The 113207-nt window shown below is 62.0% G+C and carries 112 protein-coding genes (2 of these 112 only partly in view); 63 read left to right on the forward strand and 49 right to left on the reverse strand.

From position 1 onward, the window contains the following. A protein-coding gene (locus BBJ66_RS10585) for an efflux RND transporter periplasmic adaptor subunit (protein WP_071086878.1) crosses the window boundary here: on the reverse strand, positions 1-437 show its 5' end (the start). Its footprint begins 742 nt before the window's first position; 437 of the gene's 1179 nt are visible here — the first part of the coding sequence; it begins with the start codon at positions 435-437; its stop codon lies beyond the left edge, outside the window. Positions 438-696: 259 nt separating this feature from the next. Next, entirely contained in the window at positions 697-2241 is a 1545-nt protein-coding gene (locus tag BBJ66_RS10590; RefSeq protein WP_071086880.1) for a cation:proton antiporter, read from the reverse strand. Positions 2242-2487: 246 nt separating this feature from the next. Here BBJ66_RS10590 and BBJ66_RS10595 point away from each other — a divergent pair, with 246 nt between their 5' ends. The 3 genes from BBJ66_RS10595 to BBJ66_RS10605 are packed head-to-tail and all read left to right on the forward strand — an operon-like array spanning position 2488 to position 5702. After that, on the forward strand, positions 2488-2952 hold the full coding sequence (locus BBJ66_RS10595; protein ID WP_049731701.1) for a MarR family winged helix-turn-helix transcriptional regulator: 465 nt from the start codon (positions 2488-2490) through the stop codon (positions 2950-2952). After that, positions 2945-4168, forward strand: coding sequence for an HlyD family secretion protein (locus BBJ66_RS10600; protein WP_049731700.1), 1224 nt, complete (start codon positions 2945-2947; stop codon positions 4166-4168). The genes BBJ66_RS10595 and BBJ66_RS10600 overlap by 8 nt, the downstream gene beginning before the upstream one ends. Next, the gene (locus BBJ66_RS10605) at positions 4161-5702 is read left to right on the forward strand and encodes a DHA2 family efflux MFS transporter permease subunit (RefSeq protein ID WP_071086882.1); all 1542 of its coding nucleotides are present in this window, start codon (positions 4161-4163) and stop codon (positions 5700-5702) included. Before BBJ66_RS10600 ends, BBJ66_RS10605 begins: the two co-directional genes overlap by 8 nt. A gap of 58 nt (positions 5703-5760) precedes the next feature. Here BBJ66_RS10605 and BBJ66_RS10610 read toward each other — a convergent pair whose 3' ends face one another. From BBJ66_RS10610 to BBJ66_RS10620, 3 genes are read right to left on the reverse strand one after another with little or no spacing between them, the layout of a single operon-like run. Then, positions 5761-6378, reverse strand: coding sequence for a DNA-3-methyladenine glycosylase (locus BBJ66_RS10610; protein ID WP_071086884.1), 618 nt, complete (start codon positions 6376-6378; stop codon positions 5761-5763). A gap of 53 nt (positions 6379-6431) precedes the next feature. Continuing rightward, positions 6432-6746 (reverse strand): hypothetical protein, encoded by a 315-nt coding sequence (locus tag BBJ66_RS10615; protein ID WP_071086886.1) that lies wholly within the window; start codon positions 6744-6746, stop codon positions 6432-6434. 23 nt (positions 6747-6769) lie between these two features. Next, positions 6770-7678, reverse strand: coding sequence for a LysR family transcriptional regulator (locus BBJ66_RS10620; protein WP_049731696.1), 909 nt, complete (start codon positions 7676-7678; stop codon positions 6770-6772). A gap of 106 nt (positions 7679-7784) precedes the next feature. Between BBJ66_RS10620 and BBJ66_RS10625 the strand changes: the two genes are divergently transcribed. After that, positions 7785-8528: an SDR family oxidoreductase gene (locus BBJ66_RS10625; protein ID WP_049731695.1), complete on the forward strand. Its 744-nt coding sequence runs from the start codon at positions 7785-7787 to the stop codon at positions 8526-8528. A 231-nt stretch (positions 8529-8759) separates the two neighbouring features. Here BBJ66_RS10625 and BBJ66_RS10630 read toward each other — a convergent pair whose 3' ends face one another. Continuing rightward, positions 8760-9671 (reverse strand): LysR family transcriptional regulator, encoded by a 912-nt coding sequence (locus BBJ66_RS10630; RefSeq protein WP_049731694.1) that lies wholly within the window; start codon positions 9669-9671, stop codon positions 8760-8762. 163 nt (positions 9672-9834) lie between these two features. On the opposite strand from BBJ66_RS10630, the gene BBJ66_RS10635 reads away from it, so the two are divergent. The 7 genes from BBJ66_RS10635 to BBJ66_RS10665 all read left to right on the forward strand — a co-directional run bounded on the left by BBJ66_RS10635 (position 9835) and on the right by BBJ66_RS10665 (position 21148). Beyond that, positions 9835-10650: an alpha/beta hydrolase fold domain-containing protein gene (locus BBJ66_RS10635; RefSeq protein WP_071086888.1), complete on the forward strand. Its 816-nt coding sequence runs from the start codon at positions 9835-9837 to the stop codon at positions 10648-10650. A gap of 46 nt (positions 10651-10696) precedes the next feature. After that, positions 10697-11887, forward strand: a complete 1191-nt coding sequence (locus BBJ66_RS10640) for an efflux RND transporter periplasmic adaptor subunit (protein WP_071086890.1) — start codon at positions 10697-10699, stop codon at positions 11885-11887. Positions 11888-12029: 142 nt separating this feature from the next. Next, complete coding sequence (locus BBJ66_RS10645; RefSeq protein ID WP_071086892.1) at positions 12030-15230, forward strand: efflux RND transporter permease subunit; 3201 nt, start codon at positions 12030-12032, stop codon at positions 15228-15230. A 144-nt stretch (positions 15231-15374) separates the two neighbouring features. Next, a complete protein-coding gene (locus tag BBJ66_RS10650) occupies positions 15375-16286 on the forward strand; it encodes an NAD(P)-dependent oxidoreductase (protein WP_049731690.1) in 912 nt (303 codons plus the stop codon). Beyond that, complete coding sequence (locus BBJ66_RS10655; protein WP_071086895.1) at positions 16283-18067, forward strand: IlvD/Edd family dehydratase; 1785 nt, start codon at positions 16283-16285, stop codon at positions 18065-18067. Before BBJ66_RS10650 ends, BBJ66_RS10655 begins: the two co-directional genes overlap by 4 nt. A 132-nt stretch (positions 18068-18199) precedes the next feature. After that, on the forward strand, positions 18200-20026 hold the full coding sequence (locus tag BBJ66_RS10660) for a putative bifunctional diguanylate cyclase/phosphodiesterase (RefSeq protein ID WP_071086897.1): 1827 nt from the start codon (positions 18200-18202) through the stop codon (positions 20024-20026). Between the two features lie 273 nt (positions 20027-20299). Further along, positions 20300-21148, forward strand: a complete 849-nt coding sequence (locus BBJ66_RS10665) for a GNAT family N-acetyltransferase (protein WP_049731687.1) — start codon at positions 20300-20302, stop codon at positions 21146-21148. On the opposite strand, the gene BBJ66_RS10670 is transcribed toward BBJ66_RS10665, so the two are convergent. Continuing rightward, the gene (locus BBJ66_RS10670; protein ID WP_049731686.1) at positions 21145-22062 is read right to left on the reverse strand and encodes a DMT family transporter; all 918 of its coding nucleotides are present in this window, start codon (positions 22060-22062) and stop codon (positions 21145-21147) included. The two genes, BBJ66_RS10665 and BBJ66_RS10670, sit on opposite strands and share 4 nt — an antisense overlap. A 191-nt stretch (positions 22063-22253) precedes the next feature. On the opposite strand from BBJ66_RS10670, the gene BBJ66_RS10675 reads away from it, so the two are divergent. Both BBJ66_RS10675 and BBJ66_RS10680 read left to right on the forward strand, forming a co-directional pair. Continuing rightward, the gene (locus BBJ66_RS10675; RefSeq protein ID WP_003566044.1) at positions 22254-23552 is read left to right on the forward strand and encodes an adenylosuccinate synthase; all 1299 of its coding nucleotides are present in this window, start codon (positions 22254-22256) and stop codon (positions 23550-23552) included. A gap of 60 nt (positions 23553-23612) precedes the next feature. Next, positions 23613-26120 carry a hypothetical protein gene (locus BBJ66_RS10680; RefSeq protein WP_071086899.1) on the forward strand — a complete coding sequence of 836 codons (2508 nt, stop codon included), beginning with the start codon at positions 23613-23615 and terminating at the stop codon, positions 26118-26120. Between the two features lie 296 nt (positions 26121-26416). Here BBJ66_RS10680 and rpoH read toward each other — a convergent pair whose 3' ends face one another. After that, positions 26417-27325, reverse strand: a complete 909-nt coding sequence (rpoH, locus tag BBJ66_RS10685) for an RNA polymerase sigma factor RpoH (RefSeq protein WP_049731684.1) — start codon at positions 27323-27325, stop codon at positions 26417-26419. Positions 27326-27506: 181 nt separating this feature from the next. Beyond that, a complete protein-coding gene (locus BBJ66_RS10690) occupies positions 27507-28532 on the reverse strand; it encodes an RluA family pseudouridine synthase (RefSeq protein ID WP_049731683.1) in 1026 nt (341 codons plus the stop codon). A 43-nt stretch (positions 28533-28575) separates the two neighbouring features. Here BBJ66_RS10690 and BBJ66_RS10695 point away from each other — a divergent pair, with 43 nt between their 5' ends. Then, positions 28576-28959, forward strand: coding sequence for a hypothetical protein (locus tag BBJ66_RS10695; RefSeq protein ID WP_049731682.1), 384 nt, complete (start codon positions 28576-28578; stop codon positions 28957-28959). A gap of 7 nt (positions 28960-28966) precedes the next feature. Beyond that, positions 28967-29791, forward strand: coding sequence for a TrmH family RNA methyltransferase (locus BBJ66_RS10700; protein ID WP_071086900.1), 825 nt, complete (start codon positions 28967-28969; stop codon positions 29789-29791). Between the two features lie 164 nt (positions 29792-29955). Here BBJ66_RS10700 and BBJ66_RS10705 read toward each other — a convergent pair whose 3' ends face one another. After that, on the reverse strand, positions 29956-31119 hold the full coding sequence (locus BBJ66_RS10705; RefSeq protein ID WP_071086902.1) for a hypothetical protein: 1164 nt from the start codon (positions 31117-31119) through the stop codon (positions 29956-29958). A 117-nt stretch (positions 31120-31236) separates the two neighbouring features. Beyond that, complete coding sequence (locus BBJ66_RS10710) at positions 31237-31824, reverse strand: DUF1134 domain-containing protein (RefSeq protein WP_049731679.1); 588 nt, start codon at positions 31822-31824, stop codon at positions 31237-31239. A gap of 195 nt (positions 31825-32019) precedes the next feature. Here BBJ66_RS10710 and chpT point away from each other — a divergent pair, with 195 nt between their 5' ends. Beyond that, entirely contained in the window at positions 32020-32667 is a 648-nt protein-coding gene (gene chpT, locus BBJ66_RS10715; protein ID WP_071086904.1) for a histidine phosphotransferase ChpT, read from the forward strand. Positions 32668-32787: 120 nt separating this feature from the next. Further along, on the forward strand, positions 32788-33150 hold the full coding sequence (locus BBJ66_RS10720) for a response regulator (RefSeq protein ID WP_003566026.1): 363 nt from the start codon (positions 32788-32790) through the stop codon (positions 33148-33150). 211 nt (positions 33151-33361) lie between these two features. On the opposite strand, the gene ctrA is transcribed toward BBJ66_RS10720, so the two are convergent. After that, entirely contained in the window at positions 33362-34063 is a 702-nt protein-coding gene (gene ctrA / locus BBJ66_RS10725) for a response regulator transcription factor CtrA (protein ID WP_003542362.1), read from the reverse strand. 435 nt (positions 34064-34498) lie between these two features. Here ctrA and BBJ66_RS10730 point away from each other — a divergent pair, with 435 nt between their 5' ends. Then, a complete protein-coding gene (locus tag BBJ66_RS10730; RefSeq protein WP_003566024.1) occupies positions 34499-34849 on the forward strand; it encodes a hypothetical protein in 351 nt (116 codons plus the stop codon). A gap of 133 nt (positions 34850-34982) precedes the next feature. On the opposite strand, the gene BBJ66_RS10735 is transcribed toward BBJ66_RS10730, so the two are convergent. Beyond that, positions 34983-35261 (reverse strand): GNAT family N-acetyltransferase, encoded by a 279-nt coding sequence (locus BBJ66_RS10735; RefSeq protein ID WP_049731678.1) that lies wholly within the window; start codon positions 35259-35261, stop codon positions 34983-34985. 140 nt (positions 35262-35401) lie between these two features. Here BBJ66_RS10735 and BBJ66_RS10740 point away from each other — a divergent pair, with 140 nt between their 5' ends. Beyond that, positions 35402-35869, forward strand: coding sequence for a paraquat-inducible protein A (locus BBJ66_RS10740; RefSeq protein ID WP_071086906.1), 468 nt, complete (start codon positions 35402-35404; stop codon positions 35867-35869). Between the two features lie 20 nt (positions 35870-35889). Here the strand turns inward: BBJ66_RS10740 and sciP are convergent, their stop codons facing one another. From sciP to cysQ, 3 genes are all read right to left on the reverse strand, one after another. After that, the gene (gene sciP, locus BBJ66_RS10745; protein ID WP_007533628.1) at positions 35890-36165 is read right to left on the reverse strand and encodes a CtrA inhibitor SciP; all 276 of its coding nucleotides are present in this window, start codon (positions 36163-36165) and stop codon (positions 35890-35892) included. A 1038-nt stretch (positions 36166-37203) separates the two neighbouring features. Then, positions 37204-37929: a sugar transferase gene (locus tag BBJ66_RS10760; protein ID WP_049731674.1), complete on the reverse strand. Its 726-nt coding sequence runs from the start codon at positions 37927-37929 to the stop codon at positions 37204-37206. A gap of 543 nt (positions 37930-38472) precedes the next feature. Continuing rightward, positions 38473-39270, reverse strand: coding sequence for a 3'(2'),5'-bisphosphate nucleotidase CysQ (gene cysQ, locus BBJ66_RS10765; protein WP_049731673.1), 798 nt, complete (start codon positions 39268-39270; stop codon positions 38473-38475). A gap of 554 nt (positions 39271-39824) precedes the next feature. Here cysQ and BBJ66_RS10770 point away from each other — a divergent pair. The 6 genes from BBJ66_RS10770 (at position 39825) to BBJ66_RS10795 (ending at position 45355) form a co-directional block, all read left to right on the forward strand. After that, entirely contained in the window at positions 39825-40727 is a 903-nt protein-coding gene (locus BBJ66_RS10770) for a branched-chain amino acid ABC transporter permease (protein WP_049731672.1), read from the forward strand. A 4-nt stretch (positions 40728-40731) separates the two neighbouring features. Continuing rightward, complete coding sequence (gene livM, locus BBJ66_RS10775) at positions 40732-42123, forward strand: high-affinity branched-chain amino acid ABC transporter permease LivM (protein WP_049731671.1); 1392 nt, start codon at positions 40732-40734, stop codon at positions 42121-42123. After that, a complete protein-coding gene (locus BBJ66_RS10780; RefSeq protein WP_049731670.1) occupies positions 42123-42998 on the forward strand; it encodes an ABC transporter ATP-binding protein in 876 nt (291 codons plus the stop codon). The genes livM and BBJ66_RS10780 overlap by 1 nt, the downstream gene beginning before the upstream one ends. Then, positions 42998-43741 carry an ABC transporter ATP-binding protein gene (locus BBJ66_RS10785; RefSeq protein ID WP_184344971.1) on the forward strand — a complete coding sequence of 248 codons (744 nt, stop codon included), beginning with the start codon at positions 42998-43000 and terminating at the stop codon, positions 43739-43741. Before BBJ66_RS10780 ends, BBJ66_RS10785 begins: the two co-directional genes overlap by 1 nt. An 18-nt stretch (positions 43742-43759) precedes the next feature. Next, the gene (locus BBJ66_RS10790) at positions 43760-44113 is read left to right on the forward strand and encodes a DUF6867 family protein (RefSeq protein WP_049731669.1); all 354 of its coding nucleotides are present in this window, start codon (positions 43760-43762) and stop codon (positions 44111-44113) included. A 120-nt stretch (positions 44114-44233) separates the two neighbouring features. Continuing rightward, entirely contained in the window at positions 44234-45355 is a 1122-nt protein-coding gene (locus tag BBJ66_RS10795; protein ID WP_049731668.1) for a branched-chain amino acid ABC transporter substrate-binding protein, read from the forward strand. A 127-nt stretch (positions 45356-45482) separates the two neighbouring features. Here the strand turns inward: BBJ66_RS10795 and BBJ66_RS10800 are convergent, their stop codons facing one another. Together BBJ66_RS10800 and BBJ66_RS10805 are read right to left on the reverse strand one after the other, a co-directional pair. Next, complete coding sequence (locus tag BBJ66_RS10800) at positions 45483-46400, reverse strand: response regulator transcription factor (protein WP_049731667.1); 918 nt, start codon at positions 46398-46400, stop codon at positions 45483-45485. After that, positions 46393-49779 carry a hybrid sensor histidine kinase/response regulator gene (locus BBJ66_RS10805; RefSeq protein WP_071086907.1) on the reverse strand — a complete coding sequence of 1129 codons (3387 nt, stop codon included), beginning with the start codon at positions 49777-49779 and terminating at the stop codon, positions 46393-46395. The genes BBJ66_RS10800 and BBJ66_RS10805 overlap by 8 nt, the downstream gene beginning before the upstream one ends. Before the next feature lie 179 nt (positions 49780-49958). On the opposite strand from BBJ66_RS10805, the gene BBJ66_RS10810 reads away from it, so the two are divergent. The 19 genes from BBJ66_RS10810 to ureG all read left to right on the forward strand — a co-directional run bounded on the left by BBJ66_RS10810 (position 49959) and on the right by ureG (position 67069). Next, complete coding sequence (locus tag BBJ66_RS10810) at positions 49959-51863, forward strand: acid phosphatase (protein WP_049731665.1); 1905 nt, start codon at positions 49959-49961, stop codon at positions 51861-51863. A 188-nt stretch (positions 51864-52051) separates the two neighbouring features. Beyond that, positions 52052-53344 carry an urea ABC transporter substrate-binding protein gene (urtA, locus tag BBJ66_RS10815; RefSeq protein ID WP_049731664.1) on the forward strand — a complete coding sequence of 431 codons (1293 nt, stop codon included), beginning with the start codon at positions 52052-52054 and terminating at the stop codon, positions 53342-53344. A 115-nt stretch (positions 53345-53459) separates the two neighbouring features. Next, entirely contained in the window at positions 53460-55112 is a 1653-nt protein-coding gene (urtB, locus tag BBJ66_RS10820; RefSeq protein ID WP_049731663.1) for an urea ABC transporter permease subunit UrtB, read from the forward strand. Then, positions 55109-56272 (forward strand): urea ABC transporter permease subunit UrtC, encoded by a 1164-nt coding sequence (gene urtC, locus BBJ66_RS10825; RefSeq protein WP_049731662.1) that lies wholly within the window; start codon positions 55109-55111, stop codon positions 56270-56272. Before urtB ends, urtC begins: the two co-directional genes overlap by 4 nt. 5 nt (positions 56273-56277) lie before the next feature. After that, the gene (gene urtD, locus BBJ66_RS10830; RefSeq protein WP_049731716.1) at positions 56278-57033 is read left to right on the forward strand and encodes an urea ABC transporter ATP-binding protein UrtD; all 756 of its coding nucleotides are present in this window, start codon (positions 56278-56280) and stop codon (positions 57031-57033) included. Between the two features lie 76 nt (positions 57034-57109). Continuing rightward, on the forward strand, positions 57110-57628 hold the full coding sequence (locus BBJ66_RS10835) for a hypothetical protein (protein ID WP_049731715.1): 519 nt from the start codon (positions 57110-57112) through the stop codon (positions 57626-57628). 18 nt (positions 57629-57646) lie between these two features. Next, the gene (gene urtE, locus BBJ66_RS10840) at positions 57647-58342 is read left to right on the forward strand and encodes an urea ABC transporter ATP-binding subunit UrtE (RefSeq protein WP_049731714.1); all 696 of its coding nucleotides are present in this window, start codon (positions 57647-57649) and stop codon (positions 58340-58342) included. A 151-nt stretch (positions 58343-58493) separates the two neighbouring features. Then, positions 58494-59315 carry an urease accessory protein UreD gene (locus BBJ66_RS10845; protein ID WP_049731661.1) on the forward strand — a complete coding sequence of 274 codons (822 nt, stop codon included), beginning with the start codon at positions 58494-58496 and terminating at the stop codon, positions 59313-59315. 20 nt (positions 59316-59335) lie between these two features. Beyond that, positions 59336-59638, forward strand: a complete 303-nt coding sequence (locus BBJ66_RS10850) for an urease subunit gamma (protein WP_003561955.1) — start codon at positions 59336-59338, stop codon at positions 59636-59638. 10 nt (positions 59639-59648) lie between these two features. Then, on the forward strand, positions 59649-59900 hold the full coding sequence (locus BBJ66_RS10855; RefSeq protein WP_049731660.1) for a DUF1272 domain-containing protein: 252 nt from the start codon (positions 59649-59651) through the stop codon (positions 59898-59900). A 9-nt stretch (positions 59901-59909) separates the two neighbouring features. Beyond that, positions 59910-60215, forward strand: a complete 306-nt coding sequence (locus BBJ66_RS10860) for an urease subunit beta (protein WP_049731659.1) — start codon at positions 59910-59912, stop codon at positions 60213-60215. A 12-nt stretch (positions 60216-60227) separates the two neighbouring features. Then, positions 60228-60635: a lysozyme inhibitor LprI family protein gene (locus BBJ66_RS10865; RefSeq protein ID WP_049731658.1), complete on the forward strand. Its 408-nt coding sequence runs from the start codon at positions 60228-60230 to the stop codon at positions 60633-60635. A gap of 16 nt (positions 60636-60651) precedes the next feature. Next, entirely contained in the window at positions 60652-61314 is a 663-nt protein-coding gene (locus BBJ66_RS10870) for a Urease operon accessory protein (protein WP_244511650.1), read from the forward strand. A gap of 75 nt (positions 61315-61389) precedes the next feature. Beyond that, positions 61390-63102: an urease subunit alpha gene (gene ureC, locus BBJ66_RS10875; RefSeq protein WP_064840407.1), complete on the forward strand. Its 1713-nt coding sequence runs from the start codon at positions 61390-61392 to the stop codon at positions 63100-63102. A gap of 32 nt (positions 63103-63134) precedes the next feature. Then, positions 63135-63803: a TIGR02117 family protein gene (locus BBJ66_RS10880; RefSeq protein WP_071086910.1), complete on the forward strand. Its 669-nt coding sequence runs from the start codon at positions 63135-63137 to the stop codon at positions 63801-63803. A gap of 330 nt (positions 63804-64133) precedes the next feature. Then, positions 64134-64997 (forward strand): GGDEF domain-containing protein, encoded by an 864-nt coding sequence (locus tag BBJ66_RS10885; protein WP_071086912.1) that lies wholly within the window; start codon positions 64134-64136, stop codon positions 64995-64997. Positions 64998-65084: 87 nt separating this feature from the next. Then, positions 65085-65690, forward strand: a complete 606-nt coding sequence (gene ureE / locus BBJ66_RS10890) for an urease accessory protein UreE (protein WP_071086914.1) — start codon at positions 65085-65087, stop codon at positions 65688-65690. Positions 65691-65696: 6 nt separating this feature from the next. Continuing rightward, on the forward strand, positions 65697-66368 hold the full coding sequence (locus tag BBJ66_RS10895) for an urease accessory protein UreF (RefSeq protein WP_071086916.1): 672 nt from the start codon (positions 65697-65699) through the stop codon (positions 66366-66368). 89 nt (positions 66369-66457) lie between these two features. Further along, positions 66458-67069, forward strand: coding sequence for an urease accessory protein UreG (gene ureG / locus BBJ66_RS10900; protein ID WP_003590582.1), 612 nt, complete (start codon positions 66458-66460; stop codon positions 67067-67069). A 106-nt stretch (positions 67070-67175) separates the two neighbouring features. Here the strand turns inward: ureG and BBJ66_RS10905 are convergent, their stop codons facing one another. From BBJ66_RS10905 to BBJ66_RS10930, 6 genes are all read right to left on the reverse strand, one after another. Continuing rightward, entirely contained in the window at positions 67176-70502 is a 3327-nt protein-coding gene (locus BBJ66_RS10905; RefSeq protein WP_049731652.1) for an efflux RND transporter permease subunit, read from the reverse strand. Between the two features lie 12 nt (positions 70503-70514). Next, positions 70515-71705 carry an efflux RND transporter periplasmic adaptor subunit gene (locus tag BBJ66_RS10910; RefSeq protein WP_071086917.1) on the reverse strand — a complete coding sequence of 397 codons (1191 nt, stop codon included), beginning with the start codon at positions 71703-71705 and terminating at the stop codon, positions 70515-70517. Between the two features lie 401 nt (positions 71706-72106). Next, on the reverse strand, positions 72107-73078 hold the full coding sequence (locus BBJ66_RS10915; protein ID WP_049731650.1) for an ABC transporter substrate-binding protein: 972 nt from the start codon (positions 73076-73078) through the stop codon (positions 72107-72109). A 59-nt stretch (positions 73079-73137) separates the two neighbouring features. Further along, positions 73138-74265: an ABC transporter permease gene (locus tag BBJ66_RS10920; protein WP_071086918.1), complete on the reverse strand. Its 1128-nt coding sequence runs from the start codon at positions 74263-74265 to the stop codon at positions 73138-73140. Beyond that, positions 74262-75191, reverse strand: coding sequence for an ABC transporter permease (locus tag BBJ66_RS10925; RefSeq protein ID WP_049731712.1), 930 nt, complete (start codon positions 75189-75191; stop codon positions 74262-74264). The genes BBJ66_RS10920 and BBJ66_RS10925 overlap by 4 nt, the downstream gene beginning before the upstream one ends. Positions 75192-75230: 39 nt before the next feature. After that, positions 75231-76016, reverse strand: a complete 786-nt coding sequence (locus BBJ66_RS10930; protein WP_049731648.1) for an ABC transporter ATP-binding protein — start codon at positions 76014-76016, stop codon at positions 75231-75233. Positions 76017-76110: 94 nt separating this feature from the next. On the opposite strand from BBJ66_RS10930, the gene BBJ66_RS10935 reads away from it, so the two are divergent. Further along, positions 76111-76524 carry a cupin domain-containing protein gene (locus BBJ66_RS10935; protein WP_071086920.1) on the forward strand — a complete coding sequence of 138 codons (414 nt, stop codon included), beginning with the start codon at positions 76111-76113 and terminating at the stop codon, positions 76522-76524. 58 nt (positions 76525-76582) lie between these two features. Here the strand turns inward: BBJ66_RS10935 and hydA are convergent, their stop codons facing one another. From hydA to BBJ66_RS10950, 3 genes are read right to left on the reverse strand one after another with little or no spacing between them, the layout of a single operon-like run. After that, positions 76583-78037, reverse strand: coding sequence for a dihydropyrimidinase (gene hydA / locus BBJ66_RS10940; protein WP_049731646.1), 1455 nt, complete (start codon positions 78035-78037; stop codon positions 76583-76585). Beyond that, positions 78034-78315 carry a hypothetical protein gene (locus tag BBJ66_RS10945; protein WP_071086922.1) on the reverse strand — a complete coding sequence of 94 codons (282 nt, stop codon included), beginning with the start codon at positions 78313-78315 and terminating at the stop codon, positions 78034-78036. Before BBJ66_RS10945 ends, hydA begins: the two co-directional genes overlap by 4 nt. Continuing rightward, positions 78312-79565 (reverse strand): Zn-dependent hydrolase, encoded by a 1254-nt coding sequence (locus BBJ66_RS10950; protein WP_049731644.1) that lies wholly within the window; start codon positions 79563-79565, stop codon positions 78312-78314. The genes BBJ66_RS10945 and BBJ66_RS10950 overlap by 4 nt, the downstream gene beginning before the upstream one ends. Positions 79566-79838: 273 nt before the next feature. Here BBJ66_RS10950 and BBJ66_RS10955 point away from each other — a divergent pair, with 273 nt between their 5' ends. Further along, on the forward strand, positions 79839-80516 hold the full coding sequence (locus BBJ66_RS10955; RefSeq protein WP_064840394.1) for a TetR family transcriptional regulator C-terminal domain-containing protein: 678 nt from the start codon (positions 79839-79841) through the stop codon (positions 80514-80516). A gap of 3 nt (positions 80517-80519) precedes the next feature. On the opposite strand, the gene BBJ66_RS10960 is transcribed toward BBJ66_RS10955, so the two are convergent. The 3 genes from BBJ66_RS10960 to BBJ66_RS10970 all read right to left on the reverse strand — a co-directional run bounded on the left by BBJ66_RS10960 (position 80520) and on the right by BBJ66_RS10970 (position 84704). Continuing rightward, a complete protein-coding gene (locus BBJ66_RS10960; RefSeq protein WP_064840393.1) occupies positions 80520-83087 on the reverse strand; it encodes an HWE histidine kinase domain-containing protein in 2568 nt (855 codons plus the stop codon). Further along, positions 83084-83620: a biliverdin-producing heme oxygenase gene (locus BBJ66_RS10965; protein WP_064840392.1), complete on the reverse strand. Its 537-nt coding sequence runs from the start codon at positions 83618-83620 to the stop codon at positions 83084-83086. Before BBJ66_RS10965 ends, BBJ66_RS10960 begins: the two co-directional genes overlap by 4 nt. Before the next feature lie 184 nt (positions 83621-83804). After that, complete coding sequence (locus BBJ66_RS10970) at positions 83805-84704, reverse strand: LysR family transcriptional regulator (RefSeq protein ID WP_071086924.1); 900 nt, start codon at positions 84702-84704, stop codon at positions 83805-83807. A gap of 103 nt (positions 84705-84807) precedes the next feature. Here BBJ66_RS10970 and BBJ66_RS10975 point away from each other — a divergent pair, with 103 nt between their 5' ends. Continuing rightward, positions 84808-85830, forward strand: a complete 1023-nt coding sequence (locus tag BBJ66_RS10975) for a zinc-dependent alcohol dehydrogenase family protein (protein WP_049731639.1) — start codon at positions 84808-84810, stop codon at positions 85828-85830. A gap of 39 nt (positions 85831-85869) precedes the next feature. Here BBJ66_RS10975 and BBJ66_RS10980 read toward each other — a convergent pair whose 3' ends face one another. Next, the gene (locus tag BBJ66_RS10980; RefSeq protein WP_049731638.1) at positions 85870-86280 is read right to left on the reverse strand and encodes a rhodanese-like domain-containing protein; all 411 of its coding nucleotides are present in this window, start codon (positions 86278-86280) and stop codon (positions 85870-85872) included. Between the two features lie 70 nt (positions 86281-86350). On the opposite strand from BBJ66_RS10980, the gene ftrA reads away from it, so the two are divergent. From ftrA to prfH, 3 genes are all read left to right on the forward strand, one after another. Continuing rightward, on the forward strand, positions 86351-87352 hold the full coding sequence (gene ftrA / locus BBJ66_RS10985; RefSeq protein ID WP_071086926.1) for a transcriptional regulator FtrA: 1002 nt from the start codon (positions 86351-86353) through the stop codon (positions 87350-87352). A gap of 198 nt (positions 87353-87550) precedes the next feature. After that, the gene (locus BBJ66_RS10990) at positions 87551-88774 is read left to right on the forward strand and encodes an RNA ligase RtcB family protein (RefSeq protein ID WP_071086928.1); all 1224 of its coding nucleotides are present in this window, start codon (positions 87551-87553) and stop codon (positions 88772-88774) included. Next, positions 88761-89375 carry a peptide chain release factor H gene (gene prfH, locus BBJ66_RS10995; RefSeq protein ID WP_071086930.1) on the forward strand — a complete coding sequence of 205 codons (615 nt, stop codon included), beginning with the start codon at positions 88761-88763 and terminating at the stop codon, positions 89373-89375. Before BBJ66_RS10990 ends, prfH begins: the two co-directional genes overlap by 14 nt. Before the next feature lie 102 nt (positions 89376-89477). On the opposite strand, the gene BBJ66_RS33045 is transcribed toward prfH, so the two are convergent. The 5 genes from BBJ66_RS33045 to BBJ66_RS11015 all read right to left on the reverse strand — a co-directional run bounded on the left by BBJ66_RS33045 (position 89478) and on the right by BBJ66_RS11015 (position 94897). After that, positions 89478-89726, reverse strand: coding sequence for an SEC-C metal-binding domain-containing protein (locus BBJ66_RS33045; protein WP_081278570.1), 249 nt, complete (start codon positions 89724-89726; stop codon positions 89478-89480). A 71-nt stretch (positions 89727-89797) separates the two neighbouring features. Further along, positions 89798-91111: an NAD-dependent dihydropyrimidine dehydrogenase subunit PreA gene (gene preA / locus BBJ66_RS11000; RefSeq protein WP_071086934.1), complete on the reverse strand. Its 1314-nt coding sequence runs from the start codon at positions 91109-91111 to the stop codon at positions 89798-89800. Between the two features lie 15 nt (positions 91112-91126). Further along, a complete protein-coding gene (locus BBJ66_RS11005) occupies positions 91127-92488 on the reverse strand; it encodes an NAD(P)-dependent oxidoreductase (RefSeq protein WP_071086935.1) in 1362 nt (453 codons plus the stop codon). Between the two features lie 411 nt (positions 92489-92899). After that, positions 92900-93853, reverse strand: coding sequence for a sensor histidine kinase (locus BBJ66_RS11010; RefSeq protein ID WP_071086989.1), 954 nt, complete (start codon positions 93851-93853; stop codon positions 92900-92902). A gap of 249 nt (positions 93854-94102) precedes the next feature. Further along, a complete protein-coding gene (locus BBJ66_RS11015; RefSeq protein WP_049731633.1) occupies positions 94103-94897 on the reverse strand; it encodes a response regulator in 795 nt (264 codons plus the stop codon). Positions 94898-95151: 254 nt separating this feature from the next. Here BBJ66_RS11015 and BBJ66_RS11020 point away from each other — a divergent pair, with 254 nt between their 5' ends. Next, positions 95152-95358 carry a NepR family anti-sigma factor gene (locus BBJ66_RS11020; RefSeq protein WP_007630755.1) on the forward strand — a complete coding sequence of 69 codons (207 nt, stop codon included), beginning with the start codon at positions 95152-95154 and terminating at the stop codon, positions 95356-95358. A gap of 10 nt (positions 95359-95368) precedes the next feature. Beyond that, positions 95369-95926: an RNA polymerase sigma factor gene (locus tag BBJ66_RS11025; RefSeq protein WP_049731632.1), complete on the forward strand. Its 558-nt coding sequence runs from the start codon at positions 95369-95371 to the stop codon at positions 95924-95926. Between the two features lie 303 nt (positions 95927-96229). Here the strand turns inward: BBJ66_RS11025 and BBJ66_RS11030 are convergent, their stop codons facing one another. The 7 genes from BBJ66_RS11030 to hemP all read right to left on the reverse strand — a co-directional run bounded on the left by BBJ66_RS11030 (position 96230) and on the right by hemP (position 101254). Then, the gene (locus BBJ66_RS11030) at positions 96230-96628 is read right to left on the reverse strand and encodes a hypothetical protein (protein ID WP_071086937.1); all 399 of its coding nucleotides are present in this window, start codon (positions 96626-96628) and stop codon (positions 96230-96232) included. Positions 96629-96637: 9 nt separating this feature from the next. Then, the gene (locus tag BBJ66_RS11035) at positions 96638-96982 is read right to left on the reverse strand and encodes a DUF883 family protein (RefSeq protein WP_049731630.1); all 345 of its coding nucleotides are present in this window, start codon (positions 96980-96982) and stop codon (positions 96638-96640) included. Between the two features lie 149 nt (positions 96983-97131). Further along, positions 97132-97926, reverse strand: coding sequence for a heme ABC transporter ATP-binding protein (locus tag BBJ66_RS11040; protein ID WP_071086939.1), 795 nt, complete (start codon positions 97924-97926; stop codon positions 97132-97134). A gap of 20 nt (positions 97927-97946) precedes the next feature. Beyond that, positions 97947-99059 carry a FecCD family ABC transporter permease gene (locus BBJ66_RS11045; protein WP_064840385.1) on the reverse strand — a complete coding sequence of 371 codons (1113 nt, stop codon included), beginning with the start codon at positions 99057-99059 and terminating at the stop codon, positions 97947-97949. A 2-nt stretch (positions 99060-99061) separates the two neighbouring features. Beyond that, positions 99062-99991 carry a heme/hemin ABC transporter substrate-binding protein gene (locus BBJ66_RS11050; RefSeq protein WP_071086940.1) on the reverse strand — a complete coding sequence of 310 codons (930 nt, stop codon included), beginning with the start codon at positions 99989-99991 and terminating at the stop codon, positions 99062-99064. Between the two features lie 11 nt (positions 99992-100002). Then, complete coding sequence (locus BBJ66_RS11055) at positions 100003-101052, reverse strand: hemin-degrading factor (RefSeq protein ID WP_071086948.1); 1050 nt, start codon at positions 101050-101052, stop codon at positions 100003-100005. Between the two features lie 19 nt (positions 101053-101071). Continuing rightward, positions 101072-101254: a hemin uptake protein HemP gene (gene hemP, locus BBJ66_RS11060; protein WP_049731625.1), complete on the reverse strand. Its 183-nt coding sequence runs from the start codon at positions 101252-101254 to the stop codon at positions 101072-101074. A gap of 177 nt (positions 101255-101431) precedes the next feature. Here hemP and BBJ66_RS11065 point away from each other — a divergent pair, with 177 nt between their 5' ends. The 6 genes from BBJ66_RS11065 to BBJ66_RS11090 all read left to right on the forward strand — a co-directional run bounded on the left by BBJ66_RS11065 (position 101432) and on the right by BBJ66_RS11090 (position 104730). After that, complete coding sequence (locus tag BBJ66_RS11065) at positions 101432-101857, forward strand: hypothetical protein (RefSeq protein ID WP_049731624.1); 426 nt, start codon at positions 101432-101434, stop codon at positions 101855-101857. 57 nt (positions 101858-101914) lie between these two features. Continuing rightward, a complete protein-coding gene (locus BBJ66_RS11070; RefSeq protein WP_071086951.1) occupies positions 101915-103252 on the forward strand; it encodes an energy transducer TonB family protein in 1338 nt (445 codons plus the stop codon). Between the two features lie 109 nt (positions 103253-103361). Then, positions 103362-103769: a DUF2325 domain-containing protein gene (locus BBJ66_RS11075; protein WP_049731622.1), complete on the forward strand. Its 408-nt coding sequence runs from the start codon at positions 103362-103364 to the stop codon at positions 103767-103769. Beyond that, on the forward strand, positions 103766-104038 hold the full coding sequence (locus BBJ66_RS11080; RefSeq protein ID WP_049731621.1) for a hypothetical protein: 273 nt from the start codon (positions 103766-103768) through the stop codon (positions 104036-104038). Before BBJ66_RS11075 ends, BBJ66_RS11080 begins: the two co-directional genes overlap by 4 nt. Positions 104039-104047: 9 nt before the next feature. Continuing rightward, entirely contained in the window at positions 104048-104362 is a 315-nt protein-coding gene (locus tag BBJ66_RS11085) for an antibiotic biosynthesis monooxygenase family protein (RefSeq protein WP_049731620.1), read from the forward strand. Next, positions 104359-104730, forward strand: a complete 372-nt coding sequence (locus tag BBJ66_RS11090) for a bleomycin resistance protein (RefSeq protein ID WP_071086953.1) — start codon at positions 104359-104361, stop codon at positions 104728-104730. The genes BBJ66_RS11085 and BBJ66_RS11090 overlap by 4 nt, the downstream gene beginning before the upstream one ends. Here BBJ66_RS11090 and BBJ66_RS11095 read toward each other — a convergent pair. After that, a complete protein-coding gene (locus BBJ66_RS11095) occupies positions 104727-105098 on the reverse strand; it encodes a DUF423 domain-containing protein (RefSeq protein ID WP_071086956.1) in 372 nt (123 codons plus the stop codon). The genes BBJ66_RS11090 and BBJ66_RS11095 overlap by 4 nt on opposite strands. Before the next feature lie 2 nt (positions 105099-105100). Further along, entirely contained in the window at positions 105101-105505 is a 405-nt protein-coding gene (locus BBJ66_RS11100; protein ID WP_071086991.1) for a group II truncated hemoglobin, read from the reverse strand. 161 nt (positions 105506-105666) lie between these two features. On the opposite strand from BBJ66_RS11100, the gene BBJ66_RS11105 reads away from it, so the two are divergent. The 5 genes from BBJ66_RS11105 (at position 105667) to BBJ66_RS11125 (ending at position 109097) form a co-directional block, all read left to right on the forward strand. After that, positions 105667-106230, forward strand: a complete 564-nt coding sequence (locus BBJ66_RS11105) for a TetR/AcrR family transcriptional regulator (RefSeq protein ID WP_071086958.1) — start codon at positions 105667-105669, stop codon at positions 106228-106230. A 17-nt stretch (positions 106231-106247) separates the two neighbouring features. Beyond that, entirely contained in the window at positions 106248-106589 is a 342-nt protein-coding gene (locus BBJ66_RS11110; RefSeq protein ID WP_049731616.1) for a DMT family transporter, read from the forward strand. Positions 106590-106781: 192 nt separating this feature from the next. Next, the gene (locus BBJ66_RS11115; protein WP_071086960.1) at positions 106782-107567 is read left to right on the forward strand and encodes a ThuA domain-containing protein; all 786 of its coding nucleotides are present in this window, start codon (positions 106782-106784) and stop codon (positions 107565-107567) included. Positions 107568-107576: 9 nt separating this feature from the next. Then, a complete protein-coding gene (locus tag BBJ66_RS11120) occupies positions 107577-108620 on the forward strand; it encodes a Gfo/Idh/MocA family protein (RefSeq protein WP_049733722.1) in 1044 nt (347 codons plus the stop codon). Between the two features lie 39 nt (positions 108621-108659). Beyond that, positions 108660-109097: an EamA family transporter gene (locus BBJ66_RS11125; protein ID WP_071086962.1), complete on the forward strand. Its 438-nt coding sequence runs from the start codon at positions 108660-108662 to the stop codon at positions 109095-109097. A gap of 108 nt (positions 109098-109205) precedes the next feature. Here BBJ66_RS11125 and BBJ66_RS11130 read toward each other — a convergent pair whose 3' ends face one another. From BBJ66_RS11130 to BBJ66_RS11145, 4 genes are all read right to left on the reverse strand, one after another. Then, positions 109206-109601 carry a DUF1236 domain-containing protein gene (locus BBJ66_RS11130; protein WP_003542187.1) on the reverse strand — a complete coding sequence of 132 codons (396 nt, stop codon included), beginning with the start codon at positions 109599-109601 and terminating at the stop codon, positions 109206-109208. 132 nt (positions 109602-109733) lie between these two features. Next, a complete protein-coding gene (locus BBJ66_RS11135; RefSeq protein WP_071086964.1) occupies positions 109734-110843 on the reverse strand; it encodes an ABC transporter permease in 1110 nt (369 codons plus the stop codon). A 1-nt stretch (position 110844) separates the two neighbouring features. Next, positions 110845-111972, reverse strand: a complete 1128-nt coding sequence (locus BBJ66_RS11140) for an ABC transporter permease (RefSeq protein WP_071086969.1) — start codon at positions 111970-111972, stop codon at positions 110845-110847. Next, positions 111969-113207, reverse strand: partial view of an ATP-binding cassette domain-containing protein gene (locus BBJ66_RS11145; protein ID WP_071086970.1) — the 3' portion only. Its footprint extends 510 nt past the window's final position; only the last 1239 of its 1749 coding nucleotides appear in the window; its start codon lies beyond the right edge, outside the window; its stop codon occupies positions 111969-111971. Before BBJ66_RS11145 ends, BBJ66_RS11140 begins: the two co-directional genes overlap by 4 nt.

Here is a 113207-nt window from a genome sequence, read left to right on the forward strand (position 1 = left end):
GAATCGAATTCGCGGCGGCGATCGTCCAGCGTCTGCGCTGACTGGCTGCCGCTCGATGCGAGCGACTGGGCGCGTTTATACTGCGCGTCGGCAAAGACGAGAGCGGATTGCGAGGCTTCGAGCGCCGCCTTTGCCTGGTTGAGCGCTGTTATGAACGGCCGCTGGTCGATGACGAAGAGCAGGTCGCCCTGCTTCACCAAAGCGCCATCCTCGAAATGGACTTCCTGCAGATAGCCGCCGACGCGCGAGCGGATGGAGACTTCGTCGACCGGCTGGAAACGGCCGATGAACTCGTCATTGTCGATGACATCGCGCACCACCGGCTTTGCGACGGTGACGGGAGGAGGGGCGGATGGGGCACCCTGCGCCATCGCAGCCAGCGGCATGAACGTGGCGATGCAGCCAAGCACCAACATCCGTCGAAGTGCGTAAGTCATACCGGTTCCTCCAATCTCGACAGCCGATCGACTGCCGCCGAAGCTAAGATGAAGTGATGCTATTCGTATCTTGCTGCTGTGAACGAAGGCCTCGGCCCCCGCGATTTCCTCCGGCGTCCAATCTTGGAAAGGAAGGCCGGCACGCAATGCACATCGGAAAAATCGTAACGCTATGGAACCGGATATAAACGGCAGCGGCGAAAAATAGCAAACGCCAATTGGCTGCGGTTGCAAAATCCATCAAACGTCAGGGATGGCGTCAGCTCTCGACGATCTCGTCGCGGCCAGGCGGCAAGACGGCGAGTTCGGCCCAATCGAGCTCCTGTTCCAGCGTGTGGAAGACATCGTCGTCGATTTCGTCGGCACGGCGCATCGCTGCCAGTTTGCGGCGTTTGGCGGCAATGACGCTGCGGCGCTGCTTGTCGAGCCTGCTGACCTCGCGCGGGTGTTTGCCATCGGCGGCGATCTCGCGCTCGGAGGTGTAGACGTCCCGCAGGATGCGGGTGGCGTTGTCCTCGCCGCCTGCAAGTTCGGCCAGTGCCGCATCGATCAACGCGACCCGGGCTCTGGTGAGGTCGCGATCCAAAGAGGTGTCCGGCTCGAATTTCAGGAAGCGGATCAGCGGTCCGAGCGTCAGGCCCTGGACGATGAGCGTGCCGAGAACGACTGCAAGCGCGCTGAGTAGGATGATGTCGCGATCGGGGAAGTCGATCGGCAGAGCAAGCGCGGTCGCCAGCGTGACGAGGCCGCGCATGCCGCACCAGCCGGCGAGCAGACTGGTCGCGAACGTGGGAACGGCTTGTCTGGTATAACCGCGCTCGGCGAGGAAGGTGATCGCGCGGTTATAGCAGAGCACCCAGGCCAGACGGACGAAGATGACGGTGATGAAGACCGCGGCGGCCAGGATGATCGCGAAATTCAGCCGGCCGGGATCGAGATCGAGGACGATCTGACGGACCTGCAAGCCCATCAGCAGGAAGGCCAGCACGTTGAGCAGGAAGACCGCTGCTTCCCAGACCGAATAGGAATGAATGCGGTGGCGGGCCGTCTGGCGCTCGGGCATGTAGCGGGCGATCACCATCGCATAGACGACGATGGCGAGGATCGCCGAAAGGTGCAGCCGCTCGGCGATGATCCAGGTGCCGAAGGTGGCGACGAATTCGAGCAGGGTGCCGCCGAGCGTGCCGGCGAGCTTCAACCCGACAATCATGTAGAGACGGCCGAGGAGATAACCGAGAATGAGGCCGCCCGGCACCGCCAGCGCCAGTTCCGCCAGGGCGCCGGTGAAGAAGGCGGGGCTGGCGGCGGCGGCCACCGCGGCGCTGAAGATCAGGAGCGCCACGGCATCGTTGAGAAGGCTTTCGCCCTTCAGGATCACATAGGTCTGACGCGGCAGGTCGAAGCGGTCGAGCATGGCGGTCGCCGCCGCCGCATCCGGCGGCGCGACGATAGCGCCGAGTGCGATGGCCGCGGCAAGCGGCAGGCCGGCCATCGTCACGCCAACGGCGGCAACGGCTGCGGCCGTCACGATCACGGCGATGGCGGCGAGCGAGAAGAGCGGCAGCCAGTTGCGTCGCAATGTTCGCGGCGGCAGATCATAGGCGGCATCGAAAAGCACCGGTGCGATCAGCAGCGCCAGTGCCAGTTCGGGATCGATCGCAACCTCGGGCGCCCAGGGCACGGCCGCGACGATGATGCCGGCTATCGCCAGCATGGTGGGATAAGGGATGCGGAATTTCCTGGAGAATTGCAGGAAGACGATTGCTACCAGCAGCAGCGTCAGCATGCTTTCGAAGAATGCCATCGCGCTCCCCAATGCGTGCCTCCGACGGAGGCTGTTCCTGCCGCGGAAAATTAGGGCGGCGCTGCGCCATGGCTACTGTCTCATGCCTCGAAAGGACCGCAGGAGGGAGGCGCGGACGGGCTCGACCGGCCTGCGGCATTTTCGTCGAGGTGGCGATTCTGCCGTCCAGGCCCTTGTGCATTGCACAAGCTCAATATATCTACCGATATTATAAGTATGCTTATAAATTAACGATCGCAGGTTTTCATGAGCGCTACGCCCACACTCGGCTTCCTTCTCCATGACGTCGCACGGCTGCTGCGCAAGCGGTTCGAGCAGCGCGCGAAGTGCCTTGGGCTGACCCGGTCGCAGTGGCAGACGCTGGCCTACCTCTCGAACAACGAAGGCATCCATCAGAGCGGCCTTGCCGAAATCCTCGAGGTCGAACCGATCACCCTGGTGCGCATTCTCGACAAGCTCGCCGAACGCGGGCTGATCGAGCGGCGCCAGCACCCGACCGACCGGCGGATCTGGCTGCTCTACATGCGCGACGAGGCGCATCCGCTGCTCGCCGAAATGCGCGAGCTTGGCGACACCACCCGCGCAGAAGCGTTGCAAAGCATTACGCCCGAGCAGCGCGAGCAGCTTTTCCACATCCTATCCGTAATGAAGACGAACCTGGTTCAGGCATGCCGGAGCCCGGTCGACGAGAATGAGACGAACGATGGCTGATCAATCCCCCCTCCGCGTCGTTGCCGACGCCAATGCCAAGACACCTTTCGAAGAAAATCAAGCCAAACAGCAGGAAACGGTAGCCGAAGCGCCTTCATCCAATTCAGCGCCGGCTGTCGCCGTGGCTGCGCCTGGCGGCAACAAGGTCCGCCGCCGGCGCAGCCTCACGCGGCCGATCCTGTTCGCCCTGCTGCCGGTGGCCCTCGTCGTCGGCGGTTATTATTACGTCAATGGCGGCCAGGTGATGTCGACCGACAATGCCTACCTCCAGGCCGATATGGTCGGGCTCACCACCGATGTCTCGGGTATCGTCGAGCAGATCGACGTGCATGAGAACGAGGCTGTTAAAGCTGGGCAGGTGCTCTTCAGCCTGAGAGCCGATTCCTTCAAGATCGCGCTCGATGGCGCCAAGGCGCAGCTCGGCGTGCAGCGCAACCAGATCATGAACCTCAAGGCCAGCTATCAGCAGTCGCTGGCCGAGATCACCCAGGCGCAAGCCGATCTGCCTTATTACCAGGATCAGTTCGACCGCCAGCAGAATCTCGTCAACAACGGCAGCGCCACACAATCGGCCTATGACGAGGCCAAGCACAATCTCGAAGCCGCCCGGCAGAAGGTGACTGTCGCCAAGGCCGAAGCCGCAACCACGCTTGCCCAGCTCGGTGGTTCTGCCGACCAGCCGATCGAGGAAAATCCGCTCTACCTGCAGGCCAAGTCGAATGTCGACAATGCCCAGCGCGAACTCGATCACAGCGTCGTCAAGGCGCCGTTCGACGGCATCGTCACCAATGTCAACGCGCTGCAGGTCGGCTCCTACCTGCAGGCCTCGCAGCAAGCATTCTCGCTCGTTGCCACCGATCACCTGTGGATCGCCGCCAGCCCGAAGGAAACCGAGCTCACCTATGTCAAACCCGGCCAGACAGCCGAGATCTATGTCGACACCTATCCCGGTGTGATGTGGAAGGGCAAGGTCGAGAGCATCAGCCCGGCCTCCGGCTCCAGCTTCTCGCTGCTGCCGGCGCAGAACACCACCGGCAACTGGGTAAAGGTCGTCCAGCGCATTCCGATGCGCGTCAGCATCGAAGACACCGAGGGCAAGCCGCCGCTTCGCGTCGGCATGAGCACGGTCGTCGATGTCGAGACCGGCCATGCCCGCGGCCTGCCCGATTTCGTCAACAAGCTTCTGGGCCGGACCCAGGGCGGGGATCATGAGTAACGTTTCCGCTTCCCCGGCGACCCCGGTTGCCAATCGCGGCGCGATCACGGCCTGCGTCATTCTCGCCGTCATCATGCAGGCGCTGGACACGACGATCGCCAATGTGGCGCTGCCCTATATTCAGGGCAGCGTGTCGGCTTCCGCCGACCAGATCAACTGGGTGCTGACCTCCTATATCGTCGCGGCGGCGATCATGACGCCGCCGTCCGGATTCCTTGCCGCCAAGTTCGGCCGGAAGCGCGTGCTGCTCGTCGCCATCGCCGGCTTCGTGGCTGCCTCGGTTCTTTGCGGCCTGGCGCAATCGCTGAACCAGATCGTCGCCTTCCGTCTGCTGCAGGGCCTGTTCGGCGCATCATTGGTGCCGCTTTCCCAGGGCATTCTCCTCGACATCTATACTGTGGAGGAACGCGGCTCGGCCATGGCGCTTTTCGGCGTCTCGGTCATGGTCGGACCGGTGCTCGGACCGGTCATCGGCGGCTGGCTGACCGACAATATCAGCTGGCGCTGGGTGTTCTACATCAACGTGCCGATAGGTGCGCTTGCCTTTGCCGGCATCGTCGTCTTTGTTTCAGAGACGAAGAGGGATGCGCTCGCCAGGCTGGACTGGTTCGGCTTCGGGATGATGAGCCTGTTCATCGCCTCGCTGCAGCTCTTCCTCGATCGCGGCGAGCAGCTCGACTGGTTCTCCTCCGGCGAGATCATGCTCGAAGCGATCATCTGCGCCGCCGCCTTCTATCTGCTTCTGGTGCATACGCTGACGGCGGAGAAATCCTTCGTCAATCCGAAGCTGTTCCTCGACCAGAATTTTTCGATCAGCATGATCTTCATCTTCGTGATCGGCATCACCTATCTCGCCTCACTGGCGCTGATGACGCCCTATCTGCAGACGCTGATGGGCTATCCCGTCATCACCGCCGGCATCGTCATGGGGCCGCGCGGGCTTGGCACCATGCTGTGCATGTTCATTGTCGGGCGGCTGGTCGGCAAAGTCGATACGCGCGCGTTGCTGGCGCTGGGCCTCGGGCTAACCGCCTGGGCGATGTACGACATGACCGGCTGGACACCCGACGTCTCGCAATGGACGATCGTCTCGGTCGGCTTCATCCAGGGCGCCGGCCTCGGCTTTCTGTTCGTGCCGCTGACGACGATCGCGTTTTCCACGCTGCCTGCCCATATGCGCGGCGACGGCACCGGCCTCTATAATCTGTCGCGCAACATCGGCTCGGCGGTGGGCATCTCGATCGTTTCGGCGCTGATCGTCGAGAATACGCAGAGCAACCATGAGTCGATCGCCGCTTATGTGACGCCGTTCAACCACGCCTTCAACGCGGTGGCAGCACAAGGGCTCAGCCCGGTGACGGCGGCCGGGCGCGCTTCGCTCAACGAGATCATCACCCTGCAATCGACGATCATCGCCTATATGGACGATTTCAAGCTCTTGATGCTGATGTCGCTCGCGGTCATTCCGCTGGTGCTCTTGCTGCGCAAGCCGAAGGCGGCGCCCGCCGTCGATCATAGCGCCGTCATGGAATAGGCTCTGGACTTTCACGCAATTCGGGACGCAAACCGCTGCACAGTTTTGCTGGACTTGCTTAACGGAACGGCTTGCTGAGATAACGCGACCCCTGAATGCCGAAGCGCCATGGTGCTTCGGCATTTTTGGTGATGCCGATGCGTTTTCCGGAGACGACAGGCACCGCAGCGGAGGGCGTCAGCGCATAGGGCGGGCGGTCGAGCAGCCTGTCGTTGATCTCGATATCGATGCCGAGCGCCTGGCAGAGTTTGCCGGGGCCGCTGCAGAGCGCGGTCAGCCTGTCGGTGCCGCGCTGCTCCATCATTAGAGGGATTCCCGTTTCCGGCTCAAGGGCGCGGATGAGCACGGCCGAGCCCGGATGGCAGACGAAGTTCAGGCACCAATACATGCCGTAAATGCGGTAGATGTAGACATTGCCGGGCCGGCCATACATGGCGCCGTTGCGCTTGGTCGGGCCGCGGAAGCTGTGCGAGGCCTCATCATCGGGAAAATAGGCTTCCGTCTCGGTGATCCGGCCGCCGGCGCCATCGACCGTGAGATGGCAGCCGAGCAGATCACGGGCAACGGCGATCGCGTCGCGCTCGAAAAACGCCCTGAGGCTTTCGCCGGTGAGCGCGCCGGCGCCGATCGCGCCCGATATCATTCCACTCTCGGTCATGGCCGATGCAGATAACATCCGGCGTACTCGCCGTCATCCCGAAACCGCTTCATGCGTTGGGCCCACCCGCCTCAGCGGCCGGCATTCGGATCGCGCATCGGGATCGAGGATGATGTGACCGAGACCGGGTCGCTCGCCGGGAAGGAATCCTCCAGACCTTCCTCCAGCTCTTCTTCGAGCAAAGCGGGATCCTTGCCGCGCGCGCCGTTGCCATGGACAGGTTCGATGGCCGCCGCAAGCAGGGTTTTGGCCCGCGAGACGGCGTTATCCGAGTTCAGTTCAGGCGTGCTTCGCAGCGTCACGGCAATGCTGTCTTCGCCTTCGCCGCCGAATTCGACAACGAAGCCGTCTTCCGTCTGGTAGACGGTGATATCGTTGAGTGCCATGGCCGCTCCCCCAAACGCTCATATTAGCAAAGCGCGTTTTCCGCGTTTTGTCGAGCGAAGACCTTCACCAGCCAGTCGATGAAAACGCGTACGCGCGGCGAAAGCTGGCGGTTCCGGGGGTAGAGCAGGGAGACCGGTGTCGGGGTCGGCGGAAAATCCTTGAGCACATGGATCAGCGTTCCCTCGGCAATATCTTTTTCGGCGTGATAACGCGGGATCTGGATCAGGCCGAGGCCCATCCTCGCCGCCGAAACATAACTTTCGGCGGCGTTGACGGTGATGGTGGCGGGAACGGTGATTTCGTGCACGGCGCCGTCGACGGTGAATTCGAGCGGCAACTGGCTGCCGGTGGCGCTGGAGCGGAAGCCGACCATGCGGTGGCCGGTTAGCCGGTCGGGATGCTGCGGCAGGCCATGGGCGGCGATGTAATCAGGCGAGGCGAGGGTGATTTCGTCGAGCATGGCGACACGCCTGATGATCATGTCGCTATCGCCGGGCGTGCCGGCGCGCAGCACGCAGTCGATACCTTCGCGAACCAGATCGACCAGCCGGTCGCCCTCGCTCATGTAGAATTCGATCTCGGGGTAAGTGTCGAGAAAGGACGGCAGGCTCGGCAGCACGAAGTGGCGCGCGAGCGTGCCGTGCACATCGACGCGCAGCAGGCCCTTCGGCCTAGCGCCGGCAAAAGCCCCTTCGGCATCCTCGATGTCGGCGAGGATCGACAGGCAGCGCTGGTAATAGGCCTCGCCGTCCAGCGTCGGGCTGACATGGCGTGTCGTGCGCTGGAGCAGGCGCACGCCGAGACGCGCCTCGAGCTGCTTCACCGCATCGGTGACGGTCGAGCGCGGCAGGCCGGTGTCTTCGGCGGCAAGGGTGAAGCTGCGACGCTCCACGACGCGGCAAAACACCCGCATGGCATCGAATTTGTCCATCTATTTGTTCGTTGTTCCCGGATAGTGATGTCGAATAATGCCTGATTATCCGTGATAGGAAAAGGAGCATCTTTTCCTCATCGAAACGCGATGAAGGAGAAAGACAATGGCTTCCAACGAAAACGGCAAGGTCGCACTGGTCACCGGCGCTTCCCGCGGCATCGGCGCGGCGGTCGCCAAACGCCTCGCCAAGGACGGTTTCACCGTTGTCATCAATTACTCCGGCAATGCGGCTCCGGCAGAGGAACTCGCCCGGGAGATCGAGCAGGCCGGCGGCAAGGCGCTGACCGAGAAAGCCGATGTCAGCGATGCGCAAGCCGTCCGCCGCATGTTCGATGCCGGTGAAACCGCCTTCGGCGGTATCGACGTGCTCGTCAACAATGCCGGCATCATGATGCTCTCCTCGATCGCCGAGACTGACGATGCCAATTTCGACCGCCAGATCGCCGTCAATCTCAAGGGCACCTTCAATACACTGAGGGAAGCGGCCAAGCGTCTGCGCGACGGCGGCCGGGTCATCAACCTCTCGACCTCCGTTGTCGGGCTGAAGCTTGAAACCTACGGCGTCTATGCCGCCACCAAGGCTGCCGTGGAAATGTTGACGGCGATCATGGCCAAGGAGATGCGCGGCCGCAACATCACCGTCAACGCCATCGCGCCCGGTCCTGTCGCCACCGATCTTTTCCTCAACGGCAAATCGGAGGAACTCGTTGCCCGCATGGCGAAGATGAACCCGCTGGAGCGCCTGGGCACAGCTGAAGACATCGCCGCCGCGGTGGCCTTCCTCGCCGGCCCGGACGGCGGCTGGATCAATGGTCAGACGCTGCGCGCCAATGGCGGCATGATCTAACGGGCTCCGTGCTCGCAATTATGTGAACGGGCTTGCGGAATTTTCCCTTACAATCCTGCGGGGAGTGCGTATATCTATTTTATCGCGAAAGAGTGGAATTCCCTGCCGCTCTTTTCCGAACCTCCACAGCCTGCCGCGCCCTTCCTGCGGTGCGACAGGCTTGATGTTCAAAGTTGCACATTGCGGTCCGTTGAAGGTTTCCCCGCCTTCCGGGCCGTATTCTTTTGGCGCTCAGAAGTCGTTCAGTCTCGCCTCCACCAGAAGCTTTACCAGCCAGTCGACAAAGACACGGACCTTGTTGCTGAGGTGGCGGTTCGGAGGGTAGACGACGTAGAGCGGCAGCGGATCGCGGCGCCAGTCCGGGAGCACGCGGACGAGGTCACCCTTTGCAATCGGCTCGCGCGCCATGAAGATCGGCACCTGCGCGATGCCGAGACCGGTCAGTGCAGCCGTTAGATAGGTGCGGCTATCGTTGACCGAGGCGATGTAACGCGGATTGGTCTCGATCACCTCGTTGTGCCGTCGAAATTCGAAGGGCAGCGTTCGGTTGTTTTGGGCGCGGAAATAGTTGACGGAATAATGATCGGCCTCCAGATCCTCCGGCCGCTCGGGCATGCCGAATTTCTCGATATAACCAGGCGAAGCACAGGTGATCATCTCGACTTCGGAAACACGTCGCGCGATTAGCGACTGATCGGCCGGGGTGCCGCCCCGCAACGCGCAGTCGACATTTTCCGCAAGGTAATCGACCGTGCGGTCGCCGACACCGAGGTCGATGCGGATATCGGGATACCGCTGATAAAAATCGCAGAGCGCGGGAACGACGATCCAGTCGGCGAAAGCGCCGGCCATTTCGACGCGCAGCCGCCCGCTCGGCAGGCTCTGCGAATTGGAGAGGCTGCCGTCGAGTTCCTCCAATTCAGAAATGATCTGGGCGGCCCGCTCGTAATAGAGAGCGCCGTCCGTGGTCACCATAACCCGGCGCGTCGTACGATTCAAAAGCTTGGTGCGCAGATGCGCCTCAAGGCCCTGGATGAGATTGGTTACCGTCGCCTTGGGCATGGCGAGCATGTCGGCGGCGCGGGTGAAATTGCCCGTCTCCACCACGCGGATGAAGACGCGCATTGCCGAGAGCTGATCCATCGGTTTGAAGTCCGCAGTTTGCGTTGCACCATTATTCGAGATGTGGAACAGTGTAATCGCGATATCGCTTCTTATTCCCTGGGTGGAATAACAATATCTTTTTTGTGCAAAATGCAAGCGGCAGGCGTTGTCTGCTTGTCGCTGACGCAAAAGAGACCGAAGCATGACGGTGGAATGGAAAGATATGATGCTGGATAAGGTGGCCGTCGGCCCCGTTTCCGCACGCATCTACCAGGGCGCCGATTACGGCAAGGGTCCGCCGATCGTGCTTTACCTGCATGGCGGCGCGTTTCTTGACAGCGAGACGAATGTCGACAGGCCGGTGGCGATGAGCCTCGCCAAATCAGGCGCCATCGTCGCCGCCGTCGATTACAGCACCCTGTCCGGCAACCTGTTTCCGCAGGCGCTGGAAGTTTCCTTCTCCGTTTTCACATATCTCGCCAACAAGCGCGCTGCCGGTCTTGGTGACCGCAAGTCGCTGCTCTTCGTCGCCGGCGAAGAGGCGGGCGGCAATGTCGCCGCCGGCGTGGCTCTGAAGGCCCGCGATCAGATGCCGGATGCCCTCGATGGCCAGGTCTTGATTTCGCCGCTGCTCGATCCCTTCATGGGCACGTCCTCGATCCGCAAGGCCGAAGTGATCGGCATGCGTCAGCGCTGGACGGAGGGCTGGAGCCATTACTTAAGCGGCGGCGGCTGCCACCCTTATGCGGCGCCTTGTCTCTGTTCGCGTCTTTCCGGCGTCGCGCCGGCGCTGATCTTCACCGCCGAGGACGATCCTCTGCACGACGAAACACTCGGTTACGGTGCCCGCCTGAAAAAGGCCGGCGTCGGTGTGCGCCAGCATGTTCTTCCCGCCGGGACGGGCTGGCCCTCGATTTATGGTGGGAAATCCGCAGGAGTGCCCGACTGGCAGGAGCATGTCAGCCGCCATTTCGGAAGCTTCCTTCGGGATGTAAGCGTCCAACCGCAATTGCATTGAAGATGATCTGATATTTCGGCGGCTTGGGGCCGCAAGGAGAGTACTGATGACGTCCAGAAGTAAGCGCTGGGCCCTTGTGGGCGCCGGCATGGGCCTTATTGCGTCGGTTTCAGGCGCCGCATTGTTTTTCGAACTGCCGATGAGCACGACCGCCACGGCCGCGTCCGCCCCGGCGCAGCCGCCTGCCGTGCCGGTGACGGTTGCCGTCGTCGCGGCGCGTGACGTGACAGCCTGGGAGAGTTTCTCCGGCCGGCTCGAAGCTGTCGACCGTGTGCAGGTTCGCTCCCGCGTCGCCGGCGCCATCCTGTCGGTGGCCTTCCGCGAAGGGGCGCTGGTCAAGCAGGGCGACCTGCTCTTCACCATCGACCCGGCTCCCTACCAGGCGAGCGTGGCGCAGGCTGAGGGCCAGGTCGCTTCGGCCGAAGCCAAGGTCAGCCTGGCGCAGACCGAGCTCGATCGCGGCCGCAGGCTTTCCGACAACCGCACCATCTCCCAGAGCGATCTCGATCAGCGCCAGAGCGCGCTGGCCGAGGCGCAGGCAGGGCTGCGTTCGGCGCAGGCCGCACTGCAGTCGGCCCAGCTCGATCTCGATTACACCCAGGTGCGTGCGCCGGTTTCCGGCCGCATCGGCAAGATCGAGGTGACCGCCGGCAACCTGGTTGCGGCCGGCTCGGCTTCGCCTGAACTGACGACGCTCGTTTCGGTCGATCCGATCTATGCGAGCTTCAACGCCAGCGAAGAGATGGTGACGCGCGCGCTTGCCGAGCTTCCGCAGACCGACAGCGCCCTGCCGCCGGTCGAGCAGATCCCGGTCGAGGTTGGTACGCTTGCCGACAGCGGCACGCCGATCAAGGGCAAGCTGCAGTTGATCGACAACGAGGTCGATGCCTCCAGCGGCACCATCGGCGTGCGCGCTGTCTTCGACAATCCGGGTGGTCGTCTCATCCCCGGCCAGTTCGTACGGGTGCGCATGGGCCAGCCGAAGGCCGAGAACAAGATCGTCATCAGCGACCGCGCCGTCGGCACAGACCAGGACAAGAAGTTCGTCTTCGTCGTCGATGCCGAAAACAAGGTCGCCTATCGGCAGATCCAGCTCGGCACGCTGTCCGACGGTCAGCGTGTGGTCGAAAGCGGTCTGGACGCCGGCGAAAAGATCGTCGTCAACGGTCTGCAGCGCATCCGTCCGGGTGCCGTCGTCGTACCGCAGATGGAAGAGAAGGTCGCGACCGCGCAGTAAGACTTCGCCTTTCCCTCCCGGGCGAAGGCGATGCCTTCGCCCCAGGGGAATGCCAATACCCGAATTGATATGACCCGCCGGCGGCTCCCAAACCGCCGGAGAGGGACGTTGCATCCATGTTCACCCCGGAGAGGGCTTTGAAATGAACATCTCCAGATTCTTTGTCGACCGCCCGGTCTTTGCCGGCGTTCTCTCAGTCCTCATCGTGGTTGCCGGCTTGATCGGCCTGCGCGCGCTGCCGATTTCCGAATATCCCGAGGTCGTGCCGCCGTCGATCGTCGTGCGCGCCACCTATCCCGGCGCCAACCCGTCGGTCATCGCCGAAACGGTGGCCACACCGCTCGAAGAGCAGATCAACGGTGTCGAGGGCATGCTATACATGTCCAGCCAAGCGACGTCGGACGGCGTGCTCAACGTGACCGTCACCTTCAAACTCGGCACCGACCCCGACAAGGCGCAGCAGCTGGTGCAGAACCGCGTTTCGCAGGCCGAACCACGGCTGCCGGCGGAAGTCCGCTCGCTGGGGATCACGACGGTCAAGAGTTCGCCCAACTTCATCATGGTCGTCAACCTTGTCTCCGATGGCGACAATCACGACATTACCTATCTCCGCAACTATGCGACGCTGAATATCAAGGATCGGCTTGCCCGCATCGCAGGCGTCGGTCAGGTGCAGGTCTTTGGCGCCGGCGATTATTCGATGCGTGTCTGGATCGATCCCCAGAAGGCTGCCGAGCATGATCTCGCCGCCAGCGATATCAGCAGCGCCATCAGCTCCCAGAACGTCCAGGCCGCGGCCGGCATCATCGGTGCATCGCCGAGCCAGCCGGGTGTGGACCTGCAGCTCAATGTCAATGCCCAGGGCCGCCTGCGCACACCCGAGGAGTTCGGCAATATCATCGTCAAGACGGGCGCCAGTGGCGAGATCACCCGCCTTCGCGACGTTGCCCGCATCGAGCTCGGCGCCGCAGACTATACGTTGCGCTCGCTGCTCGACGGCAAGCCTGCCGTCGCCGTTGCCGTGCTTCAGGCGCCCGGTTCGAATGCGATCGAAATCGCCGATAATGTGCACGCCACCATGGATCAGCTGCAGCTCGCCATGCCGGAGGGGGTTAAATACGAGATTGTCTACGATACGACGAAATTCGTGCGCGCCTCGATCGAGAAGGTCATCGACACGCTGCTCGAAGCCATCGCGCTTGTTGTTCTCGTCGTCATCCTGTTCCTGCAGACATGGCGCGCCTCGATCATTCCGCTGATCGCGGTTCCGGTATCGATCATCGGCACCTTCGCGGTCATGTATGTCTTCGGCTTCTCGATCAACGCGCTCAGCCTGTTCGGGCTGGTGCTGGCGATCGGTATCGTCGTCGACGACGCGATCGTGGTGGTCGAAAACGTCGAGCGCAATATCGAACAGGGGCTGTCGCCGCGGGCCGCCACCTACAAGGCGATGAAGGAAGTCTCCGGTCCGATCATCGCGATCGCGCTGGTCCTCGTCGCGGTCTTCGTGCCGCTCGCCTTCATCTCCGGCCTGTCCGGTCAGTTCTATCGCCAGTTCGCGCTGACGATCGCGATCTCGACCGTCATCTCGGCATTCAACTCGCTCACCCTCTCTCCGGCGCTTGCAGCCCTTCTCTTGAAGGGGCATCACGCGCCGAAGGACTGGCTGACACGATTCATGGATGCCATCTTCGGCTGGTTCTTCCGCGGCTTCAACCGGGTCTTTGGCGCCGGCTCGAATGCCTACGGCAAGGGTGTGGGCGGATTGCTGTCGCGCAAGAGCATAGTCATGGTGGTCTACCTGGCGCTGGTCGGTGCGACCTACAGTCTGTTCAGCACGGTCCCCGGCGGCTTCGTGCCGTCGCAGGACAAGCAGTATCTGATCGGTTTTGCCCAGCTGCCGGATGCCGCAAGCCTTGACCGCACGGAAGACGTAATCAAGCGCATGACCGATATCGCGCTGGCGCAGCCGGGCGTTGCCAATGCGATCGCCTTCCCGGGCCTTTCGATCAACGGCTTCACCAACTCCTCGAATGCCGGCATCGTCTTCGTGACGCTGAAGGATTTCGAGGAGCGCAAGACACCGGATCTTTCGGGTGGTGCCATCGCCATGGCGCTGAACCAGAAATTCGGCGCCATCCAGGATGCCTTCATCGCCATGTTCCCGCCGCCGCCGGTCAACGGTCTCGGCACGACGGGCGGTTTCAAGCTGCAGATCGAGGATCGTGCCGGCCTCGGTAACCAGGCGCTCGACGAAGCGACCAAGGCCGTGCTTGCCAAGGCCTATCAGACGCCTGAGCTTGCCGGGCTGTTCTCCAGCTTCCAGATCAACGTGCCGCAGCTCTATGCCGATCTCGACCGCGCCAAGGCCGAGCAGCTCGGGGTTTCCGTCACCGACGTCTTCCAGACGCTGCAGATCTATCTCGGTTCGCTCTATGTGAACGACTTCAACGCCTTCGGCCGCACCTACAGCGTCCGGGTGCAGGCCGATGCGAAATTCCGCGCCCAGCCGGAAGATATCGGCCAGTTGAAGGTCCGTTCCGCATCGGGTGAGATGATCCCGCTTTCGGCCCTGCTGAAGGTGCAGCCGAGCACCGGTCCGGAGCGCGCGAACCGCTACAACGGCTTCCTCGCCGCCGATATCAACGGCGGTCCGGCGCCGGGCTTTTCGTCCGGCCAGGCGCAGGCGGCTATCGAGAAGATCCTGCATGAGACCCTGCCGGCAGGCATCGACTTCGAATGGACGGATCTGACCTATCAGCAGATCCTTGCCGGCAATTCGAGCGTCGTCGTTTTCCCGCTGGCGCTGCTGCTCGTCTTCCTGGTGCTTGCCGCCCAGTATGAAAGCCTGACGCTGCCGCTTGCGATCATCATGATCGTGCCGATGGGTGTGTTGGCCGCGCTGACAGGCGTCTGGCTCACCGGTGGAGACAACAACATCTTCACCCAGATCGGTCTGGTGGTGCTGGTCGGACTATCGGCGAAGAACGCGATCCTTATCGTCGAATTCGCCCGCGAACTGGAGTTCGAAGGCCGGACGCCACGGGAGGCCGCGGTGGAAGCCAGCCGTCTCCGTCTTCGCCCGATCCTGATGACCTCGCTGGCCTTCATCATGGGTGTCGTGCCGCTCGTCGTCTCCACCGGCGCCGGCGCGGAGATGCGCGCGGCCATGGGTGTCGCGGTCTTCTCGGGCATGATTGGCGTGACCTTCTTCGGCATCTTCATGACGCCTGTCTTCTACGTGCTGCTGCGGCGGCTGGCGGGCAACCGCCCGCTCGTCCAGCACAAGCCGGACGAACACAAGGAAGAAGAGGCTGAGGTCATCCGGCTCGCGGCGGAATAAACGGAATTCAACCTTCCTTTGTCGAGTAAATCGGGCGGGAACTTCGGTTCTCGCCCGTATCGTTTTGGGGCCGATGCGGCATCAAAACGGTTGCAACGATGGGTGAGGGGGTTATCAAAGACGAACAACAGTTGGGAGGACTGAATGACAGGTTCGAGCAGAGGTCATGGTGGCAGGCGGATCGCCTTTCTCGGTACCGGGCTGATGGGCGCGCCTATGGCTCGCCGGCTGCTCGGAGCGGGCTTTGCCGTCACCGTCTGGAATCGCGATCCCGGCAAGGCTAAGGCGCTGGCAGCGGACGGTGCGGTCCTTGCGGAAACGCCCGGGGATGCCGTTTCGGGGGCTGATGTCGTCATCACCATGCTGACCAACGCCGAAGCCGTCGGAAACGTTTTGTTCGACCGCGGCGCGGCCGATGCGGTGGCGTCCGGCGCTATCGTTATCGACATGAGTTCAATCGCCCCACATTTTGCCCGTGATCATGCGGCGCGGCTTGCTGAGCGCGGCATCGCTCATGTCGATGCGCCGGTTTCCGGCGGCGTCGTCGGAGCGGAGGCCGGTACGCTGGCGATCATGGCGGGCGGCGACGAGGCGGTGATCGAAAAGCTTCAGGACGTCTTTGCGCCGATGGGGCGTGTCACCCGCGTCGGCCCAAGCGGATCGGGTCAGCTTGCCAAGCTTGCCAACCAGCAGATTGTCGCAGTGACGATCGGCGCCGTTGCCGAAGCGATGATGCTGATTGAGGCCGGCGGCGGTTCGCCGGCCGCCTTCAGGGACGCCATTCGCGGCGGCTTCGCCGAGAGCCGTATACTTGAACTCCATGGCAAGCGCATGGTCGAGCGGCAGTTTACTCCAGGCGGTTCGTCCAGCAATCAGCTGAAGGACCTGAACGCGGCCATGGAGACCGCCGCCGCGCTGTCGCTGACGCTGCCCCTGACTGCGGCGGTCCATGCCGAATTCAGCGAATTCGTCGCAAACGGCAATGGTGAGAAAGATCATAGCGGCCTGCTCCTGCATCTCGAAGAGAAGAACGACCTGCCGGGAGGCAAGAGGTGACCGACAGCCATTCTCCGAAGCGGCGCCTGCGTTCGCAGGATTGGTTCGACAATCCCGACCATATCGACATGGCAGCGCTCTATCTCGAGCGTTTCATGAATTACGGCATCACGCCGGAAGAGCTGCGTTCCGGCAAGCCGATCATCGGGATTGCCCAGAGCGGCAGCGATCTCACACCTTGCAACAGGGTGCATATCGAGCTTGCCAGGCGCGTGCGCGACGGCATTCGCGATGCCGGCGGCATTCCGATCGAATTTCCCACGCATCCGATCTTCGAGAACTGCAAACGCCCGACGGCGGCACTCGACCGCAATCTTGCCTATCTCGGCCTCGTTGAAATCCTCTACGGCTATCCGCTCGACGGCGTCGTGCTGACGACCGGCTGCGACAAGACCACGCCTTCGGCGATCATGGCGGCGTCGACGGTCGATATTCCGGCGATCGTGCTCTCCGGCGGGCCGATGCTCGACGGCTGGCATGAGGGGGAACTGGCGGGCTCCGGCACGGTGATCTGGCGGATGCGGCGAAAATATGCAGCAGGCGAGATCGATCGGGAAGAATTCCTGCAGGCTGCGCTCGATTCGGCTCCATCCGTCGGCCATTGCAATACGATGGGCACGGCTTCGACGATGAACGCCCTTGCCGAGGCACTCGGCCTGTCGCTGACCGGTTGCGGCGCCATTCCGGCCGCCTACCGCGAACGGGGCCAGATGGCCTACCGTACCGGGCGGCGCGCTGTCGAGATCGTCTTCGAGGACCTGAAGCCGTCGGATATTCTGACCCGCGAGGCTTTCCTCAACGCCATCCGCACCAATTCGGCGATCGGCGGTTCCACCAACGCACAGCCGCATCTGGCCGCGATGGCCAAGCACGCCGGCGTCGAGCTTCATCCCGACGACTGGCAGGTGCACGGCTTCGATATCCCGCTGCTGGCCAATGTCCAGCCGGCGGGGACCTATCTCGGCGAGCGTTTTCATCGCGCCGGCGGCACGCCGGCGATCATGTGGGAATTGCTGCAGGCCGGAAAGCTCGATGGCGGCTGTCGTACGGTGACGGGCGGGACGATGGCCGAGAACCTGCAGGGCAGGGAAGCCCGGGACCGCGAGGTTATCCGGCCATTCGGCGAGCCGCTGAAGGAGCGGGCCGGCTTCCTCGTTCTGAAGGGCAATCTCTTCGATTTCGCGATCATGAAGATGAGCGTCGTCTCGGAGGGTTTTCGTCGGCGCTACCTTCAGGAGCCGGGCCGCGAAGGCGTCTTCGAGGGCAGGGCGGTGGTTTTCGACGGGTCCGAAGACTATCACCGGCGCATCAACGATCCTGACCTCGGCATCGACGAAAATACCATCCTCGTCATCCGCGGCGCCGGGCCGCTCGGCTGGCCGGGTTCGGCTGAGGTTGTCAACATGCAGCCGCCGGATCACTTGCTGAAACGCGGCATCAGCAGCCTGCCGACGATCGGCGATGGCCGCCAATCGGGCACGGCGGACAGCCCCTCGATCCTCAACGCCTCGCCCGAAAGCGCTGCCGGCGGCGGTCTCGCCTGGCTTCGTACCGGCGACATCATCCGCATCGACTTCAACCACGGGCGCTGCGACATGCTGGTCGACGAAACCGAGATCGAACGGCGCAAGGGCGACGGAATTCCGCCGGTGCCGGCGGATGCGACGCCATGGCAGCAGATCTATCGTCGCTCGGTGACGCAATTATCGGACGGCGCGGTTCTCGAGGGGGCGGCCGAATTCCGCCGGATTGCGAAAAATCCGCCGCGGCACAACCACTGATCCTGGAGGGCGCCGCGGACTGCAAGTTCTTTGATCCAAAAGGGGAAAATCGTAACGGACGGTTCACCTAATGACTAGTTCGATCATCGGGACAAGGCTTCATTAATGCCAGCTTGAGACCATATTGCAGTTATGGAAGCTTCTAAGGCTGAGACCGCGTTGCCAGAAAATCGACCCACACGATCCGAACAAGAGTTTCAGGATCTTCTGCGCCGGCTCGAACTCGCTCTCGATGCATCCCGGATCGGTGTCTGGGAGCACAGCATCGCAAAGAACGAGATCTTATGGGATGCGCAGATGCACCGTCTCTATGAGACCGGCGAGACATGCCGGGAGGTGCCTGCATGGTTGTGGTCGAATGCGATCCATCCCGACGATCGCGAGCAGGCCGAACGCGACTTCGACCTGGCGATCGCCACGCGGGGCGCCTATAATTCGCAATTCCGGATCGTGCTGCCGAACGGCGAAATCCGCCATCTGCGCTCACGCGCGCATTTCTACGTGGATGCCGAGGGGCTGCCCTCGTTCATCGGCGCCGAATGGGATGTCACCGCCGACGTCCTGCTCAATGCTGAACTCGCGGGCCAGAAGATGGTGGCCGAGGCGAGAGCGCTGGCGCTCGAGGCAAGCAATGCCCGCATCGAGCATGTCGCCGATCACGATTATCTCACCGGCCTGCCGAACCGGCGCCTTCTCGACAAGCGGCTCGCCGAGCTGCCGGCCGACAGGAGCATCACGACGCTTGGCGTGCTGCATCTCGACCTCGACCAGTTCAAGCAGATCAACGACAGCCACGGTCATGCGGCAGGCGACGCCGTGCTCAGGGCCGCAGCCCTTCGCATCACCGCGGCCATTCCCGCAAATGGCATGGTCGCCCGTGTCGGCGGCGACGAATTCGTCATCGTGCTGGTCAATTTCAGCGATCTCACCGAGCTGAAGCTGATTACCGACGACCTTCAGCGCCGGCTGCGCAAGAAGATCCGCTTCGGTCAGGAGATGCTGCAATCCGGGGCCTCGATCGGCGTTTCCTGGAGCGGCGATCGGCGGGCGCGCAACCTGCTTGCCGAATCCGATCTGGCGCTCTACCAGGCCAAGAAGCTCGGGCGCAACCGCGTCGAAGTCTTCACGCGGCAACTGCAGGAGGATCTGCGCGCCAAGCGTCGCCTTGCCGAGGAGCTGAAGCTCGGGCTGGAGCGCGGCGAGATCGTTCCCTATTATCAGGTGCAGCTCGATGCCCGGACGCGTGAGGTCATCGGCTTCGAGGCCCTGGCGCGCTGGAAACATCCGGAGAGGGGCGTGCTCGCTCCGGGGGTATTCCTGAAGATCGCCGACGAGCACGGGCTTGCGGCCGAGATCGATGCGGCGATCCTCAAAAACGTTCTCGAAGACCGGTTGTTCTGGCGGTTGCAGGGCCTTGCGGTTCCGCGCATCGCCGTCAACATCTCGGCGTCGCGCCTTGCCGATCCGGCGTTGCTCGGCAAACTGAGGAAACTCGACATTCCGTCCGGCGTGATCGTCTTCGAACTGGTCGAGACGATTTTTCTCGACGACAGCGACGAAAAACGGCTCGATCATATCGGCGATATCAAACAGATGGGCATCGACATCGAGATCGATGATTTCGGATCCGGCCATGCCTCGCTCATCGGTCTCGTCAAGCTGCGGCCGAAGCGGCTGAAGATCGACCGGCAGCTGATCGCCGAGGTCGTCACGTCAGCCGAGCAGCGGCGCGTGGTGGGTTCGATCGTGGAAATTGCCAAGGCGCTCGATGTCGAGGTGATCGCCGAGGGCATCGAGACCGAGGCGCATGCCGTCGTGCTGGCGCAGCTCGGCTGCGATGGCCTGCAGGGTTACGCGTTTGGTTATCCCGCACCGGCGGCCGAGACGGCTCGCCTTTTCTCACCGATGGCGAGCGGGATCGAAAAGCAGAAGACCGCGATGGGCGGAACGATCCGATGATCCGTTAGCGGCCGGCGGCGTCGACAGCGTTTACTCGCGCTCGCAGGAAGGTAATTGGCGCGCAAGTAATTTTCTTGAGCTTGCATCGGCATTGTTTCATGGTAATGCGGAAACCAAGCTTTCTGCATTGCACCGAAAAATGATTATACGCGTCGTCAAGACCATGAGCGCGGCTCTCCATCATTCGCAGCTGCAATCGGGGAGCCGGGAACCTGACAATTGCTTTGCCGTTGCCGGGATGGACTTGCGGGACATTCAATCTGGGAAAGTCGCATGAATTCGGAATTTGCCGTTCGTTCAATGCGGCCCGGCGAACTGGAACTCGTGCTCGAATGGGCGCGTCAGGAGGGTTGGAACCCGGGCCTTGACGATTCGCTCGCATTCCTGGAGGCCGATCCGTCGGGTTTTTTCGTCGGCGCCATTGGTGAAGTTCCCGTCGGTTCGATCTCCGTCGTCAAATACGGCGAGAGTTTCGCCTTCCTCGGCCTCTACATCGTCCATCCCGATTTCCGCGGCAAGGGTTACGGCAAGGCGATCTGGGAGGCGGGCATATCAAGCGTGGGGGACCGCACGATTGGCCTCGACGGCGTCGCCGCACAGCAAGACAACTACCGCAAAGCCGGCTTTGAACCCGCCTATTCCACCACTCGCTACGGCGGCGTTGCCACCACCTTGCCGGTCTCGGCGCTTGTCGCGCACCCGGTCATGGATTCGCGTCTCGAAGGTCTGCAGCGTTATGATTCGGCGATCTTTCCGCAGCCGCGTGACGGCTTCCTTGCCGCCTGGTGCACCGCTCGCAAGGGCCGTCGCTCGGCGGTGGTGCGCAAGAGCGGCAAGATCCGCGGTTACGGCACGATCCGCCGCTGCTACGAGGGTTATAAGATCGGGCCGCTCTTTGCCAACGATGCCGACAGCGCCGCAGCACTGCTTGCCGAATTGATCCCCGAGGCGAAGGGGGCTGCTCTCTTCATCGATATCCCCGCGGAGAACTATGAGGCGGTGGCGCTTGCCGAAGGCCTCGGACTTCGACCGGTGTTCGAGACGACGCGCATGTATCGCGGGCCGGCGCCGGCCACTCCGCTCAAGCATGTCTTCGGCGTGACAACGCTGGAGCTTGGCTAGTCTACAGGTGAGGCGGGCGCCGTCGGAGCCGAGGCTTTCGGACGGCCTTTTTCGGCGATGGCAATGCCGCCCAAGGTCAGTGCCAGCGCGATCATGTGGAAGGACTGCAGCCTCTCGCCGATCAGGGCGACGGAGAGCAGGGTTCCAAACACCGGCACGAGATTGATGAACAGGCCGGCGCGATTGGCGCCGATCGCCTCGACACCCTTGATATAGAGGATCTGCGCCAGCAGCGACGGGAAGGTCGCCGTGTAGAAGGTGATGACCCAGCCGGCCTGATCCGGCCATTGCGCGGCACCCCGGCCGGCTTCCCAAAGGAGCAGCGGCACCGAGGTCAGCATGGCGCCGAGTGCGGGGAACGCCATCAGCGTGCGCCAGTCGACGGGCGGCTTCCAGCGCAGGAAGATCGTGTAGACCGAATAGGCGGCAATGGCGATGAGCATCAGCCCGTCGCCGCGGTTGAGGCTCAATTGCAGCAGCGTTGTCAGGTCGCCGTGAGCGGCGGTCAGAGCGACGCCGATCAGCGTCATACCGAAGCCGAGACATTGCGCCAGCGAGATGCCGGTGCGGAAGAACATGAAATTCAACAGGAAGATCAGCATCGGGATGCCGGCCTGCTCGATGGCGACATTGATCGCCGTCGTGTATTGCACGGCCGAATAGAGCATGGCGTTGAAAAGTGTGTAGCCGATGACGCCGTAGAAGAAGAGCAGCGGCAGGTTCTTCCTGGCCACCGGCCAGTCCCTCTTGAGCTGCGGCACCGAGATCAGCGCGATCAGCATCACAGCGATGAACCAGCGCAGGAAGGTCAGCATCATCGGACTGATATGGCCGACTGCGAGCTTGCCGGCGACGGAGTTGCCGCCCCAGCAGAGGGTGGCGACAACGAGGCAGATGTAGGCCGTGGCTTGCAAGAGCGCTTTTCCCGTCTTTCCGCGACCGCCGAGCGGCGTTTTGTGACGGGCAATAGCCTGCCAGCTGCTGATTTGTCACGTAAAAAGCCCAATCACCTGTGACAACAGGGTCGCTTTCCCAAAAACAAAGCTTTATAGATGCGCGGGTTTGAGCAGGTGCGCGGTTTTCCGCCGGTAACAGGAAGAGTTGGATGACGAACGTAGTCGTGGTCGGTTCGCAATGGGGTGACGAAGGCAAGGGCAAGATTGTCGACTGGCTTTCGGAGCGCGCGGATATCGTTGTGCGCTATCAGGGCGGACATAATGCCGGCCATACGCTCGTCATCGACGGCACCAGCTACAAGCTGTCGCTGCTGCCGTCCGGCGTCGTACGTCCGGGCAAAATGGCGGTGATCGGCAACGGCGTCGTCGTCGATCCGCATGCGCTGATCGCCGAGATCGGTCGGCTGGAAGCACAGGGCGTGACGGTGACGCCGGAGAATCTGCGTATCGCCGACAATGCGACGCTCATTCTGTCGCTGCACCGCGAGCTCGACGCGATGCGCGAGGATGCGGCGTCGAACAGCGGCACCAAGATCGGCACGACACGCCGCGGCATCGGCCCCGCCTATGAAGACAAGGTCGGCCGCCGCGCCATCCGGGTGATGGATCTTGCCGATCTCGACAGCCTTGCCGGCAAGGTCGATCGTATTCTGACGCATCACAACGCACTTCGCCGCGGCCTCGGCGTCGCCGAGGTCAGCCACCAGACGATCATGGACGAACTGACCTCGATCGCCGATCGGGTGCTGCCGTTCCGTGACACCGTCTGGCTCTTCCTCGACAAGGAGCGCCGCAAGGGCTCCCGCATCCTGTTCGAAGGTGCGCAGGGCAGCCTGCTCGACATCGACCACGGCACTTATCCTTTCGTGACCTCGTCGAATACGGTGGCCGGTCAGGCCGCGGCCGGTTCCGGCATGGGGCCGGGCTCGCTCGGCTATATCCTTGGCATCACCAAGGCCTATACGACACGCGTCGGCGAAGGCCCGTTCCCGACAGAGTTGAAGGACGCGATCGGCGAGTTCCTCGGCGAAAAAGGCCATGAATTCGGCGTGGTGACCGGGCGCAAGCGGCGCTGCGGCTGGTTCGACGCGGCCCTCGTGCGCCAGTCGATCGCCACCAACGGCATCACGGGCATCGCGCTCACCAAACTCGACGTGCTCGATGGCCTCGAAGAACTAAAGATCTGCGTCGGCTATATGCTTGACGGCGAACAGATTGATCATCTTCCCGCAAGCCAGGGAGCGCAAGCTAGGGTCGAACCGGTCTATATCACGCTGGAAGGCTGGAAGGAATCGACCGTCGGCGCCCGCAGCTGGGCGGACCTGCCGGCACAGGCGATCAAATATGTTCGCCAGGTCGAGGAACTGATCGGGGCGCCTGTCGCGCTCCTTTCCACCAGCCCGGAGCGGGATGACACGATACTTGTGACCGATCCGTTTGAGGATTAAGCTCACGGGTCACTGTGGAGGATAGTTCGGTCGGGTGCCGGACTTCTTGAGAAAGTACTGATGGCGGATTTTATTGCAGTTATTCGGCGAGCCGTTGACGGCCTGGCTGAAAATACCCCCGAGATGCGGGTGAAAGTCTACGAACGTGCCCGCGGCGCAGTGCAGCGGCAGCTCGAGAACATGAAGCCGCGTCCGCCGGAAACCATGCTGCAACGCCAGCTCGACAAGCTCGAGGCCGCCATCCGCGAAGTGGAAGGCGAACATTCCGAGGCGCTGCCGCTCGATGAGCCGGTTGCTGCTGTCACCGCGCCGGAATTCGTCGAAGAACAAACGGTTCACGACGAAGGCGAACCGGCGCCAGCATCGGAGACGGCCGTCGAGGAGCCTGTCGACGAAGCCGATGTGGAACCGCAGGCGGCCGAGGCCGCCGTCGAGCGCGGTCATGTGGAAGCCGCCGCGCCCGAGGACGCCGAGGAAGAGGTCGCCGCCGAGGAGCCCGTTTCCGAGGAGATAGCTGTTTCCCCGGAAACGGCTGTTTCAGCCGAGGCGCAGGTTTTGCCGGAGGTACCCACTCCGGTCGAGTCATACTGGCATCCCTCGCATGAGGAGGAAGCGCCGGCCGAGGAATGGCATGCCAGCGAGGCGCGCGACGTTGCTGTCGAAGAGGCGCCGACCGAGCATGACGTCTGGGAGCCGCCTGCCGGGCATCGCAGCCAAGAAGCCGACGAATATCATGCTGACGAGCAGCATCCCGCAGAAGAGACCGCGGCCGAGCCGGCGGCGGTGGAAAGCGAAGAGCCGGAGGCCGGGGAGGCTTACGAACCCGCCGCGCCGCTCCAGCCAATCACGCGCGGCATAGAACATGCTTCCAACCGGCTGGTGGAGCCGGTCGCAGATTTCGATCGTCCGCAGGAGTTCGTCGAGCACAGCCGCGAGGAGCCGCTGCAGGCTGACGCGGCTGCCCATTTCGATCCCGTCTGGTCCGAGCCTGCCGCCGAAACGCCGGCTCCGGCGCCGAAGGACGCGGAAACCGAATGGGCGGAAGAGGAACTGCGGCAATATTCGCAGACGGCGCCGGCCACCCCGGATACTTCGGCGCGTGCCTTCGAGGAGGTGATATCGAGCCTCGAAAAAGCGGCACCTGCGGCCGTCATGCCGGCGGCCAAGGAAAGTTTCTCCTGGGAGACCGCAGCCTTCGACGATCTGCCGCCGATCGAGGCCGGCAACAACAAGAAGGCGCCGGTCGCTTCGCATTTCGATGATGTCGATATTTTCGCGGAAGTGCACAACGGCAAGCCGGCGGCTGCCGGCGTCGCGCCGAGCGAGGACTGGCGCGAGGCGAAGGCGCTGCGCGGCTACGACCGCCGCGGCCCGGTCGCGGCTGACGACGACGACGCCAATCCGGCGATGGATATCGATCAGATGGTCGCATCCAAGCTGCAGGGCAAGAATTTCCGGATGGAGCCGAAGCGTCGCCGCTTCGGTATCGGCACGGTGATCACCCTTATCTTCGCGCTCATCCTGATCGGTGGCGGCGCCTATGCCGGCTGGATGAACAGAGAAGCGCTGGTGGCGATGGTCGACGGTCTCGTCAGTTCGGCACCGTCGCAGGCGACCAGGAACGAGGCGGCGACGCCGCCTGCCGGCTCCGCCACACCTGCCGAGCCGGGCGCGGCAACGCCGGCCCAGCCGACCACGCCGGAAGCGCAGAATACGCCAGTGGCGCCGGCCCAGCCGAACCCGAATCCGCAGGTGGCGTCAATGAACAATGACGGCGCCGCGGCCAATTCGAAATTCACCCAGCGGCTGCTGACGGATGGGACCGAGGTCGACAGCGGACCGGCGACGGCGCCGGGTACACTGACTGCGGAAGGAAAATCGGTCGCCGAACAGAATGTCGCGGCAGCGGACACGCCGCCTGCGGCCGCGCAGGGCGATGTCGCGCCGGCCGAAACGCCGACGCCGAACGGCCCGGTGGCTTCGCCCCAGCAGACCGCCCCCGTCGGCTCGTCGCAGAAGATGTTCCTCTATGAGGAGCGTATCGGCCAAAGCTCGCCGACGGCGATTGAGGGATCGGTCATCTGGAGCGTGCAGCACGAGGCCGGCCAGGGCGGCCGGCAGGAGGCGACGGTGCAGGGCAACGTCACTGTGCCGGAGCGCAATCTCTCGGCTCTCGTCACCTTCAAGCGCAATTCCGATCCGTCGCTGCCGGCAAGCCATCTCGTCGAGATCGTTTTCTCGCTGCCGCCGAATTTCGAAGGTGGCAGCATCGACAGCGTCCAGCGCATCTCGATGAAACGCACCGAGCAGGACCGCGGCGACGCGCTAATCGCGGTTCCGGCCAAGATCACCGACGATTTCCACATGATCGCGCTTAATGACTATCCCGATGCGCGCAAGGCCAATCTCGACCTGATGTCGACCCGCAGCTGGATCGATATCCCCGTCACCTATCGCAACGGCCGCCGCGCGCTGCTGACGATGGAAAAGGGCAATACGGGAACGGATGCCTTCAATACCGCGATCAAGGAATGGACCGCGCTCGGGGATGTGTCGACGAGCCAGTGAGGTGGTCAAGGAGTTCCTTGCGCTCAGCGCATTCGCGGCTCTGCCGCTCAGGCCCCTCCATCCACCTGCCGGCACCGACCGGGGTCGAGCCACGGGTCTCGACCCGTCCTTCGGACCCCCGTAGACGGGCGAAGGGGGGTCGCCGCAGCCTCTCCGTCCCTCGCTCAGCTCTCGCATGGCACGTCCCCTCGCCCCGTTTTTACGGGGAGAGGGTTAGGGTGAGGGGCAGCTTTTCAAACAAAAACGCCACCTCCCGCGTAAGGAGATGGCGTTCCAATTCTTAAAGTTCAGCCTTATCAGGCCGTGGCTTCGACGACGCGGACGGCCTTGGCGCGTTCCTGGGCTTCCTTGCGGACAGCGTCCTGCACCTTTTCGAAGGCGCGGACCTCGATCTGGCGGACGCGTTCGCGGCTGATGTCGAATTCCGTCGACAGGTCTTCCAGGGTCACCGGATCCTCGGCGAGGCGGCGAGCTTCGAAGATACGGCGTTCGCGCTCGTTCAGCACGCTCATCGCTTTCGCCAGCATACGCCGGCGGGTGTCGAGCTCGTCCTGTTCGATCAGTACGTCTTCCTGGCTGTCATGGTCGTCCACCAGCCAATCCTGCCATTGGCCGCTGTCGCCTTCCGCCGCCTTGATCGGCGCATTCAGCGAGGCGTCGCCGGACAGGCGGCGGTTCATCGAGATGACCTCCTCCTCCGAGACGTTCAGCTTGGTGGCGATTTCGGAGACGTGCTCCGGCTTCAGGTCGCCGTCATCGATCGCCTGGATGCGGCCTTTCAGCCGGCGCAGGTTGAAGAACAGGCGCTTCTGATTGGCGGTCGTGCCCATTTTCACGAGCGACCACGAACGCAGAATATATTCCTGGATCGATGCCTTGATCCACCACATGGCATAGGTGGCAAGGCGGAAGCCGCGCTCGGCATCGAACTTCTTGACGGCCTGCATCAGGCCGACATTGCCCTCGGAGACGACTTCGCCGATCGGCAGGCCGTAGCCGCGATAGCCCATCGCGATCTTTGCAACCAGGCGAAGATGGCTGGTGACGAGCTTATGGGCGGCATCGCGATCGCCATGCTCGGCATAACGCTTGGCCAGCATGTATTCCTGCTGCGGCTCGAGCATCGGGAACTTGCGGATTTCGTCGAGGTAACGATTGAGACCGGCTTCGCCGGCGGTAATGGACGGCAAGGTATTTCGGGCCATAGTGCACCCTCCTAAGTGAATTCCGGTTCCCGTTGGAAACGCGTCCTCGCGTTAAAAATGGCAAACCGGGACATGCGGCTCTACTGCGAGCCCGCACTAAGTCAATATACAGATAAGTGTGGCGAAACGGCGGTTCAAGGTGCCGCTCACGTAGCTGTGAGAGGGGTCGGAGAGGACGCCTCTATCCCCGCAATGCCTCGACCAGTTCCACCATATCATCGGGTAGCGGCACTTCGAAATGCATGATTTCGCCGGTGCGGGGATGCTCGAACTGCAGCATGAAGGCGTGCAGCGCCTGGCGGTTGAACCCGTTGACGACCTTGCGGATTTCCTCGGGCAGGCGGTTGGCCTTGGTCTTGAAGCCGGCGCCGTAGACCGTGTCGCCGAGCAGCGGATGGCCGATATGGGCCATATGCACACGGATCTGGTGGGTGCGGCCGGTTTCGAGATGACACTCGACCAGCGAGGCAAGCGCCGTCGCGTCCGGGTTCTCTTGGAAGCGTTCGATCACCTCGTAATGGGTAATCGCCTCGTCGGCGTCATGGCTGTCGGGGCGCTTGACGGCGCGGCGCGTGCGATCGCCGGTGGCGCGGCCGAGCGGCGCGTCGACCGTGCCGGTCAGCGAGCGGGGCCGGCCCCAGACGACCGCCTGATAGGCGCGCTCCAGCGGCATGGTGCGGCCATGATCGGCAAACTGGAGCGAGAGGTGGCGATGGGCAATGTCGTTCTTGGCGACGACCATGACCCCTGTGGTGTCCTTGTCGAGGCGGTGGACGATGCCGGGGCGGCGCACGCCGCCGATGCCGGAGAGTGTCGCGCCGCAGTGATGGATCAGCGCGTTGACCAGCGTCCCCGTCCAGTTGCCGGAGCCGGGATGGACGACGAGACCGGAAGGCTTGGAGATGACGATGAGGTCTTCGTCCTCATGGAGGATGTCGAGCGGAATGTCCTCGCCCAGCGGCGTCGGGTCTTCCGGCTCGGGCAGGGTGATCTCGAAACTATCGCCGTTGCGCACCTTGCGCTGCGGATCGGTGACGGGTTCGCCGCGCAGAAAAACCTGGCCGTCCTTGATCAGCGCCTTGATGCGGCTGCGCGAAAATTCCTCGCCGACCTGTGCCGTCAGCCAGGCGTCGAGCCGGCCTTCGGCGGTTTCATCGGCAGTCAGGACTTTTCTATTGCCGGCTGCTTGTTTAAAGGGGTCGCTCAAGACGCTTCTTCTCCGACGTATTTTTTTAGAACGGGACGCACAGATGACAGCAATCGAGCCAGACGACCAGGAAGAGAAGCCCCTTGATCCGGCGATGGAAAGTGTCCGGCGCAAGATGGTCCGCCTGCAGATCGTTTCCGGCGCCATCATGTTCGTGAGCCTTATGGCGGTCTTCGGCGCGGTTGTCTACAAGACGATGCGCGAGCCGAAGCAGACGGCGGCAGCCGTTTCCGCCGCCGGCGTGCCCTCGGATGCGCCGCTTGCGGCGACAGTTTCGTTGCCGCTCGGCTTCAAGGTGCAGTCCACCTCGTTTGCGGCAGGGCAGATCCTGTTTTACGGCGAAACGGCCGAGGGCAAGAGCAAGGCGCTGGTCTTCGACATCGCGACCGGCCGCACCGTCGCCGACGTCAGCGTCGCGGGCAATTGAGGCCGGCATGGCCGCCGTCCCGATCGCCATCGACAGCGCCGACGATCCGCGCATCGCCGAATTCCGCAATATCCGCGAGCGCGATCTAACGGGCCGGGAAAACCGCTTCATCGCCGAAGGCACCGTCGTGCTGCGCATGCTCGCAGAAGCGCATGCGCAAGACCGCGGCTTTTTCGCCGAAAAGATCCTGCTGCTGCGCAACCGCGTCGACGGCGTGCTGCCGATCCTGGAGCGGCTGCCGGCCGACGTGCCGGTCTATGTCGCCGAGGCCGATGTGCTGGACGGCGTCGTCGGTTTCCATCTGCATCGCGGCGTTCTGGCGCTCGGCCGGCGGGAGGATAGCGGCGAGGCGGCACTTCTCGACGTGCTGCCGGAACGGGCGCTGGTGCTCGTTGGCTGCGGCATTTCCAATCATGACAATGCCGGCTCGATGTTTCGCAATGCGGCGGCCTTCCGGGCGGATGCGGTGCTGCTCGACGAAACCAGCTGTGACCCGCTCTATCGCAAGGCCCTGCGTGTCTCGGTCGGTTCGGTGCTAAGCGTTCCACACCGGCGCAGCGGCAAGGCGCTGGATGTGCTCCTTTCGCTTGCCGAACGGGGCTTCGCCATCTGGACGCTTTCGCCGCACGGCAAGACCGATATCCGCGCCATTCCCGCCTCGCCACGCATGGCGCTCGTCGTCGGCACGGAGGGGGAGGGGTTGCCGGAGGCGCTGCTGGCGCGCTTCCAGAGCGCGCGCATCCCGCAGTCGGAGGAGCTCGACAGCCTCAACGCCGCGACGGCGACGGGGATCGCGCTGTTTTCCATGGCGTCGGCGATGGGTCGGATCTAAAGCATGTCGCGCAAAAGTGCGCCGCGGTTTTGCGGCAATGACATTCGTAAAAACAACGAGCTAAAGCGCAAGGAGCGAATCTGAAAGATCGCGACGCGCTTTAGGGCGCAAGCTCCAGGTGTTTAGTCCCGGCATTCGCCAATGATGGCGAGCCGAGCGCCTTTTCAGACACGCCGCGGATCGGCGATGATCGCTGCTGCCCTGTCGGCAAGGCTGAGGCGATCGTTTGGGTTCTTTTCCGTACCGTCGGCGAGAAGCGTGCGGATCGGCGAGGACGGGCCCTCGTTGAGTGCGGTCAGCGCCACCATATTGGCGGCGATCGAGGCGATTTCCTCGCGGATCGCGTCGTCGCGCCCGGTTACCGCCTTTGCCTTCTGCAGCCGCTCGGCAAGGGCGGCGCTGCGCTTGCGGACATCCTCGCCGATCTCAGACGTGACAACGGCGGTGTCCGGCATGGATGTTGTCGTATCTTCGGCCGTCAGTTCCGCCGGCGGCTCCGCAACCATCCCGGCAAGGCCGGCCTCGCGCAGCACGCGGTTGACCTTGCGGATCTCGGCATTGGCGGCCTTCAACTGCTCCTTCAACTTGGCGATCTCCTGCTGGCGGCGAGCGACCAGGGTTTCCTTTTCGGCTGCGGAAGCGCTGTCGCGCGCGGCCTTGTCCTCCAGGCGGATCACCATGTGCTGCTGCTGCGTCAGTTTCTGTTCGGCATCCTTGGCCCGCTTTTGCAGCAGGTTGACGTCCTGGCGCAACGTGTCGCGTTCGTCGCGTAGCGCGTTGGCGCGGAACTTCAGGCTCTCCGCCTCGGTTTCGCGTGCGGCCAGATCGATCCTCAGCCCGTCGGTCTGTTCACCGAGCTTGCTCAGCCGTGTGCGCATCGTCGCCAGTTCGCTCTCCTTGTTGGCCACGGACTGTTCGGCGATATGGAGATTGGTCTTCAACTGGCTGATATAATTTTCGTCCTTGCGCAGACGCGAGCGCTGCTCGGCGGCCTCGACATGCATCTCGCCGATCTGAGCCTGCAATTCGCCGATCTCGGCGGCAAGCCTACCGGCATCGACGGCGAGCGCGTCGTGGCGAAGCTGGAGCGACAGGGATTTCTCGCGCTCGCGCAGCAGGTCCTGGGTGGTGCGGGCATTCTCGGCGGCATAGAGGGCGCGCACCATATCCTTCTGGGCGCGAACCTCCTGCGGGCTGAGCGGCATGGTCGCCTTCAGGCGGTTCTCGGTATACCAGACGATACGGCGGTGAACGGCGGGCGAGACAAGAAAGACGAGAAAGGCCGCGGTCAGGAAGCCCAATCCGAACAAAAGAGCATATTCGATCACGGCGCGGCCATCGATTCGAAGGTTGATAAGAGGTCAGCCGCGATGATTAAGCACGCATGACGCATATGGGCAAGGCCGCCGATGCGGACGGCGGCGCTTTCCGGTGGCTTTGCGGCCTCAGAAGGGGTTCCAGGTCGGAGCCTGGGTGATCTTGAGGTAGCCGACATTGACGCCCAGGCGGGCGCCGACGCCGGTGCGGATCGGCACGACCAGCACGTCGTTGTTCTTGAGCAGCGTCATGCCGAAACCGGCGATCACATAGGCCGAGCCGCTGACGCCGCCGAAGCGGGCATAGATGCCGTTGACGGAGGGCAGGTCGTAGACCAGCATCATCACGCGGGAGCCCTGGCCGCCGTAGTCGAGGCCGAGCGAGGGACCCTGCCAGTAGAGGTTATGTTCGCCGGCGTTCTTGGTGTTCAGCTGGCCTTCGCCGTAGGTAAGACCGGCGATGAAGGCGCCGCCGCCTTCCTGTCCGAGAATGTAGCCATTCGGCAGGCCGTATTTCTGGAAGGCACTCTCGACGACTTTGGCAAGTCCGCCGCTGGCGGAGCCGAAGAAGGAGTGGCCGGCATCGACGATTTCCTGCATCGTGTACTGGCCGTTGTCCTGGGCGGAGGCAGGTCCGGCGACCATCAGCGAGGAAAAGACGAGGGCCGAAAGCAACCTGCAGAAGCCGATGGCTCGGTGCGGAAATTGAGGGCGCATGGTGTCATCCGTTCGTCGTTTGGCTGGGAGCGGGCAACCGCTCGCGGCGATTGGTGCATTTTGCGCCGATGATCTTAACAATCGGTTTACCAAATATGGTGTCATTATGGCACCGAGTACGATCGCAAACTTCGCGCAATTTTGATGAAGCATATTCCCGGGCGCGATGAACTTGCCGCCCCTCAGGAGACGATGATGTCCAAGAACCCCAATCTCACCTTGTCCGGCCCGGATCTGGCCGCGCTTCTTTGCAGCCGCGTTTGCCACGACGTCATTTCACCGGTCGGTGCGATCAACAACGGGCTGGAACTCCTGGATGAGGGTGGCGCCGACGCCGATGCGATGGACCTGATCCGCACCAGCGCGCTCAACGCTTCGGTCCGCCTGAAATTCGCACGCCTCGCTTTCGGCGCTTCGGGCTCTGTCGGCGCTTCGATCGATACCGGCGAGGCCGAGCGCGCAGCCAAGGATTTCGCCATCGCCGAGAAGAAGACCGAAGTGACCTGGAACGGGCCTCGCGCCATCGTCGCCAAGAATCGCGTCAAGCTGCTGCTCAACCTCTTCCTCGTTGCCTATTCCGCAATTCCGCGCGGCGGCGTGCTCGAGGTAACGCTTGAGAATCCCGAGTTCGATGCCAGGTTCAAGCTGACGGCCAAAGGCAAACTGATGCGCCTGCCGCCGAAATTCGTCGAGATATCGACCGGCACGATCGAGGAAGCGATCGACGCGCATTCGATCCAGCCCTATTACGCCGTGCTTCTGGCGCAGGAGTGCGGAATGACGCTTGATCACAGTGCCAGCGCCGAAGAGCTGGTGTTCACGGCGGTGGCCGCGGCGGCCTGATTTCGCACGGGAACGGGTGTCGGTGACCGTCCGGTAACGATTCCTTAGCCTGATGGACCTATCCTCCAGGGTTGTAAGAGGCCTCTTGCTGCGACGAATGCGGGGGGCAAAGGAGCGCCCATGCAAAGGTTCATGATCACCGATAATTCGGATATCGTCCGCAAGGTCGGCAAGCGCATTCTCTCCGAACTCGATTTTCTCGTCAGCGAGGCCTCCAATGCCGGCGAGGCGCTGCAGCGCTGCCAGACGGAGCTGCCGGAATATCTGATCGTCGATTCCGGCATGGAAGGCGCCCTCGACCTCATCGCCGCCATCCGCGCCATGGATGGTGGCAAAGAAGTCAAGATCTACTACTGCGTCGTCGAGGCGGATCTGAAGAAGCTGATGGCTGGCAAACGGGCCGGCGCCACCGACTTCCTGCTGAAGCCGTTCGACCGCAAGATCCTGACCGCCGTCTTCGGAAACCGCGCGATCGCTGCCTGACGGCAGGCCTCTTCCCCTACAGCGTGATGGCGAACGTGCAAGCACGTTCGGCCGCCGGCACTCCGTTTCCTTGATCGAGACGGAGAAGGTTTTACCGCTCATCCAGCCCCAGATCTCTCTTTATCGGGCGGCTTCTCATTGGCCAGGCAGAAACGAAAAATCCCGCCGGAAGGGCGGGATCTTCGTTATCCGATAAGGGGGATCGGAAAAATCAGGCGGTTTCGGCGTATTCGGCACCATCCGGCTCGCGCAGAACGTAGCCGCGGCCCCAGACGGTCTCGATGTAGTTGGCGCCGCCGGCAGCGTTGGCAAGCTTCTTGCGGAGCTTGCAGATGAAGACGTCGATGATCTTCAGTTCCGGCTCGTCCATGCCGCCGTAAAGGTGGTTCAGGAACATTTCCTTGGTAAGCGTGGTGCCCTTGCGGAGCGAAAGCAGCTCCAGCATCTGGTATTCCTTGCCCGTTAGGTGGACACGCTGGCCGCCGACTTCGACAGTCTTGGCATCGAGGTTGACGATCAGTTCGCCGGTCATGATGACCGACTGAGCGTGGCCCTTGGAGCGGCGGACGATGGCGTGGATGCGGGCGACGAGCTCGTCCTTGTGGAAGGGCTTGGTCATGTAGTCGTCGGCGCCGAAGCCGAGGCCGCGAACCTTGTCTTCGATGCCGGCCATGCCCGACAGAATGAGGATCGGTGTCTTGACCTTGGACAGCCGGAGCGTGCGAAGCACTTCATATCCGGACATGTCGGGCAGGTTCAGATCGAGAAGGATGATATCATAATCATACAGCTTGCCCAGATCGACGCCTTCTTCACCCAGATCGGTGGTATAAACATTAAAACTTTCTGATTTGAGCATCAGCTCGATGCTCTGCGCCGTCGCGCTATCATCCTCGATGAGAAGTACCCGCATAATTATCCCCTTTACCGCCGCCGAAAGGTGGTCTGGCCCCCTACACGATACCGAACACGCTACGTGATTTGGAAGCTGCCACGAAATGGTTAACAAATTCTAATTCACTCTGGCAAGGAGTATCGAATTTATTAAATATTTTTTCCATTTCTCTGTTTTCCAATAGGAATCTCAAATGGCGCTCCTAATCTTTAACATTAGGAAATGGCGCTAAGTGATTCATCCGACTCGCCAATGAAAAGGTTCGAACTTAATGCCGCGGCATTTACCGACCCTTAAATCATCGGGCCTATCATTAACGATGCCCGTAAACGAAAGGTTACCAGCGGTAGGTATTTGTTAATATCGCAGGAAATTTTTTAGCAAACCGTGTCAAAGCGGCGCGCAGGGCGGTTTCAAGTTGAGCCGGGGTCTCGCATCACGGGAGTAATGCGTATGAAGTCGCGAGAGAGTCTCGTTCGCCTGAAAGAGTTCCAGGTGAACGAAAAACGACGTCAATTGCAGCAATTGCAGATGATGATGTCCGAATTCGAACGGATGACGAAGGATCTGGAGAGCCAGATCGTCGTCGAGGAAAAGAAGTCCGGTATCTCAGATCCGAATCACTTTGCGTATCCGACCTTCGCCAAGGCCGCGCGTCAGCGGGCCGACAACCTGCAGGTTTCGATCAAGGAACTGAAGATGCAGGAAGAGTCGCTGGAAATGGCGCTCGAGGAGATGCAGGCGGAATATGCAAGGGCGACGGCGCTGGAAGAACGTGACACCAGCGCCCGCGCAAGGGCGTAAGAGAAACAGCGGGCGCCGGCTTCGGCGCCCTGGCGATCGCCACTGAGAAGCCATGTATGACGGGCGCGCTGTCCGTCATACATGGCTTTTGGTGTTTCCACCTTTTAACGTTTGCATGCCGTCCGCCTGCGGATCAGTTCACGACGTCCTGCCATTCCGGATGGCGCTGCGCCTGCGCCTTGAAGAAGGGGCAGAGCGGGATGATCTTCCAGCCGCCGGCGCGGGCAGCTTCTACCGCATAGAGCGCCAATGCCTGGCCGACGCCCTTGCCGCGCAGCGCATCGGGAACGGCCGTGTGGTCGATGATGATGAGTATCGGCGATGCGCGCGAATAGGTCATCTCGGCTTCGTGCCCATCGACCTCGGCCGCATAACGGCCGCCGGAGGCGCTTTCCTCGTTTCGAATGTCCATTGTCTTTCCTCGCGGAGGGATGGGGATATTGTCGCAGGCGACGGTGACACGGCGACGCGATCGTGCCAAGCCGGCGAGGCAATGACTGGAGGAGACGGAGTGTTCAAGAAATATGTCGGGTCGGCGCGAGGTTCGGGCCTATGAGCGCGCTTTCGATGATCCGCCCCATTCTGCTCGTTGCCGCGCCATTCCTGCTGGCACTCGGCCTCATCCTGCCGCTGGTCCGTTTCGAAACGCTGTATTTCTTCGATCAGACCCCGTCGCTCATAGAAATCGTCGTTTCGCTCTGGCAGGGCGGGGATGGGCTGCTGGCGGCGATCGTCGCATTGGTCTCGATCGTGCTTCCGCTTCTGAAGATGGTCGGGATCTCCGCGGAAGCGGCAGGTGCCAGCGGTGGGGCCGGCAACCTGTTTTATCGTCGCGTCGTGCCGCATCTGTCCAAGTGGTCAATGATGGACGTGCTGCTGGTCGCGATCGTCATTGCGGCGGCGAAGACAACGGGGCTGGCGGATGCCTTCACGCAGCCGGGCCTCTGGTGCTACGCGGCGTCGTCAATGATTTCGGGCCTTCTTCATTCCCTTACGGGAGATGCGTCCGGCCCGAAATAAATCTCGATAATGGCGTGCGATCAGTGACGATATTGCTGGATGCGCGTGGTGCGCAGGCCGGCGAGACCGTGGCTGTTGATCGACGATTGCCAGGAGAGGAACTCTTCGACCGTGAGCGTATAACGCTCGCAGGCCTCTTCCAAGCTTAACAGGCCACCGCGAACAGCCGCGACAACCTCTGCCTTCCGCCGGATCACCCAGCGCCGCGTATTGGGCGGCGGAAGATCCGCGATCGTCAGGGGGCTGCCATCGGGGCCGATGACATATTTCACTCGGGGACGTATCATTTCGGTCATTGGACTCTCTACACAACGCAAGACCACGGAGGCCACTCTAGCCTGCCACATTTAAAAATTGCCTAAGCCCTTCGTAAGACTTTGATAACAAATTTAGACGCCCCAGCGAGCCGGCGACCTGGGACGGCCACCTGCCGCGCTGTGATTTTGTCGCGACCTGCAATAGGGGGCTTGCCGAACAAATATAACTGATGTCCCGAGACGAGCTTTGTCGTGGCTGACATAGGGATGAGCGCCAGGCATCTCTCTCTGTTCTTCCCGCTCTATCCGGCCGGCTCGCGCTTTTGACGCTTGGTGCCCTCGATATGCGGAGCAAAACCCGTATTAGCCGATACTCCGGCACGCAACCTCTCGCTGCCGGCGGCGACGTCTGGCGAAGCAGGCGACACGTCGTATGAAGATGAAAAAAGGCGAGCATGCGCGCGGCGATTGCATTGAGGATGCTGGATTTTTCGCCTTCGCGGACCGGTCGCGCCGGCATCTCGTCGAGTGCGGCAAGAAACGGCTTGGCGAGATCGCAAAGTTTGCGGGTTTCGATTTTTTTCGGCTCCCGGCTTTCTCCCGAAAATCGGTTCATCGGCAGCCGGCAGGAAAGCCTTGAGCTTTTACCGGGCCGCCGATTTTCTTCATCGTAGCCGACTGGTGGCCGCGATGAAGCGGATGATCGGGCCGATCTTCAGTGGGGGGCGTTGGCGGGCGGCGGCGCCGACAAACACCGCCGCTTTAACCCGCTTTTTAGATGCATGCGTTGAAGAATTTTTCGTCTGTACGCTCGCACGACGCTGATCTGAAACAATACATCTTCGCCGTCAGACGGGTATTCATGTCCACGCCGGCGCAGGTAATGGCGCGCGGCGCGAAATCGCATGCGGCTCGCAAAGCAGCGACGAGATTGCGATCATTCTCGGTCTCGTCGCATATGGTGGGGATTGTCCAAAAAGCGCGATGCGCAAGCTCGATGCGGTCAGCCGCAGGAGGCGGCCTGTAGAGCATTCAGGGACCGGTTGCCGTGAGGCAGCCGGTCCCTTCTCACAAATCTTAGAAGCCTTTTCCGCGGGTCAGCTCGGATACGACAGTTCCGGCAATGATGCGGATATCCATCACGATCGAGAAGTTGGCGACGTAATAGAGATCGCTGACGATGCGGGCACGCGCCTTGGCCGGACGATCGGTCGGGCCGCGCAGGCCGCGCATCTGAGCAAGGCCCGTCATGCCGGGGCGCATGGCGTGGCGCTGATGGTATTCCGGGACGAGTTCTTCGTAGAGCATGCCGCCGGCGCGCATGCCGATTGCATGGCAGCGCGGGCCGACGACGGACATGTGACCCATCAGCACGTTCAGCAGCTGCGGCAGCTCATCGACGTTCGTGCGGCGCAGGATGGCGCCGACCCGGGTGATGCGCGGATCGTTCTTCACCGTCTGGGCAATACCCGAGACATCGCAGAGATCGGTGCGCATCGAGCGGAACTTGTAGACCTTGATGGTCTTGCAGTTCTTGCCCCAGCGGGTCTGCTTGAAGAGCACCGGTCCCGGGCTGTCGAGCTTGATCAGCAAAGCGACGAACAGAAGGAAAGGGGCAAGGACGAGGAGGGCGCTCAACGACGAAACGATGTCGAACGCCCGCTTCAGGACAAGATCCATCCACGGCGCCTGCGGCGCATCGCTATGGATAACAGGGGTCTGGATCTTCAGACCCGGCAGCTCGCGGCGGCTCGGCCTGAAGGACTCATTCGAAATGGTGTTGTTTAGTTCCGTGATGCTCAAGGATCGTACTCTGTTGTCTTCGAGGGGCGCGGCGGCAAAAGGCGATCAATGGTTAACCCTGTCACCAGGGCTGCACTCAGGTCTTGGTAACCCTACTAAAACGGAAAAATGCGACAATTGTGTAATGGTGTCCAGAGAAATATCGCATTGCAATAAATCTTTCGCATCTGCGTTAAGTTGAGGCAAGCTCATGATATTTCGTTAATAATTGGAATTTCGTCAAGGTTTCTAGGCCTTTGGCGAGGGCTTCCGGGGGTAGTCGAACGTGTTGGATCGGCACGCGACCGACGGTCGTTATGGGGTGTTTTTAACCAATTCCGACGCGAATTTTTTCTAGCCGGGATGCTCGGTCGTTCCCAAACTGTGTCGGAATATGACAAAATCAAGGCGGGATCGGTGACAATCCGGCGCGGGAAAAGTGGAAAAACAGGGTTCAGGCCGAGAATCAGCCAGTCCGGCCGGCTGTTTGCGAATCACTCTCTGACCGCCTGCCGGGGCTCCGGTCGCGTGGATAGCTGATAGTTCCGGGATTGGTGCGGGTTGTTACGCCGGTTCGAGGACGCGTTTCGTGCCGCCCCAGGAGATGAAGTTCGGGTTGGCGAAGTCGAAATCGGCTGCTGCGCCCGTCTTGCCGTAGGTCAGCGGCGCTCCGTCGAGCGTCACCGTCGAACCGCCGGCGGCGCGCAGCACCGCATCGCCGGCCGCCGTGTCCCATTCCATCGTGCGGGTAAAGCGCGGATAGACGTCGGCCTTGCCTTCGGCCAGCAGACAGAATTTCAGCGAGGAGCCGATATTGGTGCATTTGGAGATGGAGTGGTGGGCGAGGAAGCTTCCGGTCTCGGGGCTGTTGTGGCGTAGGCTGGCGAGCGCCAGCCTATCGTCCGGCTGTTCACGCACGGTGATCGCACTGCGCGCACCGACGGTGAATTCGTTGGTGACGACGAGCCTTTCGGCGTGGCCGCGTTCGCCCGAGAAGGCAAGACCGAGTGCCGGGGCGTAGACGATGCCGGCCACCGGGGCGCCATTCTCTATATAGGCGATATTCACGGTGAATTCCTGCCGCCCATCGACGAATTCTCGCGTGCCGTCGAGAGGATCGACCAGGAAGAAGCCGCGGCCGGCGATGTCGGGCACTTTTCCGGCGGCGACCGATTCTTCGGCGACGACGGGTATTTCGGGATAATCTCTGGCGAGATGAGCGAGGATGATGCGTTCGGCCTCCTCGTCGGCGACCGTGACCGGACTTGCATCCGCTTTCATGGCGACCGGGAAACCTTGGCGCAGGACCGTGATGATGGCCTTGCCGGCTTCGAGTGCCGCCCGTTCAAATGTCCTCAGCATTGTCCTTTTGCCGTTCGCCACGCGGGCCGAGCACCCCACTGTCGCCCGTCCGCAAACCATCCCTGTCACCAGATACTCGATGTCACCAGATACTCGATATGGTGTTTCCCGACGCGCCTTGCATCCTCGTCACGCAGTTCCACGAAGCTACCATAAGTTTTCAGCCTTGTCAGACGAAGAAGGGCATTTGCTCGTGAAATGGTATTCGCAAAAGCGCCTGGCTTCGGGTCTGAATTTGCGCCATCTTCCAATTCTATGGAATAGCTTGCGCAACAAGCGGCATCGAGAAATCGTCGGCGATATCTCCGAACCGTTAACTCAGTGGCAGTTTCTGATCAAAAACAGGCCTTTCTTTGCCGATTTTCTGTGGATTTTGGTTCAAAATGCGCCACTTAGGCCTGTTCTGACAAGAATTTGTCGGAGTAAATCCTTTTTGTCTTCACATTTCCACTGAAACCGGTATGCATTCGGCCTATGAGGTTCTCCGAAACGGGGAACCGAAGAACCAAAAAGAGATGCAGCCTGTTCGGCTCGCATCCAGGGGAAAACGACATATGGAGTATTTCGTCCAGCAGCTCTTCAATGGGCTGACGCTTGGATCCATCTATGGCCTTGTGGCTATCGGCTATACGATGGTTTACGGCATTATTGGCATGATCAATTTCGCCCATGGCGATATCTTCATGCTCGGTGGCTTCGCCGCTCTTATCGTCTTTCTCGTCCTTACATCCATCTTCGCAGGTCTCCCGGTGGCAATTCTGCTGCTGGCGATGCTTGTCGTCGCGATGCTGATGACGAGTTTGTGGAATTGGACGATTGAGCGCATCGCGTACCGCCCGCTGCGCGGTTCCTTCCGCCTGGCGCCGCTGATTACGGCGATCGGCATGTCGATCGTGCTGTCCAATTTCATCCAGGTGACGCAGGGTCCGCGCAACAAGCCGATCCCGCCGATGATCAGCTCGGTCTATCAGTTCGGCAACATCTCGGTGTCGCTGAAACAGATCGTCATCATCGTGATCACGGTCGTGCTGCTCGCCGTCTTTTGGTACATCGTCAATCGTACCGCACTCGGCCGTGCCCAGCGCGCCACCGAACAGGACCGCAAGATGGCGGCACTGCTCGGTGTCAATGTCGACCAGACGATTTCCATCACCTTCGTCATGGGTGCGGCGCTGGCTGCCGTCGCCGGCACGATGTATCTGATGTATTATGGCGTCGCGTCGTTCGCCGACGGTTTCACGCCGGGTGTGAAGGCCTTTACCGCAGCCGTTCTCGGCGGCATCGGCTCATTGCCGGGCGCCGTTCTCGGCGGGTTGATGATCGGCCTGATCGAATCGCTGTGGTCGGCCTATTTCACCATCGCGTACAAGGATGTCGCGACCTTCGCCATCCTCGCTTTCGTGCTGATCTTCAAGCCGACGGGTATCCTCGGACGGCCGGAAGTCGAGAAGGTATAACGTCATGGCAAACATTGAAAATTCTGCAGGCAAGCCCGATGCCGGACTTGTCCGCAAAGGCCTTACCGAAGCCCTCTTCGCCGCCATCCTGTCGTTCGGTATGTTCGTTCTCTATGTCGGCCTCAAGACCGACCAGAACATCAACAACGAGCTGATCATCGTCCAGCGCTGGGGGCTGCTTGCGATCTTCGTCGCTGTCGCCGCGATCGGCCGCTTCGCCACGGTGGTTTTCCTGCGGCCGCATCTCGACAGCCGCAAGCTGGCAAAGGCGAGACAGGGCGAACTCCCTATCTCCACCGAGAAGAGCTTCTTCCACCGGCATTTCCTAAAGATCGCGCTGATCGCCCTGCTGCTTTATCCCATGGTGGTGGTGGCGATCAAAGGCCCGCAGGGTTCGCTGACATATGTCGACAATTTCGGCATCCAGATCCTGATCTATGTGATGCTTGCCTGGGGGCTGAACATCGTCGTCGGCCTCGCCGGTCTGCTCGATCTCGGCTATGTCGCCTTCTATGCAGTCGGCGCCTATTCCTACGCGCTGCTGTCGAGCTATTTCGGCCTGTCCTTCTGGGTTCTCCTGCCGCTTTCCGGCATTTTCGCCGCACTCTGGGGCGTCATCCTCGGCTTCCCGGTGCTGCGCCTGCGCGGCGACTACCTCGCCATCGTCACGCTTGCCTTCGGTGAAATCATCCGCCTCGTCCTTATCAACTGGACGGATGTCACCAAGGGGACTTTCGGTATCTCGAGCATTCCCAAGGTGACGCTCTTCGGCATTCCCTTCGACGCGACGGCCGGCGGCTTTGCCAAGGTTTTTCACCTTTCGATGTCCTCGGCTTACTACAAGATCTTCCTTTTTTACCTCATCCTGGCGCTCTGCATGCTGACCGCCTACGTGACCATCCGGCTGCGCCGCATGCCGATCGGTCGCGCCTGGGAAGCGTTGCGCGAAGACGAGATCGCCTGCCGCTCGCTCGGCATCAATACGGTGACGACCAAACTCACGGCCTTTGCGACGGGAGCGATGTTTGCCGGTTTCGCCGGCTCCTTCTTTGCTGCCCGTCAAGGCTTCGTTTCGCCGGAATCCTTCGTCTTCCTGGAATCTGCCGTCATCCTCGCCATTGTCGTCCTCGGGGGCATGGGTTCTCTGACCGGCATTGCGATCGCCGCAATCGTCATGGTCGGCGGCACCGAGGCGCTGCGCGAAATGGACTTCCTGAAAGTGATTTTCGGGCCGACTTTCACGCCAGAATTGTATCGCATGCTGATCTTCGGCCTCGCCATGGTCGTGGTCATGCTGTTCAAGCCGCGCGGTTTCGTCGGTTCGCGTGAACCGACCGCCTTCCTCAAGGCGCGCAAGGCAATATCCGGAAGCTTCATCAAGGAGGGCCACGGTTGATGAGCCCCGTTACCAACACGATGTCCAGCGATACGCTGCTCAAGGTCGAGCACCTGTCGATGAAGTTCGGCGGCCTGATGGCCATCAACGACTTCTCCTTCGAAGCCAAGCGCGGTGACATCACCGCGCTGATCGGGCCGAACGGTGCCGGCAAGACCACCGTCTTCAACTGCATCACCGGCTTCTACAAGCCGACGATGGGGATGATCACGCTTAACCAGAAGAGCGGCAAGCAGTATCTGCTGGAGCGGCTGCCGGATTTTCGCATCACCAAAGAAGCCAAGGTGGCGCGCACCTTCCAGAACATCCGGCTGTTCTCCGGCCTGACGGTTCTTGAAAACCTGCTCGTCGCCCAGCACAACAAGCTGATGAAGGCGTCGGGTTATACGATCCTCGGCCTCGTCGGCATCGGTCCCTACAAACGGGAGGCGGCTGCATCGATCGAGCTAGCCCGCCATTGGCTCGAGAAGGCCGATCTGATCGATCGCGCCGACGATCCGGCAGGCGATCTGCCCTATGGCGCCCAGCGGCGTCTCGAGATCGCTCGCGCCATGTGCACCGGTCCCGAGCTGCTTTGCCTGGACGAACCGGCCGCCGGCCTGAACCCGCGGGAATCGGCAACGCTCAATGCGCTGCTGCAGAACATCCGCGCCGAAACCGGAACATCTATCCTGCTCATCGAGCATGACATGTCGGTAGTGATGGAAATCTCCGACCACGTCGTCGTGCTCGAATACGGCCAGAAGATTTCCGATGGCACGCCGGATCACGTCAAAAACGATCCGAAGGTCATCGCGGCCTATCTCGGTGTCGAGGATGAAGAAGTGGAAGAGGTGATCGCAACCGTCGAGCAGCTCGAAGGAGGAGCAAACTGATGGGCGATGAAGTAATGACGGGTCAACCGCTCCTTCAGGTGAATGGCGTCGAAACCTATTATGGCAATATTCGTGCGCTGGCCGGCATCGATGTCCACGTCAATAAGGGTGAGATCGTCAGCCTGATCGGCGCCAACGGCGCCGGCAAGTCGACGCTGATGATGACGATCTGCGGCAGCCCGCAGGCCCGTACTGGCTCGGTCGTCTTCGAGGGCCGCGACATCACCCACATGCCGACCCACGAAATCGCTCGCTTGCGCATCGCGCAGTCGCCTGAGGGACGCCGCATCTTCCCGCGCATGACGGTTCTGGAAAATCTCCAGATGGGCGCCGGCCTCGACAATCTCAAATATTTCGCCGAGGACGTCGAGAAGATCTTTGCGCTCTTCCCGCGCCTGAAAGAACGCCACGCCCAGCGCGGCGGCACGCTTTCGGGCGGCGAACAGCAGATGCTGTCGATCGGCCGCGCGCTGATGGCACGCCCGAAGCTGCTGTTGCTCGACGAACCCTCGCTCGGCCTTGCGCCGCTGATCGTCAAGGGCATCTTCGAGGCGATCCGCAAGCTCAACGAACAGGAAGGTCTCACCGTGTTCCTCGTCGAGCAGAACGCATTTGCTGCGCTGAGGCTTTCGCACCGCGCTTACGTGATGGTGAACGGCAAGGTGACGATGAGCGGCTCCGGCAAGGAACTGCTCGCCAATCCTGAAGTCCGCGCCGCCTATCTCGAAGGCGGAAGACACTAGCTCGAAGGGGAGTTTGACATGCAGGGACTTTTCTTCGAAAGCGATACCGGTGCCCGCTTGATCATCCGCGCGATCGTCGTGCTGATCGGCTTCTGGACGGCCTGGCGCGCCGGCAAGGCGGTGGCCGAAGGCTGGAACAACTATCCGCTGGCCATCGTCTATACCTTTCTCCTCGCCTGGGCCATGCAGTTCCTGCATCACGCCTTGTTCGATGGGCCGATGCTCAGCGCGCTCTACTACGGCATTGATTTCGTAACGCTGCTGGTCTTCTCGACCGCCGGCTTCCGCTTTCGCCGCACCAATCAGATGGTCAACAACTATTACTGGCTGTACGAAAAAACTTCCGCGTTTTCGTGGAAGGACAAACATTGACAGTCCGTTGAAACTAGGCATGAATTGCCTTCAGAGTGGAACAGCTTTCCTAGCGCAGTCAATGGTGGGTAGTGCGCTGGGCCTTGGACCGGAACCCGCCCAAAAATTGGGAGTAATAATATGAAGAAGTCTCTTCTGTCGGCAGTGGCTCTGACGGCGATGGTCGCCTTCAGCGGCAACGCATGGGCCGACGTTCTCATCGCTGTCGCTGGTCCGCTGACCGGCCCGAACGCTGCGTTCGGCGCTCAGCTCCAGAAGGGCGCCGAGCAGGCGGCCGCCGACATCAACGCTGCTGGCGGCATTAACGGCGAGCAGATCAAGATCGAGCTCGGCGACGACGTCTCCGACCCGAAGCAGGGCATCTCGGTCGCTAACAAATTCGTTGCCGACGGCGTCAAGTTCGTTATCGGCCACTTCAACTCGGGCGTTTCGATCCCGGCTTCGGAAGTCTATGCCGAAAACGGCATTCTCGAAATCACCCCGGCTGCTACGAACCCGAAGTTCACGGAACGGGGCCTCTGGAACACCTTCCGCACCTGCGGCCGTGACGACCAACAGGGCGCCATCGCCGGCAAGTATCTTGCCGACCACTTCAAGGACGCCAAGATCGCCGTTGTTCACGACAAGACTCCCTACGGTCAGGGTCTTGCCGACGAAACCAAGAAGGCGATGAATGCCGCGGGTGTGACGGAAGTCATGTACGAAGGCATCAACGTCGGCGACAAGGACTTCTCGGCTCTCATCGCCAAGATGAAGGAAGCCGGCGTCTCGATCATCTATTGGGGCGGTCTGCACACCGAAGCCGGTCTCATCATCCGCCAGGCGGCTGACCAGGGCCTGAAGGCAACGCTGGTTTCGGGCGACGGTATCGTCTCGAACGAACTGGCCTCGATCGCTGGCGACGCCGTTGCCGGTACCCTGAACACCTTCGGTCCCGATCCGACGCTGAACCCGGCCAACAAGGAACTCGTCGAAAAGTTCAAGGCCGCCGGTTTCAACCCGGAAGCCTACACGCTCTACTCCTATGCTGCGATGCAGGCGATCGTTGGTGCCGCCAAGGCTGCCGGTTCGGTGGATCCTGAAGCTGTCGCCACGGCCATGAAGGAAAAGGGTCCGTTCACCACGGTTCTCGGCGACATTTCGTTCGACGAAAAGGGCGACCCGAAGATTCCTGGTTACATCATGTACGAATGGAAGAAGGGCGCGGACGGCAAGTACACCTACGTTCCGCAGGGCTCGTAAGCTTAGCTTCCCTTTTTGACAGATGAGATTGAAGCCCGGTTCCGACCGGGCTTCTTTGCTTTGCCGAGGTTTCAAATTTCGTCCTCCGCGGCGCAGCCTATCTGCTGCCGACGGTTTCCGCTCAATATTACATCTCGTGCAGCACGTGCGTCGCTTTCACGGCCGCCGAGGCCCGGTTCTCGACGCCGAGCTTCACGTAGATCTGTTCGAGGTGCTTGTTCACGGTGCGCGCCGACAGTCCCAATATTTCACCGATGTCGCGGTTGGCCTTGCCCTTGGCGATCCAGAGCAGCACTTCGGATTCGCGCTGGGTCAGCGAAAAGCGCTGGCGCAGCATCTCGTCGTCGCTGCGCTGATTGGCGGCGGTGAGACGGAAGAGATATTCGTCGGGGCCGATCGCGCCGAGGAAGGCGAGCTGCAGCGCCGCCTGACCGGCATGGGCGATCGAGATGATGCCGTCGCGTACTGCGGCTGCGCGGTCGCCCATCCAGGTAGCGATATGGCGGACGACGATTTCCATGCCGTCATCGCTGCCCATGGCGGCATTGACCAGCCGTGTCGCCTGCGGCGTCGACCAGTGGACCGCGCCGTCGCCTCTGACTGCCAGCAGATGGCGCCCGGCGGCGTCGAGCGCCACGCGGGCGCTCTGCGCCGAGCGGGCGTTGCGCAAATGGACACGGATGCGGGCCCGCAATTCGTCGATGTTGATCGGCTTGGCGAGATAGTCGACACCGCCGGATTCCAGCGCGTGGACGACATGCTCGGTCTCGGTCAGGCCGGTCATGAAGATGACAGGCACCTGCGCCACCGCTGCATTCGCCTTCAACCTGCGGCAGGTCTCGAAGCCATCCATGGCGGGCATGACGGCGTCGAGCAGGATCAGATCCGGCGTGATTCGCTCGACGATGCCAAGGGCTGCGCTGCCTGAGGTGGCGATCAGCACGGAAAAGCCGGATTGCTCGAGTGCGTCGGTCAGGAAGCCCAGCGCTTCGGGCGAGTCATCGACAAGCAGAACGATGTCGCGGGGGAGGGCCGGCTCAGCCAATGGGTTCCACCTTTTCGTCGAAGTCGTGCAGGAAAGTCATGAAGCCGGAGAGATCGAAGGCGGCGACATAGGCGCGAAGTTCTTCGGTGAATGGCTGATTTGCCTCCACCTTGGCAAGGTCCGAAAGCTTGGCTTCGATGCCTCTGATATAGCCGATTTCGCCGAGCCGCAGCAATTCCTGTACATGGGCAGCACCCGGGCTCAGCATCGGCGCTTCGGTCGTCACGGGAATAGCGGGCGCGGCGTCGGCATAGACCCATTTCAGGCCAAGATACAAAGCGAGCTTGTCGCGCAGCTGGCGAATGTCGACCGGCTTGCCGATCGCATCATTATGACTGTCGTCGCTGTCGCCGAGAACGGCCGCATCGCCGATATTGGCCGAAAGCATCAGCATCGGCGCCGTCTGGCCGGCCTCGCGCAGGCGCGAGACCAGCTGCCAGCCGCTCATGCCGGGCATGAGGATATCGACGAGGAAAAGATCAGGCATGATGCCCTCGATCAGCGTCAGGCATTCGGCTCCGCCAGCTGCCGTCAAAACGATGAAATCGAGAGGCGCCAGGATTTCGCGCATCATTTCGCGATGGTCTTCGTTATCGTCGACGACGACCACCGTGCGGCGCGGGCCGTCATAACCGGCGATGCGCTTTTCCTGCGGTGCGGCGGCCACGGCGCGCATGACGGCGGACAGCATGAGGCGCACGCGGAACGTCGAGCCCTCGTCCTTGACGCTCGAAACAGCAATCTCGCCGCCGAGCGTGTTGGTCAGAAGCCGGGTGATGGTAAGGCCGAGGCCAAGACCCGGCATTGGCCTGACGCTTTCGGCCTCGCCGCGCTGGAAGGGTTCGTAGATACGCGTCAGATCCTTTTCAGCAATGCCGCGGCCAGTATCGGCAACGGTGAAGGTCGCGACCTGGTTGCGATAGGCGACGTCGAAGGTGACGCTTCCCTCGTCAGTGAACTTGATGGCGTTGGAGAGCAGGTTGACGAGGATCTGGCGCAGCCGCTTTTCATCGGTGCGGACAAATTGCGGCAAGGCCGGCGAGCGCTGGTGCAGGAAAGCGAGCCCCTTCACCTGCGCCTGCGGGCGAAACATGTCGACGATCTGATCGAGGAAATCCTGGATGTTGATCTCATTGGAATAGACCTGCAGGCGGCCGGCCTCGATCTTGGAAATATCGAGCAGGCCGTCGATCAGGCCGGAGAGGTGTTCGGCGCTGCGGCGGATGACCTTGATCGAGGATTGGCGCGGCGCCGGGATGGTGTCGTCGCGCTCGAGGATCTGGGCGTAGCCGAGCACGGCGTTCAGCGGTGTGCGCAGCTCGTGGCTGAGGCCGACGACGTAGCGGCTCTTGGCGCGGTTGGCTGCCTCGGCCGTTTCCTTGGCATTCTGCAAGGCGGTGTCGGTCTTCTTGTGGGCGGCGATCTCCTTGAGCAGCAGGGTGTTCTGGCGCGAGGATTCTTCCTCGGCGACGACGCGGCTGTCATGGGCGAGCACATAGAACCAGCAGACGACGCCCGAGATCACCGAGAAGACGAAGAAGACGATGAGGATGGTGCGATTGACGACCTCGGCCGTCTCGGGCGAGGCGGCGGCGACCTGGTGGGCGATCATCGCCAGGATCGCGCCGATAGCAGTCAATGCCAGCGCGACGGCGATGCCGTAGCGGCCGAGGCGCGTCGTCAGCTTGCTTAGAACGGTTTCCGGCAGCAGCACCTTGGCGACAGTGCCGACCTGCGCGTTGAAACGGGCGGCCGGTTTGCACATGTCGTGGCATCGGCTGTCGAGCGAGCAGCAGAGCGAGCAGATCGGTGCGGCATAGGCCGGGCACCAGGCCATATCCTCCGGCTCGAAGGGATGCTCGCAGATCGAGCAGGTGATGCTCGTCAGGTTCTTCCAGCTGTGGCGCGGCTTGCGGGCGAGGTAGAACTTGCCCTTCGTCGCCCAGGCAAGTGCCGGCGAGGCGATAAGCGCGATGACGAGGGTGATATAGGGCGCCAGCGAGGCGGCGGTCGCGCCAAAGGCGCCGAAATGGGCAATCAGCGACACCGTCGCCGACAGCGTCATGGCGCCGAGGCCGACCGGATTGATGTCGTAGAGATGGGCGCGCTTGAACTCGATGCCGGGCGGAGCGAGGCCAAGCGGTTTGTTGATGAAGAGATCGGCGGAGATCGTGCAGAGCCAGGCCATGGCGATGATCGAGAAGATGCCGAGCGTCTCCTCCAGCAGCCGATAGATGCCGAGTTCCATCAAAAGCAGGGCGATTGCGACGTTGAAAACCAGCCAGATGACGCGGCCGGGATGGCTGTGGGTCAGCCGCGAGAAAAAGTTCGACCAGGCGAGTGAGCCGGCATAGGCATTCATCACGTTGATCTTCAGCTGCGAGACGACGACGAAGGCGGCCATCAATAGCAGCGCGGCATTCTGCCAGGGCACCATATAGCCGAAAGCGGTCAGATACATCTGCGCCGGATCGGCGGCACGATCGACCGGTACGCCCGAGGCCAAGGTCAGCACGACGAGGAAGGAGCCGGCCAGCAGCTTTGGCGCGCCGATGACGACCCAGCCGGGTCCGGCAAGGAAGACGGCCAGGCGATGGCGCCACTTGCGCCGCGGCTCCGGCGGCAGGAAGCGCAGGAAGTCGGCCTGCTCGCCGATCTGCGACATCAGCGCCAGAATGACGGCCGAGGCGGCGCCGAACTGCACCAGATCGAATTCGGCGATGGTGCCGGGCGGGCCCGAGGCATGGCGAATGCCGGCAAAGGCGCGCCAGAGATCGAACTTTTCCCAATCCATGAAGGCGATGAAAATGAAGGGCAGGATGTTCAGCACGATCCAGAAGGGCTGGGTCACCAACTGGAATTTGCTGATCAGCCGCACGCCGTGCGTCACCAGCGGGATCACCATGACGGCGCTGAGGATGTAGCCGATCCAGAGCGGAATGCCGAGGGTAAGCTCCAGCGCCCCGGACATGATCGAGGCCTCGATCGCAAACAGCATGAAGGTGAAGCTCGCATAGATCAGCGAGGTGATGGTCGAGCCGATATAGCCGAAGCCGGCGCCGCGGGTCAGAAGGTCGATGTCCACGCCGTGGCGGATGGCGTAGCGGCTGATCGGCAGGCCGATTGCCAGCATGGCGATCGAAGCGACGAGAATGGCATAAAAGGCGTTGGTGGTGCCGTAGGAGAGAGTGATGGCGCCGCCGATCGCCTCGAGCGCCAGGAAAGAGATCGCGCCGATCGCCGTCTGCGCGATGCGCTGCGAGGAGAAATGGCGGGCGCTCTTTGCGGTGAAGCGCAGCGCATAATCTTCCAGCGTCTGGTTGGCGACCCAGCGATTGTATTCGCGTCTCACCGGAATGATGCGTTGGCGCGCTGCCATGTCTTCCTTCCGGCATTCCGGTTGGGCTTCTCGTCTCGAAACAGTTTTGGCGGGATGGGTGAGAAAGGCAAGGGCGGAGCACTGGCAGATTCACGGAACCGCCATATTTTTGAAGCCGGTCTGTCACACCAGCCCTCTAACTCTCCCGCCGCTCCTTCCAATCATTACAGGTATCACCCATGTCTGCTTCGAGCCTTTTCCGCCTGAGCACCGCCCTCGTCTGCCTCGTTTCGATCGTGCCGTCGCTTGCCGGCGCCGAGCAGGCCGCGGCGGCGAAAGCGCCTTATGTCGAGACCGGAAACACCAACAAGCGCGGTGACGCCTGCTTCTCGACGGTGGACACCAATGCCGCCGTTCATCTCCTCTCCGGCTTCCTCGAAATCTGGACCCCGCGCACGCCTTTCGTCGACGCGGGTGTGGAAGCCCCGGCCAAGGACAATTGCCCTGCGGTCGCCAAGACGGATTGGGATGGCATTCCCCTCAGCACGACCGATGGTCAGGTCGTCAACAAGCTCGTCCATGATGCGAACATCGCCTATGTGGTCAAGGCGACGCGGGCGCGGACGGCCGATCAGGCGGTGGCCGCCTATCTCGACGACCGGCGCGGCAAGAATGCCAGCATCGTCGATGGCCTCGGCCCGCTGACGGCTGCCTGGAAGGCCGGCTCGAAGCAGACCACCACGATCACCGAGGTGGCTGCCGATGCGACGACGGTCAAATATGACGACAAGGGCAACAATCGCGGCGCCGGCAGCAAGCCGGACACGGAAAACAAGACCGATGCCAATCCGGACATGGGTCTTGCGATCGACTTCATCAATGCCGCCAGCGGTGACGGTTCGACGGAACCCGCCAAGCGCTATTTCAAATATGGCCGTCCCTATCGCTGGAGCCAGGACGTGTCGGTTGTCCCGACCTTGGTGCCCGCCAAGAGCGGCAAACCGGTCGAGGACGGCGGGTTCCCGAGCGGCCATACGGCGGAAGCCTGGCGGGATGCACTTGCCATGGCCTATCTCGTGCCGCAGCGTTTCCAGGAAATGGTCACACGCGCCAGCGAGCTGGGTGAAGACCGGATCCTTTCCGGCATGCATTCTCCGCTCGACGTGATGGGCGGCCGGATGCTTGGCACGGCGACTGTCGTCTACAATCTGAACAAGGCCGATAATACAGCGCTGAAGAGCGATGCCTACGCCCAGGCGCAATCATGGCTCATCGCCAAATCCGGCGTTGCCGATGCGGGCGCGCTCGAAGTCGCAGCGCATGCGGCGCCGATCGCCGCAGACCGTTTTGCCGATCATGACGCCAATCGCGCTTACGTGCTGCAGCGCCTGAGCTACGGAATGCCGACGATCCATGCGACCGATCAGCCGGCTCGCGTGCCGCAAGGCGCCGAGGCGCTTCTCGAAACGCGTCTGCCCTATCTCGACGGCGAGCAGCGTCGCGACGTGCTGAAGACGACGGAGATCGCCTCGGGTTATCCGCTCATCGACGATGCGGAAGGTTACGGTCGTCTCAACCTGTTTGCCGCCGCCGATGGCTACGGTGCCTTCGAGCAGGATGTCACCGTGACGATGGACGCGGCAAAGGGCGGCTTCAATGCGATCGACAGCTGGCGCAACGATATCGGCGGCAAGGGCAGGCTGGTGAAGCGCGGCAGCGGTATTCTCGGCCTTTCCGGCGCCAACAGCTATGCCGGCGGCACCGTGCTCGAAGAGGGCGCGCTGGCGGCCGGGTCATCTTCGGCTTTCGGCACCGGCGGGCTGACGGTCAATGGCGGTTCGCTCGTGGTGGCGGCCGACAAGCCGTTGACCGTGAGCGGCGACTATCAGCAGCTCGCCCACGCGACGGCAAAGCTGGCGCTCGGCGCGAACGGTGCCGGCACACTTGTTGTCGAGGGCAAGGCGGCGCTCGCTGGCGATCTCGACGTGACGCTTGCCGATGGTTTTGCCCCGGCACCCGGGACAAAGATCGAGATCCTGAAGGCCGGTAGCGTCGCCGGCACCTTCGGCAAGGTCACTTTTCCTGGCCGCAAGGCCAGCCTTTCCTACAGCCCGACATTGGTCACCCTGACGATTGACGGATAATTTTCTTCTCAAACCAAGAGGGCATTCCCAATGGCGGGGATGCCCTTTGCTTTCCCTGTGTCCGTTTGCCCCCTGCGCCTACGTCATTTTGCGTATGTGTTTTTGCGATGCAGCACCCGATAGTCCCCTCGGCAACAGTTAAATTCCGTTTCCGGCCTGTTGCAGAACAAGAAGAGGGGCTCAACCAGATGAATCTCAGATCCACGATCACCGGCGCTGCGCTCGGTGCCGTCATGGCGGCATCGGCCGCTTTCCACGGCGCGGTTGCCGCCGACGACACGATCAAAGTCGGCGTATTGCATTCGCTTTCCGGCACGATGGCGATTTCCGAAACCACGCTGAAAGACGCCATGTTGATGCTCATCGACGAGCAGAACAAGAAGGGCGGCCTTCTCGGCAAGAAGCTCGAGGCCGTCGTCGTCGACCCGGCTTCCGACTGGCCGCTGTTTGCCGAAAAGGCCCGCGAACTGATCCAGAAGGACAAGGTTGCCGCCGTCTTCGGTTGCTGGACGTCTTCGTCGCGCAAGTCTGTTCTGCCGGTTTTCGAAGAGCTGAATTCGCTGCTCTTCTACCCCGTGCAGTATGAAGGCGAAGAATCCTCGCGCAACATCTTCTACACCGGTGCTGCTCCGAACCAGCAGGCAATTCCGGCCGTCGACTACCTGATGGAAAAAGAAGGCGTCAAGCGCTTCGTGCTCGAAGGTACCGACTACGTCTATCCGCGCACGACCAACAAGATTCTCGAGGCATACCTGATTTCGAAGGGTATTCCGAAAGAAGACATCATGACCAATTATACGCCGTTCGGCTTCTCCGACTGGCAGACCGAAGTTGCCAAGATCAAGGAATTCGGTTCGGCCGGCAAGAAGACCGCCGTCGTCTCGACGATCAACGGCGACGCCAACGTTCCATTCTACAAGGAACTGGGCAACAAGGGCATCAAGGCAACCGACATTCCCGTCGTCGCCTTCTCGGTCGGTGAAGAAGAACTTGCCGGTCTCGACACCAAGCCGCTTGTCGGCCATCTCGCTGCCTGGAACTATTTCGAGTCTGTGGAAAGCCCGGCCAACAAGAAGTTCATCAAGGACTGGCACGCTTACACCAAGAACGACAAGCGCGTGACGAACGACCCGATGGAAGCTGCGTATATCGGCTTCAACGCATGGGTTAAGGCCGTCCAGGCTGCCGGCACGACCGATACCGACAAGGTTCTCGACTCCATCATCGGCGTCAGCGTTCCAAACCTCTCCGGCGGTTATGCGACCGTCATGCCGAACCACCACATCACCAAGCCTGTGCTGATCGGTGAAATCCAGGCCAACGGCCAGTTCGAAATCGTCCAGCAGACGCCTGCCGTCGTCGGCGACGAATGGTCCGATTACCTGCCTGATTCCAAGGACCTGATCTCCGATTGGCGCAAGCCGATGTCCTGCGGCAACTTCAACGTTGCCACCGGCAAATGCGGCGGCAAGGGTTCCTGAGCACGACCCCGATCAGATGATTGTCTGAAGACTTCCGTCCGGGTTTGATCCCGGGCGGAAGCTCCGTCCCAGCGATCACGCCGCGAGGCCAACACTATCCAGGGCGAGAAAGCCGATGCATCGCGCTATAAAGATTTTCCTCATCACGCTCTGCCTGACATTTTCGGGCCTGACATTTTCCGGCCTCGCATTTCCGGGCTTGGCAACATTAAGCGAAGCTCGGGCAGAGGACGATATCCACGTGCTCATCGATGCGCTCGGCATCGGCGACTTCCCGGAACGCGAGGCAGCCATCAAGGCGCTGGTCGCCTCCAAGGATCCCCATGTCAGCCAGATCCTGCAGCAGTTGAGCGACGGCCTTCTCTACGTCAATTCCGATGGCGGCCCGGTGCTCCTCCAGGGCGGCACCGATGACGAGCCGACCTATTCCGATCCGATCAGCGGCGAAGCCGCTGCCGATGTCGATCCTGACATGATGACCAAGGTCAAGATCAACAATGCACTTCGCGGCGTTATCAGCGCCGCCACCAGCCAGTTGACGCTGATGAGCCCGGATCGTTCGGCGCGGCTTGCCGCGGCACAGGGCCTGCTGAAAGATGCCGATCCCGCCAATCTCGACCTGCTGAACGCGGCGCTTGCGGCTGAAAAGGACGCCGAGATCAAAAATACGATGGAAGCGGCGCGCGCAGTGCTGCTGCTGAAGACGGATGCGAGCGTCGAAGACAAGAAGGCAGCGATCGATACGATCGCGGCTCGCGGCAATCGTGATGCGCTGACCATTCTGACGACCACACTCGAAACCGCGCCTGATGACCTGAAGCCGGCGATCCAGGCAGATATCAGCGCCATCAATCGCAGCCTGGCGCTGTGGGATATCGTCCAGAACGTCTGGTACGGATTGTCGCTCGGCTCGGTGCTGCTGCTGGCGGCGATCGGCCTTGCCATCACCTTCGGCGTCATGGGCGTCATCAACATGGCGCATGGCGAAATGGTGATGATCGGCGCCTATACCACCTATGTGGTGCAGGAATACATTACCTCGACCTTTCCCGGCGTGGCGGACTATTCGCTTGCCTTTGCCGTGCCTGCCGCCTTCGTCTTTACCGGCTTCGTCGGTCTGGTGATCGAACGCGCCGTCATCCGCTATCTCTACGGCCGGCCGCTCGAAACACTGCTTGCGACCTGGGGCGTGTCGCTGATCCTGCAACAGGCCGTGCGCAGCATCTTCGGCCCGACCAACCGCGAGGTCCGCAATCCGACCTGGATGTCCGGCGTCTTCGACCTCGGCGGGCTCTCCATCACCTGGAATCGACTGTGGATCATCGTCTTTTCGATGGTTGTCTTCGTGACGCTGCTCCTGCTGCTCAAACGCTCGGCCTTCGGGCTGCAGATGCGCGCCGTCACGCAGAACCGCCGCATGGCATCGTCGATGGGCATCCGCACCGGCTGGGTCGATGCCTTCACCTTCGCGCTCGGTTCGGGCATTGCCGGTATTGCCGGCGTGGCGCTCAGCCAGATCGACAACGTTTCGCCAAACCTCGGTCAATCCTACATCATCGACAGCTTCATGGTCGTCGTCTTCGGCGGTGTCGGCAACCTCTGGGGCACGCTGGTCGGTGCGCTCTCGCTCGGCGTCGTCAACAAATTCCTCGAGCCCTTCGCCGGCGCCGTGCTCGGCAAGATCCTGGTGCTCGTCCTCATCATTCTCTTCATCCAGAAGCGTCCCCGCGGGCTCTTCGCACTCAAAGGAAGGGCGGTGGAAGCATGATAACGGCCTTCCTTCTCCGATCAGTAGATCGCAAGATCGTCATTGCCATCGCCCTGCTGCTTCTGGTCGCCGTTCTCGTACCGGTGCTGAACCTGATGACCGGGCCGACCAATCCGCTGCACGTGCCGACCTATGTCATGTCACTGTTCGGCAAGTATCTGACCTATGCGCTGCTGGCGCTGGCGCTCGATCTCGTCTGGGGCTTCTGCGGCATTCTCTCGCTCGGCCACGGCGCCTTCTTTGCGCTCGGCGGTTATGCGATGGGCATGTATCTGATGCGCCAGATCGGCACCCGCGGCAGCTACGGCGACCCAATCCTGCCCGATTTCATGGTGTTCCTGAACTGGAAGGATCTGCCCTGGTTCTGGTACGGCTTCAACCACTTCTGGTTTGCGGCGCTAATGGTGCTCGTCGTGCCCGGCCTGCTCGCCTTTGTCTTCGGCTGGTTCGCCTTCCGCTCACGCGTCAACGGCGTCTATCTCTCGATCATCACCCAGGCGATGACCTACGCGCTGCTGCTCGCCTTCTTCCGTAACGATATGGGCTTCGGCGGCAATAACGGCCTGACCGATTTCAAGGACATTATCGGCTTCAACGTTCAGGCTGACGGCACGCGTGCAGCCCTGTTTGCGGCAACCGCGGTCATGCTGGCGCTGTCGCTGCTGCTGGCCTCGGCGATCGTTCGTTCGAAATTCGGCAAGGTGCTGGTCGGCGTGCGCGATGCGGAGAGCCGCACGCGCTTCCTCGGTTACCGCGTCGAACATTTCAAGCTCTTCACCTTCGTCGTCTCGGCGATGATGGCGGGCATATCAGGCGCGCTCTACGTTCCGCAGGTCGGCATCATCAACCCCGGCGAATTCGCTCCTGCCAACTCGATCGAAGTCGTCATCTGGACGGCGGTCGGCGGGCGGGCGACGCTGATCGGGCCGATCATCGGCGCGATCCTCGTCAATGGCGGCAAGACGATCTTCACCGGTCTCTTCCCGGAGTTCTGGCTGTTTGCGCTCGGCGGTCTCTTCGTCGCCGTCACGCTGTTTCTGCCGAAGGGCGTGGTCGGCACGATCGCCCCCTATCTCGGCAAACGGAAAACCGCTTCCCCTGTGATGCCGCCGGCGGCGCAGGAAGACGGCATCGAGCCGAAAATCCAGGCAGCGGAGTGAACACAGTGATTCCCGACGTCAAACCCAACAGCGTACTTTATCTCAACGGCGTTTCGGTTTCCTTCGATGGCTTCAAGGCATTGAATTCGCTGTCGATCGTCATCGAACCCGGCGAGCTTCGCGCCATTATCGGCCCGAACGGCGCCGGCAAGACGACGATGATGGATATCATCACCGGCAAGACCAGGCCCGACGAGGGCGAAGTGTTCTTCAACGGCACGATCGATCTCACCAAGAAGGACGAGGCCGATATCGCCCAGCTCGGCATCGGCCGCAAATTCCAGAAGCCGACGGTGTTCGAAAGCCATACGGTCTGGGACAATCTGGAATTGGCGTTGAACCGCCGCCGCTCGGTGTTTTCGACGCTGTTCTATCGGCTTTCGGGTGAGGACAAGGCCCGCATCGATGAGATCCTCGAAACGGTGCGGCTGACGCACCGCCGCGACGAGCTGGCCGCCAACCTTTCGCATGGGCAGAAGCAGTGGCTGGAAATCGGTATGCTGCTGGCGCAGGAGCCGAAGCTCCTGCTCGTCGACGAGCCGGTGGCCGGTATGACCGACGCGGAAACGGCGGAGACGGCGATCCTGCTGAAGGACATTGCCAAGACCCGCTCGGTCGTCGTCGTCGAACACGATATGGGCTTCATCCGCGACCTCGGCGTCAAGGTGACCTGCCTTGCGGAAGGCTCGGTGCTGGCTGAGGGATCGATCGATTTCGTCAGCTCCGATCCGAAGGTGATCGAGAACTATCTGGGGCGGTGATCCATGCAACTTAGAGGCTTGAACCTGACAAAAGAAAACGCTCTAAAACGGGCGGGTTTTATTGTGGGGTTTCATCATGGCTTTTCTCGGCATTCTGGTCGTGGCGATCAGCGGCGCGGCCGTCTGGTATTGGCGTTTGAAAATGATGCGTGAAGCGGGAAGCGAGATCATCGATTCCGTCGAACGCATGCGGGGCGTCTATAAGCGCGGAAAGTTGCGCAAGCAGGCGGAGGCAGCGCCGCTGGCCTCGATCGCCGATCCGGCGATTGCGGCAGTGGCTTTCTTCTTCTGCCTCGCCAAGGAAAAGCCGATCCATCTCGAGGCCGCGAAGGATGTCGTGCGCAACCGCATGAAAGGCATCATCCGGCCGGGCGATATGGAAGAGGTGCTGGTTTTTGCCGAGTGGGCGTCCAAGAACGTTACCAGTCCCGAAGACCCGATCCGCCGGTTCCGGGATCTCTGGATGAAGGCGCTCGACATGCATGAGCGTCAGCAATTGATCGGCATTGCCGAGGACGTGGCCGTCGCCGGCGGCGAGAGAACGAAAGAACAGGACCACGCCCTGCAGATGCTGAGGCGGACGCTGATGAACTGATGGGGAATGGGTGAACGGATGCTGACAGTCGAAAACGCAAATCTGCATTATGGCGCCGCACAGGCGCTGCGCGGCGTCTCCATCAAGGCGGAGATGGGCAGGATTACCTGCGTATTGGGGCGCAACGGCGTCGGCAAGAGTTCGCTCCTGCGCGCCGTGACCGGCCAGCATCCGCTGTCGGCCGGCACCGTCACGTTCAACGATACAAGGCTGAACGGCCTGCCGCCCTTTGCCCGCGCCAAGCAGGGCATCGGTTATGTGCCACAGGGGCGGGAAATTTTCCCGCTGCTGACGGTCAAGGAAAATCTCGAAACCGGCTTTGCTCCGCTCGGCCGCCGCGACCGCAACATACCCGACGATATCTTCAGCCTCTTCCCGGTGCTGAAGTCGATGCTGTCGCGCCGCGGCGGCGATCTTTCCGGCGGCCAGCAGCAGCAGCTGGCGATCGGGCGGGCGATGGTGACGCGGCCGAGGATTCTGGTGCTCGACGAGCCGACCGAGGGCATTCAGCCGTCGATCATCAAGGATATCGGCCGGGCGATCCGTTATCTCCGCGATTCCACCGGCATGGCGATCCTGCTCGTCGAACAATATCTCGACTTCTGCCGGGAGCTTGCCGATTACGTCTACATCATGGATCGTGGCGAGATCGTTCATGAAGGCCTTGCCGAAACGCTGGATACGCCGGAGGCCCGCCGTCACCTGACCGTCTGATCGGCAAATGCTGCATTTTGCGGCAGCTGGCGGGGCGCCTTTCAAATCTGCCAGCTCGGCTGCGGCTATCCTTGGACGGCATGGGAATTGCTTGCTTTCCGTGACCCGCACGATTGAATGGAAAACCGGTGGCGCAACCGAAAGGCACGAGATGGTGATTGCGGCGGCAGGCACGAGACCGCAAAGAGCGGAAGGACGCGGGCATCTGGCGGCAAAGCTGCTGGATGGTCGCACGCGGCTGCGTGAACTCTATCAGGAAGGCGCGGCGAAGATCCGCCTGCCCGATACGTTCGATGCCTCGATGGAAGCCGTCATCATCAACACAGCAGGCGGGTTGACTGGCGGCGATCGGATGGACTGGAGCGTCGTGGCCGGCGCCGGCACGAAGATCGACGTCACCACCCAGGCCTGCGAAAAGATCTACAAGGCATCGGCCGGTACAGCCGAGGTGACGACCAGCATCAAGGTCGGAGCCCAAGCCCGCGTTGACTGGCTGCCGCAGGAAACGATCCTTTTCGATCGTGCCGCACTTTTTCGCCGGCTGGATGTCGATCTTGACGAAGACTCCGAATTCCTGGCCGTCGAGGCCATATTGCTCGGCCGCAAGGCGATGGGCGAGACGGTCGAGACCGGGCTTTTCCGCGACCGCTGGCGCATCCGCCGCTCGGGCCGGCTGATCCATGCCGAGGAGCTCAGGCTGTCGGAAGGGGTGACTGCCTTGGCAGCACGTCAGGCGGTGCTCGGCGGACAAGTGGCCTTTGCGACGCTGCTTTATGCCGGACCGCTTTCGGAAGCCTATCTCGGCAAGGTGCGGCCGCTCGTCGAAGGTTCGATGGGCGGCGCGAGCGCCTGGGACGGCAAGCTCGTCGTCCGCCTTGCGGCAGCCGACGGCTTCTCACTCAGAAAAATCCTGATCCCGATCATTTCCGCCTTGCGCAATGGTGCGCCCGTGCCGAAAGTCTGGAATCTATGAGTTCAATAAGCAGGTAGATGATGAACCTCACTCCGAGAGAAAAAGACAAGCTGCTGATATCCATGGCGGCGATGGTGGCACGGCGGCGGCTGGAGCGCGGCGTCAAGCTGAACTATCCCGAGGCGATCGCGCTGATCAGCGATTTCGTCGTCGAAGGCGCACGCGACGGCCGCCCGGTCGCCGAGCTGATGGAGGCCGGCGCCCATGTGATCGGCCGCGATCAGGTGATGGAAGGCATTGCCGAGATGATCCACGACGTGCAGGTGGAGGCGACATTCCCCGATGGCACCAAGCTCGTCACCGTCCATGAACCGATCCGCTAAGGGGATTGATATGCTCGAGCTCAGGCCCAATTGCGAATGTTGCGACAAGGATCTGCCGCCGGAAAGCAGCGAGGCGCGGATCTGCACCTATGAATGCACCTTCTGCGCCGATTGCGTCGATGGCGTGCTGAAGGGCGTCTGCCCCAACTGCGGCGGCAATCTAGTTGCCAGACCCATCCGACCGGCTGATATGCTCGCCAAACATCCGGCGTCGACGAAACGTGTGCTGAAGGCCGAGGGCTGCGCGCCCAGGGCCGCTTAAGGAGATAATATGATTCCGGGCGAGATCATTGCCGCAAGCGGCGACATCGAACTGAATACCGGCGCGCCGACGGTGACGCTGGAGGTGTCCAATACCGGCGACCGGCCGGTGCAGGTCGGTAGCCACTATCATTTCGCCGAGACCAATGCTGGGCTCTCCTTCGACCGGGCGGCGGCGCATGGCAAGCGGCTGGATATTCCGGCGGGAACTGCGGTGCGCTTCGAGCCGGGACAGACGCGCTCGGTGACGCTGATCCCGCTTTCCGGCAAGCGCGAAGTTTATGGCTTCCGTCAGCTGGTGATGGGCAAGCTTTAACGGGAGGGATGCATGCGTTTGAATATCTGCCTGATCGGGGCGGCGATGCTGCTGATGGCTGATCGCGCTTCCTCTCAGGATATCGATTGCCAGAATCCCAAGACGCAATCGGATATGACTTCTTGCGAGTCGGCGCGCCACGAGACCGCCGACAAGGCTCTGAATGTGCAATATAAGAAGACCCGCGCCACCTTGGCGGCGGTCGACAAGGATCTCGATGACGACATGAAAGGTGCGGAGCAGGCGCTGGTCAAGGCGCAGCGCGCCTGGATCGATTACCGCGACGCCGAATGCGACGCCTTCGGTTTCCAGGCCCGCGGCGGCACGATGGAGCCGATGCTGGTCGCCGGGTGCCTCGCCAATATCACCGACAAACGCACGAAAGAGCTGAAAGAGCTCGAAGACACGATGAGCAATTAAGGTGATCAAGAAGATCATGATCGTCGGCAATGGTGAGGTCGCACAGGCGGAAGCAGGTGTGATCGATGCCGCCGATTTCGTCATCCGCTTCAACGATTGCCGTTCCTACGGGACCGGCGGCAGCCGGACGGATGCCGTTGCGGTCTGCAATACCGGCCGGCCGGCAAAGGCGATGCTCGGCGCGCCGCAATGGCGTGCCCATCCCGGCGTCGTTTCGGCCCGCGAAATCTGGAGCGTGCGCGACCCGGAAAAATTCGCCGCGATGCGGGCGCCGCTTGCCGTCTCGCATCCCGATCTCGACGATTTCTGCGACGATTATACGGACGCGTTCGCTGCCTTCTGCGCGGAGACCGGCAAGACGCATGCCGTCATCGGCAAGGCGGTCCACGAAGCGGTTGACGCCTCGCTTTCGGCCTTTGCGCCGGCGCCCTATGTGGTGCCGAGCAGCGGCATGATCGTCATCGCCGAAGTGCTGGACAAATATGCCGAGGCCGACGTGATGCTGGCTGGCTTTGGCCACGTCGGTTGGGAATGGCACCCGTTTGCGGCCGAACGGCAGCTCGTCGATCGTTATATTGCTGCCGGCCGCCTCAGGCGGCTTGGCGGAAAAACACTAGAACAGGATGATTTTAGGCCCGGTGGCCTAAAATCTGAATCCTGTTCTAAATTAAAGAGTTAGAGCATGATGTCGTCCGAAAACCGCTCACACTTTTCGGCATCATGCTCTAGCTCTTCCTCCCACGGAGCCTGATGGATGCCCTACAAGATCTCGCGCGCCGCCTATGCCGGCATGTTCGGACCGACGACCGGCGACAAGGTGCGCCTTGCCGATACGGAACTCTTCATCGAGATCGAAAAGGATTTCACCACCTATGGCGAGGAGGTGAAGTTCGGCGGCGGCAAGGTGATCCGTGACGGCATGGGCCAGAGCCAGGTGACGCGGGCGGACGGCGCGGTCGATACCGTCATCACCAATGCGGTGATCGTCGATCACTCCGGCATCTACAAGGCCGATATCGGCCTTAAGGACGGCCGCATCGTCGCGATCGGCAAGGCGGGCAATCCCGATATGCAGCCCGGTGTGAATATCATCGTCGGGCCGGGCACGGAGGCGATCGCCGCCGAAGGCAAAATCGTCACTGCCGGCGGCATGGACAGCCATATCCACTTCATCGCGCCGCAGCAGATCGAGGAAGCGCTGATGTCGGGCATGACCTGCATGCTCGGCGGCGGCACCGGGCCGGCCCACGGCACGCTCGCCACCACCTGCACGCCCGGTCCCTGGCATCTTGCGCGCATGATCGAAGCGGCCGATGCCTTCCCGATGAACCTTGCCTTTGCCGGCAAGGGCAATGCCTCGCTGCCGGGGGCGCTGACCGAGATGGTGCTGGCCGGCGCCACCTCGCTGAAGCTGCACGAGGATTGGGGCACGACTCCAGGCGCCATCGACTGCTGCCTGTCGGTCGCCGACGAATATGACGTGCAGGTGATGATCCACACCGATACGCTGAACGAAAGCGGCTTCGTCGAGGATACGATCGGCGCGATCAAGGGCCGCACAATCCATGCCTTCCACACGGAAGGGGCAGGTGGCGGACACGCGCCCGACATCATCAAGATCTGCGGCCAGCCGAACGTCATTCCGTCGTCGACCAATCCGACCCGGCCCTACACGGTCAATACGATCGCCGAACATCTCGACATGCTGATGGTCTGCCATCATTTGTCGCCATCGATCCCCGAGGATATCGCCTTTGCCGAAAGCCGCATCCGCAAGGAGACGATCGCTGCCGAAGACATATTGCACGATATCGGCGCCTTCTCGATCATCTCGTCCGACAGCCAGGCCATGGGCCGCGTCGGCGAGGTGGCGATCCGCACCTGGCAGACGGCCGACAAGATGAAGCGCCAGCGCGGCCGGCTGAAGGAGGAAAAGGGCGACAACGACAATTTCCGCGTCCGCCGCTATATCGCCAAATATACGATCAACCCGGCGATCGCCCACGGCCTCAGCCACGAGATCGGCTCTGTCGAAGTCGGCAAGCGCGCCGACCTCGTGCTCTGGAACCCGGCCTTCTTCGGGGTGAAGCCCGACATGGTGCTGCTCGGCGGCTCGATCGCCGCCGCCCCGATGGGCGATCCGAATGCCTCGATCCCGACGCCGCAGCCGGTGCATTATCGGCCGATGTTCGCCTCCTATGGCCGGAGCCTCACCAATTCCTCCGTCACCTTCGTCAGCCAGGCCTCGCTCGATGCCGGCCTGAAGGGCCGGCTCGGGGTCGCCAAGCAACTCGTGGCGGTGAAGAATACCCGTGGCGGCATCTCCAAGGCCTCGATGATTCACAACGACCTGACACCGGAAATCGAGGTCGATCCGGAGACCTACGAGGTCAGGGCGAACGGTGAATTGCTGACATGCGAGCCGGCGACAGTGCTGCCGATGGCGCAGCGCTATTTCCTGTTTTAGACACGCGGCCCTCTGTATGACGGATGGCTCCGATGATGACAGGCATCCGCTGGCTGTTGCGGGCCGTATTCCTGCTCGTGTTTCTGGCGGCCTGCGGAACCTTCATTCCCCGGCCGCTGATTGCCCCGGTCAAGGCGTCGTCGGCGGCGGCGCATCGGATTCTCCTGCTGTCCGGACCAATCCATACCGATATCGCCATTCCACTCGACGAGGAGACGCGGGCTGCCTTTTCCTTTCTCGCCGAGACCGGTTTTCCCCTCGGCCATCCGGATGCGGAATGGCTCATTATCGGCTGGGGCGGCCGCGCCTTCTATCTGGAAACCCCGAGCTGGGCGGAGCTGAAGCCGCTGCCGGTGCTGCGGGCGCTGACGATCGACCGTTCGGTGCTGCATGTGGACCTTGCCGGTGATATCACCGAGCCGCAGCCGAGCGTTGCGGCATTCGACGTCAGTGACGATCAACTGGCGCGACTGCGCAATTTTATCGCGGACAGCTTCGTTCGCGACGCGGGCGTGGTGGCGCCGATGGCGGATGCGGGTTACGGCGAGATCGACCGGTTCTTCGAGGCCAAGGGATATTTCAATGCCCTCTTCGGCTGTAACACCTGGACGGCTGCCGCGCTCCGCTCGGCGGGGCTCAGGACCGGTTTATGGAACCCGCTTCCACAATCATTGCGATTGTCTGTGAGTGTCTACAATTGAACCAGCCGCCGGGCGGCCTGCTCTTAAAGTGAATTGTAAAAGCTACTCTCCACTCGGTTGTAAAAATCGCTGGAAAGACCGGTATTTTTTCCAGTTAGACCATTCTGGAACAGCCTCGCGGTGCGGCCCGATAAAGCTGTTTAAAATCAATCATCTAAGTGTCTCTCTGCGCTGTTCGATTCAGGGATCGGAAGGCTGCATCTCCTGCTAGAAAAAATCTGTCCACCGAAAGGTCCGAAACCGTTCGAATTTTAACGAGTGGATTAAAACACCCGCAGCAATTGGGCTCCTATCAATGCTTTGAAACGCCGGGCAGGAAGGTTGATTCTCATGAGAAACTGGATGTCGCTGCAGGCCGATTTCGGCAATTTTCAATATCGCGGGAATGTCTATGTCTTTGCATTGAAGATGAGCTTTCTCACGATCATTCTCTCCGGCGTCATCATGGCGCTGACCATACCGCCGCTCAGGCTTCTTGGGCTGCTGCCGGTGACGCTCTGGCACGCGATCGGTTTCGGCGCGATTTTTTCCTGGCTCGTCGGCGGCACGGTTTCCGGCATGCTGTCGCTGGCCGCCGGTTTTGCCCTGCATGAGCTGACGCTGTCGCGGGCCGAGTTCGAAAAGCTCAGCCGCACGGACACGCTTTCGGGCCTGTTGAACCGCCGTGCCTTCACGGAAGCGCTCGAAAACACCGAGGGCAACGCCTCGCTGGTTATTTTCGATGTCGATCGCTTCAAGGCGATCAATGATCGCTTCGGCCATGGCTGCGGCGATGCCGTCATCACCGCGGTTTCGGCCATGCTTATATCCGCCTTCGATGACATGTCCGTCGTCGCAAGACTGGGTGGGGAGGAGTTCGGCGTCATCGTCTCCGGCGAGCCGCTGGAGGCGCGGATGGAGCGCATCGAAGGTGTCCGGAGCCGGATCGCAAGCGGCGCCATCGCGGCCGAAGGGCACGATATCCGCATCACCGTTTCCGGTGGTGTTGCCGATCTCGCCGCCGGGCGCAGCAAGCAGGCGGTCTATGCTTCGGCAGACCGGGCGCTCTACCTCGCCAAGGCGCTCGGACGCAATCGCGTCGTACACGAGCGGGAAGGCCTGCATCATGCCTGGCACGGGCTGGTCGATAATGGCCTCAATGCCAAGGGCAGGAGCGACGAGAGCGACAACGTGATGCAGGCTTACGGAATATAAAAGTCCGACGCGGGCACAAAGGCCATTGGTGCTTGCATCGGGAAAGGCTATTTTGCATGGTCGTCGTCTCATCAAAACGGACATATCATGCAGCGCGTCACCTCCTATCTTCCCGCCGGAACCCCGTCCTCCCATCCGACCGCCCAGGTCAAGTTGCCGCACGATCTGCGCCATCTGCGCCGCAAGCTGCTGCATCTGGAAAATGGCGAGATGGTCATGCTCGATCTCAAGGATCCGGTGCTTTTCGCCAATGGCGACCTGCTGGTGCGCGATGACGGCGAACTGATCGAGATTCTCGCGGCCGATGAGAAGCTCTTCGAAATTCGCGGCCGCGACCGCACGCATCTGGTCGAGCTTGCCTGGCATCTCGGCAATCGTCATCTCGCGGCCCAGATCGAGGAAGACCGGATCGTCATCCTGCGCGACCACGTCATTCGCAGCATGCTGCAGGGCCTCGGCGCCACCGTCCTCGACATCGAGGAGCCCTTCCAGCCGGCGCGCGGCGCCTATCATTCCCACGGCGCGCATTCGCACGATCACGGTCATACCGCGCATGACCATGGGCATGTGGCTCATGACCATGGTCATGAGAGCAAACATGATCACGGCCACGACCATGTGCATGGGCCGGGATGTAACCATGACCATGACCATGATCACGACCACGGGCATCACGGCCACAAGCACGACTGAGGTTCGATGACTGGGGATTACGAGCTGCAGGCATTGCTGCGCCTGACGGCATGGCTCTCGCCGGCCTTTCCGATCGGCAGCTTTGCCTATTCGGGCGGGCTGGAGCGGGCCGTGGCGGACGGGCTGGTCACGGATGCCGCCTCGCTTGCCGGCTGGATCGACACGCTGATCGGCCATGGTTCGGTCTGGAACGATGCGGTGCTGCTGGCCGAAAGCCACAGGTGTCACGGAGAACCAGCGCGGCTTGCCGAGATCGCTGCCCTTGCCGCCGCACTTGCCGGATCGCGCGAGCGCCATCAGGAAACCATGCTGCTCGGCGAGGCCTTCCTGGCGGCGGCCCGCGCCTGGCCGGATGGCATATTCGAAAGGCTGCCTGAGAAGGCGGCCTATCCTATCGCGGTCGGGGCGGTGACCGGCGCGCACGGCATAGGACCCGAGAAGGCGCTCGCCGCCTTCCTGCATGCCTATGCCTTGCAGGCGGTTTCTTCAGCCATCCGCCTCGGCGTCACCGGTCAGAGGGACGGTGTCGCCATGCTTGCCGGTCTCGAAGTGCAGATCACCGAGGTCGCCCGGCGGGCAGCGGCCTCGACGCTCGACGATCTCGGTTCGGCGGCGGTGCAAGCCGATATTGCCGGCCTGCGCCATGAGACACAGGCGACGCGGCTGTTCCGCTCGTGACGGCGTAAAATTATCCGAGCATCTGCGTCATTTGACGGTGGCGTGCGCAGCGGCCACGGCTATCATCGGGTTCGATTGGAGTGAGACATATGAAATCTAGAAACGGACCTCTGCGTGTCGGCATCGGCGGGCCGGTCGGCTCGGGCAAGACGGCGCTGACCGAAAAGCTCTGCAAGGCGATGCGCGACGACTATTCCGTCGCAGTCGTTACCAACGACATCTACACGACCGAGGATGCCGAGGCGCTGGTGCGCATGCAGGCCCTGCCTTCGGACCGGATCGTCGGCGTCGAGACCGGCGGCTGCCCGCACACCGCCATTCGTGAAGATGCGACGATCAATCTTCAGGCGATCGCCGGCCTCAACCAACGGATCCCCGATCTCGACGTGGTCTTCATCGAATCCGGCGGCGACAATCTGGCCGCGACCTTCTCGCCCGATCTTGCCGATATCACCATCTATGTCATCTCCGTCTGCCAGGGCGAGGAAATCCCGCGCAAGGGCGGGCCCGGCATCACCCGCTCGGATCTTCTCGTCATCAACAAGAAGGATCTGGCGCCCTATGTCGGCGCCGATCTCGAGGTGATGGACCGGGATGCGACGCGCATGCGCGCGAGCCGCCCCTTCGTCTTCTCCGACATGAAGCGCGGCGACGGCGTCAGCTCGATCGTCAGCTTCCTCCGGGAGCAGGGCGGGCTCTGACAATCAGACCTGCGACCGCAGACCGACGCCGCGCATGGCGGCGAGAACAGCAAAATGAAACGGGCCGGGAGATCGCTCCCGGCCCGTTTCGTTTCTTGCGTTTTGCTTATTCCGCCGCAAACGGCGGCAGGCGCAGCACGTTGGTGTCGTTGCCTTTGGCGTTCTTGCGCTTGACCTCCGGGGTTTCGATTGCGGTCAGCCGCTCTTCCAGCGAGTCGATATCGTCGCGGTTCTCGCGGGTGACACGGGTGAGATCCTCGCGCGACAGCGGCAGTTCCTCCTCGTCCTTCCTGCCGACCAGGCGACCGAACATCCAGCCGAGCAGGCGGGACAGATCGTCCATGATCAGGAAGAAGGAAGGCACGACGACGAGCGAGAGCACCGTCGAGACGATGATGCCGCCGATCACCGCGATCGCCATCGGCGCGCGGAACGAACCGCCTTCGCCGACGCCCAGCGCGGAAGGCAGCATGCCCGCCGACATGGCGATCGAGGTCATGATGATCGGCCGGGCGCGCTTGCGGCCGGCTTCGACCATCGCCTCGACGCGAGCCATGCCCTGGTGGCGCATCTCGATCGCGAAATCGACGAGCAGGATGGCGTTCTTTGTGACGACACCCATCAGCATCAGGATGCCGATCATCACGGGCATCGACAGCGGATTGCTGGTGATGATCAGAGCCGCTGCGACGCCGCCGATGGCAAGCGGCAGCGAGAACAGGATGGTGAAGGGCTGGATCACGTCCTTGAAAAGCAGGATCAGCACCGTCAGCACCAGCAACAGGCCCATCAACATGGCGTTGACGAAGCTCTGCTGCATCTCGGTCTGCACCTTGGTGTCGCCGCTTTCGGCAAGGTGCACGGAGGCCGGGATATTGGCAGATTTGACGATCTCGCGGAAACGGGCCGAAGCCGTGTCGAGGGCTACGCCTTGCGGCAGGTCGGAGCCGATCGAGACGACGCGGTAACGGTTGTTGCGCTTGATCGAGCTTACGCCTTCGGAATAGTCGATATTGGCGACGCTCGCGAGCGGAACGGTGCCGCCGCTGGCGGTCTGGATCTTCAACGCGCGGATGGCTGAGAGATCGCGGCGCATGTCGACTGCCGCCTGCACCCGGATCGGGATCTGGCGATCGTCGAGCGAGATCTTGGCAAGGGCCGCATCGACATCGCCGATCGTGGCGACACGGATCGTCTCGGAGATCTGCTGCGGCGTGATGCCGAGGCGGGCGGCCTCGTCCTTGCGCGGGTAGACCTGCAGCTCAGGGCGGGGCAGGGCGCCGTCGGCGCTGACATTGGCGAGCAGCGGGTCGGCGCGCAGCTTGGATTCCAGGATGCCGACGGCGTCATTCAGGTCCTTCTCGTTCTTGGAGAGGAAATTGAAGGAGAGGTCGCGTTCGCCGCGGTCGTTGAGCTTCAGGATATGAACGTCGGGAATATCGCGCAGCTTGGCGAAGACTTCTTTTTCGATACTCCATTGCGGACGTTCACGGCCGTGAACTTCCACCTTCGGCAGCATCGGGCCGATGAGGGGGATGTGCCCGAGCCCGTCATTGACCATCTTCTTGATCAGCGACTGGTCGAGCTTATGGAGTGCCAGCGTGATCGTCGCGCGTCGCAGTTCGAGTTCGCCCTTCGGCGATGCGCCGCCGAGGACGAAGACGCTTTCGACGCCGTTGATATCCTTGACCCTGTCATAGATCGCATCGGTCGTCTTCTCGGTATCGTCAAGGCGTGCATTGGGTGGCAGTTCGACGGAGAGAACAATGCGCGAGGCGTCTTCGGGCGGCAGGAAGCTGCCCGGAACCTGCATCAGGAGCAAAACGGAGCCGGCCAGGAAACCGAAGGCGACAAGCAGCGTCGCATAACGCGTGTACCAGCGCCCCGTCGTGCCGCGTATGAGCCGTGTGTATCCACGCATCAGCAGGCTGTCATTGTCATGATGATCGTCGACGCCGTCTTCCGCACGCATCAGATAGGCGGCCATCATCGGCGTGATGAGGCGCGCCACCATCAGCGAGAAAAAGACCGAGAAGGCGACGGTCAGGCCGAACTGGATGAAATACTGGCCGGGAATGCCCGGCATGAAGGAGACCGGCACGAAGACGGCGATGATGGTGAAGGTGGTGGCGATGACGGCAAGGCCGATTTCATCCGCCGCCTCGATCGCCGCGCGATAGGGCGTCTTGCCCATCTTGATGTGGCGGGCGATGTTCTCGATTTCGACGATCGCATCGTCGACGAGGATGCCGGTCGCCAGCGTCAAGGCAAGGAAGCTGACGAGGTTCAGCGAGAAGCCCATCATGTCCATGACCCAGAAGGTCGGGATCGCCGACAGCGGCAGGGCGATCGCCGAAATCAGCGTCGCGCGCCAGTTCCGGAGGAAAAGCAGAACGACGATGACGGCGAGCAGCGCGCCTTCGAGCAGCGTGTGGATGGCCGCTTCGTAGTTGCCGTAAGTGAAATAAACCGAATCGTCGATCATCTCGATCTTCACATTCGGGTTTTCGCCCCTCACCTTGTCGAGGCTCTGGGCCACGGTTTCGGCGACGCTGACTTCGCTGGCGCCCTTCGAACGGAAGACGCCGAAGGTGACAACAGGCGTATCGTTGAAGCGCGAGAAGGATTTCGGCTCCTCGTAGGTGTCCTTGATGACGCCGAGATCGGACAGCTTGACGAAACGGCCGTTCGGCAGCGCGATCGTCGTATCGGCGAGTTCGGCGACATTGCGGGCGTCGCCGAGAACGCGGATCGCCTGTTCGCTGCCGGCCACCTGGCCGCGCCCGGAGCCGAGGTCGACGTTGGTGCCGCGCAGCTGCTGGTTGACGCTGGCGGCGGTGATGCCGTGGGCATCGAGCTTGCCGGGGGTGAGTTCGATGCGCACTTCGCGCTCGGCGCCGCCGTAACGGTCGACGCGGCCGATGCCGGCCTGACCCTGCAGCGCACGCTTGACCGTATCGTCGACGAACCAGGAGAGCTCTTCCAGCGACATATCGGGCGAGGATACGGCGAAGGTCTGGATCGCCTGGCCCTCGACATCGACCTTGGTGACGATCGGCGCTTCGGCCGTTGCCGGCAGATCGCTGCGGATGCGGTCAATCGCATCCTTGACGTCCTGCACCGCCTGTTCCGTCGGCACTTCCATGCGGAACATGACATTGGTCTGCGAGCTGCCGTCGGTCACCGTCGACTGGATTTCGTCGATGCCGGTGATGGAGGCGATCGCGTCTTCGATCTCCTTCGTCACCTGCATTTCGAGTTCGGCCGGCGAAGCGCCGCTCTGCGTCACGCTGATCGAAACAAGGGGAACGTCGATATTCGGGAAGCGGGTGATCGGCAGCTTGTTGAAGGACTGCATGCCGATGAAGATCAGCAGGCAGAAGGCCAGCAGCGGCGCGATCGGATTTCGAATGGACCAGGCTGAAAAATTCATCGGATGGTCTCTTTAGTTGGAAGCCGCGGGCTGTTCACGCACCGGCGTGATGTGGTCGCCATCGCGGACATAAGCGCCCGCCTTGGCCACGACCTCGTCGCCGCTCTTCAATCCACTGACGATCTCGACATAGGGGCCGTCCTGGATGCCGGTCTCGATCTTGGCGAATTTTACCACGCCGTCCTCGACCTTGCGGGCCGACGAGCCTTCGTTGCCGGTGAGCACGGCGGTCAGGGGAAGCGATACGCCTTGTGTCTCGCGAACGATGATCTCGGCGCTGCCATACATGCCGGAACGCGCCTTGCTGTCATCGTCGATGGAGATATGGACGAGACCGAGGCGAGTGGCCGGATCGACGGTCGGCGACACCAGGCGCACGGCGCCGGAAAGCTTCTCGCGGCTGCCGGAAAGGGAAATGCTCGCCTTCTGGCCGGCCATGATCCTGACGATGTCACTTTCGGCGACCTCGGCGACAAGCTCGATATCGCCGTCGCGGATGAGGGTGAACAGCGGATCGCCGTTGCCGGCGGCAATCGCGCCGACCTTGGCGTTCTTTGCCGAAATCGTGCCCGCCACCGGCGTCTTCACATCGGTGCGGGCGAGTTTCAGATCCGCATCGGCGATCTGGCTATCGAAGACCTTGAGATCGGCTTCGGCGACCTCGATCGCCTGTTCGGCGGAGACAACACGGGCATTGGCGGCGGCAGCGGTCGCATCAGCCTGTTCGACCTGAGCGGTTGAAACGGTGCCCTTCTTGCCCATTTCCTGGGAACGGGCTTGCTGCTGCCTTGCCTGTTCGGCATTGGCCTGCGCCTCAATGAGCTGGGCGCGCAACTGCGCAAGGCTTGCCTCGCCCTTGGCTTTCGTCGCCATCATCTGGCTCTTCGTCAGCACCAGCGCATCATCGTTGAGGGTTGCCAGCGTGCTTTCCGCTTGAACCTTGTCGCCTACGTCGGCTTTCAACGCGCGGATCGAGAGGCCTTCGACCTGCGGTTGGATATAGACTTCCTCGACCGGCTTGACCGTCCCCGTGCCGATGACACGGTCGACGAGGGTGCGGTTCGCAGCCGTGGTGACGACGATCGCCGGCAGGTTCTGCTGCGGTTTTTCGACCGGCTTTTCCTGTGAAAATGCGGTGGATGCAGCAAGAACAGCTGCAAAAAGGGTGGATGCGCCTAAAGTTCCAATCGGCTTGCGTGCCATGCGTCTTCGTCCAATCTTGTAACAAGCTTAGCCGAACTCGCGCGTCTGTCCTTCAGCTCGCGACCAGGCCACTGCCTTTCCTGCATTCTCAAGGGTATCCACACATCATTTGCCGCCTTCATCCCTCGCCGGCAAATCGGCTTCTAATTGGTATCGATTTGCTCGATATGCAAGCCCGGCAGAAAACAATTCCCCATGAGCCGATAATAATTACCATCAGAACCTGAATCAATCACGGAAGGGTTATGCGAACATGACGATGATTGATCCTGCTTCTACCCCAATGACGTTTGACCCCGGACAAATGCGACAGTGGCAAAGGCATTTTTTCATGCAGGCCGTAAAAATACGAAACGCGCGGAAATCTCTCCCCGCGCGTTCGCCTCGAAATGGTGCCGCGATTACTTGGACGCGGCGTCGGTGATGTCGTGCGTCCAGGCGCCCGAGGGCTCCTTGCTGATGATCTTCTGGTCGAGCAGTGCCTTTGCCGTGCGGGCATAGAGCGCTTCGTCCAGCTTGCCGGAGCCGTCGCCGACGAGCTTGGCGACTTCGCCCATCATGCGCTTCTGGTGGTTCTCGTCCTGGCCGCCATTGTCCATGACGATCTCGGCGGCTTCGTCGGGGTTCTCGGTCGCATATTTCCAGCCCTTCATCGAGGCGCGGACGAATTTGACCATCTTCTCCTTGAAGGCCGGGTCCTTCAGCTTGTCTTCCATCGCATAGAGGCCGTCTTCGAGAAGGTCGTTGCCCATCTCGGTATAGTTGAAGACCGTCAGTTCCTCCGGCTTGAAGCCGGCATCGATCGCCTGCCAGTATTCATTATAGGTCATGACGGAGATGCAGTCGGCCTGCTTCTGGACGAGCGGCTGCACGTCGAAGCTCTGCTTCAGCACGGTGACGCCGTTCGCGCCGCCTTCCGTCGAGAGACCCAGCTTGTTCATCCAGGCGAAGAAAGGATATTCGTTGCCGAAGAACCAGACGCCGAGCGTATGGCCCTTGAAGTCGGCTTCGGTCTTGACCGGGCCGTCCTTGCGGCAGATCATTTCGAGGCCCGACTTCTGGTAGGGCTGGGCAATGTTGACGAGCGGAACGCCTTTTTCGCGGGCAACGAGCGCGCCACCCATCCAGTCGACGATGACATCGGCGCCGCCGCCGGCGATCACCTGCTCGGGGGCGATATCGGGGCCGCCCGGCTTGATATCGACGTCGAGGCCTTCTTCCTTATAGAAGCCCTTGTCCTTGGCGACGTAATAACCGCCGAACTGGCCTTGCGTGACCCATTTCAGCTGCAGCACCACCTTGTCGGCGGCCATCGCGTGAGCGGCGGCCAGCGTCATCGCGCTCGCCATCATTGCAACCATCAACTTTTTCATTTTCTTATCCTTACCCTCTGAAGTTATGCCCGAACCCCGTTTGCGAAGCCCGCGCGCGTCTAGCCACCACGGATAGACGGATGCCAGAACGTCACCGCCCGTTCGCTCAGGGCGATGATGCCATAAAAGATCGAGCCGGCCAGCGCCGCGATGGCGATTTCCGCCCAGACCATGTCGACATTCATGCGGCCGATCTCGGTGGAGATGCGGAAGCCCATGCCGACGATCGGCGTTCCGAAGAATTCGGCAACGATGGCACCAATCAGTGCCAGCGTCGAGTTGATCTTCAGTGCGTTGAAAATGAAGGGCATGGCTGCCGGAAGCTTGAGCTTGAGCAGCGTCTGCCAGTCGCTCGAGGCATAGGTGCGCATCAGGTCGCGCTCCATGCTGCCGGAGGCGGCAAGACCGGCGACTGTGTTCACCAGCATCGGGAAGAAGGTCATGATGATGACGACGGCGGCCTTTGACGGCCAGTCGAAGCCGAACCACATGACCATCACGGGGGCGACGCCGATGATCGGCAGGGCCGACACCATGTTGCCGATCGGCAGCAGGCCGCGGCGCAGGAAGGTGATGCGGTCGGCCAGCACCGCGACGACAAAGCCGCTGAGGCAGCCGACGATATAACCGATCAGCACAGCCTTGAAGATCGTCTGCCTGACATCAGCGCCGAGGATCGGCAGGGAGGCCATGATACGGGCGCCGATGGCGCTCGGCGGCGGCAGGATGATGAAGGGGATGCCGGCACCGCGGGTGACCGCTTCCCAGAGGATGAGGATCCAGGCGCCGAAGATCGCCGGGATCAGCAGCTGGAGCGCCGATTTGCCGACAGCGGCGACGGGCTGCAGTTTCGACAGTTCGGTGACGCATCGCCAAGCCAGCAGCCAGCAGGAAAAGAGCAGCAGGAAGTAAGCCCGCGTCGCCATGCCTTCGTTGCCGGAGAGAGCGGAAAGCAGCATCCAGGCGGCGCCATGCGCCCCGATGAACAGCACGGTGGCGCGGTAGGCCGGCGGCTGCGGCGCAAAAGACAGCAGGGCAGCCGCAATGACGATGATGAAGACGAGGCTTGCCGTGCCGTCCGTGAAGGGCCGTGTCGCGCCCTCGGCCAGAAGCGGCAGGGCGATCAGCGCTGCGATGCAGAAGAGGAGGGCGGTCACGCCCTGCCAGGAGAAGGTCAGATGTCTCATGCCGGTCTCCCGCCCATGGCGCGATCGACGATCTTGGCGGCGAGGCCGACGATCGCGACCAGGATGCCCGCCAGCAGCGATCCGGCGACAAGAGCCGCCCAGATATCGATGGTCTGGCTGTAATAGGAGCCGGCAAGCAGCTTTGAGCCGATACCGGCGACAGCACCGGTCGGCAGCTCGCCGACGATGGCGCCCACCAGGCTGGCGGCGATCGCCACCTTCATCGAGGTGAAGAGGAAGGGGATCGAGGCCGGAACCCGCAACTTCCAGAAGGTCTGCGTCGGGCTGGCATAATAGGTGCGCATCAGGTCGAGATGCATGAGTTCGGGTGAGCGCAAGCCCTTCACCATGCCGACGGCAACGGGGAAGAAGGAGAGGTAGGTGGAGATCAGTGCCTTGGAGACGAGGCGGGAAGCGTCGGAATCGAGGTTCAGGAGATGCGCAAGCGCATTGTCGCCGGTCAGCACATTGTAGGAGATAATGACGATCATCGGCGCGATGGCAAGGATCGGTATGGTCTGGCTCGCCACCAGCCAGGGCATCAGCGAGCGGTCCATCGCGCGGTTATGCACGATCAGCACTGCAAGAAGGATGCCGAGCAGCATGCCGAAACCGAAGCCGAGCAGGGTGGAGGAGAGCGTCACCCAGCTGTGATAGACGAGGCTGCGGTTGCTCGAAAGGCTGCGCAGGACGGTGTTTTCATAGACATTCTCAGCCACCTGATGCGGCGCCGGCAGGATCGGCTTCGGCTGCGCCAGCGTTTTGCCGATGAATTCGATGGTCGTCGGTGTGGCGCCGGCGCGGCTGTCCATGTCACGCTGGAACGGTGCGTTCATCAGCACGGCGGCGACATACCAGATGGCGATGAGGGTAAGCAGGATGGTGGTGACGGGGATGATCTTGCTTTTGAAGGTGTCGGGTTTCACAGCGACTGCCCCCATTTGTATATTTCTGAACTCAACCGCCTAAACCTCATGGCTATGCCCCGTCCTCAGCCCCTCGCGGACGCGATGGGCGATCTCCAGGAATTCGGGGGTGTCGCGGATGTCGAGCGGGCGTTCGGCCGGCAGGGGCGAATCGATCACATCGGTGACGCGGCCCGGGCGCGGCGACATCACCACGATCTTGGTCGAGAGATAGACTGCTTCGGGGATGGAATGGGTGACGAAGCAGATCGTCTTGTTGGTGCGCGCCCAGAGTTTCAGCAGCTCTTCGTTCAGATGATCGCGGACGATTTCATCAAGGGCGCCGAACGGCTCGTCCATCAGAAGCAGGTCGGCATCGAAGGCCAGCGCCCGGGCGATCGAGGCGCGCTGCTGCATGCCGCCGGAAAGCTGCCAGGGGAATTTCTTCTCGAAGCCGGACAGGCTGACGAGATCGAGCGCCTCGGCGATGCGCCGCGCCCGGTCGGCGCTGGAATAGCCCATGATTTCCAGCGGCAGGGCGATGTTGTTTTCGATGGTGCGCCAGGGATAGAGCGCCGGCGCCTGGAAGACATAGCCATAGGCGCGGGCCTTGCGGGCTTCCTCCGGCGTCATGCCGTTGATCGAGATTTCGCCGGAGGTGCTCTTTTCGAGATCGGCGATGACGCGCAGGAAGGTCGTCTTGCCGCAGCCCGACGGGCCGATGAAGGAGACGAAATCGCCCTTGCGGACATCGAGATTGACATCGCTCAGCGCATTCACCGGGCCGTCATTCGCCTGGTAGGTGAGACAGAGATCCTTGGCGGATACGACGGAGGGTGCTTGCATCAATGCGACCGTTCTTGTTTTCGCCGCGGGGAGGCGGTTTGCGTGTTACCATCGCCGCAGGCCCTGCCGGCGGCACATTTCATGGAGGAAGAGAATGGACGCGACATCAAAACCCACCTGCCACATCGTTCGGCCCAACTTTGCCTATGACGGCAAGCAGGGGCTCAGCTATTTCGAAGGGATAGCGGCCGAGACGGTCGGCGCCAAGGGCATCTGCATGCACCTGCTGACGATTCCGCCCGGCGTGCGCGCCAAGGCGCATCTGCATGAGGCGCACGAGACGGCGATCTATATGCTCTCCGGCGAGGCTCATACCTGGTACGGAGACCGGCTCGAGCAGCACGTTATCGTCCATGCCGGCGAACTTTTCTATATTCCGGCCGGCGTGCCGCATCTGCCGGCAAATCTCAGCAGCACGCCGTGCACGGCGATCATCGCCCGCACCGATCCGAACGAGCAGGAAAGCGTCGTGCTGCTGCCGGAGCTGGATGCGCTGGTGCCGGCCTGAGGTCATAGGCATCGAAAGGCCGTTCCCCGGTTTATGGCGGTATCGTCGCGCACCATCATCACACGCCGGTCGCCGGAATGCCGCTGCGCGTCACCTTGCGCGGGGCGGTGATCTCCTTCCACTGGGACAGCGCCTTGCTGACGGCGGTTACCGGTTCGCGCCGGACGAATTCGCCGTGGCCCTCCTGGGTCTTGATGGTGCTCTCCTCGATCGCGACGACGCCACGCGTCAGCGTGTAGCGCGGCAGGCCGGTCACTTCCTTGCCTTCGAAGACGTTGTAGTCGATCGCTGACTGCTGAGCCTTGGACGAGATGATCTTGGACCGCTTCGGATCCCAGACGACGATATCGGCATCGGCGCCGATGAGGATCGCGCCCTTCTTCGGATAGATGTTGAGGATCTTGGCGATATTGGTCGAGGTGACCGCGACGAATTCGTTCATCGTCAGCCGGCCGGTGTTGACGCCGTGCGTCCAGAGCATCGGCATGCGGTCTTCGAGGCCGCCGGTGCCGTTCGGGATCTTGGTGAAGTCGCCGACGCCGAAACGCTTCTGCGCCGTGGTGAAGGCGCAATGGTCGGTGGCGACCACCTGCAGCGAGCCGGAGGCAAGCCCCGCCCAGAGTGAGTCCTGATGCTGCTTGTTGCGGAAGGGCGGCGACATCACCCGGCGGGCGGCGTGATCCCAGTCGGGGTTGGAATATTCGCTCTCGTCGAGCGTCAGGTGCTGGATCAGCGGTTCGCCGTAGACGCGCATGCCCTTGGCGCGGGCGCGGCGGATCGCTTCATGCGCCTGTTCGCAGGAGGTATGAACGATATAAACAGGGCAGCCGGCCATGTCGGCGATCATGATGGCGCGGTTGGTGGCTTCGCCCTCCACTTCAGCGGGGCGGGAATAGGCATGCGCCTCGGGGCCGTTATTGCCTTCGGCCAGCAGCTTTGCCGACATCGAGGCGACGACATCGCCGTTTTCGGCGTGCACCAGCGGCAGCGCGCCGAGTTCGGCGCAGCGCTGGAAGGAGGCGAACATCTCGTCATCATCAACCATCAGCGCGCCCTTATAGGCCATGAAGTGCTTGAAGGTGTTGATGCCCTTGTCACGAACGATGGTTTCCATCTCCTTGAAGACCTGCTCGCTCCACCAGGTGACCGCCATGTGGAAGGAATAATCGCAATTGGCCCGCGTCGATTTATTGTCCCACATGGTCAGCGCTTCGAGCAGCGACTGGCCGGGGGCGGGCAGCGCGAAATCGACCACCATCGTCGTGCCGCCGGAAAGGGCCGCGCGCGTGCCGCTCTCGAAATCGTCGGAGGAATAGGTGCCCATGAAGGGCATTTCGAGATGGGTGTGCGGATCGATGCCGCCGGGCATGACATAACAGCCGGAAGCATCCAGCGTCTCGTCGCCCGACAGGTTCGGGCCGATCTCGATGATCTTGCCGCCGTCGATCTTGACGTCCGCCTTGTAGGTCAGGTCGGCCGTGACGATGCTGCCGTTCTTGATGACTGTGCTCATTTTCCGAACTCCCTGTCGCTGCGCGGTGCCTGCGCAAGCTGGTTATCCAATGACTGGCGGTAGCGGATGCAACCGCGCATAAATTGAGGCCAATCGGGCACGATCTGACCGCCGGCCGGCGGATCAGGCAGGAGCGTCCACAGATCGGGATGATGCCAACAGAGTTCATGGCCCGACATATCGCGGTGGATGCGGATCGCGTGGCGCATGGCTCTTGCCGCCGACAACAGATCAGCGTGGCTCATGCTGTCCAGATCTGCGTCCGGATCCGTGATCACACCACGATCTCCGCCGTCTCCACCACCGCATGGAACAGCACATCGGCGCCCGCCGTTGCCCACTCCTTGGAGATTTCCTCCGCTTCGTTGTGCGAGAGCCCGCCGACGCAGGGGCACATGACCATCGTCGCAGGAGCGACCTTGGCGGCCCAGCAGGCATCGTGGCCGGCGCCGGAGATGAGGTTCATGTGGGTGTAGCCGAGCCGTTCGGCGGCGGAGCGGACCGCGGTGACGAGCTTCTCGTCGAAGGTAACAGGCGCGAAATGGCCGATCGCCTCGATGGAACAGCCGACGCCGAGGGCATCGCAGATGCCAGGCGCTTCCGCCTCTATCTTTGCCCGCATGCGGTCGAGCTTGGCCTTGTCGGGCGAGCGGATGTCGACGGTGAAAACCACCTTGCCCGGCAGCACGTTGCGGGAATTCGGCGAGAAGAAGACCTGGCCGACGCCGCCGACGGCACCCGGCTGCTCGCCCATCGCCACACCCTGAACCATTTCCAAGATGCGCGACATCGCAAGACCGGCATTGACGCGCATGTTCATCGGCGTCGAGCCGGTATGGGCTTCCTTGCCGGTCAGGGTGAATTCGAGCCACCACAGGCCCTGACAGTGGGTGACGACGCCGATCTGCTTGTCCTCGGCCTCGAGGATCGGGCCCTGTTCGATGTGATATTCGAAATAGGCATGCATCTTGCGGGCGCCGACCTCTTCGTCGCCGACCCAGCCGATGCGCTTCAGTTCGTCGCCGAACAGATTGCCCTCGGGATCCCGGCGATTATAGGCAAAGTCAAGGCTGTGGACGCCGGCAAAGACACCCGAGGCCAGCATGGCCGGGGCAAAACGCGCGCCCTCCTCGTTCGTCCAGTTGGTGACGACAATAGGATGTTTGGTTCTGATGCCGAGGTCGTTCATGGTGCGCACGACTTCGAGGGCTGAGAGCACGCCGAGAACGCCGTCATATTTGCCGCCGGTCGGCTGGGTGTCGAGATGCGAGCCGACATAGACGGGCAGGGCATCGGGATCGGTGCCGGGGCGGGTGGCGAACATCGTGCCCATCTGGTCGACGCCCATGGTCAGGCCCGCCTCGTCGCACCATGTCTTGAAAAGGCTGCGGCCCTCGGCATCCGAATCCGTCAGCGTCTGGCGATTGTTGCCGCCCGCGATGCCGGGGCCGATCTTCGCCATATCCATGAGGCTGTCCCAGAGACGGTCGCCATTGACGCGCATGTTCTCGCCTGGTGCTGCCACCATTTTTATGCCCTCACCTGTTTGCGGCAGTCATGCAAAGGGCATGCCCGCCTGTTCCCGTGGTCTATTCCAGCGCCTCTTATTGGTTTTGTCGAGCGCCGGAAAATCGCCAGTTGCCTTTGTTTTTCATCTGGCGGATAATTTGACCGATTGGTAAACATTACAACTTCCACCGCCGGGCTCAAGACGAAAATCACGAAAATTGCCGATAAAAATACGGGCAGTTGCTTAGGAAAGCGGCAGGGATGTCTCCCCGCCAAAACTTGAGCGAAGAAGTTGAATTTCAAGGGGAAACGACAGCCTGTGACCATACCGAGAGCAGCGAAGACCCTGAGGCGGACGCGAATCCAGGAGGAGAAGGAAGAGCAGATTCTCGAGGCGGCGCTTGACGTGTTTTCGGCAAGCGGCTTTCGCGGCTCGACCATCGACCAGATCGCCGAAGTGGCCGGCATGTCGAAACCCAACCTGCTTTATTATTTCCGGACGAAGGAAGCTATGCACCGGGCGCTGATCGACCGGGTGCTCTACACCTGGCTGGAGCCGCTGCGCGCCTTCGACGCCGAGGGCAATCCGGAGGAGGAAATCCGCAGCTACATCAGACGCAAGCTGGAGATGGCGCGCGATTTTCCGCGCGAGAGCCGGCTTTTCGCCAATGAGGTGCTGCAGGGCGCACCGCATATCGAGGACGAGCTCAAGGGGCCGCTGAAGGAACTGGTCGACGAGAAGGCGGAGGTCATCCGCGCCTGGGCGAAATCAGGCAAGATCATCAAATGCGATCCCTATCACCTGATCTTCTCCATCTGGTCGACGACGCAGCATTATGCGGATTTCGACGTGCAGGTGCGTGCCGTGCTCGGACAGGAGCATTCCGGCGAGGGCCGCTTCGAGGATGCGGCGCGGTTTCTGGAGCAGCTCTTTATTGGCGGGCTGCGGCCGGATCGCTCCGAGAGCTGACGTTTATCGCTTTCTAACAAGCGGCAGACGGGCGAGTGTGTCCGTCACGCCTTCCATCGTATAGGGTTTCTGCAGCACGGGCGCGTCCGAATGGCTGTTCGCCTGAGCGATGCCTTCGCCATAGCCTGTGGCAAAAACGAAGGGCACGCCTTCGGCCGCCAGTCGGTCGGCAATCCCGAAACTCGTCTCATCGCCGAGATTGACGTCGAGAAGCGCCAGATCGAAGGAATGGCCGGCCAGGATCTGCATCGCCTCGGTGACACTTGGCGCCGTTGCGACGTCGGCGCCCATCCGGCGCAGGATGTCCTCCCCATCCATGGCGATGATCAGGTTGTTTTCCACCAGCAGCACCTTCAGCCCGGAGAGCGGCTGATGATCACCAGCAACCGCCCGGCGTTCGGCCGCTCCGACCGGCGCTGAATTTGACCGTTCGCTCGTCGGGCCGACGACATACCGCGCCGGAATACGGAAATCCGCTTCGAGACCGCCCTTGACGAAACGGACATTCGCTTGGCCGCCGAGGTCATAGGGAATCGAGCGCCGGATGATCGTCGAACCGAAGCCTTGGCGGGTGGGTTCGCTGACGGACGGACCGTTCTTTTCGCGCCAGCCAATGTGCAGATGGCCCTGGTCGTCGCGATGCCAGCCGAGCTCGACCGTACCGTCGGTGCCGGAAAGGCTGCCATATTTGGCGCTGTTGGTCATCAGCTCATGGAAAACCAGGGCGGCGGTGGAGAAGGCCTGCGGTTCCAGCAGCACGTCCTCGCCGATCATCTGAATACGTGGGGCGTTCTTGCCGAGATAGGCGGCAGTTTCGGCCGCCAGCAATTGCCGCAGCGAGGCCGGCGCCCAGTGATCGCGTGTGATCTGGTCATGAGCGCGGGCGAGCGACTGGACGCGGCCCTCGATCTGGCGGATGTAGTCGCCGACGCTGACTGACGTCGTCTGCGATTGCCGAATGATGCCGGTGATGAGGCTCAGAATGTTGCGGACGCGATGGTTCAGCTCGGCGATCAGCAGTTCCTGGCGCTCGTTTGCCGTCTGCCGCGCCATGCTGGCCTCGTCGGTGAGACGCAAGACCACCTCGATCAGCGTGACGCGGATCGTTTCGGCGACACGCCGCTCGGCCTCGGTGAAGGGCAGGGAGCGGCCGCGCACCAGTTCGGACCAGGCCTCGAAACTCTTGCGCGGCGTCAGCCGCGGACCGTTGGGGCCGTATTCAACCGGCTTGTGCGGATCTCCGCCCCAGCGGACCGTGCGCACCAGCTCCTGACGGAAAAGCACGACATAATCGCGCGGCGAGCGCGAGATCGGGATGGCGAGCATGCCGGCCACCGCATCGTCGAGTTCGAGATCGGGATAGGTCTCAGCCAACCTGTCGACGGCATAGATGCGGCCGGCGGCATTGCGGTTGAGATGGCGGACGAGGGCTGCAAAGCTTCTCTCATCCGGCCCGATGCCGGCAAGCGCCAGCCGGCCGTTGATCCAGACGCCGATGCCGTCGGCAGGAATGGCGTCGGCGAGCGCCTCGATCAGCCAAGCCGGATCGTCGAGCAGGCTGGCATTGTCGGCGACGGAGGTAAGAAGCCGGTCGGCGATGCGGCGCGCCTTGGTCTCGTAGTCGAGCGCCAGCCGCCGTTCGCGGCTTTCAAGGCGCGAGGCAAACATCTGGCCGAACAGCTCGGCGGTGGAGCGGCTTTCAGCCGAAGGCAGGCGCGGGCCGTAATGGTGGCAGGCAAACAGGCCCCAAAGCTTGCCGTCGACGACGATCGATATGGAGAGCGACGCGCCGACGCCCATGTTTTTCAAATATTCGATATGGATCGGCGAGACCGAACGTAAAACCGACATGGAGAGATCGAGCGGCTGTCCGTACTCATCGCGTTCAGGCAGGATCGGAACCGGGACGGCGTCGACATCGGCAATGATGCGGAACAGGTTGCGCAGATAGAGCGCCCGTGCCTGTACAGGGATGTCGGATGCCGGATAGTGCAGCCCGAGAAACGAGCCGATGCCGGCCCGAGCGGCTTCCGCCACCACTTCGCCGGAACCGCTTTCGTCGAAGCGATAGACCATGACCCGATCGAAGCCGGTCAGGGCGCGCGCCTGCCTTGCCCCGTCGCGAAAGAAAGCCTCCATCGTTTCCGTGTGGTCGAGACGGGACATCATGCTGCGCATGGAGAGGGAGGGGGCGTTGCGCCTGTCTTCCTGGCAGCGCTCGCCTTCGACGATGACCCCATTGTCATTCATATGCACGGCAAGATCGAACTTGCTCTGATCCGAGGTCAGAGCAATGCCGAAAATGCGCTCGACGACATCCGACCCGCGCAGCGTGGTCAGCTTGTTGCGGATGGTGTGAAGTGCCTCGGGCGTGATCAGCGAGGTGACAGGCCGGCCGAGCGCGTCGGGCTGTGCAATGCCGAGGAACTCTGCCAGATTTGCCGAGGCACGCGTGACAATCCAGTCCGAGGATATCGCCAGCAGAAAGCCGAAGGGCTGAACCGCGCCGAGTTGATGGATCGGCTCCCGGTCGCAGTTGGTCAGGTCGACGGGTTCAATCGTGCCGCTCATGGGACGGCTTCCAGTTCGAGTTGCCCGGCTTTGAGGAAGAGGCCGAAAACATCGCGGGCTGCGGAAACGGCGGCCGCGGGATCGTCTATGCCGCTGGCATCGAGACGCTCCATGAAGATCCTGATGGCGCCCTTTGGACCCTGTGGCCTGAGATAGCTGCCGGGTAGGTGATCGGGCACGGATTTGGCAAGCAGGGCGCCGCCGAGCTTGGAGCCTTCGAGCACGTAGAGCGCGCCCCAGAGCGCTGCGTCGTTCCGCAATGCCGGTGGCGGAAGGGGCTGGGGCAATGGATCGCCGAGTTCCCCGATATCGGCCAACAGCAGCTGCGTGCGCCGCCGTTCCGGCCAGTCGGGCAGCAGGTGGGCAATTCCCGCATCCTCGAGGGCGTCTTCGGCCGCCGGCACGACCCGGGCATGGGCGCGCAGGAATGTTCTATACTGCTGTCTATTGGAGAGATCGAAGGTGCTGAAAAGCTCGTCGACCTCGCCGTGGCAATCTGCTGTTTGTGCGCGGAGCACGCTGCGAAGTGACATGCGGACCGTGTTCTAAGTAAAATGGCATTCGATGCCGTTCATGCGGGATGGCAAGTTAGCGATATATTGCAGCATCCTGGTATTTCCAGGGAAACCCATAGAAAAACATGGGCTTCCCCTGTTTTCGCAGCTGGTTGTTCGCCTTCATCGGATTTTTGGAGGACGAAACTATCAGGGGGCAACTTCAACCCATCAGGCGCGGCAGATCTGTTGCCAACTTATCGATGGCAAGGCGCACCTTTGGCAACATCACGGGCGATCTCGGCCAGACGGCGTAGGCTTCGAAGACGCTTGGCGGTCTATCGGTCAGAACCCGCACGAGTTCGCCCGACAGGACCCTGTCGCGCACCAGCCAGCAGGTGAGCCAGGCGAGCCCGCGGCCCTTTACTGCCGCGTCGGCTATCGAGGCGAGATCGTCAAGCCGCAGCCGCGATTTCGGCAGAACTTCGCGTGCGGGACCTGCCGTTGCCGGAAAAGTCCAGGCTTTGTCGTTGTCGCCGCGGCGATAGACGATGCCCTGATGATGGGCGATATCGTCCAGCGTTTGTGGCACCCCGTATTTTTCCAGATAGGCGGGCGAAGCGCAGACGGTCATAGGCTGTCGAGCGATTGCCCGCGTCATCAGGTCGGAATTGTCCTTCAGCGGACCGTTGCGCACGGCAAGGTCGAAGCCGTCCTCCAGAAGATCGACGACGCGATCGTTGAAGGAGAGGTCGAGTTCGAGATCCGGATGGTCGTCGAGCAGCCGGGTCAGGATCGGAGCGGCACAATGGCGCCCGAAAAGCGCTGGCATTGATACACGCAGCCTGCCACGGACTTCGCGCTTGCCCGATTCAAGCTGGGCCTCGCCGATGCGGATTTCCTCGACGGCTCTCAGGCAACGCTCGTAGAAGAACCGGCCTTCGTCGGTCAGGCTTTGGGCACGGGTCGTGCGGTTGAAGAGCCGGACGCCGAGCCGCTCTTCGAGCCTTGCAATCGTCTTGCTGACCGCCGAGCGAGTGAGATGGAGCCGCTCGGCCGCGGCCGAGAAACCACCGGCCTCGACCGTCTCGACAAAGATCGAAATTCCCTTCAACTGCTCCATCTTTGTTTCCTTGATGGCACCATTCCGACGACTTAATATCGCAACTAGAGAGGAATATTCAACGATATATCTACCGCTCCGCCCATCGAGAAGGAGCAGAAAGATGCAGACGACAAGACAATGGCAGACCGATGCCATCGGCCCGGAGGCCAATCTGACGATCGGCGAAGGCAGAATTCCTGATGTGTCAGGCACGATGATCCGGGTGCGGACGCAGGCCGTCTCCCTCAATTTCCGCGACAGGCTGGTGCTTGATAGCGGCATGGGCCTGCCATTGCAGTTCCCCTTCGTCCCGGCCTCGGACATGGCAGGTGTGGTCGATGCCGTCGGGCCTGATGTCACGCGCTTCAAACCCGGCGATCGGGTGATCTCCACTTTTTCCCCGGACTGGATCGACGGACGCGGGCCTGGAACTGCCCGCAATCCACATTATCAGACGCGCGGTGGCTTCTATTCAGGTGTACTTTCCGAGCACACGGTGCTTTCCGAGGAATGGTTCGCGCTTGCGCCTGATACGCTCGATGCGGCTGAAGCCAGCACGCTGCCCTGCGCCGGGTTAACGGCGTGGTTTGCGCTCATCGAATGCGGCAAGCTCAAGGCCGGCGACAAGGTGCTGGTGCAGGGAACCGGCGGGGTTGCGCTTTTCGGCCTGCAGATTGCCAAGGCGCATGGCGCCGAAGTCTTCATCACATCAGGCAGCAGCGAGAAGCTCGAACGTGCATCGGCGCTCGGGGCCGATCATCTGATCAACCGCAAGGAGCGCGACTGGGTCGAGCAGCTCCATCAACTGACCGGCGATTATGGCGCCGACCACGTGCTGGAAATCGTCGGCGGGCCGCATCTCGGCCGGGCGCTGGAGGCTGTGGCGGTCAACGGCCGGATTTCGGTGATCGGCGTGTTTGAGGGCTTTGAAGTCTCGGCGCCCGTGGCGCCGTTGCTTCTGAAAGCGCCTGTCGTGCAGGGAATTACCGTCGGTCATCGCCGGGCGCTGGAGGATTTGGTGCGCGCCGTCGACCAGACGGAGCTGAAGCCAGTGATCGACAGACGTTATTCTTTCGAGGAACTGCCGCAGGCGCTCGATCATCTCTATCGCGGCCCGTTCGGCAAGGTCGTCATCGAGTTCTGAGACATGCGCTCCCCTCGCACCGTCGAGGGGAGCGTTCTCCTATTCGGCGGCAATGGCTTCGCTTTCGAAGGCGAATCCCTCGTCGGCCCAGCCGGTCATGCCGCCGATCATCAGCTTGGCCTTGAGGCCGAGCTTGGCCAGGCGGAAAGCGGCCTTGTCGGCGCCGTTGCAGTGGGGACCGGCGCAATATACGACGAAGAGGGTGTCCTTCGCCCATTCCGACATGCGGTGCGCGGTCATCTTGCCGTGTGGAAGGTTGATCGCACCCGGCAAGTGGGACTGGGCAAACAGCGCCGGCGAGCGCACGTCGAGGAGGACGAAATCGACCTTGGCGCCGGCAAAGGCAGCGTGGACATCGGAGCAATCGGTTTCGAAGGCGAGCTTGGCGGCATAATGGGCGGCGGCGATATCGGGCGCGGCGGCCGGGATTTCGGTGACGGGGCTTGGCATCGATCTTTCCTTCTTCGTTGGAGTTGCCGCCCGGTATCGCCGATGTTAAAGCTCTGCGAAATTGGCCATTATGACCGACAGCGTAAAGATCATGCCAAACGCATCACCGCAGCAGACGAAAGGACCGTTGGTCGTAGCCCTTGCCTATGACGGGCTCTGCACCTTCGAATTCGGCATCACCTACGAGGTCTTCGGCCTGCCGCGCCCGGAGATGGGTGAGAGCTGGTATCGCTTCTCTGTCTGCGGCATCGAGCCGGGTCCGCTTCGCGCCGCCGGAGGGCTGACGGTCGCGGTCGACAATGGGCTGGAGGTGCTCGACGAGGCGGAGCTAATCGTCGTGCCCGGCTGGCGGGCGATCGATGCGCCGGTGCCGGAGCCGCTCGCCGCAGCGCTCAAGGCAGCGCATCAGCGCGGCGCGCGCATCATGTCTCTCTGCTCCGGTGTTGCGGTTCTGGCCGGATCCGGATTGCTTGCCAACCGCAGGGCGACGACGCATTGGCGCTATGTCGGCTCTATCGCCGCACGCTATCCCGACATCGCGCTCGATGCCGGCGTTCTCTACGTCGACGAGGGCAGCCTGCTGACGGCGGCGGGCAGTGCCGCCGGCATCGATCTCTGCCTGCATGTGGTGCGCGGCGATTTCGGCGCGGAGGCGGCAAACAGCGTCGCCCGCCGCCTCGTCGTGCCGCCGCACCGTGAAGGCGGACAGGCGCAGTTCATCCACGCGCCGGTCCCCGAGGCGCGCGAGGGCATCCGCCTGGGGCCGCTGATCGAATGGATGCGGGCAAGCCTTTCCGAGCAGCAGCCGATCAGCCTGCTTGCTAGAAGAGCGGGCATGAGCATGCGCACCTTCCAGCGCCGCTTCGAAGCGACGACGGGTCTCAGTGTCGGCGAATGGCTGCTGAAGGAGCGGCTGCGCCATGCCCGCGATCTGCTGGAGAAAGAACTTGCCGTTTCGCTCGACGACATCGCCGTCGCCAGCGGCTTCGGCACGCTGGCGACGATGCGGCATCATTTTCGCAGGCGGCTCGGGACGAGCCCGAGTGCCTATAGGCGGTCGTTCGGCGATTGAGCCACCTCACGCTTGCATTTATGTCTCACTTCGCCTAAACGGGCGCTCTCTATTGTTCTGGAAAGGGAGCGCCACGATGACGACTATCTCCGCACGCCCCGAGAGGGTTTCGGCTTAAGTCGGCCAACGGGCTGATGATGCCGGTTGAACATCGCCGTTCCGGTGATGAAAGACCACTCATATCCAGAGTTCATTATCATGGGCAATTCTATCGGGAGCGGAAGCTCCCCGACGACGTCGGCGTCAGGTCCGGCGGTCATCAATCGTTTCTTTTCCGGCTCTGCCTGGATCGAAGGCGCTGCCTTGGACCAGCTCGACGAGATGTCGCGCCTGCCGGGTGTTTCGGAAATCGCCGCCTTTCCGGATCTGCATCCCGGCAAATATGGTGCGACCGGCGTCGCCCTGCTGTCATCTCGGCTGCACCCGCTGCTGATCGGCAACGATATCGGCTGCGGCATGTCGCTGTTCGGCCTCGATCTGCCGCTGCGCAAGCTGAAGACCGACAAGGCGGCGGAGCGGCTTCGCCGGCTTGACACGCAGCCCATCGGAGAGGGGCGCGAGTGGCTCGCCGAGATAGGTCTGGCGGCCGATCTGGCGCCCGATGCCTTGGGCACGATCGGCGGCGGCAACCATTTCTGCGAGCTGCAGGCGGTGGAAGATCTTGCCGAGGGCGGGCGCGCTGCCGGTCTCGACGATCAGGGCCTTTATCTACTTGTTCATTCCGGCTCGCGCGCCCTTGGCGCCGCGGTTTTCTCAGAGACATTGGCTGCTCATTCGGGACTTGCCGCCGGTCTGGATCCCGGTTCGGAGGCGGGTGCTGCCTGGCTTGCGAGCCATGACCGCTGCGTTGCCTGGGCATCGCTGAACCGGCGACTGATCGCAGTGCGGGCGGCTCTAGCACTTCGTGCCGACCTGCGTTTCATCGCCGACATACCGCACAATCTCGTTCGCCGCTCAGATCGCGGGTTTGTGCATTATAAGGGCGCTGCGGCCGTCGCCCCCGGCGAACTCGCGCCGATTGCGGGATCTCGGGCCAGCCTCAGCCATGTCGTTGTCGCGAGTGCCGACATCGGCCGTTCGCTCGGTGGCATTTCTCATGGGGCCGGCCGCAAATATGACCGCGCCACCATGCACGGACGGGTCGGCCGCAACCGGTCCGAACGCGAACAGTTGCTGCGCAATTCCTGGGGCGGTATCGCGATCTGCGACGATCGTGCCCTCGTCGTCGAAGAAGCGGCGTCGGCCTACAAGGATGCCGGACAGGTGGTGAGCGATCTCGAAAAGGCGGGGCTGATCGTCGGGCTTGCCAGCCTGCGGCCGCTCGTCACCTTCAAGAAGGCGGTTGATGAGGCGGAGGTCGAACAGCGCCGGCGAAAGCCTGAATATCGCAGGGAAGGAGGGCGCGGCCATGAGCGCTATTGATCTTCTCGTGACGTCGGGCAACGGTCCGGTGGAGTGCCGGATGGCGCTCTCCGCACTTCTCGGCATCCTTGAGCGCGAGGCTCTCGGGCTTGGCTGTGCCTTCGAAGCCAGCCTCGGTCCTGTTCCGGATCAGCACGGTGCGAAGTCGGCGATCGTCAGCCTCGATGGTCTCGAGGCGGAACGGATTGCCAACGGCTATTGCGGCACGATCAGGTTCACCTTCAAGAGCCCGGTGCGTCCCGGTCACAAACGGCAGAACTGGTACGTCGCGGTTCAGCGTATCGAACCCGGGCCGGAGGGTGGCGAGGTGACGATCGATCCGGCCGACCTGCGTTTCGAGACGCTGAGAGCCGGCGGACCGGGCGGGCAGCACCAGAACACCACCGATAGTGCCGTGCGTGTGTTGCATCGGCCAACCGGCCTGGTGGTGACGGCGCGTGACGAACGCTCTCAGCACCGCAACAAGGCCTTGGCGCTTCGGCGTCTCGAAGCGATGTTGCATCAAATCGAGGCTGAAAAGCAGGAGGCGGCCAAATCCGGACGCTTCATCGCCAACCGGACCATCGAGCGCGGCAACGAGGTCAAGGCGTTCAAGCTGTGATCCGCTGTGTCGCTCTGACCACATAATAAACGGCGCCCTTCTGTAAAGGGCGCCGCCACCTTCAGCCACGGTCTCTAAAAATAGTAATCCCGTTCGATGCCGTCATAGCGGCCGGATCGCAGGCAGCAATTCTTGAAACCGTCTCCTGGAGCCGCAGGGACAGGGATCGTTGCGGCCGAGTTTCTCGATCAGTTCGACATCGCCATGAACGATCTGCGAACCGCTTTTGACCCGGGCTTCGGATGGGAAGGATTTACGCCGTTTCGACGTGACCTCAAAAGCTGAAGTCGGTGAGGTGTTTGCGAGCCATGGCTGCCTCCTCTTCGGTTGCACGCTGCGATGGTGCAGCATGATCCCCCTAGATCCATTGCGGGCTCGGTGCAACGCCGCGGATTAAATTTCTCCGCGGCGTTGCAGGCCGATCACTCCGCGGCCTGGCGGGCCATCGGGTTGTTCGGGTGCGTCGTCCAGTTGGCGTAGTTCGGGTCGACCACCTTGCCGGTGCGCTTGTCGAGAGTGCCGGCCGGAACCTGCTCCATCGTGATGCAGTTCTCGACCGGGCAGACACTGACGCAAAGATTGCAGCCGACGCATTCCTCGTCGATCACCTCGAAATGGCGCAGGCCATTGACGACGTTGGTGATCGCCTGGTGCGAGGTGTCCTCGCAGGCGATGTGGCAGCGGCCGCATTTGATGCAGGCATCCTGGTCGATCTTCGCCTTGGCGATGTAGTTGAGGTTCAGATACTGCCAGTCGGTGACGTTGGGCACAGCGCGGCCGGTAATGTCGTCGAGGGTCTTGTGGCCCTTTTCGTCCATCCAGTCGGAGAGGCCTGAAATCATCTCCTGCACGATCTTGAAGCCGTACGTCATCGCCGCGGTGCAGACCTGGACGTTGCCGGCGCCGAGAACGAGGAATTCGGCAGCGTCCCGCCAGGTGGTGATGCCGCCGATGCCGGAGATCGGCAGGCCGTAGGTTTCGGGATCACGGGCGATCTCGGCCACCATGTTCAGCGCGATGGGCTTGACCGCCGGGCCGCAATAACCGCCATGGCTGCCCTTGCCGCCGACCGTCGGGTTGGGGGCGAAGTTGTCGAGATCGACGGAGACGATCGAGTTGATCGTGTTGATCAGCGAGACGGCATCGGTACCGCCGGCCTTGGCGGCGCGGGCCGGACGGCGGACATCGGTGATATTCGGCGTCAGCTTGGTGATGACGGGCATGCGGGTGTACTGCTTGCACCAGCGCACGACCATTTCGATATATTCCGGCACCTGGCCGACGGCAGAGCCCATGCCGCGCTCCGACATGCCGTGCGGACAGCCGAAATTGAGTTCGACGCCATCGGCGCCGGTCTCTTCGACGAGCGGCAGGATCGACTTCCACGCCTGTTCCTCGCAAGGCACCATGATCGAGGCGATCAGCGCCCGATCCGGCCAGTTCATCTTGACCTGCTTCATTTCCCTGAGATTGGTGTAGAGGTCGCGGTCGGTGATGAGCTCGATATTGTTCAGGCCAAGCAGGCGGCGGTCGGCGCCCCAGATCGCGCCGTAGCGCGGGCCGTTGACGTTGACGACGGGTGGGCCTTCCTCGCCCAGCGTTTTCCAGACCACGCCGCCCCAGCCTGCCTTGAAGGCGCGCTCGACGTTATAGGCCTTGTCGGTCGGCGGCGCCGACGCCAGCCAGAACGGGTTGGGCGACTTGATGCCGACGAAATTATTGCGGAGATCAGCCATGGTTCATTCTCCCCTTCAAGCGACCGCGACAGCCGGAGCGGCGGCTGCGGACAGGGTGCGATGGATGGATTCAGCTGCGTCGCGGCCATGGGCGACGGCGGAAACCGTGAGGTCGTCGCCGCCGAAGACGCAGTCGCCGCCGGCCCAGACGCCGTCGAGCGAGGTGTGGCCTTCGACATCGACGGCGATACGGCCGGATTCCATGCGCAGGGAACCGAGGCCGGAGGCATCAAAGCTCTGGCCGATCGCCTTGAAGATCTGGTCGGCGGCGATGACGCCGGTCTCGCCGGTGCCGATAAGGCGGCCGTCGACAAGCTTGGTGTACTCAACTTCGATGGCGGCGACCTTGCCGTCCTGAGCGAGGATCGATTTCGGCGCCAGCCAGTGGCGGATGATGACGCCCTTGGAGCTTGCCAGATCCTGCTCGTATTCCGAGGCGTTCATCTGCTCCTTGCCGCGGCGATAACAGATCGTCACCTCCTCGGCGCCGAGCAGCTTGGCCTGGACGGCAGCGTCGATCGCCGTCATGCCGCCGCCAAGAACGACGACACGGCGGCCGATGGCGATGTCGCTCTTGTCTTCGGCCTGGCGGAGTGCGGCGATGAAATCGACGGCGTCGTCGACGCCGGCGAGGTTTTCGCCGTCGATGCGCAGAGCATTGACGCCGGCAAGACCGATGCCGAGGAAGATGGCGTCATATTGCGCCTGCAGATCGGCAAGCGAAAAATCGCGGCCGAGAAGAGCGCCGTGGCGAACGTCGATGCCGCCGATCGACATGATGTAGTCGACTTCCTTCTGAGCGAAATCGTCGACCGCCTTATAGGTGGCGATGCCGTATTCGTTGAGGCCGCCGGATTTTTCCCTGCCGTCATAAATGGTGACGGAATGGCCCTTCACGGCCAGACGATGGGCGGCGGCAAGGCCCGCTGGGCCCGCGCCGACGATGGCGATCGTCTTTCCTGATGTTTCAGCCCTGGCATAGAACTGCCTGCCGGCCTGCATGGCGGCATCGGTCGCATAGCGCTGCAGGCGGCCGATCTCGACCGGGCGCTCTTCGGCGGTGTTGCGCACGCAGGCCTGTTCGCAGAGCTCTTCGGTGGGACAGACCCGGGCGCACATGCCGCCGAGGATGTTCTGATCGAAGATGGTCTTGGCCGAGCCGATCGGATTGCCGGTCGAAATCTGGCGGATGAACAGCGGAATGTCGATCGAGGTGGGACAGGCCGTCATGCACGGCGCGTCGTAACAGAAATAACAGCGGTCGGCGGCGACCAGCGCCTCATGATTGTCGAGGCGCGGATGAAGATCGGAAAAATTAGCCTCATACTCGGCGGGCGAAAGCCGGCCGGCATGAATCCCGGTTTCCAGTCGTTCCATTGAAGTTCCCTCATTATTGGTAAACGGCCTGTGAGGGAAAGCGTAACTCAGGTTTAAAAATTTATCAAACGGTAAAATTTTGACGGTTTTGTTTTGGGCGCCGTCCGATAAGTAACTGTTTTATCAGTTTAATTTTCGGAGGCGCCCGTTGCTGAAATGATCGGGCGTATGGCCGGAGACGAGCATCCGAAAAAAGATTCAAAAAAGTCGATTTTTTTTGTCCGCGGAGGGAACCAATGTCTGAGGTCGTCGTTATTGCGATATCCGGATGGTGATCGCATCGACCCAACATGCGCGCCCCCAACCCACTATCCGGACGTACTCACGGTCCCCTCCCGGTGAGTGAAGACAGCCGGTGCGCCGCCCTCGCACCGGCTGTTTTTCCGTTCGGCTGTAGTGTTTCCCAGACTTTCACACCCGCTTGAAAATCTCGAATTCGGTTTCCGGAATGGTCAGACGATATTCGATGCGGCCGGGAACGAGGTTCAGCTCCGCCTTGCCGTTGACCGACGAGGGTACGACACGCTCGAGCACGGTGCGGCCGAAGCTGTTGTCGCTGAATTCGTGGACTTCCGACTGGTTCTGCAGCACCTCCGCCCAGGTTACTTCGATCGCCTTTCTGTCGCCGATCATGGCGTCGCGGCAATTCAAGGTGATCGAGGCGGCGCCACCGGATATCGCGCCGTAGGACGCGGAGTTGACGATGAGTTCGTGCAGGGCGAGCCCGAGATGCACGGCGGCATTCGGCGTCAGATGGGCGTTGATGCCGTAGATCGGCATCGAGCCGGCCGTTTCCGGCCAATAGGGCGCGAATTGCTTTTCGGCCAGTTCGAACAGATAGGCGCCGCGCCAGCTCGAATCCGTGATCAGATCCTGCGAGTTGGAAAGCGATTGCAGCCGGCCGCGGAACTTGAGGAGGAAGCTCTCGAGGGAGAGCGTGTTGCGCGCCGTCTGCGTGGCGATGCCCTGGATGATGGCAAGAAGGTTCTTCGAGCGGTGCGAGAGTTCACGCAGCAGCGATTTCAGCACTTTCTCACGATGCCGGCTTTCGGTGACCTCCGCCATGACCGACAGAAGTCCATGGGTGCCGCGTTTGCCGGTGCGCTGGATTTTCAGCTCATAGGTGCGCATTTCGCCGTCGACGTCGATCTCGACCTCGGCATTGTTGGGGATTCCGGTTTCCAGCACCTTGTGTTTCAGCGCCGTCAGATACCGGCCGTGCGCGTCGCCGAACAGGGCGGCATCGCCGCCGCCCAGCGTGAAGAGCGCTGCGAAATGCGGCGGCAGATTTTCGGCATAGAAGATTGACAGCCGGGCATCCTGGCAGAGGATTGAAATCCCGGCGCTGCCGAGCGCGCGCTCCATCATTGCGGCTTTGCCCTCGAAGGTGAAAGGCGTGCCGGATAATGGTTCCGTCGTATTCACTCGGCCGCCTTTCCTTGTGACATCTTGCCTTGTGACATCTTGAACGTCGCTGACGGAGCGCCCTCAAGAGACGCCGCCCGTCAACTCTAGAACAAAGCGCTGCAAAAACCGTTAAGGCCAGCGGAGCGTCCCGGTAGCACCGGAACGCCTGCTTTGGCGATTTGGTTCCGAAGGCCGGAAAATTGCGTCTCAGGCGGCCACTTTGGTCGATTCGTTGAAGAAAAGAGCTTGGCTGATCAATGCCTTGACCATGTCTGGGTTGAAGGGTTTGGTGACAAGGAAAGTCGGTTCGGGGCGCTCGCCGGTCAGAAGCCTTTCCGGGAAAGCGGTAATGAAGATCACCGGCACGCTCGACGTCTTGAGGATGTCGTTGACGGCGTCGATGCCGGAGCTGCCGTCGGCCAGCTGAATGTCGGCCAGCACCATGCTCGGCTTGGTCTTGTTGTAGAGCGCGACGGCCTCGGCATGGGTGCGGGCTATGCCGGTGACCCGATGGCCGAGGCTTTCGACCATTTGCTCGATATCCATGGCGATCAGCGGCTCGTCCTCGATGATCATGATATCGGTCGCAACCTGGCGGGAAATCTCCTGCGAGGCCATGTCGAGCAGACGCATGACATCCTGTTCGTCGAGTTCCAGGATTTCGCCGATCTCGGCGACGCGGAAATTCTCCACGGAGGCGAGCAGGAAGGCCTGGCGGGCGCCCGGCGAAACCTTCGAAAGGTTCAAGGTGGCGCGCTGTTCCCAGGCATAGGGCGAGGTCGGCTCCGGAATCTGGATGGCGGTGGAACCAAACAATTGCGTAAACAGTTTGTAGAGTGCCACCCGGTCATTCGCCGTATCCGGGAAAATAGTGAGATCGGCGATGATAGCTTCGAGAACGGCGGCGACGTAAGCGTCGCCCGAAGTCTGAGTGCCGGTCAGGGCGCGGGAATAGCGGCGCAGATAAGGAAGGTGCGGCGCAATTCGAGTGGAAAGTGTCATTAAGGGCTCCCGTATGCAGGCCGGTCATTGGCTCCAATGACCGGTTAACGTCGCCTTGATAAAAAAGTTCCGGAACGGCAGGAACTTTTTTTGTCGCGCCGCATTATTCAAGCCGACGAAGAAAGGGCGTAGCGTTTTGACCCATGCAGCAAAAAATGCCAGCAACATCGACAATCGAAGGGTCGGTGTCGATGGTTGAAATCGTGATCAGCCCCATGCGCGCCCCAACAGACAACCGGCGAGAAGACGAATTGATGACGACACGCAAGAAAGAAGCAGCCGATCAGCGCAAGCTGGAGCTGCGGGCAAGCGACATACTGGACCCGAACAATCAGATCGGCGTCAGGCTGCGGTCGCTCTATGCCTCCGCGCAGGAGGAGGCGATTCCGGATCGTTTTCTCGACCTTCTCGAAAAGCTCGACCATGCCGAAATGATGGCTTCTGCCAAGATGGCCGAATAGGATCGTCCGCATGGAAGAAAAAACGCAACCCAGCTTCAAGCGGGAATTGCTGGCGGCCCTCCCAAGTCTCCGCGCTTTCGCAATTTCGCTCATCGGACGGCATGATCGTGCCGACGATCTCGTCCAGGATACCATTATGAAGGCCTGGGCCAAACAGGATCATTTCGAGATGGGCACCAATATGAAGGCCTGGCTCTTCACGATCCTGCGCAACGAACTTTATAGCCAGATGCGCAAGAGCGGCCGCGAGATCCAGGACAGCGACGGGCTGTTCACGGAATCGATGGCGATGCACCCCTCGCAATACGGCGCGCTCGATCTGCAGGACTTCAAGAAGGCGCTCGACCAACTGCCGCCGGATCAGCGCGAGGCGATCATCCTCGTCGGCGCCTCGGGTTTCTCCTACGAGGAAGCGGCCGAAATCTGCGGCTGCGCCGTCGGCACCATCAAGAGCCGCGTCAACCGCGCCCGCCAGCGGCTGCAGGAACTGCTGCAGATATCAGGCGAAGCCGATTTCGGCCCCGACGCCACCTCGGCACCGCTGACGTCGAAGGCGTTTGCGTTTTGAGAAAGTTATGATTGCGAGCAAGCCGGCTGCCTGTTGGGGCGCCGGCTTTTTGGGCTGTCGGTAAGCAAGAGGGGTGTTGCGTATGTATTGCGGGCGCTACTCTCCCCTCCCTCATTCCTGTGCTTGTCACAGGAATCCAGCCACGGCGCGTCCGCGCCGTGAATGAACCAAATCGTCACGAAAAAAGTCTTTCGCGCCCAAGGACTTGGGCGCACTGGATTCCTGTGACGAGCACAGGAATGAGGGAAGAAAGGTAGGGGCTCCACCTCTTCGGATTCGGAGGGGCGGTCGGATGCAAGAGGATCAATCCTCCCGCTTCGACCCCACCAGATTGGCCGCGACGATGGCCGCCAGCACGCCCGCGGTCAGCAGCGGTTGAGAGCGGATCAGGCCAATCCCCACTGTCGCCAGAGATTCCAGCGCCGCGCGGCGTTCGCGGGCGCGGCGCTTCTCCTGGGCATTCATCACCGCCATCACCACCAGTGCAATGATGGCGAGCAGCAGCGCGCAGGCGGCGAGGAAAAGAACGGCGCCGAGGGCGCCGTAGATGCCGGCGAGCCAGATGGCGCCGGCGGTGACGGCCAGCGCGTAGGCGGTGAGGAGAAAAAGTGCGGCGAGCGCGATGAAGATGCTATTGCGCTTGGCGCGTGCAACGGTCCGGTGCACGCTTGCGCCCGTCAGCAGGCTGAGGATCGACAGCATTGCGCTTCCTCAGCGGCGGGCGAGGAAGGCGATGGCGAGGCCGAAAACGGCAGCTGCGCCGATGGTTGCCAGCGGATGTTTGCGCACGGTTTCGCGCATTTCGGTGGCGCCGAGTTCATAGCCCCGCTGCAATTCGCGCAGCAGATCCTCGCTGCGGCCGAGCAACTCCTCATAACCGGCGCCGGCCTGGCTGCGGATTTTCTCGCTTTGGTGACGCGAACTCTTGCCGACGAGGCGCGTCAGTTCCGCGAGGTCGTCGCGCAGCGCCTCGATCTGCTCCTCGATGCCGGATTCCAGATTGTGGAAGGTGCCGTTGCGGCGGCTGCGGCCGGACTGGAAGATAGAATAGCTCATGGCTGTCTCCATTGGCTGGGGCGCGCGCAAGCCCGCCTATTTCGCACTGGGGTCACCACCGTCCGTTGCATAAGAGATATCGCCCGGCATTGACCCAGATCACTGCCGAAAACGTGCCGGGCGCTCAAAAGTTCCGCCGCATGCGGCGGTTAGCGCTCGGAAATGGCGCTGTGGGCGAGCACGAAGGGCGTGCCGTCGGCCGGCAGCTGGTTGATCCGCAGCGCGCAGCCGAAAACCGACAGCATCGTTTCATCCGTCAACACGTCACCGATGCTGCCGGCGGCGGCGAGGCGGCCGGATTTCATCAGCACGATGCGGTCGGCAAAGAGCGCCGTCAGGTTGAGATCATGCATGACGGCGATGACGCCGCCGCCGCGTTCGCAGAAATTGCGGGCAAGCGTCATGATCGTCAGCTGGTGGCTGATGTCGAGGCTCGAGACCGGCTCGTCGAGCAGCAGCCAGCAGGGTTTGCCGTCGACGACGGGCTCGGCGATCTGGCAGAGCACGCGGGCAAGCTGAACGCGCTGCTGCTCGCCGCCGGAGAGTTCCTGATAGAAACGGCCTTCGAAGCCGGTCAGGTCGACCGATGCAAGTGCTGCCGCCGCCGTCTGCTCGGCCTTGTCGGGATTGAGGTTGATGCCCGATGTCAGGCCCATGCGGACGATCTCGCGCACGGTGAAGGGGAAGGAGATGGTGCTTGCCTGCGGCAGCACGCCGCGAAGGGCGGCAAGCCGCCAGGGCTTCAGCTCTTTCACCTCGTCGCCGCCGATGCGCACCGAGCCACCATAGGCAAGCTCGCCGGAGATGGCTTTCATCGTCGTCGTCTTGCCGGAGCCGTTCGGCCCGGCAATCGCCGTCAGCTCGCCGGCCTTTGCCGTGAAGGCGACGTCGTTGATGATCGATTTGCCGGAAAGGCGCACGGAGAGGCCGGAAACTTCGATCATCTTGTCACTCACGACAGCACTCACAGGGCAAGGCGCGAACGCTGCCTCAGCAGAATCCACAGGAAGAATGGCCCGCCAACCGCCGCGGTGATGATGCCGATCGGCAGCTCGGCCGGGGCGACCAGGGTGCGCGCCAGGACATCGGCGAAGATCAGCAGAGAGCCGCCGAGAAGGGCTGCGGCCGGCAGCAGGAAACGATGGTCCGGACCGATCGCCATGCGCAGGATATGCGGCACGACGATGCCGACGAAACCAATGCCGCCGCTGGCGGCGACGGATGCGCCGGTCGCCGCGGCGACGCCTGTTATCGCGACATTCTTCAGCCGCTGCACCGGCACGCCCATATGAAAGGCGGCGGCCTCGCCGAGCGTGATGGCATTGAGGCCGCGCGCCATGAAGGGCAGGGCGGTGAAGGACAGGAGAATGATCGGGCTGGCGGCGGCGATCTTCGTCCATGTGGCGCCGGCCAGCGAGCCCATGCTCCAGAATGTCAGGTCGCGCAGCTGCTGGTCGTTGGCCATGTAGATCAGCAGACCCGTCATCGCCAGGGCAAGCGCGCTGAGAGCGATGCCGGCCAGCAGCATCGTTGCCACCGAGGTCTGGCCGTGGCGGGTGGCGATCCTGTAGAGCAGCAGCGTCGTGACGAGACCGCCGCCAAAGGCGGCCGCCGGCAGGGCATAGATGCCGAGAAGTGCCTGAAGCGGCGCTGCAAGGCTGCCGCCGAGCACGATCATGGTGACGGCACCGAGGCTTGCACCGGAGGAGACGCCGACAAGGCCGGGATCGGCCAGCGGATTGCGGAACAGGCCCTGCATCACCGTGCCGGAAACGGCCAGCGAGGCGCCGATCAGGAAGCCGAGGATCGCTCTCGGCAGGCGGATGTCGAAGATGATGATCCGGTCGCGCGTGCTGAGTGCCGCCTCGGAACCGGCCATGTTGCCGATAACGTCGAGGATCGAGGCATCCGAGGCGCCCGTCGTCACCGAAAACAGCATCGAGAACACGGAGCCGATGACGAGCAGCGCGATGACCAGCAAGGCGAGCCGCGTTCTGTCGCCCGCCTGCCGGTTTACGCGGATCTCCGCCATCGGGAATGGTCGCCTTCGTTCCATCATGGCTTGCGGCAGGGCCATGATCAGCCCCCGTAGATCGCCGCGTTGAGTTCACGCGCGGCGGCTGCTGTGCGCGGGCCGAAGCCGAGCAGGTAGATGCCGTCCATGCGGATGATCGCCTTCTTCTCGCCAGCCGGTGTCAGCGCGATCGCGGGCTGGGCCAGCAGGTCCTCGTTCTTGGTGCCGGCGCCGTCGCCGCGGTTCATCATCAGGATGATGTCGGGCTTGGCTTCGATGATCGCCTCGTCCGTTAGCGGTTTGTAACCCGGGAATGCGCCGACGGCGTTGATGGCGCCGGCGAGCTTGACGATACCGTCGGCCGCCGTGCCGGTGCCCGATGCCATGATCCGGCCGTTCTGGGCGCTGAGGATGAAGAGAACGCGCTTGCGCTCGGCCTCCGGACGCTTTTCGGCCTCGGCGATCGCCGCGTCGAGATCGGACGCCACCTTTTGTTCAAGCGCCTTCGCCTTGTCGGATACACCGAGCAGCGTGCCCACACGGTCGATCTTGGCGATGATGCCGTCGCGGGTAAAGGGGCTCGGCACAGTCTCGAAGGGCACGCTGGCATTCTTCAGGACGGCCAGCGCCTCCTTCGGGCCCGAACCCTCGACGGCGATGATCGCCGTGGGGTTCATGGCAAGGATACCTTCCGGCGAGAGCGCCCGCATGTAGCCGACGTTGGGCAGCTTCAGCGCCGCCTCCGGGTAGATGCTCGTCGTGTCGCGGGCGATCAGCCGGCTTTCCTCGCCGAGCGCATAGACGATCTCGGTGATATCGCCGCCGACTGAAACCAGGCGCGACGTGTCGAGCTTCTTGTCCTCGGCATGGGCGGCGCGGACGAAGGCGAAGCCTTTGACCGCCGGTACCGACGGGTTCAGCGGCAGCGCCATGACGGCCGCCGTCAGGGCCAGCTGCCCGGGGCGAATCCTTCGCAGATTGTTACGCATCGTCATCGCTATGATCCTTATGCGGCGACACTTGCTGCCCGCGGTAGATTTTCCATGATCTCGCGCCACTCGGCGCGTTCGTCGGAACCTTCCTTCCGCTTGCCGAAGAACTGGATGATCATCTCGCCCTTGGCATTGTAAGCCTCCAGCGAGGTAACGTGGCCGTCCTTGGTCGGCTTGCGCACGGCCCAGGTCTCGGCGATGTGATCCTGGCGCAGATGCAGATGGAAGGTCGGGTCCATGATATTGATCCATGGGCCCATGGCCTGGACGTTGAAGATCGGGCCGGAATGGATCTGGACGATGCCGTCATTGGCGACGAAGCACATGATCGGCGGGCCGGATTTCACCGAGGCATGCATCATCTCCGCCGTCGCGCTGTTGTCGAGCTTCCAGGCATAGTCGTCGCCGACGCTGCGCACGGCCGCCTGGCGGCCGATCTTCAGGCGCTTGAGCATGCCGAAGAACTCGTGGGTATCGGTGAGCCTGCTCCAGTTGTCGCGCAATTCGTCGCGGCTGACGTCGGCGGTTTCATCGACGATATTTGAGGTCGCGGCCTCGACGAAATCCTGCGACTGGTCTTCCAGCTTCAACGCGGCAACCATCGCATGATAGGCCTCGACGTTCGAATTCGGGCGCAGGTGCACCTTGTGCACGGCGGTACCCGCCTTGTCGAAATATTGCAGGCTGAGGCGCACCTGGTCGCCATCCGTCTTGGATACGGCGAAGCCGTGTTCCCAGCGGCTTGGGAAGATACGCAGATCGATATTCTCACCGAGAACGATGGCGGCCTGCACGCCCGACTTGATGTTTTCGAAGACGCCGATCTTTTCGTGCACGGCACTTTCGTTGCGCGACAGCGCCATCACTTCGCCGAGGCTCGCTACGCGTTCGAGAAACTTCAGCGCGCTGCCATCGATGCGGGTGACGCTGATGCCGGTTTCGGCGGCGACGAGGGCCGCCTCGGAAATCTTCAACTGAGCGGCGATATCGCGCTCGCGCAGCTTCGGGTTTTCGGCGCGAAACGCACGGATTTCGGCTGGCGCCGGTCTTGTCTGTTCGGTCATGTGTTACCTACTATTGGCCCTACTTATTGAGAATGAGCTTGCCCTGGCGGGTGATCTTCAGGCGATAGATCACGCCGTCGTGTCTGATCATGATCTCGTTCGCGCCGCGGAAAAGATCCGCGCTTTCGACGATCCGGTGCTGCGCCGCTGGCTCGCTCGGCAGCGGCACGTGCTTAAAGTTATCTGGCTTTTCAACCATCATTTCGGTTGGCAATTCCGTGAGGCCGGGGTTCTGGGCTCCCGGTTGTGGTGACATTTATCTTGACTTTCTTACTCATAGTTTTTTAAAGACGCAATAGGAGACTATTATAGTCAAGTTTTCGAAATTGCTGATACGAGCTGCCTGCGGGCTGCTCGCAACGATGACGGAGAAGGTTTTATGACAGGTAGGTTTGCGGCTGTTGCGGCCGGCATGGCGATGACGTTTTCAAGCGTTTGTCAGGCGCAGGAGGCGGCACCGGCAGCCTCCCTCGATGTCGAACTCAATGCGCTGGCGCCCTCGCAGAAGGGCTGCATGATGACCTTCGTGGCGTTGAACCAGCTGCCGGCCGCCATCAACAAGGTCTCCTTCGAACTTGCCTTCTTCAACGACAAGAATGCCGTCGACCGCATCACCGTGCTCGATTTCCGCGATCTGCCGCAGGGCAAGAAGCGGGTGCGCCAGTTCGATATGCCCAATGTCAAATGCGAGAGCGTGACGCGCATCCTCATCAACGACACGCCCGTCTGCGACGGGCCGGCGGTGGGCGAATGCATGAAGGGCCTCGTCACCCGCTCGCAGATTTCGGTTCCCTTCGAGGGCTAAGATAACGCCGGGGATGATCCCCGGCGGACATGTTTCAGGCTGTCCGAGGCGTAGACAATGGCGATTTCAGCGAAAACCAGATCGAGACAGGTGCTCATCGGGGAGGCGGACGCCGATAACAGCCTGAACGACAACACGCCCGGTATGCATCCCGGCCACGAGCTTCCGGAACTGCGCAACGCGCCGCGGCAGCCGGCCGGCGAAACGGTGATCCACTACGCGCGTTTTGCGCAGATATCCTCCTTTCCCGACCATCCGGAAACAGCGTCGGCTGCTCCTCTCTCCGCGCCTCCGATGGATGCCGCGGTAGAAAAGCAGGAAGACGAAAGGAAGCCGGTGCGACGGCGGGTGGCACTCACCTGTGCCGGTTCGTTATTTTTTCATGCTGCGTTGGCCGCCACGCTATTTATGGTTATGCCCATGCCGTCGGATGAGACGCTGATGGAGGCAGGCGACGCGATCAGCATCGTCATGCTCGGCAGTTCCGACGCCGATCAGAGTGCGGCCGGCGAGACGGAAGTGACCATACAGGAAGAAGTGGTTCCAGAAGCCGTCGAACCCGACACGGTCACGGCAGTCGAAACGGCGAAAGTACAGCCGGAGGCCGTTCAGCCGCAAACCATCCAGCCGGCTGACGCGGAGCCGGTCGAAGCCCTTCAGCCGACACAGGAGGTTACACGCCAGTCGGCGGAAACGGTCACGACCGCGGAACCGGAAGTGCTCGTATCGGAAACCCCTGCTGAAACTTCAGTTGTGCAGCCAATGTCGACAATGGTGCCGGAGCAATCTTCAGACATGCCGATAATATCCGCGCAGCCACCGGTCGCAGCCGCGGTACAAGCCGAGCCGGAAGAGATCAAGCCTGTCGAGACTGCCGCAATTTCCCCTGAACCCCAATTGCCAGCACAGACGGTTACACCACAGCTGAAGCCGAAGCGGGAAAAGCCCGCGGAAAAACAGCCGGCGGAAAGAAAACAGCCGCCGAAGCAGGCGAAAGGTTCAGAGGGAGATGCCCAACAGGAGGCACGCAGGGGAGCTGCGGACGGGCAAGCAAACGCCAATTCGAATGATAATTCGCGCACGTCGGGTGGGAGGAATGGAGCTGGCGGCGCGTCGGAAGCCAATTACAAAGGTAAGCTTGTTGCACGGTTGTTCCGTTGCGTTGACCGAATGGAGTCGCGGTATCGCACGGCTCATGCAACCTTGACTGTTCGCATCACCGTAACTCGCGACGGCGATATCACCGCATCCGGCATCGTCCGCGGCTCAAGCCTTCCAGGGGTCGACAGCGCCGCACTTGCGAGGGTGGCTTCATGCAATCTTCCGGCCATGCCGGATGCCATGACGGCGTCCTCGCGGAGCTACACCTTTCCGGTTCAGGTCACCCCGCGATAAAATATGATAAAAATAATCAACTTTATACTTTACTCTAAAAATCAGGTTTAATAAGGTCCACCCGCACACGCAGGAATCGTGTGACGATCAACGAGTGAACGGGTGGTATATGGCTCGCAAGGGCAAGAAGGGATCGAACCGGGAGGTCCGCGACGTCGCGGGCGAGGGTGTTGCTCAGGCATCCGCCGGACGATCCAAACTGGATGGCCGCAGTTTCCTTTATGTCGGCGGCCGTGACTGCCAGGTGGCGCATCTTCGCCAGATCGCCAGCAATTTCGGTGCCGAACTCATCCATCACGACGGCGGCCTGCGCGAAGCGGTGTCCCGCATCGACACCGTGCTGCCTTCGGTCGACTGCGTCTTCTGCCCGATCGACTGTATCAGCCACGATGCCTGCCTGCGCGTGAAGACCGGCTGCAAAAAGTTCGGCAAGGCCTTCATCCCGCTTCGCAACGGCAGCAAGTCCAGCCTGGAGCGCGCGCTGAATACGATGAACGAGCGAGACAATACCCGATGAACGATCAGCGTCCCGACGGTTTCACCATGATCGGCCTGCACAAGCTTGCCGCACAGACGGGCGAGGGCCTCGTGCCCGAGCTCTACGAAGTTTTCCGCCAGCATGCCGAACGCCAGGAGATCTACCAGAATGTGGCGCTGTTCCCGACCTGGGAAGCGCGCATGCCCGGAGAAGCGACGACGAGGCCGCTTGGCGCGGCGGCGGCAAACGGCAATAATATTCTCGCTTTTCCCTCGTATGCGGCAAGGGCCGGCAAGAGGAAGGCGTAAGGAGATCGCATGTATATCGCAATGAACCGCTTCAAGGTCGCAACCGGGAACGAAGGTGATTTCGAGACGGTCTGGCGCAATCGGGATTCCAGCCTGGCCGAGGTGCCCGGTTTCGTCGAATTCCGCCTGCTGCGCGGCAAGCTCAACGAAGAGGAGGGCTACACGCTCTATTCCTCGCACACGGTCTGGAAGAGCGAAGCGGATTTCCAGGACTGGACGAAGTCCGAGAATTTTCGCGCTGCGCATCGCAATGCCGGCGACCGCAAGGCGATGTATAAGGGGCCGCCGGTCTTCGAAGGCTTCAACGTGGTCGACGGCATATGAACCAGGGGCCTGATCGCATCGAGGTCCTGCCGGTTCTTCCGTCGCTCGATATCGATGCGACGCTTGCCTTCTATCGAGACAGGCTCGGCTTTGCCAATGTCGTCTATCAGGCGGACGATTATCTCATCCTGCGGCGTGACGACATGGAACTGCATTTCTGGCGCACCGAAGATGCCGGGCTCTGCGAGAAGACCTCAGTCTATCTCAGGGGCGGCGGTATCGGCGTCCTTCATGCGGAATATCGCGAAAAGGGCATCGAACGCCTGACCGAGATGGAAGTGCGGCCGTGGAACATGGAGGAATTCTATATCCACGATCCACACGGCAACCTCTTGCGCTTCGGTCGCGTACCGCAGCAGCGCGGCTAAGCTCTGACGCGGAAGACAGCACCCGCCGCAACGGCCAACCAGCCGAGCATCATCGCCCAGCCGCCGCTCGGGGCGGCATAGGGGAAGAGGCCGGCGCCGGTGAAGCGCAGGGTGACTAGGTCACCGGCAAAGAGCAGCGTTCCCAAAATCATGAGGAAACCGGCCAGCCAGGCGGTTTTGAGCCTCGTTGTGCCGAGAGCCAGTGCCAGCAGGGCAGGAGCGTGCGCAAGGCACATGGTCGATGCGGATGCGGCAAGATTGGCTTGCCCGCCGCCATGGGCGGCAAGGGCGGCGAGCGCCACGCCGGCGACGCCGAACAGGCCGGCAAAGAGATAAAGCGCCGGTTCCAGGCGCGCGTTCAAGCTCATGGTTATTCCTTGTCTTCAGCGGCCTTGTTCTGCATGTGATAGGCGAGCCGCTCCACCGGCGCCCAGATGAGATCGCGCAGCGCCTGGCTCGCGATCGTCTCGTCCAGGGCGCGGCGGAAACAGAGCAGCCACTCGTCGCGCTCGACCGGGCCGATCTCGGCGACGAAATGGCGGCTGCGCAGGCGCGGATGGCCGCGTTTGTCGGTAAAGAGCGGCGGGCCGCCGAGATAACCGGTCATATATTCGTAAAATTTCTCTTCGCTGCCGTGAAGGCTCGGCGGATGCACGGCGCGCACGTGGCTTGCCTCCGGCAGCCTGTCCATCAACTCGTAGAAACGGAGCGTCAGCGCCCGCACGACAGGATCGCCGCCGATCGCTTCATATAGAGTGGTGACCTTCTCGCTCACGAAACCATCCCAGATGTCATTCCCCAGCCTTTCATGCACCGGAGATAAAATGATCGCAACCGTCATCAAGCTGCCGCGGCATTTTGCGCATAATGCCCGCGCCGCAAGGGTTCCAATCGATTCTTCTTGACAAAACCGTCCGGACGGTATCTTTTAATCACATGTCGAACGCCCATCATCGCAAGAAACAGCCTGTCCTCGTGCGCCAGCAGTTGCTGGATGTCGCGGCGCGTCTTGCTGTTAGCGAAGGTATGGCCGCGGTCACGCTCGATGCGGTGTCCGCCGCCTCCAGCGTCAGCAAGGGCGGGCTGCTGCATCACTTCCCGACGAAGAATGCGCTGCTTGATGCCCTGTTCGAGAGCCTGCTCGAAAAGTTCGACGCCGATATAGAGGAACTGATGCGTGGCGATCCGCTGCCGCAGGGCCGTTTTACCCGCGCCTATGTGAGGGCCGTATCTGGTCTCAAGGATCGTCCCGACGATTCCAGGAGCTGGACGCAGGTGACGATCGCGCTTCTTGCCGAACCCCGGCTGCGCCTTCGCTGGCGCCAATGGGTGCAGGCGCGGGCGGAAGAATATGTCGGCACCGATTCCTCCCTCGACGCGCAGCTCGTGCGTTTCGCCGCCGACGGGCTGTGGTTTGCAGATACGCTGGAAAGCCATGATATCGACGGCGTTCTGAGGCGGGACCTCATCGATCGCCTTGTCGAACTGACCGGGAAATAATCCGAAGGAATTTCGCCATGAGCCAGGCTGCCGTCTACGGGCTGTTGTTTGCCGCCATCGTGCTCGAGGTCATCGGCACGACCGCGCTGCAGCTGTCGCAGCAGTTCACCCGTATCGGGCCGACGGTGCTCGTCGTCGCCTGTTATGCGGCCGCCTTCTATTGCCTGTCGCTGACGCTGAAAAGCATTCCTGTCGGCATCGCCTATGCGATTTGGAGCGCTTTGGGAATCGTGCTGATTTCCTCGGTCGGTCTGGTCTTCTTCAAGCAGCGTCTCGATCTGCCGGCCATCGTCGGGCTCGGGCTGATCATTTCAGGCGTTGTCGTCGTCAATCTCTTCTCGAAATCAATTTCTCATTGATATTGCTGTGATATTTCCAGCCGGATTTTCGATCTTCCGCGGTTGAATTTTCCCCTTTGTCAAATTCCTGACAAAGGTCTATGTGTTGCTGAGACGTGGAGGAGACGAGGCGCAGTCGGCGCCGTTTTCCAAAGCGCTTTGAATCTCTGCTTTCCCGCCTATCGATACTTCCAGTTTCTACAGGAGCACATCATGGCCATTCGCACCGTCGTCTGGGGAGAGAATATCCACGAGACCACCAATGAGATCGTCCGCGGCATTTATCCCGAAGGCATGCATACGACGATCGCCAATGCGCTGAACGCCGATCCAGCCATCTCGGCGACGACCGCGACGCTGCAGGAGCCGGAGCATGGGCTGAGCGAGGCACGCCTTGCCGAAACCGATGTGCTGACCTGGTGGGGTCACAAGGATCATGGCGCGGTCTCCGACATCGTCGTCGAGCGCGTCGCCAGGCGTGTCTGGGAAGGCATGGGCCTGCTGGTGCTGCATTCCGGCCATTTCTCGAAAATCTTCAAGCGGCTGATGGGCACGCCCTGCGCGCTGAAATGGCGCGAGGCGGGCGAGCGCGAGCGGCTGTGGACGATCAACCCGCGCCATCCGATCGCCGCCGGCATCGGCGAGCATTTCGAGCTCGAAAACGAGGAAATGTATGGTGAGCAGTTCTCGGTGCCGGAGCCGCTGGAAACGGTGTTCATCTCCTGGTTCCAGGGCGGCGAAGTATTCCGCTCGGGCCTGACCTGGCGGCGCGGCGCCGGCAACATCTTCTATTTCCGCCCCGGCCACGAGACCTATCCGACCTATCACGACGCCACCATCCAGAAGGTGCTGATCAACGGCGTCAAGTGGGCCTATAACCCTGAAGCAGCGTTGACGAGTATTACCGACGCCCCAAATGTGCCGGTAGAAAAGGCCCTGGAGCCGATCGTCGAACGCGGCCCGAAACTGCACCAGGCCGGCGAAGCCGGTTACCGCTGAGGAGCATCCATGCGACTACTCGTTCTTGGCACGGGCGTGATGGCGAAAAACCAGCTCGCCCGCTTCTCCCTCATCGACGGCGTGACCGTGGTCGGCGCCGTCGACACCGATCCCGAGCGGCTTTCGGCCTTCGCCGACAAGTTCAACATCGAAAAGCGGTTTCTTTCGCTGGAGGAGGCGATCGCCTGGGGTGAATTCGACGCGGCGACGAACGTCACGCCCGACCGCATTCATCACCCGACGACCATGGCGCTGATTGCCGCGGGCAAACATGTGTTCTGCGAAAAGCCGCTGGCGGAGAACTATGCGAAGGCGCTTGAAATGACGGAGGCGGCCGAAAAGGCCGGCGTCATCAACATGGTAAACCTGACCTATCGCAATGTCGCGCCGTTGCAGCGCGCCCGCGAGATGGTGCTCGCTGGCGAGCTTGGCACGATCAGGCATGTGGAAGCCTCCTATCTTCAGAGCTGGCTGGTGTCGCGTGCCTGGGGCGATTGGCGAACGGAATCGACCTGGCTGTGGCGGCTTTCCACCGGCCATGGCTCGAACGGCGTGCTCGGCGACGTCGGCATCCATATCCTCGATTTTGCTGCCTATGGCGCGGCGACCGACATCGACCATGTCTTTGCCCGGCTGAAGACCTTCAACAAGGCGCCGGGCGGCCAGATCGGCGAATATCTGCTCGATGCCAATGACAGCTTCACCATGTCCGTCGATTTCGCCAATGGCGCACTCGGCGTCATCCATGCTAGCCGCTGGGCGACAGGGCATCTCAACGAGTTGAAGCTGCGCATTTATGGCGAGAGGGGCAGCCTCGAGGTCATCCATCGCCCCAGCGGTTCAGAGTTGCATGGCTGCCTTGGCGAGGGTGTCGAAACCGCCACCTGGACGCAGATCGAGGTTGAACCGGTGGCGACGAATTACGAGCGTTTTGCCGAGGCCGTGGCAAGCGGCGTCCAGCCAGACCCTAACTTCCGCCACGCCGCCAACCTGCAGAAGGTGCTGGACCTCGCCATTGTGACCGAGCGCGAGCGGCGCGAACTGAAGGTCTGATCTGCCGTGGGATGATGTAACGGGGCAAGGACAAGCCGTATGAAAAGCCTTCTGACAAGCTGGCCGCTTTGGGCGCTTCTTTCCGCCGGCTTTGCAGCGCTCACGGCGATTTTCGCCAAGGTCGGCGTCGAGAACGTCAACTCCGACTTCGCGACCTTCATCCGCACCATTGTCATCCTGCTGGCGGCGGCGATGATGGTCTCCATATCGGGCAGCTGGCAGGAGCCGTCTTCCGTGTCGAGCAGGAGCTGGCTCTTCCTGGTGTTCTCCGGCCTTGCCACCGGCGCATCCTGGATTTGTTATTTCCGTGCTCTGAAGCTTGGCGATGCTGCCCGTGTCGCCCCGATCGACAAGCTATCCGTCGTCTTCGTGGCCGTCTTTGCGGTGCTGTTTCTCGGCGAGCGCTTGACGCTTCCGAACTGGCTCGGCGTCGTTCTGATTGCGGGAGGCGCCGTGCTCGTCGCTTACAGGGCATGACCGGTGACAAGCATAATACGTCTTCGCAAACACGGGAAAAAAGACCCCGCCGAAGCGGGGCCGGAGGTTGCCGAGCCGCAGCAGGCGGCACCGGCGATCTGAGTGTTCTTATTCGATGACCTGCACCACGCGATGGGTGCGGGGTTCGACGATCACATGTTGATTGTTGATGACCGTATAGGCGTATTTCGGATTGTCGGGCACCGGTGTGACGACAACATCGGCCGGAAGCGGCTTGCCGACGACGATCGGCTCCTGGACGACCACCGAGGCGGTCGGGGCCGGCTGCTGCTGGACATAGGTGACGACCTCGCGCGGCGGCGGATCGACAACGGCGCCGGCGACACCGCCGGCCACGCCGCCAATGGCGGCACCCACGGGGCCACCGACGATGGCGCCGGTGATCGCGCCGCCGGCTGCGCCAGTCACGGCGCCATCAGCGAGGGCATTGGTTGCAAGTGACGACAGCGCAAGGGCGCTGGAGACAAGTAGAATCTTGTACATTTTGCTTCTCCTTTGCTGGGGTTGCGTTTGGGTAACGACCACGCCAATCCGAGGTTCCGGCAGGAGAGAGTCACGCTTTGGAAGGCCGGTTCACATTCTGTGAGGGGGGCGAAGCCATCCGCCGCGGTTGGATTATTCCAGTCGCCGGCGGAAGAGCCAGGCGGCGGCGCTGAGTGTGACGGCGGCGATCAACGCCAGCGGGATCGTCTGGTGGACCACCTCGCTCACCGGGATATCCTTGAGGAAAACGCCTTTGACGATCACCAGGAAATAACGCAGCGGGTTGATGAAGGTTATCGGCTGGAGCCAGCCCGGCATGTTCTCGATCGGCGTCGCAAAGCCCGAAAGCAGCATGGCCGGGACCATGAACAGGAAGGCGCCGAGGATCGCCTGCTGCTGCGTCATCGACAGCGCCGAAATGAAGAGGCCGAGGCCGGCGACCGAACCGAGATAGAAGATCGCGCTGCCGTAAAGCAGGAAGAGCGAGCCGCGCAGCGGCACCTCGAACAGAAAGACGGCGGCGAGGATATAGACGGTGATGTGGAAGAGGCCGATCATCATCGGCGGGATCAGCTTGCCGATCAGGATTTCGTGCAGGCGCAGCGGTGAGACCATCAGCTGGTCGAAGGTGCCGAGCTCGCGCTCGCGGGCGATCGACAGAGCCGTGACGATCAGGCCGATCAAAAGTGCGATGCTGGCGATCAGGTTCGGCACCATGAACCATTGGTAGGTGAGGTTCGGGTTGAACCAGTTGCGCGGCACGGATGAGACGATGCCGGCGCCGGCGCGTTTGCCCGCCGGTGTTTCGGCGGCAAGGGCACCGCCGATCTGCGAGAGGTAGCCGGCGACGATCTGCGAGGCGTTGGAGCGGCGGCCGTCGAGCACCACCTGGAGGTCGGCCGGTGTTCCCGCCTCGATGTTGCGCGAAAAATCCGGACCGATCTCGACGGCGGCGATCACGGTCTGGTTGTCGATCGCCACCCGGACTTCGCTCTGATCGGCGGCGAATTCGATGTTGCGGAAGGTCGGCGACCCGTCGATGCGCTCGATCAGCTCCTGGCCCCAGTGACCGCTGTCGCGGTTGAGGATCATGACGTCGACATTGCGGACTTCCAATGTCGCGGCATAGGAAAAGACGAGAAGCTGGACGATCGGCGGGCCGATCAGGATGGCGCGGCCCTTGGGGTCGCGCAGCACGGCGAGCAGTTCCTTGACGATGAGGGCGTAGAGCCTTGTCCACATCTCAGCCGATCCTCTTCCGGGTGCTGCGGGCCGCAAGCACGAACATGACGGCGCCGATCGCCAGCATCACGGCGATTGCCTTTCCGAACATCGGCCAGATATCGCCGGCGAGGAAGACTGTCTGCAGGCTGGGGATGAGGTACCGCGCCGGCACGATGAAGGTGATCCACTGGATGACAGCAGGCATGGAATTGATCTCGAACAGGAAGCCCGAGAGCAGGAAGGCCGGCAGGAAGGCCGATATTAGCGCCAGCTGCGAGGCGAGGAACTGGTTCTTCGTTGCCGTCGAGATCAGCAGGCCCTGACCGAGCGCCGGGATCAGGAAGGCGGCCGAAAGCGCGTAAAGGGCGGCGACCGAGCCGCGGAACGGCACGCCGAAAAGAAAGACCGCCAGCAGCACGCAGAGCGTCATCGAGGTGAGGCCGAGCAGGAAATAGGGCAGGATCTTGCCGGTGAGCAGTTCGACCGCCGTCACCGGCGTCGCCATCATCGCCTCCATAGTGCCGCGCTCCCATTCGCGGGCGACGACGAGCGAGGTCAGCAGCGTGCCGACCAGCGTCATGACGATGGTGATCGAGCCGGGCACGAGAAAATTGCGGCTGGTCAGCTCCGGATTGAACCAGAAGCGCTGCTCGACCGCGATGGCGGGAGCGTGGGAGGCCACGTCGGCCTGGCGCTGCTGCTCCCAGTTGGCGACGGCGCCCTGGGCATAATTCTGGACGAAATTGGCGGTGTTCGGGTCGGAACCGTCGACGATCACCTGAATGGCGGGATGGTTGTCTGCGGTGTAGCGTGTGGTGAAATCGGCCGGGATGATGACGATGCCGCGCACATTGCCGAGCACGAGATCTTCCTCGAACAGGCGCCGGTCGCGGCCCATCGCGACATCGAAATAGCGCGAGGCCTGGAAGCTGGCCGACAGGTCCTGTGTCAGCGGCGTCAGCTCCTCGGTCACGAGGCCGATGCGGGTGCGGGTGGTATCGAGTGAGACGCCGTAACCGAAGAGAAAGAGCAGGATCAGCGGCAGCACGAAGGCGATGAGGATGCTGCTCGGATCGCGGATCGCCTGAAAACTTTCCTTGCGCACGAGAGCAAAAAGACGCCGCAGCCGGCCGGAAGAGGCGCTCATGCGGCGTCCTCCGCTTCCGATTGCTGCACCAGGGCGATGAAGGCGTCCTCCATCGTCGGATCCGGCTGCTCGTTGGTCGCGACGCGGGCCTTTAACTCATCGGGCGAGCCAAGCGCGATCGAACGGCCGCGATAGATCAGCGAGATGCGGTCGCAATATTCCGCCTCGTCCATGAAATGGGTGGTGACGAGCACGGTGACGCCTTTTTCGACAAGCGCGTTGATATGCGTCCAGAACTCGCGCCTTGTGATCGGATCGACACCCGAGGTCGGTTCGTCCAGGAAGAGGGCGCGCGGCTCATGCATGACGGCGCAGGCAAGCGCCAGGCGCTGCTTCAGGCCAAGCGGCAGGTCCTTGGCGGGCTCGCGGGCGTGGCGGCCGAAATCGAAAATGCCGGCCATCAGCGCGATGCGCTCGCGCTTGCGCTGCCCGCGAAGACCGTAGACGCCGGCGAAGAATTCGAGGTTCTGCATGACGGTGAGATCACCGTAAAGCGAGAATTTCTGCGCCATGTAGCCGAGCTGGTTGCGGGCTTCAGCGGCATCTCGGCGAAGATCGAAACCGGCGACGCGGCCTTCGCCGCCGGTCGGCTTCAGCAGGCCGCAGAGCATCTTGAAGGTGGTGGACTTGCCGGCACCGTTCGGGCCGAGCAGGCCGAAGATCTCGCCGCGGCGGATATCGAAGCTGATATCCTCGGCGGCAGTGAAATCGCCGAAGCGCTTGGTCAGGCCCTTGGCCTCGATCACCGGCCGGTCGCCCTCGGCCTTCAGCGGATCTTGCGTTTCGGCAAGCCTGGAGCGGCCGCCGGGGCCGCCGCCCAGCATGTCGACAAAGGCATCCTCGAAGCGGGGCGGGGCGGGGGCGAGCGTTGCCCCGTCGCCGGCCTTGCCGATATCGGGTTTTTTGTCCTTGGCCGTCACCAGGCGGATCGCGTCGCCCTGGATCACGCCGTCGATGACGCCATCGGCCTGCAGGAGCTCGGCAAGCACCTGCCGGCGGCGCCCGCTGACATCGGACACCCTGAAGACCCGGTCGTTGACGCGCTCGGTCAGCTCAGCGGGTTTTCCCGAGAAGAGCAGTTTTCCCTGGTTCAGCAGCAGCACGTGGTCGCAGGCTTCCGCCTCGTCGAGATAGGCGGTCGACCAGAGCACGCCGATGCCTTCCTTCGTCAGGTTCTCTACCATTTTCCAGAGGTCGCGGCGCGAGATCGGATCGACGCCGACGCCGGGCTCGTC

The organism is Rhizobium sp. RSm-3 (assembly GCF_001854685.1).
Lineage (GTDB): Bacteria > Pseudomonadota > Alphaproteobacteria > Rhizobiales > Rhizobiaceae > Rhizobium > Rhizobium ecuadorense.

Bases quoted from the DNA above. Each gene is read 5' to 3' on its own strand.
- ftrA (WP_071086926.1), top strand. From the start codon at position 86,351: ATGACCGACAGCGTAAAGATCATGCCAAACGCATCACCGCAGCAGACG.
- BBJ66_RS10605 (WP_071086882.1), top strand. From the start codon at position 4,161: ATGAGTAACGTTTCCGCTTCCCCGGCGACCCCGGTTGCCAATCGCGGC.
- BBJ66_RS10910 (WP_071086917.1), bottom strand. From the start codon at position 71,705: ATGGCACGCAAGCCGATTGGAACTTTAGGCGCATCCACCCTTTTTGCA.
- ureG (WP_003590582.1), top strand. From the start codon at position 66,458: ATGAAATCTAGAAACGGACCTCTGCGTGTCGGCATCGGCGGGCCGGTC.
- BBJ66_RS11045 (WP_064840385.1), bottom strand. From the start codon at position 99,059: ATGGCCCTGCCGCAAGCCATGATGGAACGAAGGCGACCATTCCCGATG.
- BBJ66_RS11080 (WP_049731621.1), top strand. From the start codon at position 103,766: ATGAACGATCAGCGTCCCGACGGTTTCACCATGATCGGCCTGCACAAG.
- BBJ66_RS10645 (WP_071086892.1), top strand. From the start codon at position 12,030: ATGAACATCTCCAGATTCTTTGTCGACCGCCCGGTCTTTGCCGGCGTT.
- BBJ66_RS10680 (WP_071086899.1), top strand. From the start codon at position 23,613: ATGGCGGATTTTATTGCAGTTATTCGGCGAGCCGTTGACGGCCTGGCT.
- BBJ66_RS11120 (WP_049733722.1), top strand. From the start codon at position 107,577: ATGCGACTACTCGTTCTTGGCACGGGCGTGATGGCGAAAAACCAGCTC.
- BBJ66_RS11130 (WP_003542187.1), bottom strand. From the start codon at position 109,601: ATGTACAAGATTCTACTTGTCTCCAGCGCCCTTGCGCTGTCGTCACTT.
- BBJ66_RS11040 (WP_071086939.1), bottom strand. From the start codon at position 97,926: ATGATCGAAGTTTCCGGCCTCTCCGTGCGCCTTTCCGGCAAATCGATC.
- BBJ66_RS10880 (WP_071086910.1), top strand. From the start codon at position 63,135: ATGATGACAGGCATCCGCTGGCTGTTGCGGGCCGTATTCCTGCTCGTG.
- BBJ66_RS11090 (WP_071086953.1), top strand. From the start codon at position 104,359: ATGAACCAGGGGCCTGATCGCATCGAGGTCCTGCCGGTTCTTCCGTCG.
- BBJ66_RS10885 (WP_071086912.1), top strand. From the start codon at position 64,134: ATGAGAAACTGGATGTCGCTGCAGGCCGATTTCGGCAATTTTCAATAT.
- BBJ66_RS10845 (WP_049731661.1), top strand. From the start codon at position 58,494: ATGGTGATTGCGGCGGCAGGCACGAGACCGCAAAGAGCGGAAGGACGC.
- BBJ66_RS10960 (WP_064840393.1), bottom strand. From the start codon at position 83,087: ATGAGCGGCACGATTGAACCCGTCGACCTGACCAACTGCGACCGGGAG.
- BBJ66_RS10980 (WP_049731638.1), bottom strand. From the start codon at position 86,280: ATGCCAAGCCCCGTCACCGAAATCCCGGCCGCCGCGCCCGATATCGCC.
- BBJ66_RS10695 (WP_049731682.1), top strand. From the start codon at position 28,576: ATGACAGCAATCGAGCCAGACGACCAGGAAGAGAAGCCCCTTGATCCG.
- BBJ66_RS10785 (WP_184344971.1), top strand. From the start codon at position 42,998: ATGGGCGATGAAGTAATGACGGGTCAACCGCTCCTTCAGGTGAATGGC.
- BBJ66_RS11050 (WP_071086940.1), bottom strand. From the start codon at position 99,991: ATGACGATGCGTAACAATCTGCGAAGGATTCGCCCCGGGCAGCTGGCC.
- BBJ66_RS10735 (WP_049731678.1), bottom strand. From the start codon at position 35,261: ATGGACATTCGAAACGAGGAAAGCGCCTCCGGCGGCCGTTATGCGGCC.
- BBJ66_RS10790 (WP_049731669.1), top strand. From the start codon at position 43,760: ATGCAGGGACTTTTCTTCGAAAGCGATACCGGTGCCCGCTTGATCATC.
- BBJ66_RS10865 (WP_049731658.1), top strand. From the start codon at position 60,228: ATGCGTTTGAATATCTGCCTGATCGGGGCGGCGATGCTGCTGATGGCT.
- BBJ66_RS10990 (WP_071086928.1), top strand. From the start codon at position 87,551: ATGGGCAATTCTATCGGGAGCGGAAGCTCCCCGACGACGTCGGCGTCA.
- BBJ66_RS10920 (WP_071086918.1), bottom strand. From the start codon at position 74,265: ATGAGACATCTGACCTTCTCCTGGCAGGGCGTGACCGCCCTCCTCTTC.
- sciP (WP_007533628.1), bottom strand. From the start codon at position 36,165: ATGACCGAAATGATACGTCCCCGAGTGAAATATGTCATCGGCCCCGAT.
- BBJ66_RS10665 (WP_049731687.1), top strand. From the start codon at position 20,300: ATGAATTCGGAATTTGCCGTTCGTTCAATGCGGCCCGGCGAACTGGAA.
- BBJ66_RS11115 (WP_071086960.1), top strand. From the start codon at position 106,782: ATGGCCATTCGCACCGTCGTCTGGGGAGAGAATATCCACGAGACCACC.
- BBJ66_RS11030 (WP_071086937.1), bottom strand. From the start codon at position 96,628: ATGCTGTCGATCCTCAGCCTGCTGACGGGCGCAAGCGTGCACCGGACC.
- BBJ66_RS11025 (WP_049731632.1), top strand. From the start codon at position 95,369: ATGGAAGAAAAAACGCAACCCAGCTTCAAGCGGGAATTGCTGGCGGCC.
- BBJ66_RS10640 (WP_071086890.1), top strand. From the start codon at position 10,697: ATGACGTCCAGAAGTAAGCGCTGGGCCCTTGTGGGCGCCGGCATGGGC.
- BBJ66_RS11135 (WP_071086964.1), bottom strand. From the start codon at position 110,843: ATGTGGACAAGGCTCTACGCCCTCATCGTCAAGGAACTGCTCGCCGTG.
- BBJ66_RS11015 (WP_049731633.1), bottom strand. From the start codon at position 94,897: ATGACACTTTCCACTCGAATTGCGCCGCACCTTCCTTATCTGCGCCGC.
- BBJ66_RS10935 (WP_071086920.1), top strand. From the start codon at position 76,111: ATGGACGCGACATCAAAACCCACCTGCCACATCGTTCGGCCCAACTTT.
- BBJ66_RS10795 (WP_049731668.1), top strand. From the start codon at position 44,234: ATGAAGAAGTCTCTTCTGTCGGCAGTGGCTCTGACGGCGATGGTCGCC.
- hydA (WP_049731646.1), bottom strand. From the start codon at position 78,037: ATGAGCACAGTCATCAAGAACGGCAGCATCGTCACGGCCGACCTGACC.
- BBJ66_RS10625 (WP_049731695.1), top strand. From the start codon at position 7,785: ATGGCTTCCAACGAAAACGGCAAGGTCGCACTGGTCACCGGCGCTTCC.
- BBJ66_RS11125 (WP_071086962.1), top strand. From the start codon at position 108,660: ATGAAAAGCCTTCTGACAAGCTGGCCGCTTTGGGCGCTTCTTTCCGCC.
- ureE (WP_071086914.1), top strand. From the start codon at position 65,085: ATGCAGCGCGTCACCTCCTATCTTCCCGCCGGAACCCCGTCCTCCCAT.
- BBJ66_RS10975 (WP_049731639.1), top strand. From the start codon at position 84,808: ATGCAGACGACAAGACAATGGCAGACCGATGCCATCGGCCCGGAGGCC.
- BBJ66_RS10855 (WP_049731660.1), top strand. From the start codon at position 59,649: ATGCTCGAGCTCAGGCCCAATTGCGAATGTTGCGACAAGGATCTGCCG.
- hemP (WP_049731625.1), bottom strand. From the start codon at position 101,254: ATGATGGTTGAAAAGCCAGATAACTTTAAGCACGTGCCGCTGCCGAGC.
- BBJ66_RS10730 (WP_003566024.1), top strand. From the start codon at position 34,499: ATGAAGTCGCGAGAGAGTCTCGTTCGCCTGAAAGAGTTCCAGGTGAAC.
- BBJ66_RS11075 (WP_049731622.1), top strand. From the start codon at position 103,362: ATGGCTCGCAAGGGCAAGAAGGGATCGAACCGGGAGGTCCGCGACGTC.
- BBJ66_RS10950 (WP_049731644.1), bottom strand. From the start codon at position 79,565: ATGGTGGCAGCACCAGGCGAGAACATGCGCGTCAATGGCGACCGTCTC.
- chpT (WP_071086904.1), top strand. From the start codon at position 32,020: ATGTCCAAGAACCCCAATCTCACCTTGTCCGGCCCGGATCTGGCCGCG.
- BBJ66_RS10805 (WP_071086907.1), bottom strand. From the start codon at position 49,779: ATGGCAGCGCGCCAACGCATCATTCCGGTGAGACGCGAATACAATCGC.
- BBJ66_RS10770 (WP_049731672.1), top strand. From the start codon at position 39,825: ATGGAGTATTTCGTCCAGCAGCTCTTCAATGGGCTGACGCTTGGATCC.
- BBJ66_RS10740 (WP_071086906.1), top strand. From the start codon at position 35,402: ATGAGCGCGCTTTCGATGATCCGCCCCATTCTGCTCGTTGCCGCGCCA.
- urtC (WP_049731662.1), top strand. From the start codon at position 55,109: ATGATAACGGCCTTCCTTCTCCGATCAGTAGATCGCAAGATCGTCATT.
- BBJ66_RS10700 (WP_071086900.1), top strand. From the start codon at position 28,967: ATGGCCGCCGTCCCGATCGCCATCGACAGCGCCGACGATCCGCGCATC.
- BBJ66_RS11085 (WP_049731620.1), top strand. From the start codon at position 104,048: ATGTATATCGCAATGAACCGCTTCAAGGTCGCAACCGGGAACGAAGGT.
- BBJ66_RS10895 (WP_071086916.1), top strand. From the start codon at position 65,697: ATGACTGGGGATTACGAGCTGCAGGCATTGCTGCGCCTGACGGCATGG.
- BBJ66_RS11035 (WP_049731630.1), bottom strand. From the start codon at position 96,982: ATGAGCTATTCTATCTTCCAGTCCGGCCGCAGCCGCCGCAACGGCACC.
- ureC (WP_064840407.1), top strand. From the start codon at position 61,390: ATGCCCTACAAGATCTCGCGCGCCGCCTATGCCGGCATGTTCGGACCG.
- BBJ66_RS10615 (WP_071086886.1), bottom strand. From the start codon at position 6,746: ATGGCACTCAACGATATCACCGTCTACCAGACGGAAGACGGCTTCGTT.
- BBJ66_RS11020 (WP_007630755.1), top strand. From the start codon at position 95,152: ATGACGACACGCAAGAAAGAAGCAGCCGATCAGCGCAAGCTGGAGCTG.
- BBJ66_RS10720 (WP_003566026.1), top strand. From the start codon at position 32,788: ATGCAAAGGTTCATGATCACCGATAATTCGGATATCGTCCGCAAGGTC.
- BBJ66_RS10965 (WP_064840392.1), bottom strand. From the start codon at position 83,620: ATGTCACTTCGCAGCGTGCTCCGCGCACAAACAGCAGATTGCCACGGC.
- ctrA (WP_003542362.1), bottom strand. From the start codon at position 34,063: ATGCGGGTACTTCTCATCGAGGATGATAGCGCGACGGCGCAGAGCATC.
- BBJ66_RS10620 (WP_049731696.1), bottom strand. From the start codon at position 7,678: ATGGACAAATTCGATGCCATGCGGGTGTTTTGCCGCGTCGTGGAGCGT.
- BBJ66_RS11095 (WP_071086956.1), bottom strand. From the start codon at position 105,098: ATGAGCTTGAACGCGCGCCTGGAACCGGCGCTTTATCTCTTTGCCGGC.
- urtA (WP_049731664.1), top strand. From the start codon at position 52,052: ATGAATCTCAGATCCACGATCACCGGCGCTGCGCTCGGTGCCGTCATG.
- BBJ66_RS33045 (WP_081278570.1), bottom strand. From the start codon at position 89,726: ATGCTGCACCATCGCAGCGTGCAACCGAAGAGGAGGCAGCCATGGCTC.
- BBJ66_RS11005 (WP_071086935.1), bottom strand. From the start codon at position 92,488: ATGGAACGACTGGAAACCGGGATTCATGCCGGCCGGCTTTCGCCCGCC.
- BBJ66_RS10970 (WP_071086924.1), bottom strand. From the start codon at position 84,704: ATGGAGCAGTTGAAGGGAATTTCGATCTTTGTCGAGACGGTCGAGGCC.
- BBJ66_RS10850 (WP_003561955.1), top strand. From the start codon at position 59,336: ATGAACCTCACTCCGAGAGAAAAAGACAAGCTGCTGATATCCATGGCG.
- BBJ66_RS10780 (WP_049731670.1), top strand. From the start codon at position 42,123: ATGAGCCCCGTTACCAACACGATGTCCAGCGATACGCTGCTCAAGGTC.
- BBJ66_RS10860 (WP_049731659.1), top strand. From the start codon at position 59,910: ATGATTCCGGGCGAGATCATTGCCGCAAGCGGCGACATCGAACTGAAT.
- BBJ66_RS10660 (WP_071086897.1), top strand. From the start codon at position 18,200: ATGGAAGCTTCTAAGGCTGAGACCGCGTTGCCAGAAAATCGACCCACA.
- BBJ66_RS11055 (WP_071086948.1), bottom strand. From the start codon at position 101,052: ATGACCGAACAGACAAGACCGGCGCCAGCCGAAATCCGTGCGTTTCGC.
- preA (WP_071086934.1), bottom strand. From the start codon at position 91,111: ATGGCTGATCTCCGCAATAATTTCGTCGGCATCAAGTCGCCCAACCCG.
- BBJ66_RS11105 (WP_071086958.1), top strand. From the start codon at position 105,667: ATGTCGAACGCCCATCATCGCAAGAAACAGCCTGTCCTCGTGCGCCAG.
- BBJ66_RS11070 (WP_071086951.1), top strand. From the start codon at position 101,915: ATGGCGATTTCAGCGAAAACCAGATCGAGACAGGTGCTCATCGGGGAG.
- BBJ66_RS11065 (WP_049731624.1), top strand. From the start codon at position 101,432: ATGACAGGTAGGTTTGCGGCTGTTGCGGCCGGCATGGCGATGACGTTT.
- BBJ66_RS10905 (WP_049731652.1), bottom strand. From the start codon at position 70,502: ATGAATTTTTCAGCCTGGTCCATTCGAAATCCGATCGCGCCGCTGCTG.
- livM (WP_049731671.1), top strand. From the start codon at position 40,732: ATGGCAAACATTGAAAATTCTGCAGGCAAGCCCGATGCCGGACTTGTC.
- BBJ66_RS10650 (WP_049731690.1), top strand. From the start codon at position 15,375: ATGACAGGTTCGAGCAGAGGTCATGGTGGCAGGCGGATCGCCTTTCTC.
- BBJ66_RS10610 (WP_071086884.1), bottom strand. From the start codon at position 6,378: ATGTTATCTGCATCGGCCATGACCGAGAGTGGAATGATATCGGGCGCG.
- prfH (WP_071086930.1), top strand. From the start codon at position 88,761: ATGAGCGCTATTGATCTTCTCGTGACGTCGGGCAACGGTCCGGTGGAG.
- BBJ66_RS10870 (WP_244511650.1), top strand. From the start codon at position 60,652: ATGATCGTCGGCAATGGTGAGGTCGCACAGGCGGAAGCAGGTGTGATC.
- BBJ66_RS11010 (WP_071086989.1), bottom strand. From the start codon at position 93,853: ATGGAGCGCGCGCTCGGCAGCGCCGGGATTTCAATCCTCTGCCAGGAT.
- BBJ66_RS10675 (WP_003566044.1), top strand. From the start codon at position 22,254: ATGACGAACGTAGTCGTGGTCGGTTCGCAATGGGGTGACGAAGGCAAG.
- urtE (WP_049731714.1), top strand. From the start codon at position 57,647: ATGCTGACAGTCGAAAACGCAAATCTGCATTATGGCGCCGCACAGGCG.
- rpoH (WP_049731684.1), bottom strand. From the start codon at position 27,325: ATGGCCCGAAATACCTTGCCGTCCATTACCGCCGGCGAAGCCGGTCTC.
- urtB (WP_049731663.1), top strand. From the start codon at position 53,460: ATGCATCGCGCTATAAAGATTTTCCTCATCACGCTCTGCCTGACATTT.
- BBJ66_RS10835 (WP_049731715.1), top strand. From the start codon at position 57,110: ATGGCTTTTCTCGGCATTCTGGTCGTGGCGATCAGCGGCGCGGCCGTC.
- BBJ66_RS11140 (WP_071086969.1), bottom strand. From the start codon at position 111,972: ATGAGCGCCTCTTCCGGCCGGCTGCGGCGTCTTTTTGCTCTCGTGCGC.
- BBJ66_RS10595 (WP_049731701.1), top strand. From the start codon at position 2,488: ATGAGCGCTACGCCCACACTCGGCTTCCTTCTCCATGACGTCGCACGG.
- cysQ (WP_049731673.1), bottom strand. From the start codon at position 39,270: ATGCTGAGGACATTTGAACGGGCGGCACTCGAAGCCGGCAAGGCCATC.
- BBJ66_RS10630 (WP_049731694.1), bottom strand. From the start codon at position 9,671: ATGGATCAGCTCTCGGCAATGCGCGTCTTCATCCGCGTGGTGGAGACG.
- BBJ66_RS10600 (WP_049731700.1), top strand. From the start codon at position 2,945: ATGGCTGATCAATCCCCCCTCCGCGTCGTTGCCGACGCCAATGCCAAG.
- BBJ66_RS10710 (WP_049731679.1), bottom strand. From the start codon at position 31,824: ATGCGCCCTCAATTTCCGCACCGAGCCATCGGCTTCTGCAGGTTGCTT.
- BBJ66_RS10915 (WP_049731650.1), bottom strand. From the start codon at position 73,078: ATGAAAAAGTTGATGGTTGCAATGATGGCGAGCGCGATGACGCTGGCC.
- BBJ66_RS10930 (WP_049731648.1), bottom strand. From the start codon at position 76,016: ATGCAAGCACCCTCCGTCGTATCCGCCAAGGATCTCTGTCTCACCTAC.
- BBJ66_RS11110 (WP_049731616.1), top strand. From the start codon at position 106,248: ATGAGCCAGGCTGCCGTCTACGGGCTGTTGTTTGCCGCCATCGTGCTC.
- BBJ66_RS10810 (WP_049731665.1), top strand. From the start codon at position 49,959: ATGTCTGCTTCGAGCCTTTTCCGCCTGAGCACCGCCCTCGTCTGCCTC.
- BBJ66_RS10635 (WP_071086888.1), top strand. From the start codon at position 9,835: ATGACGGTGGAATGGAAAGATATGATGCTGGATAAGGTGGCCGTCGGC.
- BBJ66_RS10590 (WP_071086880.1), bottom strand. From the start codon at position 2,241: ATGGCATTCTTCGAAAGCATGCTGACGCTGCTGCTGGTAGCAATCGTC.